75 protein-coding genes are annotated in these 81,147 nt (G+C 65.5%); 41 read left to right on the top strand and 34 right to left on the bottom strand.

Annotated features, from left to right (window positions below):
- Positions 1-61 precede the first annotated feature (61 nt).
- The 4 genes from gshB to ruvX are packed head-to-tail and all read left to right on the top strand — an operon-like array spanning position 62 to position 2,976.
- Positions 62-1,039: a glutathione synthase gene (gene gshB / locus AC2VNO_RS18085; RefSeq protein WP_486935433.1), complete on the top strand. Its 978-nt coding sequence runs from the start codon at positions 62-64 to the stop codon at positions 1,037-1,039.
- 22 nt (positions 1,040-1,061) lie between these two features.
- Complete coding sequence (locus AC2VNO_RS18080) at positions 1,062-1,928, top strand: energy transducer TonB (RefSeq protein ID WP_486935432.1); 867 nt, start codon at positions 1,062-1,064, stop codon at positions 1,926-1,928.
- Positions 1,929-1,954: 26 nt separating this feature from the next.
- A complete protein-coding gene (locus AC2VNO_RS18075; RefSeq protein WP_486935431.1) occupies positions 1,955-2,527 on the top strand; it encodes a YqgE/AlgH family protein in 573 nt (190 codons plus the stop codon).
- On the top strand, positions 2,527-2,976 hold the full coding sequence (ruvX, locus tag AC2VNO_RS18070) for a Holliday junction resolvase RuvX (RefSeq protein ID WP_486935430.1): 450 nt from the start codon (positions 2,527-2,529) through the stop codon (positions 2,974-2,976). Before AC2VNO_RS18075 ends, ruvX begins: the two co-directional genes overlap by 1 nt.
- 19 nt (positions 2,977-2,995) lie before the next feature.
- Here ruvX and AC2VNO_RS18065 read toward each other — a convergent pair whose 3' ends face one another.
- From AC2VNO_RS18065 to AC2VNO_RS18040, 6 genes are all read right to left on the bottom strand, one after another.
- Positions 2,996-4,210: a Tm-1-like ATP-binding domain-containing protein gene (locus AC2VNO_RS18065; RefSeq protein ID WP_486935429.1), complete on the bottom strand. Its 1,215-nt coding sequence runs from the start codon at positions 4,208-4,210 to the stop codon at positions 2,996-2,998.
- A 58-nt stretch (positions 4,211-4,268) separates the two neighbouring features.
- A complete protein-coding gene (locus tag AC2VNO_RS18060; protein WP_486935428.1) occupies positions 4,269-4,709 on the bottom strand; it encodes an SRPBCC family protein in 441 nt (146 codons plus the stop codon).
- Between the two features lie 24 nt (positions 4,710-4,733).
- Entirely contained in the window at positions 4,734-5,594 is an 861-nt protein-coding gene (locus AC2VNO_RS18055) for a phosphoenolpyruvate hydrolase family protein (RefSeq protein ID WP_486935427.1), read from the bottom strand.
- Positions 5,578-6,558 carry a branched-chain amino acid ABC transporter permease gene (locus AC2VNO_RS18050; protein WP_486935426.1) on the bottom strand — a complete coding sequence of 327 codons (981 nt, stop codon included), beginning with the start codon at positions 6,556-6,558 and terminating at the stop codon, positions 5,578-5,580. The genes AC2VNO_RS18055 and AC2VNO_RS18050 overlap by 17 nt, the downstream gene beginning before the upstream one ends.
- A gap of 2 nt (positions 6,559-6,560) precedes the next feature.
- A complete protein-coding gene (locus tag AC2VNO_RS18045) occupies positions 6,561-7,448 on the bottom strand; it encodes a branched-chain amino acid ABC transporter permease (protein WP_228579947.1) in 888 nt (295 codons plus the stop codon).
- 71 nt (positions 7,449-7,519) lie between these two features.
- A complete protein-coding gene (locus AC2VNO_RS18040; protein WP_486935425.1) occupies positions 7,520-8,749 on the bottom strand; it encodes an ABC transporter substrate-binding protein in 1,230 nt (409 codons plus the stop codon).
- A 107-nt stretch (positions 8,750-8,856) separates the two neighbouring features.
- Here AC2VNO_RS18040 and AC2VNO_RS18035 point away from each other — a divergent pair, with 107 nt between their 5' ends.
- Positions 8,857-9,702 (top strand): helix-turn-helix transcriptional regulator, encoded by an 846-nt coding sequence (locus tag AC2VNO_RS18035; RefSeq protein ID WP_486935424.1) that lies wholly within the window; start codon positions 8,857-8,859, stop codon positions 9,700-9,702.
- A 5-nt stretch (positions 9,703-9,707) separates the two neighbouring features.
- Here AC2VNO_RS18035 and AC2VNO_RS18030 read toward each other — a convergent pair whose 3' ends face one another.
- The 5 genes from AC2VNO_RS18030 to AC2VNO_RS18010 all read right to left on the bottom strand — a co-directional run bounded on the left by AC2VNO_RS18030 (position 9,708) and on the right by AC2VNO_RS18010 (position 14,030).
- Complete coding sequence (locus AC2VNO_RS18030) at positions 9,708-10,436, bottom strand: ABC transporter ATP-binding protein (protein WP_486935423.1); 729 nt, start codon at positions 10,434-10,436, stop codon at positions 9,708-9,710.
- Entirely contained in the window at positions 10,429-11,184 is a 756-nt protein-coding gene (locus tag AC2VNO_RS18025; protein ID WP_486935422.1) for an ABC transporter ATP-binding protein, read from the bottom strand. Before AC2VNO_RS18025 ends, AC2VNO_RS18030 begins: the two co-directional genes overlap by 8 nt.
- Positions 11,185-11,412: 228 nt before the next feature.
- A complete protein-coding gene (locus tag AC2VNO_RS18020; RefSeq protein ID WP_486935421.1) occupies positions 11,413-12,060 on the bottom strand; it encodes a hypothetical protein in 648 nt (215 codons plus the stop codon).
- 180 nt (positions 12,061-12,240) lie between these two features.
- Positions 12,241-13,269, bottom strand: a complete 1,029-nt coding sequence (gene pyrB, locus AC2VNO_RS18015) for an aspartate carbamoyltransferase (RefSeq protein ID WP_486935420.1) — start codon at positions 13,267-13,269, stop codon at positions 12,241-12,243.
- Between the two features lie 83 nt (positions 13,270-13,352).
- Positions 13,353-14,030 carry an IclR family transcriptional regulator gene (locus AC2VNO_RS18010; protein ID WP_486935419.1) on the bottom strand — a complete coding sequence of 226 codons (678 nt, stop codon included), beginning with the start codon at positions 14,028-14,030 and terminating at the stop codon, positions 13,353-13,355.
- A gap of 199 nt (positions 14,031-14,229) precedes the next feature.
- On the opposite strand from AC2VNO_RS18010, the gene AC2VNO_RS18005 reads away from it, so the two are divergent.
- The 3 genes from AC2VNO_RS18005 (at position 14,230) to AC2VNO_RS17995 (ending at position 18,389) form a co-directional block, all read left to right on the top strand.
- A complete protein-coding gene (locus AC2VNO_RS18005) occupies positions 14,230-16,566 on the top strand; it encodes a cytochrome P450 (RefSeq protein WP_486935418.1) in 2,337 nt (778 codons plus the stop codon).
- A 172-nt stretch (positions 16,567-16,738) separates the two neighbouring features.
- A complete protein-coding gene (locus AC2VNO_RS18000; RefSeq protein ID WP_486935417.1) occupies positions 16,739-17,800 on the top strand; it encodes a TRAP transporter substrate-binding protein in 1,062 nt (353 codons plus the stop codon).
- A 163-nt stretch (positions 17,801-17,963) separates the two neighbouring features.
- A complete protein-coding gene (locus AC2VNO_RS17995) occupies positions 17,964-18,389 on the top strand; it encodes a hypothetical protein (RefSeq protein ID WP_486935416.1) in 426 nt (141 codons plus the stop codon).
- An 11-nt stretch (positions 18,390-18,400) separates the two neighbouring features.
- On the opposite strand, the gene chrA is transcribed toward AC2VNO_RS17995, so the two are convergent.
- Together chrA and AC2VNO_RS17985 are read right to left on the bottom strand one after the other, a co-directional pair.
- Entirely contained in the window at positions 18,401-19,765 is a 1,365-nt protein-coding gene (chrA, locus tag AC2VNO_RS17990) for a chromate efflux transporter (RefSeq protein ID WP_486935415.1), read from the bottom strand.
- Positions 19,766-19,882: 117 nt separating this feature from the next.
- Positions 19,883-21,814 (bottom strand): sigma-54-dependent Fis family transcriptional regulator, encoded by a 1,932-nt coding sequence (locus AC2VNO_RS17985; protein ID WP_486935414.1) that lies wholly within the window; start codon positions 21,812-21,814, stop codon positions 19,883-19,885.
- 238 nt (positions 21,815-22,052) lie between these two features.
- Here AC2VNO_RS17985 and AC2VNO_RS17980 point away from each other — a divergent pair, with 238 nt between their 5' ends.
- The 3 genes from AC2VNO_RS17980 to qhpG all read left to right on the top strand — a co-directional run bounded on the left by AC2VNO_RS17980 (position 22,053) and on the right by qhpG (position 26,284).
- A complete protein-coding gene (locus tag AC2VNO_RS17980) occupies positions 22,053-23,537 on the top strand; it encodes an aldehyde dehydrogenase family protein (RefSeq protein WP_486935413.1) in 1,485 nt (494 codons plus the stop codon).
- Between the two features lie 93 nt (positions 23,538-23,630).
- Positions 23,631-24,944 (top strand): hypothetical protein, encoded by a 1,314-nt coding sequence (locus AC2VNO_RS17975; RefSeq protein WP_486935412.1) that lies wholly within the window; start codon positions 23,631-23,633, stop codon positions 24,942-24,944.
- Entirely contained in the window at positions 24,944-26,284 is a 1,341-nt protein-coding gene (gene qhpG, locus AC2VNO_RS17970; protein WP_486935411.1) for a flavin-dependent monooxygenase QhpG, read from the top strand. Before AC2VNO_RS17975 ends, qhpG begins: the two co-directional genes overlap by 1 nt.
- On the opposite strand, the gene AC2VNO_RS17965 is transcribed toward qhpG, so the two are convergent.
- From AC2VNO_RS17965 to peaA, 6 genes are all read right to left on the bottom strand, one after another.
- Positions 26,209-26,892 carry a S8/S53 family peptidase gene (locus tag AC2VNO_RS17965; protein WP_486935410.1) on the bottom strand — a complete coding sequence of 228 codons (684 nt, stop codon included), beginning with the start codon at positions 26,890-26,892 and terminating at the stop codon, positions 26,209-26,211. The two genes, qhpG and AC2VNO_RS17965, sit on opposite strands and share 76 nt — an antisense overlap.
- Complete coding sequence (locus tag AC2VNO_RS17960; RefSeq protein WP_486935409.1) at positions 26,883-28,577, bottom strand: ABC transporter ATP-binding protein; 1,695 nt, start codon at positions 28,575-28,577, stop codon at positions 26,883-26,885. Before AC2VNO_RS17960 ends, AC2VNO_RS17965 begins: the two co-directional genes overlap by 10 nt.
- 72 nt (positions 28,578-28,649) lie before the next feature.
- Entirely contained in the window at positions 28,650-29,750 is a 1,101-nt protein-coding gene (gene peaD, locus AC2VNO_RS17955; RefSeq protein WP_486935408.1) for a quinohemoprotein amine dehydrogenase subunit beta, read from the bottom strand.
- Between the two features lie 14 nt (positions 29,751-29,764).
- Complete coding sequence (gene qhpC / locus AC2VNO_RS17950) at positions 29,765-30,118, bottom strand: quinohemoprotein amine dehydrogenase subunit gamma (RefSeq protein ID WP_486935407.1); 354 nt, start codon at positions 30,116-30,118, stop codon at positions 29,765-29,767.
- Positions 30,115-31,542, bottom strand: a complete 1,428-nt coding sequence (peaB, locus tag AC2VNO_RS17945; RefSeq protein ID WP_486935406.1) for a quinohemoprotein amine dehydrogenase maturation protein — start codon at positions 31,540-31,542, stop codon at positions 30,115-30,117. The genes qhpC and peaB overlap by 4 nt, the downstream gene beginning before the upstream one ends.
- A 21-nt stretch (positions 31,543-31,563) precedes the next feature.
- A complete protein-coding gene (gene peaA / locus AC2VNO_RS17940; RefSeq protein ID WP_486935405.1) occupies positions 31,564-33,126 on the bottom strand; it encodes a quinohemoprotein amine dehydrogenase subunit alpha in 1,563 nt (520 codons plus the stop codon).
- A gap of 336 nt (positions 33,127-33,462) precedes the next feature.
- On the opposite strand from peaA, the gene AC2VNO_RS17935 reads away from it, so the two are divergent.
- Complete coding sequence (locus tag AC2VNO_RS17935) at positions 33,463-33,909, top strand: hypothetical protein (RefSeq protein WP_486935404.1); 447 nt, start codon at positions 33,463-33,465, stop codon at positions 33,907-33,909.
- A gap of 27 nt (positions 33,910-33,936) precedes the next feature.
- Here AC2VNO_RS17935 and AC2VNO_RS17930 read toward each other — a convergent pair whose 3' ends face one another.
- On the bottom strand, positions 33,937-34,290 hold the full coding sequence (locus tag AC2VNO_RS17930; protein ID WP_486935403.1) for a MerR family transcriptional regulator: 354 nt from the start codon (positions 34,288-34,290) through the stop codon (positions 33,937-33,939).
- A gap of 96 nt (positions 34,291-34,386) precedes the next feature.
- Between AC2VNO_RS17930 and AC2VNO_RS17925 the strand changes: the two genes are divergently transcribed.
- Positions 34,387-35,283 carry an alpha/beta hydrolase family protein gene (locus tag AC2VNO_RS17925; RefSeq protein ID WP_486935402.1) on the top strand — a complete coding sequence of 299 codons (897 nt, stop codon included), beginning with the start codon at positions 34,387-34,389 and terminating at the stop codon, positions 35,281-35,283.
- A gap of 1 nt (position 35,284) precedes the next feature.
- Here the strand turns inward: AC2VNO_RS17925 and AC2VNO_RS17920 are convergent, their stop codons facing one another.
- A complete protein-coding gene (locus tag AC2VNO_RS17920) occupies positions 35,285-36,715 on the bottom strand; it encodes an aminotransferase-like domain-containing protein (RefSeq protein WP_486935401.1) in 1,431 nt (476 codons plus the stop codon).
- Between the two features lie 167 nt (positions 36,716-36,882).
- Between AC2VNO_RS17920 and AC2VNO_RS17915 the strand changes: the two genes are divergently transcribed.
- Together AC2VNO_RS17915 and AC2VNO_RS17910 are read left to right on the top strand one after the other, a co-directional pair.
- A complete protein-coding gene (locus AC2VNO_RS17915) occupies positions 36,883-37,047 on the top strand; it encodes a DUF1127 domain-containing protein (RefSeq protein WP_486935400.1) in 165 nt (54 codons plus the stop codon).
- 80 nt (positions 37,048-37,127) lie between these two features.
- On the top strand, positions 37,128-37,508 hold the full coding sequence (locus AC2VNO_RS17910) for a SpoIIAA family protein (protein WP_486935399.1): 381 nt from the start codon (positions 37,128-37,130) through the stop codon (positions 37,506-37,508).
- Positions 37,509-37,516: 8 nt separating this feature from the next.
- Here the strand turns inward: AC2VNO_RS17910 and AC2VNO_RS17905 are convergent, their stop codons facing one another.
- The 8 genes from AC2VNO_RS17905 to AC2VNO_RS17870 all read right to left on the bottom strand — a co-directional run bounded on the left by AC2VNO_RS17905 (position 37,517) and on the right by AC2VNO_RS17870 (position 46,215).
- A complete protein-coding gene (locus AC2VNO_RS17905; RefSeq protein ID WP_486935398.1) occupies positions 37,517-38,728 on the bottom strand; it encodes an MFS transporter in 1,212 nt (403 codons plus the stop codon).
- Positions 38,725-39,948, bottom strand: coding sequence for a multidrug effflux MFS transporter (locus AC2VNO_RS17900; RefSeq protein ID WP_486935397.1), 1,224 nt, complete (start codon positions 39,946-39,948; stop codon positions 38,725-38,727). The genes AC2VNO_RS17905 and AC2VNO_RS17900 overlap by 4 nt, the downstream gene beginning before the upstream one ends.
- 129 nt (positions 39,949-40,077) lie before the next feature.
- Positions 40,078-40,722 (bottom strand): maleylacetoacetate isomerase, encoded by a 645-nt coding sequence (gene maiA, locus AC2VNO_RS17895; protein WP_486935396.1) that lies wholly within the window; start codon positions 40,720-40,722, stop codon positions 40,078-40,080.
- 19 nt (positions 40,723-40,741) lie between these two features.
- The gene (locus AC2VNO_RS17890; protein ID WP_486935395.1) at positions 40,742-41,761 is read right to left on the bottom strand and encodes a fumarylacetoacetate hydrolase family protein; all 1,020 of its coding nucleotides are present in this window, start codon (positions 41,759-41,761) and stop codon (positions 40,742-40,744) included.
- 93 nt (positions 41,762-41,854) lie between these two features.
- Entirely contained in the window at positions 41,855-43,165 is a 1,311-nt protein-coding gene (hmgA, locus tag AC2VNO_RS17885; protein ID WP_486935394.1) for a homogentisate 1,2-dioxygenase, read from the bottom strand.
- Between the two features lie 70 nt (positions 43,166-43,235).
- Positions 43,236-43,460, bottom strand: coding sequence for a DUF2783 domain-containing protein (locus tag AC2VNO_RS17880; protein WP_486935393.1), 225 nt, complete (start codon positions 43,458-43,460; stop codon positions 43,236-43,238).
- Positions 43,447-45,168 carry an FAD-dependent oxidoreductase gene (locus tag AC2VNO_RS17875; RefSeq protein WP_486935392.1) on the bottom strand — a complete coding sequence of 574 codons (1,722 nt, stop codon included), beginning with the start codon at positions 45,166-45,168 and terminating at the stop codon, positions 43,447-43,449. The genes AC2VNO_RS17880 and AC2VNO_RS17875 overlap by 14 nt, the downstream gene beginning before the upstream one ends.
- Positions 45,169-45,246: 78 nt before the next feature.
- Positions 45,247-46,215, bottom strand: coding sequence for an MBL fold metallo-hydrolase (locus AC2VNO_RS17870; protein ID WP_486935391.1), 969 nt, complete (start codon positions 46,213-46,215; stop codon positions 45,247-45,249).
- Positions 46,216-46,587: 372 nt separating this feature from the next.
- Here AC2VNO_RS17870 and AC2VNO_RS17865 point away from each other — a divergent pair, with 372 nt between their 5' ends.
- From AC2VNO_RS17865 to AC2VNO_RS17850, 4 genes are read left to right on the top strand one after another with little or no spacing between them, the layout of a single operon-like run.
- Complete coding sequence (locus AC2VNO_RS17865) at positions 46,588-47,643, top strand: TRAP transporter substrate-binding protein (RefSeq protein ID WP_486935390.1); 1,056 nt, start codon at positions 46,588-46,590, stop codon at positions 47,641-47,643.
- Positions 47,644-47,668: 25 nt separating this feature from the next.
- Positions 47,669-48,223, top strand: coding sequence for a TRAP transporter small permease (locus AC2VNO_RS17860; RefSeq protein WP_486935389.1), 555 nt, complete (start codon positions 47,669-47,671; stop codon positions 48,221-48,223).
- Entirely contained in the window at positions 48,216-49,511 is a 1,296-nt protein-coding gene (locus AC2VNO_RS17855; RefSeq protein WP_486935388.1) for a TRAP transporter large permease, read from the top strand. The genes AC2VNO_RS17860 and AC2VNO_RS17855 overlap by 8 nt, the downstream gene beginning before the upstream one ends.
- Before the next feature lie 30 nt (positions 49,512-49,541).
- Entirely contained in the window at positions 49,542-50,030 is a 489-nt protein-coding gene (locus tag AC2VNO_RS17850) for a MarR family winged helix-turn-helix transcriptional regulator (protein WP_486935387.1), read from the top strand.
- A gap of 9 nt (positions 50,031-50,039) precedes the next feature.
- On the opposite strand, the gene AC2VNO_RS17845 is transcribed toward AC2VNO_RS17850, so the two are convergent.
- The 3 genes from AC2VNO_RS17845 to AC2VNO_RS17835 all read right to left on the bottom strand — a co-directional run bounded on the left by AC2VNO_RS17845 (position 50,040) and on the right by AC2VNO_RS17835 (position 52,323).
- Positions 50,040-50,564, bottom strand: a complete 525-nt coding sequence (locus AC2VNO_RS17845; protein WP_486935386.1) for an Lcl C-terminal domain-containing protein — start codon at positions 50,562-50,564, stop codon at positions 50,040-50,042.
- Positions 50,561-51,406 carry an IclR family transcriptional regulator gene (locus AC2VNO_RS17840; protein ID WP_486935385.1) on the bottom strand — a complete coding sequence of 282 codons (846 nt, stop codon included), beginning with the start codon at positions 51,404-51,406 and terminating at the stop codon, positions 50,561-50,563. Before AC2VNO_RS17840 ends, AC2VNO_RS17845 begins: the two co-directional genes overlap by 4 nt.
- Before the next feature lie 125 nt (positions 51,407-51,531).
- On the bottom strand, positions 51,532-52,323 hold the full coding sequence (locus tag AC2VNO_RS17835) for an enoyl-CoA hydratase (protein ID WP_486935384.1): 792 nt from the start codon (positions 52,321-52,323) through the stop codon (positions 51,532-51,534).
- A 118-nt stretch (positions 52,324-52,441) separates the two neighbouring features.
- Between AC2VNO_RS17835 and AC2VNO_RS17830 the strand changes: the two genes are divergently transcribed.
- Positions 52,442-53,680 carry an amino acid deaminase gene (locus AC2VNO_RS17830; RefSeq protein ID WP_486935383.1) on the top strand — a complete coding sequence of 413 codons (1,239 nt, stop codon included), beginning with the start codon at positions 52,442-52,444 and terminating at the stop codon, positions 53,678-53,680.
- Between the two features lie 84 nt (positions 53,681-53,764).
- Here the strand turns inward: AC2VNO_RS17830 and AC2VNO_RS17825 are convergent, their stop codons facing one another.
- Entirely contained in the window at positions 53,765-54,658 is an 894-nt protein-coding gene (locus tag AC2VNO_RS17825; RefSeq protein ID WP_486935382.1) for a DMT family transporter, read from the bottom strand.
- Between the two features lie 167 nt (positions 54,659-54,825).
- On the opposite strand from AC2VNO_RS17825, the gene AC2VNO_RS17820 reads away from it, so the two are divergent.
- Positions 54,826-55,167 (top strand): hypothetical protein, encoded by a 342-nt coding sequence (locus tag AC2VNO_RS17820; RefSeq protein ID WP_486935381.1) that lies wholly within the window; start codon positions 54,826-54,828, stop codon positions 55,165-55,167.
- 50 nt (positions 55,168-55,217) lie between these two features.
- Here AC2VNO_RS17820 and serA read toward each other — a convergent pair whose 3' ends face one another.
- The gene (serA, locus tag AC2VNO_RS17815; RefSeq protein ID WP_486935380.1) at positions 55,218-56,468 is read right to left on the bottom strand and encodes a phosphoglycerate dehydrogenase; all 1,251 of its coding nucleotides are present in this window, start codon (positions 56,466-56,468) and stop codon (positions 55,218-55,220) included.
- 256 nt (positions 56,469-56,724) lie between these two features.
- Here serA and AC2VNO_RS17810 point away from each other — a divergent pair, with 256 nt between their 5' ends.
- From AC2VNO_RS17810 to AC2VNO_RS17715, 20 genes are all read left to right on the top strand, one after another.
- Positions 56,725-57,018, top strand: coding sequence for an exodeoxyribonuclease VII small subunit (locus AC2VNO_RS17810; RefSeq protein ID WP_486935379.1), 294 nt, complete (start codon positions 56,725-56,727; stop codon positions 57,016-57,018).
- On the top strand, positions 57,002-57,892 hold the full coding sequence (gene ispA / locus AC2VNO_RS17805; protein ID WP_486935378.1) for a (2E,6E)-farnesyl diphosphate synthase: 891 nt from the start codon (positions 57,002-57,004) through the stop codon (positions 57,890-57,892). Before AC2VNO_RS17810 ends, ispA begins: the two co-directional genes overlap by 17 nt.
- A 38-nt stretch (positions 57,893-57,930) precedes the next feature.
- The gene (gene dxs, locus AC2VNO_RS17800) at positions 57,931-59,829 is read left to right on the top strand and encodes a 1-deoxy-D-xylulose-5-phosphate synthase (RefSeq protein WP_486935377.1); all 1,899 of its coding nucleotides are present in this window, start codon (positions 57,931-57,933) and stop codon (positions 59,827-59,829) included.
- A gap of 494 nt (positions 59,830-60,323) precedes the next feature.
- Positions 60,324-60,833: a type VI secretion system contractile sheath small subunit gene (tssB, locus tag AC2VNO_RS17795; protein WP_486935376.1), complete on the top strand. Its 510-nt coding sequence runs from the start codon at positions 60,324-60,326 to the stop codon at positions 60,831-60,833.
- A gap of 81 nt (positions 60,834-60,914) precedes the next feature.
- Positions 60,915-62,396 carry a type VI secretion system contractile sheath large subunit gene (tssC, locus tag AC2VNO_RS17790; RefSeq protein ID WP_486935375.1) on the top strand — a complete coding sequence of 494 codons (1,482 nt, stop codon included), beginning with the start codon at positions 60,915-60,917 and terminating at the stop codon, positions 62,394-62,396.
- 15 nt (positions 62,397-62,411) lie between these two features.
- The gene (gene tssE, locus AC2VNO_RS17785) at positions 62,412-62,843 is read left to right on the top strand and encodes a type VI secretion system baseplate subunit TssE (protein ID WP_486935374.1); all 432 of its coding nucleotides are present in this window, start codon (positions 62,412-62,414) and stop codon (positions 62,841-62,843) included.
- Between the two features lie 38 nt (positions 62,844-62,881).
- Positions 62,882-64,645 carry a type VI secretion system baseplate subunit TssF gene (gene tssF / locus AC2VNO_RS17780; RefSeq protein ID WP_486935373.1) on the top strand — a complete coding sequence of 588 codons (1,764 nt, stop codon included), beginning with the start codon at positions 62,882-62,884 and terminating at the stop codon, positions 64,643-64,645.
- Positions 64,609-65,628 carry a type VI secretion system baseplate subunit TssG gene (tssG, locus tag AC2VNO_RS17775; RefSeq protein ID WP_486935372.1) on the top strand — a complete coding sequence of 340 codons (1,020 nt, stop codon included), beginning with the start codon at positions 64,609-64,611 and terminating at the stop codon, positions 65,626-65,628. The genes tssF and tssG overlap by 37 nt, the downstream gene beginning before the upstream one ends.
- A gap of 4 nt (positions 65,629-65,632) precedes the next feature.
- On the top strand, positions 65,633-67,018 hold the full coding sequence (gene tagH / locus AC2VNO_RS17770) for a type VI secretion system-associated FHA domain protein TagH (RefSeq protein WP_486935371.1): 1,386 nt from the start codon (positions 65,633-65,635) through the stop codon (positions 67,016-67,018).
- A 26-nt stretch (positions 67,019-67,044) separates the two neighbouring features.
- Entirely contained in the window at positions 67,045-67,599 is a 555-nt protein-coding gene (tssJ, locus tag AC2VNO_RS17765; RefSeq protein ID WP_486935370.1) for a type VI secretion system lipoprotein TssJ, read from the top strand.
- Positions 67,599-68,933: a type VI secretion system baseplate subunit TssK gene (gene tssK, locus AC2VNO_RS17760; protein WP_486935369.1), complete on the top strand. Its 1,335-nt coding sequence runs from the start codon at positions 67,599-67,601 to the stop codon at positions 68,931-68,933. Before tssJ ends, tssK begins: the two co-directional genes overlap by 1 nt.
- A 3-nt stretch (positions 68,934-68,936) precedes the next feature.
- The gene (icmH, locus tag AC2VNO_RS17755; protein WP_486935368.1) at positions 68,937-69,779 is read left to right on the top strand and encodes a type IVB secretion system protein IcmH/DotU; all 843 of its coding nucleotides are present in this window, start codon (positions 68,937-68,939) and stop codon (positions 69,777-69,779) included.
- 8 nt (positions 69,780-69,787) lie between these two features.
- Positions 69,788-72,511 carry a type VI secretion system ATPase TssH gene (gene tssH / locus AC2VNO_RS17750; RefSeq protein ID WP_486935367.1) on the top strand — a complete coding sequence of 908 codons (2,724 nt, stop codon included), beginning with the start codon at positions 69,788-69,790 and terminating at the stop codon, positions 72,509-72,511.
- 3 nt (positions 72,512-72,514) lie between these two features.
- Positions 72,515-74,116: a sigma-54 interaction domain-containing protein gene (locus tag AC2VNO_RS17745; protein WP_486935366.1), complete on the top strand. Its 1,602-nt coding sequence runs from the start codon at positions 72,515-72,517 to the stop codon at positions 74,114-74,116.
- On the top strand, positions 74,113-74,766 hold the full coding sequence (gene vasI / locus AC2VNO_RS17740; protein ID WP_486935365.1) for a type VI secretion system-associated protein VasI: 654 nt from the start codon (positions 74,113-74,115) through the stop codon (positions 74,764-74,766). The genes AC2VNO_RS17745 and vasI overlap by 4 nt, the downstream gene beginning before the upstream one ends.
- 7 nt (positions 74,767-74,773) lie before the next feature.
- Positions 74,774-76,204 (top strand): type VI secretion system protein TssA, encoded by a 1,431-nt coding sequence (gene tssA, locus AC2VNO_RS17735; protein ID WP_486935364.1) that lies wholly within the window; start codon positions 74,774-74,776, stop codon positions 76,202-76,204.
- A 97-nt stretch (positions 76,205-76,301) separates the two neighbouring features.
- A complete protein-coding gene (gene tssM, locus AC2VNO_RS17730; RefSeq protein WP_486935363.1) occupies positions 76,302-79,967 on the top strand; it encodes a type VI secretion system membrane subunit TssM in 3,666 nt (1,221 codons plus the stop codon).
- The gene (locus AC2VNO_RS17725; protein WP_486935362.1) at positions 79,951-80,529 is read left to right on the top strand and encodes a GNAT family N-acetyltransferase; all 579 of its coding nucleotides are present in this window, start codon (positions 79,951-79,953) and stop codon (positions 80,527-80,529) included. The genes tssM and AC2VNO_RS17725 overlap by 17 nt, the downstream gene beginning before the upstream one ends.
- A 27-nt stretch (positions 80,530-80,556) precedes the next feature.
- A complete protein-coding gene (locus AC2VNO_RS17720; RefSeq protein WP_486935361.1) occupies positions 80,557-80,844 on the top strand; it encodes a type VI secretion system PAAR protein in 288 nt (95 codons plus the stop codon).
- 1 nt (position 80,845) lies between these two features.
- Positions 80,846-81,147, top strand: a 302-nt coding sequence (locus AC2VNO_RS17715; protein ID WP_486935360.1) for a contractile injection system protein, VgrG/Pvc8 family, incomplete at its 3' end; no start/stop codon positions are given.

The raw sequence follows: 81,147 nt of genomic DNA, 5'->3' as shown, positions 1-81,147 counted from the left end.
TTGCTTAGCGCCCTGCGTCATACTGCGTTCATTTCCCGTGCCACTCTGGAAACGGTGCCGAATGAGCCAACAGACGAGCGAACGACCCCTACGGGTGGGCGTGGTGATGGATTCCATCGCCCATCTCACCTACAAGAAGGACACCACCCTGGCCATGCTGTGGGCTGCCCAGCATCGCGGCTGGTCGCTTCACTACATGGAGCAGGCGGATCTCTACCTGCGCGATGGTCGCTCCCACGCCCGCATGCGCGATCTCACCGCCTTTCGCAACCCCGATGACTGGTACGCACTTGGCGCGCCGGAAGCGCGCCCGCTGGCCGAGCTCGACGTGATCCTGATGCGCAAGGACCCCCCGGTCGATGCGCATTTCCTCAATGCCGTGCACTTGCTGGGGTTTGCCGAACGCGAGGGCGTACTGGTGGTCAATCCCACCCGGGCGCTGCTGGAGTGCAACGAAAAGCTGTTCGCCCAGCAGTTTCCTCAGTGCTGCACGCCCACCGTGGTGTCGTGCAGCGAGGCGGTGCTGCGCGATTTCCATGCCGAGCACCGCGATGTGATCTTCAAGCCGCTGGACGGCATGGGCGGCACGGGTATCTTTCACGTGCAGCCCGAGGGCCGCAACCTGGGCGCCATCATCGAGATGCTCACCGAGCGCGGCCAGCGTCAGATCATGGCCCAGCGCTACATTCCCGAGATCAAGGACGGCGACACGCGCATCCTGCTGGTGGACGGGGAGCCGGTGCCCTTCGGCCTGGCCCGGGTGCCCATGGCCGGTGAAACCCGCGGCAACCTGGCTGCCGGCGGCACCGGTATCAGCCGTGAGCTGACGGCTCGCGACTATTGGCTGATCGAGCAGGTACAGCCGATGATCCGCGAAAAGGGGCTGATGTTCGTCGGACTCGACGTGATCGGCGACTACATCACCGAGATCAACGTGACGAGCCCCACCTGCGTGCGTGAGATCGACGACCAGCGCGGTACCGACATCGCCGGTCTGCTGATGGATGCCATCGAACGGCGCTTGGCCCAGCGCGTCTAGGCCACGTGCGCCGCGAGGAGGGATGAGCCTAGCCATGGTGGCCGCGATCAGCGATCCGATCCACTACGCTCCGGTCACGCGGCCCTACCGCCGCTGGTTGGCGCTATCGGCCGCGCTGTTATTGCATCTGGTGCTGCTCGGCCTGGTGGCGGGCTGGCAGCTCGCTCCGGCACCGGTGGAGCGTTCGAGCCTGGATGTGGTGCTTGTCACTCGCGCGGCCGAGGGGCCCGTCGAGGCGCAGGCCATTGCCGAAGCGGATCAGCTGGCCGCTGGCGATCAGGCCGCCGAGTCGCCCGCCGAGCAGCGAGCGGCTGATCTCGATGACGTGCCGCTGCCGGCGCAGGAGAGTGGCGTGGAACCAGCCGCCCCGACCGATCTGCCCGCTTCTGAGCTTGAGCCCCATGAGCTCGCGCTCCCGCCCGCGGCGTCACCTCCAGTCCCGCCTACGGCGGTACCTACACCCACGGCGTCGGGTCGCGACCTGCTGGCTGAAAGCGCCACCAGCGTTCGCCAGCAGGGAATCGACCAGAGCTTCACGGGCCAGGCCGATGAGCCGCCACGCGCGGCGGCCCAGCGTTCCGCCGAGGCTCGATATGTCGACGACTGGACCCGTCGCGTCGAGGATTACGGCAACCGGGTTCACCCCGCAGCGGGCCATCTCGACGGCCAATTGCGTATTCGCGTCGTGATTGGACGCGATGGTCAGCTTCGCCAGGCGGAGGTGGTACAATCTTCAGGACATACCGAACTCGATCAGGCGGCGCTGGATACCGTATACGGTGCCGGGCCCTATCGGCCTTTCGACAGCGCCATGGCGGATCTGGATAGCCTCTCCATCACTCGGGTCTGGCGGTTCGGGCAAGGCAATCATTACGGCGGCGCGCGTTAGCTCATTGCCCGCCGCCCAGGAGTCTCATGCAATCCGTGCAAAACCTAGGCTTGAGAGATCATTTTCTGCTGGCGATGCCGCACCTGGAAGATCCCAATTTCGCTGGCAGTCTCAGCTATCTCTGTGATCACGATGAGAACGGCACCATGGGTGTGATCGTCAACCGCCCGCTGGAGATCACGTTGGACGCGCTGTTCGAGCAGCTCGAGCTGGACGGCGAGGAGAGCCCGCACCGGAGTGCGCCGGTCTATTACGGCGGCCCGACCCACAAGGATCGCGGCTTCATCCTGCACCGCGGCTCCAGCGCGGCCTGGGATTCCAGCATTCAGGTGAACGACGATCTGGCCCTGACCACCTCCATGGACATCTTGCTGGCGCTGGCCGCCGGCCGTGGTCCCGAGGAGTTCCTGGTGTGCCTGGGCTGTGCCGGCTGGGAGGCAGGTCAGCTCGAGCAGGAGCTGAAGGACAACGCCTGGCTCACCGTTGAGGCGCAAGCCGACATTCTGTTCAAGGTGCCGCCGGAACAGCGCCTGAGTGCTGCCGCGGGTATCCTGGGAGTCGACCTCAACCTGATGACGCGGGAAGCGGGCCACTCCTGATGTCCGGCCAGCGCCTGATTCTGGCCTTCGATTTCGGCACTCGCCGTATCGGCGTGGCGGTGGGCAACGAGATGCTTGCCAGCGCCCGTCAGCTCGAGCCGCTGCCGGCCCGCGACGGCATTCCCGACTGGAACGTCGTCACGCGGCTGGTCGAGGAGTGGCAGCCGGACCTGTTCGTGGTGGGACTGCCGCTCAACATGGACGGCAGTGAATCGCCGATGAGCCTGCGGGCGCGCAAGTTCGGCAAGCGCCTCTATGGGCGCTACGGCAAGCCCTGCGAGATGGTCGACGAACGTGGCTCTACCCGCGAGGCCAAGGCCATCGCCCGTGATTCGGGAGCGCTGCGTAACCCCCACAAAAGCTATCGCGACGATGGCGTCGACGGCATCGCGGCGGTGCTGATCCTCGAGAGCTGGTTCGCCTGCGAGGAAGGCCTGCCACCGCGTTGACTGCAGTTCGTCCGCAGACTTACTTCAGCGGGCGCTTGCCCATGAGATCTTGAAATTCTGCGACGGCCGCCGCGGCGAACTCAGGGTCGTTGATATGCCAGGGGCAGCGGATCAGCCGACGCTCGTGAGTCTGGCGTACCGTGGCCTCCAGGGCCGCGAACAGCGCAGCGTTTGCCTCGGGATCGTGGAAGGGCTGTTCAGGGGCATCGAGCGCCGAGACACCCCCTTCAGGCAACAGGAAGCGCAACGGTCCGCGGCAGCGGTTCAGCTTCTCCCCGATCCAGCGACCCATTCTCGCGTTCTCCTCGGCAGTGGTGCGCATCAGGGTGATCTGAGGATTGTGTTCATAGACAAGCCTCTGTCTGTAACGCTCGGGAAGCGTTGCCGGCCCGGCAAAATTGACCATGTCGAGAGCGCCGCAGGAGCCGACGTACGGCAGGTCGGTCTGCTCCAGTACGTCCAGGCGTGTTTCCCCGGCGCTGAAGATGCCGCCCATCAGCAGGTCGCAGATTTCTGTGGTGGTGATGTCCAGCAGCCCCTTCAGCTTGCCACCGGCTGCCAGCTTTTCCATCGAACGCCCACCCGTGCCGGTGGCATGGAAGACCAGGCAGTCGTACTCCGGCGATAGTGCCTCGGTGATCCTGTTCACGCACGGTGTGGTTACGCCGAACATGCTCAAGCCGATGGCCGGTTTGTCTTCGGCGGCCTCGGGAATCCGCCCCTTCAACATGCCGGAGAGGGCATGGGCCGCATTGCCCAGTACCTGGCGCGAGATTCGATTGAGCCCCGCCACATCGGTCACCGAATAGATCATGGCGATATCGCTGGGGCCGACATAAGGCGCCACGTTGCCTGAGGCTATCGTCGAAACCATGACCTTGGGCACGCCGATGTCCAGGTCGCGCATGGCCGGGGTGATCAGTGCCGTGCCGCCGGAGCCACCGATACCGATGATGCCGCCCACATCGTCGCGTTGCGCCAGCAGCCGGCGCAACGCTTCGGCCATTTGCGCCACGGCACGGCCCCGGTCGACGACGAATACCCCCTGCGGGCCCTTGGGGTGGCAGGCGGCCACCTGGCTGGCGGGAATGTCTGCGTCGGGTGCAGGGTCGCCGCTGGTTCCGACATCGACGATCAGCGCTTCGACCCCTGCGGCCTGCAACAGCTCACGAAGGTAGCGCAACTCCTCGGCCTTGGTATCACAGGTGCCGATGACGAAGGCTTTCTGTCCCATGGTGCCTCCCGGCCAGCGTCCGTTGCGCCGGCCTCGTTGTTGTTGGATCGGTGCGGTTTCAGCTGCCGGCAAAACGCTCGGTGGCGCCTTCGAAGGCGAGCCGGAAGGTGTCCGAGACCCGCTGCACGACATCGTCGCGATCGGCCTCGGCGACCTCGAACTGTGCCCACCATTCGCCGAAACACTGCCCGCTGGTAGTGATCGGCTTCAGGCACATTTCCGCCACGTAGCCCTGCACGGGCAGAGCGGGAGCCTCGAGAATGCGGTAGCAGCAACGGTGCTCACGGTCCGAAAGCGTGAGCAGCTCCTCGCGGATGTGGTTGCCATCGTGATCGTGGAAATGGCGTACGCAGCCGAGCTGGTCGGCGGGCTTGCCGTCCTCGATATAGCTCTTGGCGAAGAACGGGTGGTAGTCGGGCAGCCCGTTGAAGTCGCGCAGCACGCTCCAGGCCTGCTCAAGAGTGATCGGCATTACGGCACTGACGTATACCCGGGTCATAGTGGCGTCTCCTTGTAATGACGGTCAGGCAATGGCCTTGAAGCGGCGAATCTGTTCGGTAAGGGCGATTTCCGTGGGCAGGCGCTCCATGCTGCTGGCGCCATAGAAGCCATTACAGTGCTCGCTCTGTTTCATGACATAGGTGGCATCCTCGGGCGTGGCGATGGGGCCGCCGTGACAGAGGATGATCACGTCCCGACGCACGCGACGGGCCGCCTCGGCCCATTCGTCGATCAAACGTACCGACTCGTCGAGGCTCTTGGCCGATTCGGCGCCGATGGTGCCGCCCACGGTGACGCCCATGTGTGCCACGATGATATCGGCACCCGCCTCTGCCATGGCAACGGCCTCGTCTGCGGAAAACACGTAGGGCGTGGTCAGCATGTCCATCTCATGGGCCAGGCGAATCATGTCCACTTCGCTACCGTAGGTGATGCCGGTCTCCTCCAGGCTGATGCGGAAGGTGCCGTCGATCAGTCCCACGGTGGGAAAGTTCTGCACCCCCGAGAAGCCCAGCTCTTTCAGCTCGCGCAGCAGCTTGGGCATGATCACGAAGGGGTCCGTGCCGTTGACGCCGGCCAGCACGGGAGTGCGCTTGACCACCGGCAGCACTTCAAGAGCCATCTCCTGCACGATCTGATTGGCGTTGCCGTAGGCCAATAGCCCGGCGGACGAAGCTCGCCCCGCCATGCGGTAGCGCCCCGAGTTGTAGATCACGATCAGGTCGATGCCGCCGGCTTCCTCGCACTTGGCCGAAATGCCGGTACCGGCGCCGCCGCCGATGATCGGCTGGCCGCGAGCGACCATGTCTTGAAAGCGGGCCACGAGTGTCTTGCGGTCGAAGGGGGGCATGGCATATTTCTCCTTGTCATTGCTGATGAGCATGCGAGCGCTGGCTCTTGGCTGAGGGCATCGTGGTGCGGCGTGAGCGGAACCATTGGCCGAGCTGGCCGACTACGCCTTGGCGGAAGGTCAGTACGCAGGTCATGAAGACCAGCCCGGTGATCACCGTCACCCAGGCGCCAAAGGGGTCCATGTAGTGGTTGAGTGCAGAAACGAGGGCGGCGCCTACCGCGGGGCCGAAAACCGTATTCATGCCGCCCAGCAGAGTCATCAGAATCACGTCGCCCGAGGTGTGCCAGTGCACGTCGTAGAGTGCCGCCAGTTGGAAGACGATCGCCTTGAGCGAGCCGGCGATACCGGCGAGACCGGCCGAGATGGTAAAGACCAGCACCTTGTAGCGCGCCACGGGGTAGCCCAGCGAGATGGCTCTTGGTTCGTGCTCGCGAATGGCGCGCAGTACATTGCCGAACGGTGAATTGACGGTACGCCATACCAGCCATAGGCCGGCACAGACGATACCCAGCACCACGTAGTAGAGCGCCGTGTCGCTGCGTAGATCGATCACCCCCAGGAAAGTGCCGCGGGGAATCCGCTGCAGGCCGTCTTCGGCACCGGTGAAAGGGGCTTGCAGAAAGAAGAAATAAACCAGCTGCGATAGGGCCAGAGTGATCATGGCCAGATAAATCCCGCTGCGACGAATGGCCAGGGCACCGATGATCGTGCCCAGCGCTGCCGCCACCAGGCCACCGGCCAGAATCCCCAGATCGGTGGGAACGCCGTACTCCTTGACCAGCAATCCGGTGACATAGGCGCCGGTGCCGAAGAAGGCGGCGTGGCCGAAGGAGAGTATCCCGGTGTGCCCCAGCAACAAATTGAAGGCGCAGGCAAAGAGCACGAAGCATAGCGTCTTCATGATGAAGATGGAGTAAATGAGCTGCGGCACGAAGGGAACGACCAGCAATGCCAAAAGGATCAAGGCGGTCGCAGCAAAGGTAAGAGTGCGCATGTTCAGCCCTCCTCTCTGCCAAAGAGGCCCGCCGGGCGCAGCAGCAATACCAGCACCATGACCAGGAAGACGATGGTCGATGAGAACTCCGAATAGAAGACTCGGGTGAAGCCCTCCACCACACCTAGCCCCAGACCGGTGACGATGGCGCCCATGATGGATCCCAACCCACCGATCACCACGACGGCGAAGATGATGATGACCAGGCTGGAGCCCATGGAGGGATTGACGTGAAATATGGGGGCGGCCAGCACGCCGGCGAAGGCTGCAAGCCCAACGCCTACGCCATAGGTCAGCGTGATCAGACGTGGCACATTGATGCCGAAGGCCTGGGTCAGTTCCGAGCGCTCGGTGGCAGCACGCAGGCTGGCGCCTAGCGAGGTACGCTCGATGATGAACCAGGTGATCAGGCACAGGGTCAACGCCGCGGCGATCACGAAACCGCGATAGATGGGCAGGATCATGAAGCCGAGGTTGATGGTGCCCCGAAGCTGCTCGGGAGTGGCGAAGGGCTGGCCGGATGAGCCGAAAGCGACTCGAAAGCCCCCCTCCAGCACCAACACCAGGCTGAAAGTCAGCAGCAGCCCGTAGATCGGGTCGAGCCCATAAAGTCGGCGCAGGAAGAGGAACTCGAACAGCATGCCGAACAGCGCGACTGCCAGGGGAGCGATGAACAGCGTCACCCAGTAACTGGCGCCCATGTACTGAGCCAGAAGAAAGGCGGTGAAGGCACCCAGCATGAAAAAGGCGCCATGGGCGAAATTGACGATCTTGAGGACGCCGAAGATGATCGCCAGGCCGAGGCTGAGTACCGCATAGAAGGAGCCATTGACGATGCCCAGCATGAGTTGTCCCAGCAGGGCCTGAATGGGAATGCCAAAAATATCCATGATCAAGTGCTCGCTAGACTAACGGTGAGGAGTAGAAGTGCCCGGCATCTCACCGGGCACACCAATGCACTTCAATCGTTATCGAGCAGGTGACAGGTGCTGGCTTCCAGGGGTTGGAAGGCCTCTTCGCCAGGAATGGTATGTACCGGACGCAGGAAGTCGTAGTCGTACTCCGACTCGTCGGGGGATTTCACCTCCCACAGGTACTGGTCATGCACCATGCGGCCATTGGGGCGGATATAGCCGCCGGTAGCGAAGAAGTCGTTGATCTCCAGCTCACGCATCTTTTCGGAGACTGCGGTGGGATCGTCGGTGCCGGCGGCCTCTACGGCATTCAGATAGTGCATGGTGGAGGAGTAGTTGCCGGCGTGCGCCATGTTGGGCATGCGTCCGGTACGCTCGTAGAAGCGCTGGGAAAACTCGCGCGTTTCCTCATTGGCGTCCCAGTAGAAGGCATTGGTCAGCAGCAGGCCCTGGGCGGTCTCGAGACCCAGGCTGACGATGTCGTCGTACCACAGCAGCAGGGCGGCCGGCCGCTGCTCCGGGATGACACCGAACTCCGCCAGCGCGTTGATGGCGTTGATGGCATCGGCACCGGTTGAGGCAATACCGATGATGTCGGCACCGGAGGCTTGAGCCTGCAGCGCATAGGAGGAGAAGTCGGTGGTATCGAGCGGGTGCCGGGCTGCGCCGACGACCTGGCCGCCGGCTTCGCGCACCACGTCGGAGACCTGCTCCTCAAGCCCTATCCCGAAGGCGAAGTCCACGGTGAGGAAGAACCAGGTGTTGCCACCGTCTTCGACGATCGACTTGCCGGTGCCTTGAGCCAGTGAATAGGCGTCGTAGGTGTAGTGGGTGACGAAGGGCGAGCAATAGTCGTTGGTAAGGCCGATATTGGATGCCGAATTGACGATGGCATGACGTTGTTGTTCATCGGCGACTGCCGCCACGGCGAGTGCGACCCCGGAGTTGGACAGATCGTTGATCATGTCCACTCCTTCATTGGCGTACCACTCCCGTGCCCGGCTGGCACCGGTATCGGCGCGGTTGCGGTGATCGCCGTGGATGACTTCGATGGGGGTGCCGTTCACTTCTCCGCCGAAGTCCTCGACGGCCATCTGCACGGCGGTCACGGCAGCTTCTCCGGACAGGTCGGTGTAGATCCCCGACATATCGGTGAGCACACCGATTCGCACTACCTCGTCGGAATAATCGGCACTCGCCACGCCACTGGCGAGGCCACTCAGGCCGAGTAACACGGAAGTAGCTGTCAGCGTTTTCAAGGAGTTTATAGCTGGCATAGTTTTCTCCTGTTCTTCTGTGAAGTTATTGTTGTACTTTGCCCTGACTCATACGTTCTTGTTTTTTGCTGTCACTATCAGTTAGGGCCAATCAGGGCAATTACGCCATGGCTACAGAACACGAACAGCTATCCGAAACACACATCGTGGGTGACGAGACCCGACAATGGATCGTGCGCGCCGAAGACAGCCCGGTGCTGGCGCAGAGACATATTTCGCACGTCGGGGTAGGCGATGCCGCGGTGCCGTACCGTATCGTTCGCACCCGCCTGAGCGGAGCGTACATCCATGGTTCTCTGGGCGGTGAAGGGCGCATGTTGCTCGATGGGCGATGGTGCACCATGCGGCGCAACATGATGTCCTTCGCCCCGGCCCATGCGCTTCACGCCTTCCATGCCGTGCCGGAAAGCCGCTGGCAATACTGTTGGCTGCGCTATCTGCCGAGCGCGCCGCGTTCATTGGTGGGCACCATCGCGCCGATCATGCAGCACTTCGACCCCGAGCCCATGAAGTACGCCATTCTGGGCCTTTACAGCGAGGTGTTTCATGGCAAGGGCGATGCAGCCAGCTGTGTCATGTGGGTCGATACCATCGAACGCTACATTGCCCGCTTTGCCGACCCGTGGCGTCGTGATGCGCGTATCGTGGCCGTCTTCGAGGCGGTCATGCCGACACTGGAACGCCAGTGGACCATCGAAGAGATGGCGGAGATCGCCCATGTCAGCACGGAGCATTTACGGCGCATCAGCCGCAAGGTCTTTGGCCGCAGCCCGATGCAGCAGCTCACGCAGTTGCGCATGCAGCACGCCACTCATCTGCTGGCGACCAGCAATCTCCCGGTCGAGGAGATAGCGGAAAGGGTGGGATACCGAAGCCCCTTTGCCTTCTCCAAGACCTTCAAGCGCATGAACGGTGTCTCTCCATCGCATTTTCGTATGCGTAACCGGGAGTAGCGCAGCTAGACGCCAAGCTGAGCCCGTAGCGCGTCCGCCTCCCTGACGATGCCAACCCGATCATAGTGAGCGGCCACTTGGCCGTGATCGATCAGATAGAATTGATCGGCAACGTCCATGGCGAAGCGCAGGTTCTGTTCCACCAGCAAAATGGTGTAACCCTTCAACTTCAGCTGCTTGATGATTCCACCAATCTGCTCGACGATGCTGGGCGCCAGCCCTTCGGTGGGCTCGTCGAGCAGAAGCAGCGGGGCGCCGGTGCGCAGGATACGGGCGATGGCAAGCATCTGCTGCTCGCCGCCGGAAAGCTTGGTGCCGGGGCTGTGCAGTCTTTCGCGCAGGTTGGGAAACAGGTCAAGCGCCTGGGCCGTGCTCAACCCCCTGTCATCGACTCGCGTCGGCAGCTCGAGGTGTTCCTTGACGTCCAGGGTGGCGTAGATGCCGCGGTCCTCGGGGCAGAAGGCCACACCGTGGCGAGCGATATGGTAAGGGCGCAGGCCAATGGTCTCGGTGCCTTGGAGACGAATGCTGCCGCGTCGCCGCGGTACGATGCCCATGATCGATTTCAATGTCGTGGATTTACCGGCGCCGTTGCGGCCCAGTAGGGTAACGACCTGCCCTGGCGGCACCTCGAGGTCGATGCCATGCAGCACATGGCTCTCGCCATACCAGGCGTGCAAATCGCGAATGGTGAGCATGGGCACGGGTGTGAGTTCAGCCGCGGCATCAGTCATGGCGGGCGCCTCCGATATAGGATTCTATGACGCGCTCATCCTGGGAAACCGTGGCGTAATCACCTTCCACCAGCACTTCGCCGCGGGCCAGCACGGTGATGCGATCGCAAAGTTCGGCTACCACACCGAGGTTATGCTCCACCATCAGTACGGTTCTGCCTCTGGCAACGCTTCGTATGAGCTCGGCGGTCCGGCCTACGTCTTCGGTGCCCATGCCGGCAAGTGGCTCGTCGAGCAGCATGACCTGCGGATCGAGAGCCAAGGTGGTGGCCAGCTCCAGCGCACGCTTGCGGCCATAGGGCAACTCAGCCGCAGGCGTATCTGCCCATGCCTCGAGACCGACATCTTCGAGCAGAGCCATGGCCTGCTCGCGCTGATAGTCCAGGCGACGCTGGGAGCGCCAAAAATCAAAGGATTCGCCGCGCTGCCGCTGAAGCGCCAGTTTGACGTTCTCCAACGTGCTCAGCTTTCCGAAGACGGCCGAGATCTGAAACGAGCGAACCATGCCACGGCGCGCGATCTGATCCGGCTTGAGCTGGGTGATGTCCTGGCCCTGATAGTGAATCTTTCCCGACGTAGGTGCCAGAAACTTGGTGAGCAGATTGAAACAGGTGGTTTTGCCTGCTCCGTTGGCTCCGATCATGGCATGGATGGTGCCGGCCTCGATGCGCATGGATATATCATGTACCGCCTTGAACCCCTTGAAGCTCTTGGTCAGGTTGGCGGTCTCGATGATTGCTTCTGCCATGGAGTGCTCCGCGTCATGTTGTTATTGGAGTCGGATCTCTCGGGGCGGAGTTGTGCTGCCCACCACTAGTCTTGGCCTTTATGCAGCTTAGGGCCATGGCCGCTGTGCACGTGGGCCTGTCCAAAAAACACATGCCAGCACTTACTTTGTTCACGCAGGAATCCCACCGACGCGCGCCGCGCATCGGTGGGAAAATCTGAGCAGTTGAGCGTTAGGGCGAGATATTGCTCAGGTGGTCAGTACCCGCTCTTCGGCATATTGAGCAGCTATGTCGTTCACGGAGATGCAGGTGTACTTGATCACGAAGAAAGCCAGCGTGGCCGGGCAGTGGAAGCTCTCCTCGAAGCGCTCCACATGGGCACCGCGGCCGCGGGTGACGCTGGCGCGGTAGGTGTCGCCCGCCTTGGTCAGCCTGACCGTGGCCTGGCTGTCGGCTTCCTGCTTCTGAAGCACCAGCTCACGCTGGCGGGTCAACAGTTCACCGAGCATCTTACCGCCCTCGCGTTCCTCGGGTGTGGCCCACACTTCCTGATCCCGTTCGCCATACTGGTACAGCATGATGGCGGGCAAGATGGAAAAGATGGCGCCGGTCAACAGCCAGGTGAGCTCGGCTCCCGTGGGGGAAAGCGAGAACACGGCGAACAGCTGCAGCACGAAGCCGGCCAGTAGAATAGCGGCCAGCGGGCGCCACATGCGCGGGTTCATGACCGGCTTGCCCAGGGTATGGCCCCACAGGCCGGCTGCCACCAGCGCACCGAGCAGAAGCGTTACGACTCCCCAGAGCGGGCCGCCGCCCAGCAGCAGGGCAATGGCGCCAATCGCCACCAGGGCACTGTAGAAGACCGCCAACAGTATGTAAGCGCGTTCCAGAGTCATGCGTCACATCTCCTTTCTACCGGTTGCCGTGGGCGGCAACGCCGTTGTTATTCGAGCATGTCGTTCGCGTGGTCGGCTCGAAGAAGCCTTTCGTCAGGGTGGCAGCCAGCGGCCACCGTCACAGCTTCGCACATTACGCGTTGCTGAACAGCATAGCGAGGCCCAGCGTTGGCTGCATTGTCAGAGTGTGCCGTCGTCCACACCGACCCGCTCGGGCACGAACCAGCGTACCGGACGCAGGTCCTTCTCGATCAGATCGTCCACCTGGAGCAGGGTGGCGAAAATCGCCATGCGCACCGGAATGCCGTTGTCGGTCTGGCGGAAGATCGCCAGGCGTGGGTCGCCGTTGAGATCCACGTCGAGGTCGTTGGCATCCGGGCGGCTGTCACGGGGCAGCGGGTGCATGACGATGGTGTCGCGGCCGCAGCGCTTGTCCATGAAGGCGCGGTCGACGGTGAAATCCCGCGACAGGCTGAACCCTTCGCTCATCTCGGCGGTGAAACGCTCCTTCTGGATACGGGTGGTGTAGACCACGTCGACGTCGCTGTAATCGTCAGCCAGGCTGGGGCGCTCTTCGACGCGGTGGCCTCGGGAGGTGACCAGATCGATCAGGTAGCTCGGCATCTCCAGCCCGGGCGGGGCCACCAGGGTGATGCGCATGGGATCGTAGAGCGACAGCAGCTTGATCAGCGAATGCACGGTGCGGCCGTACTTGAGGTCGCCGGTCAGCAGCACGTGAGCGTCGGCCAGCCGCTTGCCCAGACGGGCGAACTCCTTGTCGATGGTATAGAAGTCGAGCAGTGCCTGGCTGGGGTGTTCGCCGGGGCCGTCGCCGCCGTTGATCACCGGCACGTGGGTGGCGGCGGCGAACTCCGCCACCGAACCCTGATCGGGGTGGCGCATGACGATGGCGTCGCAATAGCCGCTCATCACCCGGCTGGTGTCGTAGAGCGACTCACCCTTCGCCATCGACGAGAAGGTGAAGCCGGTGGTATCGCACACGCTGCCGCCCAGGCGGCAGAATGCGGTGTGGAAACTCACCCGGGTACGGGTGCTGGCCTCGAAGAACAGATTGCCGAGCACGGCCCCTTCCAGCACCCGCGTTACCTGACGGCGCTGTGCGATGGGCTCCATGCGGGCGGCGACGCGCATCAGGTGATCGACGCGGTCGCGGGACAGGGAATCGACGGAGAGCAGGTGGGGACTCATCGAAGGCCTCGAAGGTGGCAGCGAAGGGTGGCCCGTAGTGTAACGCTACCGGCGCCTGGCTTCACTGGCGTGATGTCGCGCATTCAGCGGCCTACCAACTCCGCCAGCTGTAGTGCGTGTGCCTTCACCTCGCGTATTGCCCGTTCAGTGTCGAGGTCGTCCATTGCCACTACGCCAACGCAGGCCTCGATGCCGGTCCGGAAATGCGAGGTGGCAACGGGGCTGGCCACCCCCACGGCACCGCGCTGAAGCTGTCCGCGGGTCAGGCTGTAGCCATCGCGGCGTGCCTGGCGAACCGCTTCGTTGTCGGCTTCGCTTGGTGCACGTCCGGCAAGGATGGCGATACCCGCCGCACCCTGCGTCAGCGGATGGCGGCTGCCGACCCTGTAGCCGACCCGCAGCAATCCTTCATCCGGTTCCGCCACCCGGATCACCACGCACTCTTCGCCTTGGGCCACCGAGATAAAGGCGGTGGCCCGAGTGGCCTTGGCCAGCGCTTGCAGTAGCGGCTGGGCTACCGCACTCAGCTGTGGTTCGAAGTGTGAGGCCAGCAGCGAAATGCCCGCGCCCAGGCGCAGCGGGCCCTCGGCGGAGCGAACCACCAGCCCGTGCTGCTCCAGGGTGGTGACGATGCGGTAGGCGATTGCGCGATGCACGTCCAGCTGCTCGGCTAGCTCGGCAACGCTAACTCCCTTGGTGTGCTCGGCGATGATCTCGAGCGCGCGCAGGCCGCGATCCAGTGTTTGCAGGGTGGTGGCCATCGAACGGAATTCCTCGAGTCGATTATGGCTGGGCATGGTAGCGCAGCCGACGGGGATTGACGTCACCGTCGAAACTGCCTATGTTCAGGTCTGTGTCGTTAAACGACATTATATGTGCGATAAAAGTAACAATCAAAATGCAGCCAACAAAAGCACAGCCCATGAAAGCCACGAATCACGACAGCTCTGCGGGGGCATCATGACTTCAACGACTCGACGCACCGCAAGCGGCTGCCCTTTCCATGACGCCGAAGAGCGGCCCCTGGCACCCAACGGGTGTCCCGTGTCGCCCCAGGCGGCAACCTTCGACCCCTTTGACCGCCCTTACCAGATCGACCCCGCCGAGGCGCTGCGCTGGTCTCGCGATCAGGAGCCGGTGTTCTACAGCCCCAAGCTCGGCTATTGGGTCGTGAGCCGCTATGCCGATATCAAGGCGATCTTCCGCGATAACCTCACCTTTTCGCCCTCGATCGCCCTGGAGAAGATCACTCCGGCAAGCCGAGAGGCCCAGGCGGTGCTCGAGCGCTATGACTACGGCATGAACCGCACGCTGGTGAACGAGGACGAGCCGGCCCATATGGCTCGTCGACGCGAGCTGCTCGAGGCCTTCTCTCCCGAGGCGCTGGAAGCCCACGCACCAATGGTGCGACGCCTGGTACGTGAGAAGCTCGACGCCATCATCGACCATGGCCGCGCCGACCTGGTTGGCGAGATGTTCTGGGAGGTCCCGCTCACGGTCGCGCTGCACTTCCTCGGCGTACCCGAGGAGGACATGGAGCAGCTGCGCCGCTTCTCGGTGGCCCATACCCTCAATACCTGGGGGCGACCCTCGCCCGAGCAGCAGGTCGAGGTGGCCGAGGGTGTCGGCAAGTTCTGGCAGTATTCGGGACAGGTGCTCAAGAAGATGCAGGATCATTCCAGCGGCCACGGCTGGATGTACGACATGATCGAGAAGAATCGGCAGAAGCCGGACGTGGTGACCGACAACTACCTGCATTCGATGATGATGGCAATTATCGTCGCTGCCCACGAGACCACCGCCCTGGCCACCGCCAACGCTTTCCGCCAGCTGCTTTCAAGGCCTTCCGTATGGGCCGAGCTGTGCGATAACCCAGAGCTGATCCCCGCTGCGGCGGAGGAGTGTCTGCGTCATTCCGGCTCGGTAGTGGCCTGGCGGCGCATCGCCACCCGTGATGTCGAGGTGGGTGGCGTTGCCATCCCCGAGGGCGGCAAGATCCTGATGGTGACGGCCTCGGCCAATCACGATCCGGCCCATTTCGAGAATCCCGACGAACTCGACATCTATCGCGATAACGCCGTCGACCACCTGACCTTCGGTTACGGCAGCCACCAGTGCATGGGCAAGAACCTGGGGCGCATGGAGATGCGCATCTTCCTTGAGGAGTTCACGCGGCGCCTGCCGCACCTGGAACTCGAGGATCAGGCGTTCACCTTTCTGCCCAACACCTCCTTCCGCGGCCCTGAAGCCCTGTGGGTGCGCTGGGACCCGGCGCAGAACCCGGAACGCCGCGACCCAAGGGTGCGCTCTGCCCAGCGCGACTTCCCGGTAGGAGCACCGGTGGCCCACAGTATCGTGCGGCGAGTTCGCGTGACTCGTGCCGAGCCAGAGGCGGAGGGCATACTCGGTGTGACCTTGGCCGACCCCGCCGGACGGAAACTACCGGCGTGGACGCCAGGCTCGCATCTCGACGTGGTGCTGCCCATCGGCGAGGCGCGCAAGTATTCGCTATGCGGCCCGGCGGAGTCCGGCGACTGGCGCATTGCTGTGCTGAACGAGGAGGCCGGTCGCGGCGGCTCACGCTGGATGCATGAAGCGGTGCGCGAAGGAGTCGAGCTGCGCGTGCGCGGGCCCAAGAACCACTTCCGCCTCGATGAAACGGCGCAGCACTACCTGTTGATCGCAGGGGGCATCGGCATCACCCCGATCGTGGCCATGGCCGACCGGCTCAAGCGCCTGGGCAAGTCCTATGAGCTGCATTACGCCGGTCGTTCCCGCGCCAGTATGGCTTTCATCGAGCGGATCGAGCATGACCACGGCGAGGCGCTACGGCGCTATGCCAAAGACGAAAACCAGCGGCTCGACCTCGCATGCCTGCTTGCCGAGCCGGACGCGGGCACGCTGCTCTACGCCTGTGGTCCGGAGCGGCTGCTCACGGCGCTGGAGGCCGGCACCACTCGCTGGCCGGCAGGCAGCCTGCACGTGGAGCATTTCACTGCCGAGGGTGCGCTGCTCGATCCTGATAAGGAGCACGCTTTCCAGGTCGAACTCGCCGACTCCGAATTCGTCGTCGAGGTGGCGCCGGATCGTACCTTGCTGCAGGCGCTGCGCACCGCCGGCGTCGATGTGCCCAGCGACTGTGAGGAAGGGCTGTGCGGCTCCTGCCAAGTCGAGGTGATAGAGGGTGAGATCGACCACCGGGACAAGGTGCTCACCGCCGCGGAACGCGCCGGCCAGGACCGCTTGATGAGCTGTTGCTCACGCGCCAAGGGCAAGAAGCTGGTGCTGGCCCTCTAAAAGTGGCTGCGCTCGGCCATACGGCGTTAAAAATCAGCTCAAAGTACTCATTTACAGCTCGTAAACGCCGTCTTTTCGCTGATTTTTGCCTTGTCTAGCCATCGCTCGCTCACTTTTTACTATTAACAAGACCTACGCCAACCCTGACAACCGGGACTCACGAGGAACGACAATGAAAATACACAAGCTCGCGACACTGACGACACTCACTGCGCTCTCTTTCGGTGCCTTCCAGGGCGCTGCTGCTACCGAACTGCAGGTCAGCACCTGGGCGGGTCCCAACCATGGCGTCAACACCATTGTCTGGCCGACCTGGGCGAGCTGGGTGGAAGAAGCCACCCAGGGCCGCGTTACCGTCAACGTGGTCCACGACATGGGGCCGCCCAACGCCCAGATGGAGTTGATAGCCGACGGCGTGGCCGATGTCACTTGGCTGTTCCATGGCCTGATGCCGGGTCGCTTCGAGCTGACCAAGCTGCCCGAGCTACCCACCTTCGAGGACTTCTCTTCCGAAGCTGCCTCGGTGGCCTATTGGCGCACGCATAATGAGTACTTCGCCGATGCCGGTGAGCATCGCGGCGTCGAAGTAATCGGTGTGGGCGTGCATGGGCCGGGTTCGATGTTCCTCAACCAATCCATCGACAGCCTCGACGACCTTCGCAGCAAGCGCGTGCGCATCGGCGGCGGCGTGATGGGTGATATCTCCAACGCCCTGGCGCTGACCGGCGTGGCGCTACCGCCAGCCAGCACCTACGAGGCGGCGACCCAGGGTGTCATCGATGGTGCCATGCTGACGCTGGAGGGCCTCAAGAGCTTCCGTCTGGCCGAGGTGCTGCCCTACACGGTGCAGATGCCGGGTGGCTTCTATCGTGGCAGCTTCTCGCTGGTGATGAACCCCGATACCTGGGCCTCGCTTTCCGCGGAAGACCGCGAGGCGATCGAAAGCGTCTCAGGCGAGAAGCTCTCGCGCCTGTTCGGCTACATGATGGATGTGGTCGACGTGCGCGGCATTGAATTCGCCGAGCAACAGGGCAACACCTTCATCGAGCTACCGGCCGAGGAGATCGAACGCTTCCAGCAGCTGGCCGCCGCTCTGCCGGGGGAGTGGAAGGAAGCGGCCGGTGCCAAGGGTGTCGATGGTGAAGCCGCCCACGCTTACTTCTTCGAGCAGCTCGACGCCGCCGAGGGCGATGAGGGGCTGTCGCAGGACGAGGTAATCGACCCCGAAGCCTGATCTTCATCTTTCGTTACCTCTGCGAGCGCGGCCCTGGCCGCGCTCGTTGGCATTTACGACAGAGCCGATATTTGTTTCAAATGCAACTATTTTGACCTCAGTCAATGCTGCCCAAGGGGAGAGAGTCGATACTGCTGAAAACGCACCGGAAGGGAGAGACGTCATGAATCAGGCACCCAGGACGACATGGTGGGAGCGTCTTTGCGAAGGCAGCTACCGCGCCACCACGCGACGGCTGGTCCGCGAGATCGAGGCGGAATCGCCCAAGGTTTACAGCGAGATGCTTCAGGATCTGAAAACGCCTTTGGAGCCTGCCTTCGAGCGTGAGGTCGCCAGACATCTCGACCGCGGTGGTTATCGCGCCTTCGTACCTGCCGATACCCTAATGCCGGCCATGCTTCAGCGCTTCGGTATCGAGCAGGCCTGCGTCACCGACCACGTCAGCTATCCCAGCCTGCGCGGCAACTGCAATGCCTGCCCGGTGGCCGGCTACTGCTGGGGCGCCATGCGTCGCGAGGCGGGGGTCGACGAGTGTCGCGCCTTCTGCCCCAACGCGGCGGCCTTCGAGCGGCTGGCCGAGACCGCCTGACGCTACGTGCGCTATAGCAGGGCCAACAGTACGCCGGCCAGGGCGCAGGCGCCCAGCACCTTGAGCATGCCGACGCCGAAGCGGAATATCGCCAGCAGGGCCGCCACAGAGAGGGCCAGGGCTGCCAAGTCCAGGCTGGCGACATCGGGTACCAGCAGGCGCAGTCCCGCGCCTCGCCACTCGCCGACCTCGGCGAATACCACGTGCAGGCCGAACCACACCGCCAGGTTCAGCACCACGCCCACCACCGCCGCGGTGATCGCTGTCATGGCGCCGCTCAGCGCGGCGTTGTCGCGCAGGCGTTCGACATAGGGTGCGCCGAGAAAAATCCACAGGAAGCAGGGCACGAAGGTGACCCAGGTGACGAGCACCGCAGCCAGGGTGGCAGCCAGCCAGGGGTCGAGAGGCGCGGCGTCGCGGAAGGCGCCCATGAAGCCGACGAACTGAACCACCTGGATCAGCGGGCCGGGTGTGGTCTCGGCCATGCCCAGGCCGTCGAGCATCTCGCCCGGTGCCAGCCAGCCGTAGCTCTGCACCGCCGCCTGGGCCACGTAGCTGAGCACCGCGTAGGCGCCGCCGAAGGTCACCACCGCCATCTGGCTGAAGAAGGTGGCGATCTGGCTGAACACGTTGGCCGGGCCCAGTGTGAGCAGCAGCAGAGCCACCGGGGTCAGCCACAGCGTCAGGAAGATACCCGACACTTTCAGCGACCAGGCGCGGTTGGGCCGCGCGTGGTCGGGCAGCTCGGCGCCCAGCAGTGAATCGCTATCGGCCAGGCCGCCGGACTCACTTCCACCATGCCCGCCGCCGACGCGGAACAGCGGCGAGCCGGCCTTGCCGCCGAGAAAGCCGATCAGCGCCGCGCCCAGGATGATCAAGGGAAAGGCGATATCGAAGAAGAAGATAGCGACGAAGGCGGCTGCGGCGATGCCCAGCATGACATTGTTGCGCAGGGCGCGTTTGCCGATGCGTACCACCGCGTTGATCACGATGGCCAGCACCGCCGCCTTGAGGCCGAAGAACAGTCCTTCCACCACCCCGACGTTACCCAACGCGGCGTAGAGATAGCTGAGCGCCAGAATGCTGATGAAGCCGGGCAGCACGAACAGCGTGCCGGCCAGCAGGCCGCCCTTGGTGCGATGCATCAGCCAGCCGATGTAGATCGCCAGCTGCTGCGCCTCCGGCCCGGGCAGCAGCATGCAGTAGTTGAGCGCATGCAAAAAACGGTTCTCGCCGATCCAGCGCTTCTCTTCCACCAGAATTCGATGCATCACGGCGATCTGCCCGGCCGGGCCGCCGAAGCTGAGCAGGGCGATGCGCAGCCAGACGGCAACGGCATCTCGAAAAGGAATGTTGTGCGGCAGGGGCGGCTGCATGTTGTCTCCAGTCAGGGCAGGGCTCGAGTCGAAGGCAAGCCTATCCTAACTGCTCGAGATGACGGCGTCGTGTGGTATGCCCGTCCATACCGACAGTAGCGCTAACACCAAAGATGCCTATCCCAGCCGTCGGTAGAGCGTCGAGCGGCTGATGCCGAGAGCGCGAGCGGCTGCAGTCATGTTGCCGCCGTGGGCCTCGAGGGTGCGTACCATATGGTTATGCTCCAACTCACGCAGCACTTGTGGGCTTCCGATGAGCTCCTCTGTCGCTTTCGGCGCAGCGGTGGGGTTGTCAGTGACGCCTGCCTGCAGTTTGCGTTGCCAGCGCAGCGAAAGCCCTTCCAGGGTCAGGCGTTGGCACTCAGGTTCGGTACCCACCAGGGCAGCCTCCAAGCAGTGCTCCAGCTCCCGCCAGTTGCCGGGCCATGGGTAAGCGGCCAAACGTTCCCCCAGGCTCTCATCCAGGATCACGTTGCGGCCATGGCGCTGACACAGCGAATTCCAACGTTCACGAATCCGGCCTGCGAGATCGGCTTGCTCGTCAAGGGTGGGAAGCTCCACGACCACCCCGGCCAGACGGTAGAAGAGATCTTCGCGGAAGTCGCCGGCCGCCACCAGAGCCTCCAGGTCGCGATGGCTGGCGGCGATCACGCGGCAGTCGATGGGCACCTCGCGGTGATCGCCCAACGGCGTCACTACCCGCTCCTGCAGTACCCGCAGCAGCCGGGCCTGGAGCGCCAACGGCATGTCGCCGATCTCGTCGAGCAGCAGAGTGCCGCCGTTGGCCTGTATCAGGCGACCGCCATACCCCCCCTTGCGTGCTCCGGTGAAGGCACCGTCGCCGTAGCCGAAGAGCTCCGCTTCGATCAGGCTCTCCGGCAGCGCTGCGCAGTTGAGCGCTACGAAAGGTCGTTGTCCTCCCAGGCTGGCGTGCAGCGCCTGGGCCAGTTGCTCTTTTCCGGTCCCGGTTTCACCCTGTAGCAGTACCGGCAAGCCCGCGGACAGGGCTCGTGCGGCGCGGTGTGCCTCCCGAGCCAAGGCCGTGGGCCAGCTCGCTATGAGATCGTCCAATTGTCGGCCAACAGGTGGCGTGGCGGGTTGCGGCGACGGTACGCGAATGACCTCGGCCGGCTGCCACTTCTCGGGAGGATTGAGACGGCCAAATAGCCGGCCGCCGGTCAGTTCCAGGCCCAATAGCTCGGATTGCCCTTCACACTGCTGCTGAAGTGTCGGCCAGAGACTGCCCAGTAGCTCCTCGATTGAGCGTCCGACCAACGAGGCGGTGGTATGCCCCAGCCACTGGGTGGCCTGAGTATCCACCGCCAGGATCAGGCCCGCATCGTTGATTGCCACCAGGCCGCAGCTCACGCTGTCCAGCTCGGCCAGTGAGGCGTGCACCTGAAGCACCCAGCGCTGCTGGTAATGATGAAGGAAGAGTCGCTGCTCCAGTGCCCCGGTGAGCTGCTGCACCCGGCGCAAGAAAATCTCGGGGCGCGGATGGTTGGCCTCGAAGGTGAGGTCGATCAGACCCAGACAGTCGCCGTTGAGGTCGAACAGCGGGGCGGCCACGCAGGAGACCGGGTTGTCGGGGAACAGCAGATGCTCGCAGGACTTGACCAACACCGGAGCCCGTTCGATGAGCGCCAGGGCCGGCGCATTGGTGCCGAACCAGCGCTCGTCCAGGTTGATGCCTGCCCCGATGCGTAGACGCTCGTCCAGTACGAAATTCCGCCCGTAGCTTTTTAGTATGGTGGCATCAGGGGTGGCGAGCAGCAGCTGGCAGCCGCGCAGATCCTCGGTCATCTGGCTGACCAGAGGGTCGGCGAGTGCGATCAGGCGGCGATGTTGCTCGCATTGGAGGCGCAATTCGCGACTGTCGAGTCGCGGCAGGTCGAGCCGAATGCCTGGGCTAAGGCCATGTTCCAGACAGCGCTGCCAGGAACGGCCGATGCTGGCATCGAGCAGATCCATTGGCAGCTGGCCACGGCTCAGGTGCTCACGGGCTTGGCGAATCACGTCGGGGGTTCTCAGGGCGGCTCGGGTGTTCATGGGCCTCTCCCAGCGAGTCGGCGAAGTGTCCCAGGATGCGACAGCCGTCGTGTCCGGCGACACGACAGCGCTGCTGCGTTTACCAAGGTGTTCCACAACCCGCTGATAATATTATGTTTGTTCTGTTCGATTTCAGCTGGCACGGGGCTTGCTAACACTTTGCTGAAGACGTCACAAGGCCCTGCGGTGCCAGCATGGTCTTCCGACAATCATAATTCAGCCCCATAGGAGCACAACCATGACGCAGCTCTCCAGCACTATCCAATCCTGGCTGGACAAAAGCCACGCCCATTTCATCGGTGGAGAGTGGCTTCCCGCCGCCAGCGGACGAACCCTGGACGTCTACAACCCCGCTACCGCCGAGGTGATCAGCCGGGTTCCCGCAGGCGATGCTGCGGATATCGACGCCGCGGTTGGTGCGGCCCGGGAGGCCTTTCGCGACTGGCGCAAGTCGCGACCGGCGAGGCGCGAGAAGTTGCTGCTTGATCTTGCCGATGCCCTGGAGGCGCGCGCCGACGACTTCGCCCTGCTCGAGACGCTGGACAACGGCAAGCCGGTAACCTTCTCGCGGCACATGGATGTGAATCTGGCCATCGATTTCATTCGCTACACTGCCGGCTGGTCCACCAAGATCGAAGGGCGCAGCATGACGCCTTCGATGCCCTTCGTGCCCGACGACAAGCAGATCGTTGCCTATACCCGCCGCGAGCCCGTCGGTGTGGTGGGGGCGATCATTCCTTGGAACTTCCCGCTGCTGATGGCGGCCTGGAAGGTGGCGCCAGCGCTGGCCGCCGGTTGCAGCATCGTGCTCAAGCCCGCCGAGGACACTCCGCTCACGGCCCTGCTGTTGGCCGAGCTGGTCGAGCAGGTGGGTTTTCCTGCCGGCACGTTCAATGTCGTCACCGGGCTAGGCCATGAGGCGGGTGCGGCCCTGGCCGGTCACCCAGGCATCAACAAGGTGGCCTTCACCGGCTCCACACCGGTAGGTAAGCAGATCGGCCATGCCGCGATGGAGAACCTGACCCGCACCACTCTGGAACTGGGCGGCAAGTCACCGGTGATGGTGCTGGCCGATGCGGATGTCGAGGGCGCTGCCGCCGGCGCCGCCCAGGCGATTTTCTTCAATCAGGGCCAGGTGTGCACCGCCGGCTCGCGGATCTATGTTCACGAGTCGATCCACGACGCTTTCGTCGCCAAGCTCGCCGAGCAGGCCCAAGGCTTGACCCTGGCACCGGGCTGGGAACCGGCCTCTACCCTTGGCCCGCTGGTCTCCGCCAAGCAGCAGAAGCGCGTGCTCGATTATATCGATCAGGCACGCGGCGATGGCGGTATTATCGTGACTGGCGGCGGCACGGGGCGCGACACCGGCTACTTCGTCGAGCCCACGGTGATCACCGGCCTGGCGCAGGACAGCCGCTGCGTACAGGAGGAGATCTTCGGTCCGGTAGTAGTGGTGCAGACCTTCCGTGAGCTGGACGAGCTGGTGACCCTGGCCAACGACTCGCCCTACGGATTGGCCGCCAGTATCTGGTCCAACGACCTCTCGGCAGTCAATCGCCTGGTGCCGGAGATCGAGGCCGGTAGCGTCTGGGTCAATGGCCATAACCTGCTGGATGCCTGCATGCCCTTCGGTGGCTTCAAGCAGTCGGGTATCGGTCGCGAGCTCAGCGACTCCTTGATCGAGCATTACACCGAGCAGAAGTCCGTCGTCATGATCGTTTGAGATAGGTCGTTTGAGATAGGTCGTTTGAGATAGGTCGTTTGAGGCAACCGGGCCCTGACACCGGCCGGGGCCCTTCCATGCAAGGGGAAGAGAATGAACAAGAACAACACCTCGGCACCTCTGTGCGGGACGCTGGGCGGTCTGCTGCTGGCCGTCACCCTGCCCGCCAATGGCTACGAGATGGCCGATCTCGGCCACTCCACGGTGGACATCGACATCCAGGCGCTGCTGGGCGCTTTCCATAGCGATCGGGGCTATGCCAACGGGGCGGCCGAGGCGCGCCGCTACCGCTGGCAGGAGGGCGTGCTGACCCTTGGGGCCGAACTCAACCCCAAGGAGAGTGGCCTCTATGGCCGGGTCAGCACCGTGGGCACCGCCACCTGGGGGGATGGCGACGCTGCCGGCTTCACTTCCGGCAACGAGCGCGAGCTGGAGCTGGAGGACGCCTTCCTCGGCTACCGCAGCGAGTCGCTGGGCGACCCGGGCTCGCCCTGGCGTCTGGACGTCTCCGCCGGGCGCCAACCGATCATCCTGGGCGACGGCTTCCTGGTGGCCGGCGATGCCACCAGCCTGGGGGACGCCCTGGGCGACGAGCTGGACCGCGGCGGTGCCTATTATCTGGCCGGGCGCCAGGCCTTCGACCGCACCGCCATGGTGACGTTGGGCCGCGAGGGCTGGCAGGGCCAACTGGCCTGGTTCGAATCGGACAATCCGGCCCAGGCCAGTACCGAGATGGCTGCTCTGACCCTGGCTCACGATCTCGGCAGCGGCCTGGTGGAGGCCACCTACCTGCGTGGCCTGGGCGTCGAAGAGGCCGAGGCCGATGAGTTCCTGGCCCAGCGCGATGGCATGGACGTCTATGGATTGCGCTTCGAGCAGCGCCTGCTGGACGAGGCCTTGAGCCTGCGCGGCGAGCTCGCCCATCAGCGCAAGGATACCCGTGAGAATGCCTGGGCCGTTGAGCCGGCATGGACCTTCAGCGAACTGCCCGGCCAGCCTACCCTGTCGCTGCGCTACAGCCGCTTCTCCGAGGGCTGGGATCCTCTCTTCTTCGGCGCCACACGTGGCTATGGCACCTGGTTCCAGGGCGAGGTGGCGGCCAACTACGCCGGCCCCTTCAACAGCAACGCCGAGGTGTGGCGGCTGGGTCTGGAGGGCTCGATCAATGAGGCCCTGAACCTGGGGCTGCTGGCCTACGACTTCTCCAGCCGCGATACCGTCGACCAGCCCGACATGGGCGGCCGGGAGTACAACCTCTATCTCGAGTGGCTGCCCACCGAGTGGCTCTATGTCTCGCCGCTGCTTGGCTGGTACGCCCCCGACAGGAGTGCGGAACAGGGCGGCACCCAGCTTGGCGATGACGATACGTCCTTCTATGCCCAACTGCTGGTGGGCGTGTTCTTCTGATGAGCGATGAGGCGGTGCTGATCGCCGGTGGCGGCCCTGCCGGGGCTGCCCTGGCGATGTTGCTGCATCGCGCCGGCCGGCGGGTCACCGTGGTGAGCCGCTGTCGCGATTATCGTGCCATCGAAGGTATCTCACGCCGAAGCCTTCAGGCCCTGCAGGGCCTTGGGTTGGCTCGGGCCGCTGCCTGCGCGGTTGGGCCCTTGCCACGCCGGGTTACCTGGGCGGGCGAAGCGCGGGCGCCCAATGCCGAGTGGCTGCTGCCCCGGCCCGATTTCGATGCGGCCCTGATGGAGGACCTGGGCGCAGCCGGCATCACCGTGATCGAGGCGCGGATAAGCAGGTTCGTCAGTGGTGGCGAGGAAGTGCGGCTCACCCTGGCGGACGGTCGGGTGCTGAGGGCCGGCTGGGGCGTGGAGGCCCGGGGCCGGGCGGTGGCGAGGCGCCAATTCCACGACACTGCCCCCTGGTCGGTTCCTGCCTGGATCCTGCGCGGCGAGGCCGCGGACATCGCGCCGGCCAGCGCCGCCTTGTCGCTGCCCGCCGGCGGTTGGGCCTGGTGGTCGCGCCTTCTCGGCCAGCAGTACCTGCAGCTGGCGTTACCGGAACCGACCCTGGCACAGGCTCGCCGTGATCCGGCCCTCTGGCTGGCAGCCCAGCCGGCCTTGGCTGAGCTCTGGGGCGAGAGCTCCATCCAGCATCACTATCAGCGCCCCAGCATGCTGGGGCGCACCCGCGTGCGGGAAGGGCGAGTGTGGCGGCTAGGGGACGCTGCCATGGCCATCGATCCCCTCTCCGGCCAGGGCATCTTCAATGCGCTCTCCTCTGCCCATGGCCTGGCGCCGGTTCTCAATAGCCTGATCGAAGGAGCCAGCCTCGCCCCTCTGGAGCGTTTCCACCAGCGGCGTCAGGACGCCCAGTACTGGCGCTTCGCGCGGGCCGGGCGGGACTTCTATCGCCAGGCCATGGCTGCCGACCCCGCCCCTTACTGGGCTGCGCGCTGCCACTGGCCCGATCTCCGGCCGCTGCACGTGCCGGAGACTTGGGCACACGTTCGGGTCGGCCGCGGGCTGGCTGTCGTCGGCACCCGCCTGGTCGAGCGGGACCTCGTCTTCACCTCGGATCAGCCCTTGGGGATCCAGGCGGTGGCAGGAGTGGCCCTGGCGCCGCTGGTCGGGGCCATGCAGGCCGAGGATAGCGCCCGGGTGGCTGCGCTACTGGCCGAGGCGGGTTCTGCGGTCCCTGCGGTGAGCCGTTGGTGGTCGGATCACCTTGATTGGCCGGCGTTGCCGGCGGTAACCCCTGCCACCGCCGTTTCTCCATCCGCTACTGCCAACCAGTAGCCCAGCGCATGGGCTGCGGCGAAGCTGGCGCCGCCGAGGGGCCCTGGCATTCCGAGCGGTGGCGGCCCCTCTTGCCAAGGCTGCCAGGCGTCCTGACCTTGCTGGGCCGCCCAGACGCAGGCGTACCAGCGTCCGTCATGGCCCTGGCGCGGTGGGCCGGGTGGCAGGCCCGCGGCACCGCTGACTGCCACCACCCCAGGCCAGGCCGCCGGATAGACCGGCGCCCCGAAACGTGGGCTCGCGGCAACGATCCGTGTACCCGCGGCCTGTAGACGTTCCACCGCCGCCTGCAGCCTTGCATCGGTGCGGGGCAAGCCCAGGCTGCACAGCAGCCAGGCCGGGGGTGCCTCGGCCTGCCACTCGAAGGCCGCTGCCAGGGAGGCAGCATTGGCAGTCAGACGCTCCTCGAAGAGTTTGTAGAGGGCAACTTCCAGCCGTGGGAGCGGCAGGTAATGGCCCAAGGTGGCGAGGATGGCACGGCCATGGCCCAGGCGATCCTCGGGACCGCTGGGGGCATGGCAGCGCACCAGCCTGGGGCTGGAATCGGTGTCAGAGCCGATACCGCTATCGATAATTCCAATGCACGGTGAGCGCCTCGTCATGGACATGGCGTTGCCGCCTCCATGACGATCAGCCGTCCTCCTCGGAGATGATAACGGGCATCCAGGTTACTGAAGTGCCCCCCTTGGTGGCTGATGATCAGCCGGGTGGTATCGCCCAGCACTTCGTCGAGCAGGACATCGAAGGCCCGCGCGGCCTCGGGATCCAGGGCTGCGGTGGGCTCGTCCAGCAGCACCAGGCGAGGCTTCTTGAGCAGCGCCCGGGCCAGGGCCAGGCGCGCGCGTTGGCCGCCGGAAACCTTGCCGCCCAGGTCGCCGAGTTCGGTCGCGAGGCCTTGCGGCAGGCCGGACAGCCAGCCGCCGAGGCCCACCCGCGACAGCGCCTCGATCAGCTCGGCATCGCTGGCCTCGGGGGCCAGGGCGCGCAAGGCCTCGGCCAGGCTGCCGCGCAGCAGGCTGGGGTGCTGCTCCACCCAGGCCACTTGCTTCAGCCAGTGGCGGCGGGCGAGTTCGGCGAGCGGTACGCCATCCACGCGAATCTTGCCCGCCTCGGGGGTTTCCAGGCCCAACAGCAGACGGATAAGACTGCTCTTGCCGGCTCCCGAGGGGCCGTCGATGAGCACCTTGCTGCCCGGCGCAAGCGTGAGATCGACACCGTCCAGCAGCCAGTCCGCCAGTCCCGAGTGGCGGAAACGTACCCCTTCGAGGCGAAGCGCCCCGGGCCCCGACGGACATGCGCCTTGGTAGGGATCGCTCATGGTGGGCTCGGCGAAGAGCTCGGCGAGACGAGTCGCGCTGACCCGGGCTCGCTGCCAGCCACCGTAGAGGCCCAGCAGGCCGCCGATGGGCGCCATTACCATGCCCAGGTAGGCCAGCAAGGCCACCAGCTCGCCCAGCTGCAGGCGCTCCTGGATTACCAGATAGCCACCGCCCAGCAGCACCCCGGCCCGGGCCAGAGCGAGGATCAGCTGAGGGCCCATGTCGCTGAGAAAGCCCACCCAGCGGACTGCCAGCAGGCGCCTCAGTTGATCGTGGCCGAGTCCCTGGAGGCGATTGAGCCGCGCCGCCTCCAGGGCCTGGCCCTGGAACCAGGGGCCATGCGCGAGGGTGTCCTGCCAGAAGCCGGAGATATCGCCGCTCTGTTCCCGCAGCGCCTGTTGGCGCTGGGTCAACGTCGGGCGCCAGGCGCGCAGCCAGAGCCACTGGATGGGCACCAATACCGCTACCAGGAGCATCAAGGTGGGGCTGAACAGTCCGATCATGGCGAGTGCCCCGACCAGCCCCAGCAGATTGCTGAACCCGCTGAGCAACCCGTCCAGGGCGAAGCCCTGAAGGATCGACAGGTCGCCATCGAGCCGGCTCATCAGGTCGCCCCGGCCTCGGGCCTGCCAGCGGGCCGGGGCCAGGCGCAGCAGATGGCGCAGCAGGGAGCGGCGCAGCGACAGCAGGAGCCGGGCGGAGAGCGCCACATGCTGAAGGCGCGTCAGCCCCTGCAAGCCCAGGGCGGAGAGCCCCACCGCTACCAGGGCGCCGACATAGGCAGCCACCGTGGTGAAGTCGCCCTGCATCAGGCCGTGATCGATCAGTCGCTGGGTGAGCAGCGGGGGCAACAGCGCGAGCAGGGTCGCCACCAGGCTCAGCGCCAACAGCCGCACGAGTGCCGGACGCCGCGCCCTTAGCGGGCGATAGAGCCAGCTCCAGGGCAGCGACCGGAACGTCTCAGGCTCGCTCATCGGCATCTCCTCAGCAGAAGTGGCCGGCGACTCTCAGGGAGCCCCGGCCAAAGAGCACTACGCAGCGGCAATCTAGAAGCGCGCCACCTTCAACGTGGCCGTGCTCATGTCACCGGGCAGGCGGATGCGTCCCAGGTCGTTGAAGTCGTCATCGTAGATGGCGATATCGCTGGAGGCACCGCCCACATAGATGCGCGAGCCGTCGTAAGAGGTATTGATGACATAGTAGGTGTGGTCGAGGTCGATCACCCGGACGATCTCCCGCGTTCTGGCGTCCAGCTTGCTGAGTTGGGTGTAGACGCCGTAGAAGACGTCGCGCTCCCGGGGATCCGAGACCATGGAGAAGATGATGAACTCGAAGGGAGCGATCTCCTTGTTCTCGGTCTCGCCGGTGGTCAGGTCGATCCGGCTGATGCCCCAGTGCCAGGCCTCGTTCTCCTCGCCGGGGTGTTCCGCCACCGTGTAGGGACGCACGAACTCGTCCGTGACCTCGCCGATGGTCCACATCGCCAGGGAGTCGGGTGGGCTGAAGTCGGGTCGATCCCAGTTGCGGTTGGCGATGGCGATCTCGGTCTCGCCGCTCTGCGGATCGACCCGGTAGATGTCGGCTCCAGCAAGGTAGAGGTAGCCATCTGCGGCGGCGCCCATGGTGGTGACCTGGCGTGGAGCGGGGAAGGTGGCCAGGGGCTTGGCGTCGAGGCCCGCCGAGGTGTCATAGACCGCCAGCAGCGGTTCGAGTACCTCGTAGCGATCGCGGTGGAGACGTACCCGATCCTGCACCGTGTAGAGGCGGCTACCGTCTGGGCTCACTGCCAGTGAGGCGAGCACCTTGGCGCGCACGTCGCCCTCGGACTGCTGGGCGCGGAACACCTCCTCGCAGCTGGTGAGATCGATGCCCACCACGTCCTCCCAGCGGTTGTGCAGCACATAGGCGATGCGCTCGTCCGGAGAGAGCTGCAGGGTGCCGGAGCCGAAGGCGCCCACCACGTCACAGGTACGCACCACCTCCCGGGCCTCGGGATCGATCACATAGAGCTGGTTGGGACGGGCCATGGTCACCAGGTACTCGCGGACTTCGTCGGCGCCGGTCTCACCGGCGCCGGCGGTATCAGCCACCAGGGGCTGGGCGGCGAGGGCTAGCAGGCCCGTCAGGATCAGGTTGAGTCGTTTCATCGTAAGGCTCTTCATCACTGATCCCCTCCCGGGTAGACGCTGTCGAGCTTGCGCCAGTCATCCTCGGCGCGATCGGCCCCATCCCCCCAGTGGGGGTAGGTGTTCATGGTGTCCGGCACCTGAGCGGGCCACCAGCAGGGGTCGGCGCAGCCGTAGAGATCCGCCTCCATGGGCTGGCACAGCGAAGCCACGCCGCCGAAGGGGTCCACCTCCCAGCCCGGGTCGAAGCTGGAGGTACAGCCGGCAATGGTCTGCATGGCCTGGACCTCTTCCAGGGCCTCCGGGGTCGCGGCTCGCTCCATCTCGCGGGCCTTGCGGTTGAGGGGCGCCAGCCCCAGCTCGGTAAAACTCTTCTTGTTGTGAGTCATGCGCTTTGCCTCCCGGCCAGGGGGCCGTCGAGAAAATCGGGGTTGTGACGCAGGATGCGGGCATAGGCCTGAATGCCGAAGTCGACCCAGTCGCGCATCAGATCGCAGTAGTGGTAGGTGGGGGTCATGACGTCGCCGTAGCGGGCGTAGCTCTCGTGGTAGCAGCCGCCGGAGCAGAGGTTGCGGATGCGACAGTTGCTGCAGCCGCGCTCGGAGCGGTCGCTCCTGGCCTCGATGAACTGCTTGAGGCCGGCGTGGTCGAGTCCCTCGCTAACGCTGCCGAAGGTGGGCATCTCTGAGCCGGTAAAGCGATGACAGAGATGCACGTCGCCGGCATGGTCGACCGACACCAGCCCCAGCCCGGCGCCGCAGGGCACCGCCTTGCTGCGCCCCTCCCAAAGATCGGTGAGCAGCTGGTTGAAGTTGCCGAAGCCGATGTCGCGGTCCTGGATGGCAGCCTCGACTGCACGCTCGCCGAGCTCGACCATGCCATCGAAGACCTGCTTGAGCTCCTCACTGGTCAGGTTGTAGGCGGCCATGTCCCCGGAGGTGACCGGGGCGAAGCCCGCCTCGGCGAAGCCCAGCTCGTTGACCAGGTGGTCGTGGATACCGACCACGTCGGTGATGCCACGGGTCAGAGTGACCCGGGCGCCCACCGGCCGTGAGCGGTAGCTGGCCAGCAGCGGCGCGATACGCTTGGCCACCAGGTCGTAGGTGCCCTGGCCGTTGACGGCGATGCGATTCTTGTCGTGGATCGCCTTGGGGCCGTCCATGCTCACCGTCAGGCCGAAGCGGTGGGCGTCGAAGAAGGCGATCTTTTCCTCGCTCAGCAGGGTGGCGTTGGTAGTCAGGGTGAAGTCCACCGCCTTGCCGAGCCCGTGAATGCGCGCCTCGGCCCAGTCGACCACCTGACGGATCAGCGGCATATTGCTGAGCGGCTCGCCACCGAAGAAGACGATGTTGTAGCGGTCCCGCTGCGGGGCTTCGCGCAGCATCATCTCGACGGAGGCCTGGGCGGTGGCCAAGGCCATCTTCTTGCCGTCTCGAGGATTGTCCAGGTCTTCCTTGTAGCAGTAGCTGCAGCTCAGATTGCAGCCGGTGTTGACGTTGAGCACCACGGTGGAGAGCGGGAACTGCTCCACCTTGACGCTGGAGTTGTAGGCCTGGACGGCACCGTCGGTGATCAGCTTCAGCGCCTTGAGCTGCTCCAGACGCGCCTGGATATCGTCGCCGCTGGCGCGGCGGGTCAGGTTTTCCGGCAGCGCCCGGCTGTCGAGCCCCTCGCCGCGCCCGGCCAGGGCCAGCAGCTCCTCGCTCAGGGCATCCGGGGCGAACAGGCTGGTGGTGGGAATATGAAACCACAGCGGCCGGCCTTCCACTTCCACCCGATGCAGGTTCTGGGGGATCGCTTGCAAGATTCCCATGATGATCTCCTGGTTCTGGTGTCAGCGAAGCGGTGGGTTGTTCCAGCGCTGCACGGTAACGATCAGTTGGGCCTCGTCCTGTAAGGCTTCCTGACCCACGACGCTGGCAGTGACGCGAAGGTTGCCCACACTGTTGGCGTTGTACTGGCGCAGCGGATTGGGCCCGGCCCCGGCCGGCGAGAAGATACCGGTGGCGGCGTCCATCACGCCGGCGAACTTGGCGTCTTCGTCGCGCTCGGCGATCTCGTCCCAGGGGGTGACGCTCCAGCGTACCGGCACCTGGCCCAGGGGGATGCTCTCCTCGCCTTCACCCAGATAACCCATGGCGCTGAAGACACCGCTGACCGGCGGGGTCTTGTCATTGCCGATACGTGCCACGCCGAGAGGAGGGGTTACCTCGAGGCGATCCACCTGGCGGTAGCCAGCGAGCAGCTGCTCGTGTGTCTGTGCGCCGACACGCAGTGGCAGCCAACCGGGGGTCAGGTCGGTGCTTGCCTCGACGTTCAGCACCAGGCGGTGGTCGCTGCGTTCCACTTCCTCGCGCACGGTCACGTCCGCGCCGAGATTGATCTCACCTTCGTCAAGGCCCTGGCCCAGCAGTACCAGGCGGCTGCGTTCGCCTGCCTTCAGCGAGGCGGGAAGGCTGGCCACCAGGCCGGGTTCGTCCCCGTCACGGGGTACCATTTCCACCATCATGCCGACGGCCTCGTCGCGGTCGTCGAAGATGCGTCCGCTGGGCCGCTCGCCGGAGAGGTCCAGCACCTGCTTGAAGTCGTGGCCGTTGAGGCTCAGGCTGGCGCGCCACTCGTAGCCGGTATAGACGATGGCCTGGCCCTCGCCGGTCAGCGGGCGGCCGTTGGTAAAGGCGCCGTCGAGGCGCATGGCGTAGGCATCCTCGCCCGCGGTGGCGGTGATGGTCACATCGGCGTAGAAGTCGCCCTCGCCAGGCCAGTGGCCCCAGAGCTGCCAGTCGCCTTCGGGGGAAACCGCCTCGGCCGCCTGCCAGGTGTCCCAGGCCTCGCTTTCAAGACCCTGGGTTTCGGCCAGCCAGGGGGCGATCTCGTGCAGGGCAATGTCCAACCAGTCCCGGTCCCGGGCCATGGCCTGGTATTCGATGGTCTGGAACTGGCCTACGTGGAAGTGCACCAGATGCTCCCACTCCTCCAGCGGGCGCTGCTGCAGCTGGGCGCGACCGCCGGTGTGGCAGCGAGCACACATCTCCTGGTAGCTGGGGTGATCGAAGGACTCGATGCGGTTGAGCCGACGCTCGATCAGCTCGCGCTGGGAGGCGCTCTCTTCAGGGGCGAGCCCTTGGGTGTCTGCCAGGTACTTGACGATGTCGCGGCGCGCCTCGGCGGGTAGCTCCAGACCATGCATGATCTGCATGCGCGCCAGCGTCATGTCCCAGCCCTCCGGGGTCTTGCGCTGCTGGCTGATGCGGCTCCAGTTCTGGGAGCCATCCTGGGACTGGTGGCAGGCGGTGCAGTAACGTTCGATGGCCTCGCCACCGGGGGAGGCCTGGGAGAGGGCCGGTAACAGCAGGGACAGGCCGCACAGCCCAGCGGGAAGTGCAAATTTGATCACGGGGGCTTCTCCTGGATTATTCTTGTGGTGTTGCTTAACCCTATATAGCAAGTACCGAACCTTTCCTGTTTTTGTTATTTAAAATCAGTGTCATGAGCGTTTTGCTCTGGTTCCTGAATTGAGGTGGGAACGGTGAAGCGCGAGCCGGCTGTCCCAAGATGAAACGCTGGTGTTGCGCTCTGCAGCAGGCACGGCTGGGTACCGCCGGCGTTCCGTTGGTGATCCGTCAAGCCGCGAGTAAGTGAGGACTTACTTGATTGGTCATCTATTGAGCGGGGTCAAGGCGAGGCGTGATAGAGGCGCTACGGTAAGAACTGGCTGTAGAGGAACGCCTTGATGAATGAATCTCGACCACCCCAAGAGTCCCGCCCGCCGCCACATGACGAGAAGCAGTTGCACGATTTTCTCGAAGGCGAGCGGGCCCTGCTCGAGCTCAGGTGCTGTGAGCCAAAAGCACTGAGTGTGCTGATACATGATTTGGCTCACCCCATGAGTCCTTCGCTGGAGCAGGCCATTGCACGCAGCCTGGCCAGTCGGGAACTGGCGGATTTTTCTCCCGCCAGTTCCCTGCTACCCGTGATGATGCGACGCTTCGGCCTCGATCCGGCCGCCTGCAGCCGCGACCCGGCCATCCATTCCCTGCGTACCGTTTGCAGTGCCTGCCCCAAGGTCGCGACCTGCTGGCTGGCGCTGCGCCACGATGCCCCGCGGGAGGAGTGTCGGGAATTCTGTCCCAACGCCGAGCTCTTTGAGCAGTCGATACTTCCACCGCATAACGATTGAGCGGATCGTGCAACACATCGCAATGGCTCAGGCGGTGGCCGCACGCAGCCGCGCGAGCAGGTCATCGATCATGGCGATCTTGGCTTCGGCCTCGCGGATCTGGGTGCAGAACGCCTCGCGCTTGTGCAACAGCCGGGCTTCCAGCTCGTCGCAGAAGGGGGGCTCGGGGTGAAAGCGCGGCATCGCTTCGCGAATCTCGTCCAGGCTGAATTCCAGTTCGCGGGCTCGCCTCACGAAGCGCAGCTCGGCCAGGGTCAGCTCGGTGTATTCGCGATAGCCGTTGTCGCGTCGCGATGGGGGCGTGATCAGGCCACGTCTTTCGTAGAAGCGGATGGTGTCGCGGCCAAGCCCGCAGGCCCTTTCCAGCTCGCCGATCAGCATGAGGAAAACTCCTTGACTGTGGAGTTGGCTCCACACCTTACCATGGTTCGAGAGGCCCGCACGGCGGCAGTCCCGATATGGTGAGGAGGCAACGAGATGGCATCCCAGCTCGAGGAACGACAGCTACAAGCCAGCGACGGCGTGACCATCGCTGCCCGCTTCGTCACCCCGGAAAATCCCACGGCGGCGGTACTGATCGCCCCCGCCATGGGCGTGTCCCAGCGCTTCTATGCCCCGCTGGCACAGTGGCTGGCAGGGCAAGGGATGGCCGTGGCCACCTTCGATTATCGCGGCATGGGAGCGTCGCGGCCGGCGCGGTTGAGCGGCTTTCCGGCCACCATCATGGACTGGGCCCGGCTCGATGCGTCGGCAGTGCTCGGGGCGCTGGAGCATCAGGCGCCGGGGCTGCCGCGCTACTGGATCGGCCACAGCCTGGGCGGGCAGATACTGCCGCTGGTGGCGGGGCACGAGCGGCTCGAACGCATCGTCACCGTGGCCTGCGGCAGCGGCTACTGGCGTGAGAACGCGCCGGCGCTGAAGCGGCGTGTGTGGCTGTTCTGGTTCGGCGCCGTGCCGCTGCTCACGCCGCTGCTGGGCTATTTTCCCGGCAAGCGGCTCAATATGGTGGGCGACCTGCCGCGCGGCGTGGTCGAGCAGTGGCGGCGCTGGTGCCTGCATCCGGAGTATGTCGTAGGAGCGGAATCCGGCATGCGTGAGCGCTTCGCCGCCGTGCGTACGCCGGTGGTGTCGCTTTCCTTCAGCGATGACGACTTCATGTCGGCGCGTAACACCGAGTCGCTGCATGGCTTCTACACCAACGCCCCGCGCACCCTGCAGCGTATCCGACCCCAGGAGGCGGGCCTGGCCCGCATCGGTCACTTCGGCTTCTTCCGTGCCGAACACGAACAGGCGCTGTGGCAACGCTACCTGCTTCCGGCGCTGCAGGGCGATATGGACCAAACCGCCGAGGCGAGCGCGATCACGGGGGCTTGAATCAGGCCGGCTCTGCCTGCCCCAGCAGTGATGTTACCGCCTCGCCGACACGTCGGACGCCGGCTTCGACGGTGGGTGTCAGGGCCATGGCGTAGTTCAGGCGCAGGCAGTGGCGATATTTACCCGAGGCCGAGAACAGCGAACCTGGTGTGATGTGCAGGCCCTCGTGTGCCAGGAATTCCTTGAGGCGCACGCAGTCGATGGCGCCCGGCAGCTCCAGCCACAGCAGAAAACCACCTTGCGGATAGCTGACCCCGGTGCCCGCCGGGAAGTAGCGCGTGACCCAGTCGATCATGACGTCGCGATGTCGGCGGTACTGGCGCACCATCTCGCGCAGGTGACGCTCGTAGTGGCCGTGCTGGACGAACTCCGCCACGGCGAGCTGCGGCAGCGTGGCCGAGGCGCCGGTCGAGACGTACTTCATGTGCAGGGCCTGGTCGCGGTATCGCCCCGGCGCCATCCAGCCGACTCGCAGCCCCGGCACCAGGGTCTTGGAGAAGGCGCTGCACAGCAGCACCCGGCCATCGTCGTCGAAGCTCTTGAGGGTGCGCGGTCTGGGTGTCTCGAAGGAGAGATCGCCGTAGATGTCATCCTCGACGATGGCCACGTCGAAGCGCTGGGCCAGGGCGACCAGCGCTCGCTTGCGCGCCTCGGGCATGGTGTAACCGAGCGGGTTGTTGCAGGTGGGTGTGATCTGGATGGCCTTGATCGGCCATTGTTCCAACGCCATCTCCAGCGCTTCCAGGCTGATGCCGGTGCGCGGGTCGGTGGGAATCTCCAGCGCCTTGAGCTTCTGGGCCTTGAGAATCTGCATGGTGCCGTAGAAGCTCGGCGAGTCCACCGCCACCACGTCGCCCGGTTCGGTCAGGATGCGCAGGGCGAGAGAAAGCGCCTCCTGGCAGCCGGTGGTGATCAGCACGTCATCCGGGTGCAGCAGGCAGCCCGACTTGGTGGCCAGCCGCACGACCTGGCGGCGCAGTGCAAGGCTGCCCTGCAGGCTGTCATAGTTGAGACCGTGGGCCGCCACGTGGCGGTGCAGGGTAGCCAGCTGGCGCTGCAGGGGGCGCAGGCTGGCGGCGGCAAGATCGGGGATTCCGCGCCCCAGCATAAGCAGGCGATCCTCCTCGGGGGAGCGCGCCACCAGCTCAAGCACTTGGTCCCATTGGGAAACGTCGAGCGGGCGCTGGGCGGGGCGGGATACCTTCGGCAGCAGGCTTGGGGTCGGACGGGGCAATACGTAGTAGCCCGACCGAGGGCGCGCCTGCGCCAGGCCGGCTTCCTCGAGGCGACGATAGGCCTCCTGCGCCGTCGAGATGCTCATACCCAGCTCGCTGCAGAGCGCACGCACTGAGGGTAGTCGATCGCCGACACGGTACTGGCCCTGCTCGATACGCTGAGTCAGGGTCTGCGCTACTTGTTCGTAACGTTTCATGACAGATTCGCTCAGCTGCTCCCGCTTTGCGGTACAGGTGGTGAGGGAAGGGGCGATACAGCGTTAGAATAGTGCCATCTGTATTGAAAAACTATTTATCCTCTGAATCTGTAATGATTTTGTGTGCGGCCATAGCCTGTCAGAACCCACCGACAGGAGATGCCAGCATGATTCTCGCTTATCTTTCCCGCCTTGGCCTGCGGCTCAGAAGCCAGCATCAACGCTACCGTTCGCGGCGTCAGTTGGGCCAACTCGACGACCACCTGCTGCAAGACATCGGCCTCGACCGGGGTGCCGCCGAGCGGGAGGTGCGTAAGCCGTTCTGGAGGTAGTGCCGACAGGAGGGAACCGCAGCCGGTGGGGGCTATCCTAGAGTCAAGACCTGAGTCCGGCAGCCAAGGAGGAGCCAGCCATGATCGAGACACTGCCTGCCCCGGAGTATGTCGCGGCGTTTCGCATATCGGGCACGCTGCGCCGCGAGGACTACGATGTGCTGATCCCGGCGATCGAGGAGAAGCTCGCGTACAGTGAACGCATCGGCGTGCTGGCCGATATGACCGAGTTCGATCATATGACCCCCGGCGCCCTGCTGCGTGATCTCTCCTATGCCATGAGCAAGCTTGGCGAGTACCACCGCTTCAAGCGCGCCGCGGTAATCGCCGACAAGCGCTGGATCGAAACGACCACCAAGCTGGCCGACAAGCTGTTGCCCCAGGTCGAGATGCGTGTGTTCCATCGCGGTGAGCTGGAAGAGGCCATGCGCTGGGTCGCCGGCTTTCGCAGCAACCTATGAAAGACGGGCTATGACGCCGTGGCCGTGGCGGCCCGCTCGCCGTGCCACTGGCGCAGCAGCCAGCCAAACACCAGCCCCAGTGCCAGCAGCCACACTCCGGCGGCGGTCAGCAGCCATAGGCTGTCGGCCATTCGCAGCACCAGCCCGCCAAGGCTTACCCCTACCGACTGGCCGAGGAACAGGCAGCCGGCGAACACCGCCATGGCGGTTCCGCGCATGGCGGGGGCCATCTGGGTGGCGTTGATCTGCAGCGTGCTGTGCATCATGTAGAAGCCGAGCCCGGCGGCGAAGGCGCTGGCGGTAGCAAGGGCCGGCAGCGGGGCCAGCGCCAGCCCGATGAAGCCGAGCCCCATCAGCACGCCGCCCCCCGCAGCGAGGCCCGGCTCGCCCAGGCGTGCCACCAGCGGTCGTGCCAGGGCGGCGAAGATCAGCCCGCCCACGCCGAACAGTGCCACCATCAGCCCGGCTTGGGTCAGGGAGACATCCAGGCGGGTATAGAGATGGCTGGCAACGAATGCCAAAGCGCCGAAGGCGGCGATACCCTCGAGAAATACCAGCACCAGGATGCGGCGGGCACGGGAAATGTTCAGCACCTCACGTATGCGTGAGAAGTAGTTGGTTCGGCCCTTATCGGCCCTGGGCGGCGACAGCGCCGGCTGGCGCCGCAGCGCTACCAACAGCAGACCGCCGGCGGCAAGAAACAGCAGGGTGAGCAGCGCGAAGGCCACCTGCCAGCCCAGCGTATCGGCCAGGAAACCGCCCGCCACCTGCCCTGAGATGAGTCCCAGTACCGCGCCTGAAAGCATGTGGGCGAGGGTGACCTGGCGCCGTTCGTAGGGCACGTTGTCGCCAACCCAGGCCATGGAGAGTGGAATGATGGCAGCGGCGGTGGCGCCGTTCAGCGTGCGGAACACCAGCAGCATCGGCAGCGACTCGGCCAGGGCCGAGCCCAGCGCACCCACGGCACAGGCCAGGGTGGCCAGACCGATCACTCGCAGGGTGCCGTGACGGTCGCCCAGCGGGCCGTAGGCGAGCTGCATCACGCCATAGGCGATGGCGAACAGGGTGATGTTCTGCGCCACGTCGGCCACCGGGCGGGCAAAGGCCTCGGACAGCGCCGGCAGCATGGCGTCGGTGACCCGCATCGAGGCCATGCTGGCAAAACCCGCCAAGGCCAGCAGCAGGATCACCAGCCGAGAGGGGAGAGAAGGCTCGCTCAATGTTCCACCCCCTGTGCTTGCTGGGCCGCCATGGCTCGCTCGGCAGGCCGTACCAGTCCCACATAGCTCGCCACGGCCATCAGCCCGCCCAGCGCCACGACGATGGCCATGGTGCGCGATGTTCCGTCGTGCAACTGGGCCACGGCGCCGCCGACCAGGGCTGCTATGGTCATCTGCAGAAAGCCGAACAGCGACGATGCCGCACCGGCACACTGCGGGTTCGGAGCCAGTGCCCCCGTCATCGACTGCGGCATCAATATACCCATGCCGACCATGAACACGACATGCGGGCCGACCACGGCCCAGGCGGCAAATACTCCGGAGAGAGCCAGTGCCGCCATCAAGCAGCCTCCCGCTGCGCATATAAGGGTGGCCAGGGCCACCAGCCGTTCGCGTCCCAGGCGATGGCTGAAACGACCGCTGAGCAGGGTACCGACGAAGAAACCGGCCACGATCAGGGAGAAGAACAGCCCGTACTGGAAGGGTGAAACGCCAAGGAACTCGATCAGCACGAACGATGACCCCGAGAGATAGGCGAACAGTCCCGAGAAAGCCGCCGCGTTGGTCAGGGTATAGCCCATGAAGGTGCGCTGACCGAGCAGCATGCGGAAGTTGGCCATGATGGCCTTCGGGTGGATCGACTGCCGCCGCTCCGGTGGTAACGGCTCAGGCAACGCCAGGATCAGCAGCGGCAGCATCGCCGCGGCGTAGAGCGCCAATAGCACGAAGACCGACTGCCAGCCCCAGATCAGCAGCAGTCCGGCGCCGACGATGGGTGCCACCGCCGGGGCCAGCGACATGGTACTTGCCATGTAGGAGAGGATGCGTCCGGCCTCGATGGGGCCGTAGATGTCACGCACCGCGGCGCGGCCCAGCACCGGCCCGGTGGCGCCGCCAAGGGCCTGCAGAAAGCGTCCTGCCAGCAGCCATTCGATGCTGGGGGCGAAGGCGCACAGCAGGCTCGCCACCAGGAACAGGCTGAAGCCGAAGATCATTACCGGCTTGCGCCCGAAGCGGTCGGAGAAGGGGCCGCAGAACAGCTGGGCGGCGGCGAAGCCGGCCATGTACAGGCTCAGGGTCAGCTGCACCTGGTCGGGGCCGGTGTCGAGCGCAGCGGCCATGGCCGGCATGGCCGGCAGGTACATGTCGGTGGCCAGCGGGCCCAGTGCGGTCAGGGCCGCCAGGGTAACGACCGTGGCAGGGGACTTCAGCCTCAGCACATCGAACTCTCCTTGGGAGGGCGAACAACGACCAGCGGGCGCCGCACTCCCCGCTCCGAATCGGAACGGCAGGCGCGGCGCCCGCTAGTCGTTAGTCTGCTTAATATAGCCTAAATGCCGTGGTCCTGCTCAACCGGCGTCGGGCTGTTGGCCCGGTGCGGCCTTGGTGAAGGCTTCGAGCTCGCGACAACGCTCGGCGATGCGTCGAATCGTCGGATACGCCGCAAGGTCGCACTCGAAGCGTTCGGCATTGAACACCTGGGGCACCAGGCAGATATCCGCCAGGGTTGGGCTGTTATCGTGACAGAACTCGCCGGTGGCTGCCTCGCTGGCCAGCCTGGCTTCCAGGGCGGTGAAGCCCTCGGCGATCCAGTGGCGGTACCAGCCGAGTTTGGCCTCCTCGTCCAGCTTGAGCTCTCCCACCAGATACTTTAGTACCTTGAGGTTGTTGAGCGGGTGGATCTCACACGCGACGAGCTGAGCCAGCGAGCGCACTCGGGCGCGCCCGGCGGCATCCGCCGGTAGTAGCGCCGGTTCGGGATAACACTCGTCGAGGTATTCGCAGATCGCCAGCGACTGGGTCAACTGGGTACCGTCGTCGGTTTCCAGCACCGGCACCAGCCCCTGGGGGTTGCGAGCGAGGTTATCCTCGCCCCGCTGCTCTCCCTTGACCAGATTGACCGCGGCTTGGGCGTAGTCGAGCCCCTTCAGGTTGAGCGCGATGCGCACTCGATACGCCGCCGAGGAGCGGAAATAGCCGTACAGCGTGGTCATGCTTGCTTCCTCCTGGCGCTTATTTGGGCTGGTACTTCACCACCTGCTGGTCGATGGCGCCGAAGATGCTGTTGCCGTCACGGTCGAACATCTCGATGCGCACCCGGTCGCCGAAGCGCATGAAAGAGGTTTTCGCCGCGCCGTGCAGGATCTGCTCCACCATGCGCACCTCGGCCAGGCAGCTGTAGCCCACGCCGCCGTCGGCAATCGGCTTTCCGGGGCCGCCGTCGGGGTCGGGGTTGGAGACGGTGCCCGAGCCGATCACGGCGCCTGCGCCCAGATAGCGGGTCTTGGCGGCGTGGGCGACCAGCTGCGGGAAGCTGAAGATCATGTCGGGGCCGGCGTCCGGCTCGCCGAACTTCTCGCCGTTCAGGTGTACGGTCAACGGCAGGTGCACCTTGCCGTCCTGCCAGGCATCGCCCAGCTCGTCCGGGGTGACGCAGACCGGTGAGAAGCTCGAGGCCGGCTTGGCCTGGAAGAAGCCGAAGCCCTTGGCCAGCTCGCCGGGGATCAAGCCGCGCAGGCTGACGTCGTTGACCAGCATGACCAGCTTGATGTGGCCGGCGGCCTGCTCCGGGGTCACCGCCATGGGCACGTCGTCGGTGATCACCGCGATCTCGCCTTCGAAGTCGATGCCGTGCTCCTCGCTCACCGCCTCGATGTCCTCGGTGGGGGCAAGGAAACGGTCGCCGCCGCCCTGGTACATCAGCGGGTCGGTCCAGAAGGTCTCGGGCATCTCGGCGTTACGCGCCTGGCGCACCAGCTTGACGTGATTGAGGTAGGCGGAGCCGTCGGCCCAGTGGTAGCTGCGCGGCAGCGGCGAGTGCAGCTTGCTCTGGTCCAGTGCGAAGGCAGCGTTGGCGCTGCCTGCGTTGAGCTCGGCGTAGCGCGCTTCCAGTTTGGGGCTCACCTCAGCCCAGTTCTCGATCGCCTGCTGAAGCGTGGCGGCGATGTCGGCGGCGGAGACGGCGCGGGCGAGGTCGCGGGAGACCACCAGCAGCTCGCCGTCGCGGCCGTTTTTCAGAGTAGCGAGTTTCATCTTGGCTCAATCCTTTCATCAGGGGCGGGGCTCGGCGGCCCCGTCCGGTTCAGCGTTTCGTCGCTCAGGGCTATTCTGGATCGCTCAAGGCTGTCAGGGCTGCTTGGGATCGAAGTGCGAGCGCAGGGTCGACCATACGTCGACGTAATCGCGCTGGCGAATGTCCGCGTCCAGAGCCGCCTCGGTCGGATGGAAGACATAGCGGCTCTCGAACATGAAGGCCAGGGTCGCATCCAGGCGCTGCGGTGTCAGCTCGGCATTGGAGGCCTTCTCGAAGGTCTCGGCGTCGGGGCCGTGGGGCGACATGCAGTTGTGCAGGCTGGCCCCGCCGGGAAGGAAGCCCTCGGCCTTGGCGTCGTACTCGCCGTGGATCAGCCCCATGAACTCGCTCATCAGGTTGCGATGGAAGTAGGGCGGGCGGAAGGTGTTCTCGGCCACCATCCAGCGTGGCGGGAAGATCACGAAATCGATGTTGGCCATGCCCGGGGTGTCGGAAGCCGAGGTCAGCACGGTGAAGATCGAGGGGTCGGGGTGATCGAAGCTCACCGTGTTGATGGTGTTGAAGTTGGCCAGGTCGTACTTGTAGGGCGCGTAGTTGCCGTGCCAGGCCACCACGTCGAGCGGCGAATGGCCGAGCCTGGTGGTCCAGAAACGTCCGGAGAACTTGGCCACCAGCTCGAAGTCGCCCTGCACATCCTCGTAGGCCGCCACGGGGGAGAGGAAATCGCGCGGGTTGGCCAGGCCGTTGGCGCCGATGGGCCCCAGGCCGGGCAGCTCCAGAGGGCTGCCGTAGTTCTCGCAGATATAGCCACGGGCGGCATCGGAACCTTCCGCCAGGCGCACCTGGAACTTGATGCCGCGGGGGATCACCGCGATCTCGCCGCCCCTGACCAGCAGCTCGCCCATTTCGGTGCGCAGGCGCAGGGTGCCATGCTGCGGCACGATCAGCAGTTCGCCGTCGGCGTCGTAGAAGAAGCGCTCGGTCATGTCGCGGTTGAAGGCGTAAACGTGCACGCCGCAGCCGGCCTGGGTGCCGGCGTCACCGTTGACGGCGATGGTCAGCAACCCATCGATGAAGTCGGTGGGCTCGGCGGGAATCGGCAGCGGGTCCCAGCGCATCTGGTTGGGGTCGGCGGCGGGCTTGGCCAGCGGCGAAGTCGCCACCCGGCGGTTCTCCAGCGGCGTATAGGCGCTCTGCACTACCGAGGGGCGAACGCGGTAGAGCCAGCTGCGCAGGTTGGCGTGACGCGGTGCGGTAAAGGCCGAGCCGGTGAGCTGCTCGGCGTACAGGCCGTAGGCGCAGCGCTGCGGGGAGTTCTGACCCTCGGGCAGGGCGCCGGGCAGCGCCTCGGTGGCGAAGTGGTTGCGAAAACCGCTCATGGTCTCGAGCGCTTGGGTCGTCATGTCGGGGTTCCTCTTGATCAACGTCCTGTTGATGACTTGTTGTCTTTAGCGGGTCTCGATCTGCCGGCGATCATTCGCCGGCGCCCTGTGCATCCGGCGGCGAGCCCATCTGGCCGGCGATGGCCAATGCCTCCTCGAGCACCTGCTGGTCGCCGATGTGGTTGGCCAGCAGCAGGATCAGCCGGGTATTGATGCGCTCGCTCTCGGCCTCGCTGCGCTCGCGATGCAGCTCCGTCAGCGCGGCATAGAAGGCGTCCGGGGCGGTGAAATTGGGGTTCAGCTCAAGCCGTAGCATGGGTGCCTCCCTGAACGGTGGAAGGAGCGAGATAGGCGCCCAGGGCGCGGTCCATCGCCTCGCCTACCTCTGCCGCCGTGACGGCGTTCCAGCGGGCGCTGACGTGCTGGTCGGGGCGAATCAGGTAGCCGGCGCCGGCGGTCAGGCCGTAGCGCTCAGCGATCAGGTTCTCCACGTCCTCGATCTGGCGGCTGCGCGGTAGTTCGGTCAGGGGGCGGGGTGCTGGGCCGACCAGCAGCAGGTCGAGATCGGCTTGCTGCTCGAGCAGCGGACGCAGCTCGGCGGCGAGGGACTCTGCCCGGGCACTGTCCATGCGACCGTCCAGCAGCAGCACGAAGCGTTCGCCGAGCTGGTTGAGCAGCCAGGCACGCCCGCCCGTCAGATCGATCGGCGCGTCCTTGGCCGGGCTGCCGGGGCGCAGCTCCAGCGGCAGGCCTTCGGCCTCGTGGCCGTTGAGCGGCGAGCCGTCGTAGCGGCACGGCATGGAGAGGCGGCCGCTGTTGACCAGACTGCGAGCGAAGGGGTAATGCTCGGCCAGCTCCAGCACGCTGTCGCGAAAGAGTCGACTGATGCGGCTCTTGGGCGTGATGAAATCGGTGGCACGGGTCGAGTTGAGGATGTTCTCGGCAGCACCGTGCTGGCGCTCGTCGTTATAGGTGGCAAGTAGCGCCTCGGGGGCCTGACCCTTGAGTACCCGCGCCAGCTTCCACGCCAGATTCTCGGTGCTCTGCAGCGCGCCGTTGGCGCCGCGGGCGCCGAAGGGCGAGACCTGATGGGCGGCGTCGCCCATGAAGAACACCCGGTGGTGGGTGTAGTCGTCCATCTTGCGGCAGCGGAAGGTGTAGACGCTGGCCCACTCCAGCTCGAACTCCACGTCCTCGCCGAGCATTGCCTGCACCCGGGGGCGGATGTTCTCTTCCTTCTTCTCCTCCTCCGGGTCGGCGTCCCAGCCCAGCTGGAAGTCGATGCGCCAGACGTTGTCCGGCTGGCGATGCAGCAGTACCGACTGGTTGCGATGGAAGGGTGGGTCGAACCAGAACCAGCGTTCGGTGGGGAAGTCCGCCTTCATGATCACGTCGGCGATCAGGAAGCGGTCCTGGAAGATCTGGCCGCGGCTCTCAAGGCCCAGCATGTCGCGGATCTTGCTGTTGGCACCGTCGGCCACCAGCAGGTAGTCGCAGGCGAGGCGGTAGTCGCCGTCCTCGGTGCTGACCAGCACTTCGCTGCGTTCGGGGCGGCTGTCGACCTCGGTCACCTTGTGCTTCCAGCGCAGGTCGATGCGATCGGCAAGTTCGTCTGCGCGATCGACCAGATACTCCTCGAAGTAGTACTGCTGCAGGTTGATGAAGGCCGGCATGCGATGGCCCGCTTCCGGCAGCAGGTTGAAGTCGTAGACTTCGCGCTCCTGGAAGAACACCCGGCCGTGCTGCCAGGTCACGCCCTTTTCCACCATCGGCTGAGCACAGCCCAGGCGGTCGAGAATCTCCAGCGTGCGCTTGGCGAAGCAGATCGCCCGCGAACCGACGCTGACCGTATTGTTGTCATCGAGCACGATACTCTCGATGCCCTGCTGAGCCAGGTCGATGGCCATGGCCAGGCCGGTGGGGCCGGCGCCGACGATCACCACCGGGCAGTGGCGCACGTCGTCACGGTCGAGCTCCGGCGCGCGCCGATACGGATAGACGGGATTGTTGTAGGTAGTTGGCATGCTTCCTCCGACCGCGGCTGCCGGGCAGACTCGTACCCTGTCCGGCGCCGCCCGCCAGGCATTATGTAAAACGGCTCGTTACTGGCTCTCGACGACTTCCTGCAGCGAATGCCACATCTGGGTATCGCGCTCGGCGGTCCAGATGCGCGGGTCGGGGTATTCGCCGCCGGCCTCGTCATAGCAGCGGGTGATGTCGAACGGTACGCAGTGATCGAAGATCACCCAGTGGCCGTACTTCGGCTTGAGCAGGGCGTACGTCTCGGCATAACACTCGGAGAGCGACTTGCCTGCTGCCTTGCCTGCCTTGACGCTCTCATACATGTCGTTGAGAAAGTCGCGGGTGCCCTGAATCGCTTCCTGGCACTGCTCGGGTGACTGCAGCGCCTCACCGCGGCCCGGCACCAGCTTCTGCGGGGCCATGGCCTGCAGGCGGTCGAGGGTGGCGGGCCAGTCCTCGTGATAGGCATCGCCGGTGTAGGGGGTGGCGCCGTATTCGACCAAATCGCCGGAGAACATCACCTTCTCCTCGGGCAGCCAGACGATGGTGTCGCCCTTGGTATGGCCGCGGCCGAGATGGATGATGCGGACTTCGCGCTTGCCCATGAACACCGTCAGCTCCTTCTGGAACACGATGTTGGGCCAGGTCAGGCCGGGCACCGAGTCCACACCCTTGAACAGGCGCGGGAAGCGGCCGACTTCGGATTCATAATCCTGCTGACCGCGTTCGACGATCAGGTCGTAGGTATTCTGACTGGCGTAGATGTTCTCGGCGTCGTAGGCGGAAGCGCCGAGCACGCGCACGGCGTGGTAGTGAGTCATCACCACGTGCTTGATCGGCAGGTCGGTGACCTCGCGGATACGGCGAATCACGTCCTGGGCCATGATCGGCGTGGCCTGGGTGTCGATCACCATCACGCTGTCGTCGCCGATCACCACGCCGGTGTTGGGGTCGCCTTCGGCGGTATAGGCGTAAAGGCCTTCGGCCAGTTTGGTGAAGCTGATCTGCTTCTCTTCGGTATCGGCGTGGGAAGCGAACTTCTTGCTCATGGTTCCTCCAGAGTCGTCAGGGGCGTCACGCTGGACGTAGTCGGTCACGGTGGTCGTTCGGAATGGTTGCAGCTTAGTTGCTATTGAAACTATATGTCCAGCAAACCGTCCTTTCGCGGCTATGGAAATAGCTCGGCGATCGCCTAAAAATTGCTTGAGATCATGGGTTTTCGGCGTTTTTACTACCTAAGTCTAATGCCATAAATTGTCAAATTAGTTGCAGGGGAGAGTAACTGGCGGCAAGGTGACAGCGTGATACAACAGGCTGTTGCGCTCCTGCTTCCACCTGCCCAAGAGCGTGCAGCCGCATACAACAACGTAGGTACACAAGGTGGCGCAAGCACGCCCCCCGTGACGACCTAGGAGCACGCAATGAAAATCACAAATCGCCTCATGATCGGCGCCGTGGCGGCGTTCGGTCTCAGCCTCGGCACGCCTGCGCTGGCCCAGACCGCCATTACCGTCAGCACCTGGGGCGGCCCCAACCATGGCGTCAACACCATCGTATGGCCCACCTGGAAGGCGTGGATCGAAGAGGCCACCGAAGGCCGTGTGACCGTCGAGGTCGTGCACGACATGGGCCCGCCGGCCGCGCAGATGGAGATCGTGGCCGACGGCATCGCCGACGCCAGCTGGATCTTCCACGCCCATATGGCCGGGCGCTTCCTGGCCACTCAGCTGCCCGAGTTTCCCACCTTCGAAGACTTCTCTTCCGAAGATGCCGCCGCGGCCTACTGGCATACGCACCAGGAGTTCCTGGCTCAAGCCAACGAACATCGCGGTGTCGACGTGCTGGCCATGGGGGTGCACGGTCCGGGCCAGATCTTCACCCGCACCCAGGTCGACTCGATCGACGAGCTCGCCGGCAAGCGCCTGCGGGTCGGTGGAGGCGTGATGAGCGGCCTGGCCGATGCCATGGGCGTGACCGGCGTGGCGCTGCCGCCTACCGGTGTCTATGAAGCCGCGTCTCAGGGCGTGGTCGACGGCGCCATGCTGACCCTGGAGAGCCTGCGCAGCTTCCGCGTGGCGGAAGTCGCGCCGCACACCCTGACCGTCGATGGCGGCTTCTACCGCGGCAGCTTCGCCATCGTCATGAACCCGATGTTCTGGGACCAAGTCTCGGCCGAGGACCGCGAGGCCATCGAGCGCGTGTCCGGTGAACACCTGTCGCGCCTGTTCGGCTACATGATGGACGTTTCCGACGAGAGCGGTGTCGAGTTCGGCCAGGAGCGCGGCGCCACCTTCACCCAGGCTCCCGAGGCGGATATCGAGCGGCTGCGCGGTGTCACCGACGAGCTGATTGCCGAGTGGACCGCCGCCGTGGCGGATCGCGGCGTCGACGCCGAGGCAGCCTTGGCGCACTTCCGCGAACAACTGGCCATGGCCGCCGAGAGCGAAGGCATCGCCGACCGCGTGGTTCGCCAGTAACCCTGCACTATCTGGAGGCTTGACCATGCCGACCTCGTCCACGTTCTGGCTGCGGGTCGGCCGTGTCATGCAGCTGACGCTGGAGGGGGTGGCAGGTGCCACCCTCTTCGCCATGATGCTGCTGACCACGGCGGACGTGACCGGACGCTATTTCTTCAATTCGCCGATTCTCGGCACCGTCGAGCTGACCCAACTGATGCTGGCCGCGCTGGTGTTTCTGTCGCTGCCGGTGGTGTGCTGGCGCGAGGAGCACGTCAGCGTCGACCTGCTCGACAGCGTGTTTCCTGCGCCGCTGATCTGGATTCGCCAGGTGCTGGTCAACCTGATCGTCACCGGGGCGCTGTGGATCATGGCGCGGCGTGTATGGGCGCTGGGCAACCGCGCCATGGAGTGGGGCGATGTGACCGAGTTCCTGCGCATCCCCAACGGTTATCTCATCTATCTGATTTCGATCATGCTGGCCGTCTCGGCCGCACTGACGCTGCTGCGCGCCGTGGGTTATCTGCTGGAGGGCGTGGGAGTGCTTCAGCGCGGCGGCCCGCTGAGCCCTCATACAGGACGGGGAGGCGACAATGACTGAAGCGCTGTATGGGTTCGCCGCCCTGCTGCTGCTGGCATTTTTACGGGTGCCGCTGGCCTTTGCCATGGGCATCGTCGGCTTCGGCGGTTTCTATTATCTCACCGGCAACTGGAACGCCGCCGAAGCCATGGCCGCACGGCGGGTGGTGGATACTGCCATGGACTACGGCCTGTCGGTGATCCCGCTGTTCATCCTGATGGGCAACCTGGTGTCCCATGCCGGCCTGTCCGATGCGCTGTTCCGGGCTTCCAACGGCTTTCTCGGCCACCGCAAGGGCGGCCAGGCCATGGCCACCATCGTTGCCTGCGGCGGCTTCAGCGCCATCTGCGGTTCGAGCCTGGCCACGGCGGCCACCATGGGCCGGGTTGCGATGCCGCAGATGCGCAAGTACGGCTACAAGGACACCCTGGCGTCGGCATCCATCGCCGCGGGCGGTACCCTTGGCATCCTGATCCCGCCCAGCGTGATGCTGGTGATCTACGGCATCCTCACCGAGACCAGCATCCGCGAGTTGTTCGCCGCCGGCTTCATTCCCGGCATGCTCGGCATCGTCATGTATCTCGCGGCGGTCAAGTGGGTGCTGTGGCGCGACCCATCGGCAGGCCCCGCCGGCGAAAGGGTCGCGTGGCCCGAGCGCATCAAGGCGCTGAAGAGCGTGGGCAGCACCCTGGCGCTGTTCGTGCTGGTGATCGGCGGCATCTACCTGGGCGTGTTCACCCCCACCGAGGCGGCGGGCATCGGCGCCATGGGTGCCTTCATCATCGCCCTGCTGCGCCGTGCGCTGACGCCGCAGGTGCTGATGAACGTGCTGATGGACACCGTGCGCACCACCGCCATGCTGTTCGCCGTGGTGCTCACCGCGCTGATATTCGCCAACTTCATCAACCGTGCCGGGTTGCCCAACGACCTGTTGGCCTTCGTCAACGGGCTCAACATCGCCCCGTTCATGGTGATCCTGGTGATACTGGCCATCTACGTGCTGCTGGGCTGCGTGTTCGAGAGCATGTCGATGCTGCTGCTCACCGTGCCGGTGTTCTTCCCGGTGGTGGCGGGGCTCGGCTTCGACCTGGTGTGGTTCGGCATCCTGGTGGTGATCGTGATCGAGATCAGCCTGATCACCCCGCCGGTGGGGATGAACGTGTTCGTGCTGCGAGCGGTGCTGCCGGACGTCTCCACGGGCACGATCTTTCGCGGCGTGACGCCGTTCTGGGTGGCCGGCATGGCACGCGCATTGCTGGTGCTGGTATTCCCCGGTATCGTGCTGTTCCTTCCGCAACTGCTCTATTGATCACTGCAAGCGCAGGGTGAGGGTATCGAGATGAACATGGACGAGAGCCAGGCGGAACCGGCGACCAAGCCTGAGCTGGATCTGAATCAGTTTCTGCCCTACCGGCTCAACAGCCTGGCCGATCGCATCAGCCAGGCGCTGGCGGAGCTCTACGAGGCACGTTATCAGCTCAATATCGCGCAGTGGCGTGTGCTCGCCTGGCTCAGCCACTGCGATGAGCTGACGGCGAAGAAGATCTGTGCTTACACCAACATGGACAAGGCCCGCGTGTCGCGGGCAATTCAATCGCTTGAGGAGCGCGGACTGATAACCCGTACGCCCTCTCCCGACGATCAGCGTCAGCAGGATCTACACCTCACCGCTGACGGCCAGACCCTGCTGACCAAACTGATCCCCGAGGCCCAGGCCTGGGAGGCGGAGCTGGTGGCCACGCTTACCGCCGGTGAATATCGCGATCTGCTCAATGTGATGCGCAAGCTCGAGCGTCAGCTGGAGCGGATCGGTGACAGCAAGGGTTAGCCGCCCGGGCTATGGGGTCTGGCAGGAGGGTGCGGCGGCTTCCTGCGTCATCACCGGCCGCAGATAGAATTGCCCGCCCATGTTGCAGCGCGTACGCCCTTCGCCACTGAAGTCGACGAAGCAGTCCTGTTGGGAGTGACCGCCGGCGCTGGCCTGATTCCAGAACCAGCCCGCCGGGGTGTCGGGAAAGACTTCCAGATCGATGGCCATGGACGCCTCTCCTGAGGCGTCGTCGTATGGCTGCATCAATCCGCGCATTTCGTGGAAGCGTGGCAAGCGCCAGGGACAAGCCGCGCTTGCCAGCGTTTCGACGTGCGCCTGGGCCTCGCTCCAGTTGAAGCGTTCGGCTTCGCCCAGACAGCGACCGTCCTGATAGTGCTGCCCAAGGCTGCAGCGCATCCATACCAGCTGTTTGTTGCCATCCGCTACCAGGCCCGCTTGGCTCGTGTCGTAGGCAGCGGTGGCGTCTCCCAAGGCGACGCCACAGGTTGCCAGCCACAATCCCGCCGCGACCGACACCGGCTGGCGCCTCATGCTTCCACCGAGGTCTCGATGGGGCTGGGAACGTGGCCGCCCAGCCGGGCGGTGATCTCGGCGGCGGTCTTGCGGACCAGTTCGCCCAGCTCCAGCAGGCGAGACTCGGGGATGCGTGCCACCGGGCCCGAAACGGAAATGGCCGCCAGCGGAGCGCCGTGTTCGTCGTGCAGGCAGGCCGCCACGCAGTGCAGGCCGATGGCATGCTCTTCGCGGTCACAGGCAAAGCCCTGGCGGCGTGCCTCGGCAAGGTTGGTGCGCAGAGCCTGGGGAGTATGCAGCGTATTCTCGGTGACCCGCGTGAGGCCGCGCTCGGCCAGTACCCGGTCGAACTCGTCGTCGGGCAGCCAGGCCATCAGCGCCTTGCCGACCCCGGAGGCGTGCAGCGGCGCGCGCGAGCCCAGGCGGGTGATCATGCGCATCATCTGAGAGGATTCGCTCTGGGCCAGAAAGACGGCCGTGGCGCCGTCGCGAATGCCCAGGTTGGCGGTCTCGCCGGTTTCGGCTGTCAGCCGACGCAGGAAAGGCCGACTCGTGGCAACGAAGTCGCGCGCTTCGAGAAAGCTGTTGCCGATGCGGAAGGTCTTGACGTCGATCTTCCACACGCCGAGGGCGGGGTCTTGAGTGATATAGCCCTGCCCTTGCAGGGCCTGCAGCAGCCGGTGGGTCGTGGAGGGCGCCAGGTCGACCATCTCGGCCAGCTCGGAGAGTGCCAGTCCGCCCGGGGTGGCGGCCAGGCGCTCGAGCAGATTGAGCCCGCGCACCAGCGATTGACTGTGGCCGCTGGCGCTCTTGCCGGGACCGGGCGGGCGCCCCGCCGTTCTGCGTTTGACTTCACTCACCTGCGTTTTTCCTCTGCGTTGTCCTGAGCCCTTCTTGGAAGGCCTGCAACAGGATACCCGCTCGATGCCAGCTTGTCTCGATTGCGGAAATGGCTTCCACGCTTACGGAGCGGCGCTTGCGCTGCTCAGCGATGCCGCCATTGAGGAGGGCGTTTGGCAATGAAGGCATCGATGCCCTCGGCGACGTCCTCGCTCATCATGTCACAGGCCATGGTCTCGCCGGCCAGGGCATAAGCTTCGCGAAGCGGCATCTGCAGCTGGCGCTGAAACAGGGCCTTGCCGGTGCGCAAGGCCACCGCACTCTTGGCGCAAAGGCTCGCGGTGAGCGCATCGAGCGCTTCGTCCAGCGCCTCGTCGTCGGCGACACGATTGACCAGCCCCCACGCCAAGGCCTGGTCGGCATCGATGAATTCACCGGTGAACAGCATTTCGAGGGCACGCTTGCGACCGATGTTCCGTGACAGTGCCACCGCGGGGGTCGAACAGAACAGCCCGACGTTGATACCCGACACGGCAAAGCGGGCCGACTTGGCCGCTACCGCCAGGTCGCAGCTGGCCACCAGCTGACAGCCGGCAGCCGTGGCCAGGCCCTGAACCCTGGCAATGACCGGCACCGGCAGGTTGACGATGCGCTGCATCACTTCACCGCAGCGGTCGAACAGCGCCTGGTAGTAGGCCTTGTCGGGGGTGGCGCGCATCTCCTTGAGATCGTGCCCGGCGCAGAAGGCACGCCCTTCGGCGGCGATGACCACGCAGCGCACCGAGTCGTCGTTGGCCAGGCGAGAAAGCTCGCCGTTCAGTGCCTTGAGCACCTCTTCCGACAGCGCATTGAACTGCTTTGGACGGTTCAGCGTCAGGCTGGCGACACCGCGCCGATCGCGACGAATCACCGGACGCTCATCGAGGGTCGTCATCATTGTCGTATCCTGTGGCAACGTGCTCGGCACCAGACTAGCCTGTCGCGTGCGCATTTCGATATCTCTGCGACCAAAGACGGTGTCGCGCCGTCCTGCGTCCACTCTGTGAGAGCGAAGCATGAACCACTCATTGTCCGACCTCGAGACCCGGCACAAGGGGGTGCCCCAGACCGGCAAGCGACTGCTGGCCGATGTCAGTCTACCTGCCGCGGTGATCCACGAAGCGGCGCTGGCACACAATCTGGCCTGGATGCAGCGCTTCTGTGACGATCACGGTGCGCGCCTCGCGCCTCACGGCAAGACCACCATGAGCCCCGAACTGTTCCAGCGCCAGCTGGCTGTAGGGGCATGGGGCATTACCCTGGCTACCGCGCCCCAGTGTCGCGCCGCCTTTCATCACGGCATCACTCGCCTGCTGATGGCCAATCAGCTCGTCGGCGAAGCCAACATGGCGATCGTCGCCGAATTGATCGAGGCGGGGGCGGACTTCTACTGTGTGGTCGACGGTGCCGACAACGTCGATCAGCTGGCGCGCTATTTCGCTGCTCGCGGCCTGCGCCTCAAGGTGCTGATCGAGCTGGGCATGCCCGGTGGGCGCTGCGGCTGCCGTGATACCGACGAAGTCATGGCTCTTGCCGAACGCATCGACAGCGAACAGGCCCTGGTACTGGCGGGGCTCGAAGGTTATGAGGGCGTGGTGCATGGCGACGACCCCGCCCCCAGCGTCCGCGCCTATGCCTGGCAGCTGGTCGAAGCGGCCCAGGCGCTGGAACGCGACGCTCTCATCGAGAGCCCGCAGCCACTGATCACGGCCTCCGGCTCGGCCTGGTACGACCTGATCGCCAAGGTGTTCCGTGAGGCGCGCCTGGCGCAGCGGTTCGTACCGGTACTGCGCCCCGGCTGCTATGTCGTGCACGACCACGGCATCTACCGTCAGGCACAGCGCGAGCTCCAGGGGCGTCACCCCGAGATAGAAGGCGGGCTCAAGCCGGCACTGGAAGTCTTCGCTCAAGTCGTCTCGCTGCCCGAGCCGGGGCTGGCCATCATCGGCATGGGCAAGCGCGACATCGGTTACGATCAGCTGCCCGAGCCGTTGCGCCGCTATCGTGAAGGCGATGAGTTCGGGCGCCCGCTATCGGTAGCAGGCTGGCGCGTGACCAAGCTGATGGACCAGCACGCCTTTGTCAGGTTTACCCAGGATGAGGAGGAGCTCGGTATTGGCAATGATCGCGTAAAGGTGGGTGATATCGTCGCCTTCGGCGCTTCCCACCCTTGCCTGACCTTCGACAAGTGGCGGCGTATCTGCCGTGTCGACGACAGGCTCGAGGTAGTCGAGGTGATGCAGACCTGTTTCTAGGCTGCCTGAAACTGTCTGCGCTTGGCCATGCGGCGTTAAAAAACCAGCTCCTGCGCGAGTCTGCCTAAACCGGTTGGCTCAGTATCACTTCAGCTCGCGCGCCGCCTTGAGCCGGGCCAGTCTGTCGCCGAACAGGTAGGCGCCGAGCGCTACCAGGATCAGCACGGCGCCCGCCAGCATCGACGACGAGGGTTGTTCCTGATTGAGGGTCATGCCCAGACCCAGTGCCAGCACCGGTGTTATCAGCGTGACTAGCGCCACGCTGGCGGCGGTAAGACGAGAGAGGATGAGGAAGTAGCACAGAAAGCCCAGCAGCGAACCGAACAGGGCCAGGTAGGCTACCGACCAGAGTCCGCGAGAGCTCAGCGGCACCGCCATGGGCTCGCCACTGATCAGCCACAGGACGAAGAAACAAGGCAGGCTCAAACCCAGTGCGCCCAGGGTCTGTTCCAGGGGCCCGAGGCCCGCCGCCATGCGCTGAACGGCGATACCGCTGGCACAGAACAGCGTCACGGCGACTAACATCATCAGTAGGGCAGGCAGCTGGTCGCTGCCCAGGATAAGGCTATCGGCAAACACCACGGCCAGGCCCACCACGCCCAGTGAACAGCCGAACCAATGCCAGCGGCGCAGCTTCACGGCGCCAGGTAGAAACTGGAGAATCAGCCCGGAGATCAAGGGTGCCATGCCAAAAATCACCGACATCATGCCGGAAGGCAAAGTCATTGAGGCATGATAGCTGAGGGCCATCGCACCAAATACCCCTGGAACCGCAGCAGCATAGCTTTTGATGGCACGCCAGTCGTATCGCATGCCGCGGCGCAGCAACAACATGAACGCGAGCCCAGCCAGGAACGCAATCAGCATGCGTAGCATGACGCTGCCCACCGGCGCGCCTGCCTCGGCGCTCCACTTGATGGCAAGCGGGGTGGTAGCCCAAACCAGCACGACGATCAGGTAGGCGAGGGAGGTCGGCATGCACTCTTCCTTGATGGGCGACGAAACGTTTCAGCAGCAATAATTAGCACAGCAAAGACCATCGCGTCGAACCAGACGGAGCCAAGGCCATAACTTGGGTTAGTAACTTCTTGAGGGAGTTTTGTTATGTTCCGAACGGGGCGCGAATATCTGTCACTGGAGGACGAATGAGCGACGAACTGAGCGAGTTCGAACAGAGCGTCAAGCGAGAGATAGACGCCTTCATGAAGCCTGGCCATGCGCCGTCAGCGCCGGTCGAGCTGCCGGGCAGCACGAGCCCCAGGAAAAAGCCTGCCAAGCCAGGGGACGGTGAACCGTTCGCCGAGGCCTACAAGACCGGGCACCTGGTTCGGCTCGCGGTGCGCACCCGCAAACTGGAAGTCGATACCGTCTTCGAGCACCGCTCCAGCAGTATTTCCAAACTGGAAGCGCAGCTCGAGGCCGAGAAGGCCGCCAAGCAGGCCGGTTATCCGATCATTGGCTATGTGATCGATATTCAGGCGCTGTAGCGAAAGCCGCCGCGCCAGGTGGCGCGGCGGCTCGAGGTGCAGCGTTGCGCTTACCCCTCGTAGTTGGTCTCGGAGTAGAGCACCCGCACGCGCAGGGTGTGCTCGACCTTGCGCAGCGCCTCCAGCGCTTGGGGGCCGTAGGCCTTGTCCACGTCGATGACCACGTAGCCGACTTTCTCGTTGGTCTGCAGGTACTGACCGGAGATGTTGATACCGCTCTCGGATAGCACGCGGTTGATCTCCGAGAGCACGCCCGGCACGTTGTCGTGGATGTGCAGCACGCGATGCTTGTCCGGATGGGCCGGCAGCGCGACTTCGGGGAAATTGACCGCGGTGACGGTGGTGCCGTTGTCGGAGTAGGTGATCAGTTTCTCCGACACCTCGATGCCGATGTTCTCCTGGGCTTCGAGGGTCGAGCCGCCGACGTGGGGCGTGAGGATGACATTGGGAATCCCGCGCAGCGGGCTGACGAACTCCTCGTCGTTGCCCTTGGGCTCCACCGGGAAGACGTCGATGGCGGCACCGTAGAGCCGGCCGGCCTGAAGTGCTTCGGCCAGCTCCTCGATCACCACCACGCTGCCGCGGGAGGCGTTGATCAGAATGCCGCTGGGCTTCATCAGCGCCAGCTGATCCTTGCCGATCATCCACTTGGTAGAGGGCAGTTCGGGAACGTGCAGACTGACCACGTCGGCCCGGGCCAGCAGCTCCTCGAGGCTGGCTACTTGGCTGGCGTTGCCCATGCCGAGCTTGGTCACCACGTCGTAGAAAATGACGTTGAAGCCGAGCGACTCGGCCAGTACCGAAAGCTGGGCGCCGATGTTGCCGTAGCCGACGATCCCCAGCGTCTTGCCGCGGGCCTCGTGGGAATTCTTGGCGCTCTTCATCCAGCCGCCCTGGTGGGCGCGGGCGTTCTTCTCGGGAATGCCGCGCAGCAGCATGATGGCTTCGGCCAGCACGAGTTCCGCCACCGAGCGGGTGTTGGAGTAGGGCGCATTGAAGACCGGGATACCACGCGACAGCGCTGCCCGCAGATCGACCTGATTGGTGCCGATGCAGAAGCAGCCCACGGAGTTGAGTTTCTCGGCGGCGGCGAACACGCGCTCATTGAGCTGAGTGCGAGAACGAATGCCGAGGAAGTGCACGTCGCGGACCTTCTCGATCAGCGCGGCCTCGTCGAGCGAGGTGGGCAGGTGCTCGATGTTGGTATAACCGGCATTCAGGAAATTGTCCACCGCGCTCTGGTGGACGCCCTCGAGCAGCAGGATCTTGATCTTGCTCTTGTCCAGGGACGTTTTGGCCATGGTCGAATCAACCCCTTCTTGGTGCGCCGCGTGCTGGCTGTACTGGGAGACCGGAGGGTGCCGAAACGGCTCGGTAGCATCCGGTATCAGGCTGGAAACAGGGCGCTCATCTTAACACAGCAGATACGCGTCAAGATGAAAATGCTGCGTCGCGAAGATGAGTATGGTGCACGTGGCGCGGCGCGGGCAGACGCCCAGCGGGGCAGTGCGTGTATACTGTGCCTCCAGAAAACTGCGGCAACGATTCAGAGGTGTCATGGCCGAGCGTGACAAGCAAGAGGCGAGCGAAGCGCCGAGCGGCGAGGCTGAAGTCGACTTCGCGGCGACCGTCGAGCGGCTGGAGCAACTGGTGGAGCAGCTGGAGTCCGGCGAGCTCTCGCTGGAGGGTTCGCTCGCGGCTTTTGAGCAGGGCGTGAACCTGACCCGCAATGCCCAGCGTCGCCTCGACGAAGCCGAGCTGAGGGTGCGTACCCTGATCGAGCGACCCGACGGCGGCATCGACTTCGTGCCTTTCGACGCCCCGACGCCGGAGGATGACAGTGAACGCTGATCGTTTCACTCAACGCCTGGCGGCTGACAGAGCTCGGGTCGACGCTTTCCTCGAGCACGTCCTGGAACAGCACGAGCCCACGGCGCCGAGGCTGGAAGATGCCATGCGCCACGCTCTGCTGGTGGGGGGCAAGCGCCTGCGGCCGCTGCTGGTCTACTTGGCCGGGCGGGCACTCGGCGCCAGCGACGATCGGCTCGATGCACCGGCCGCGGCCATCGAGCTTATCCACGCCTACTCGCTGGTGCACGACGATTTGCCGGCCATGGATGACGACGACCTGCGCCGCGGCCAGCCCACGGTGCATCGCGCCTTCGATGAAGCCACGGCGATACTGGCCGGCGATGCCCTGCAGACCCTGGCCTTCGAAGTGCTGGCGCGTGCTTCTCATCCGCGCCTCCCGGCCATGATCGTTACCTTGGCGACTGCTGCTGGGCGTAATGGCATGGTCGGCGGACAAGCATTGGACTTGGCGGCCGTGGGCGGCCACCCTGACGTTGAAGCCCTGGCCACCATGCATGCGCACAAGACCGGTGCGCTGATTCGTGCTGCGGTGCGTCTAGGGGGGCTTTCCGCCGTGGATGAAGAGGATTCCCGCGTGGCTGCCCTGGATCGCTATGCCGAGGCGCTCGGCCTCGCCTTCCAGATCCATGACGACGTCCTCGACGTCACCGGTGACACCAGTACCCTGGGCAAGGCCTCGGGCGCCGATGCCGCCCGCGACAAGCCGACCTACCCGGCACTGCTGGGTCTCGAGGGGGCTCGCCGCCGAGCTCTCGAGCTGACCGACGAGGCGCTGGCGGCGCTGCAACCGCTGGGAGAAGCGGGCAGCCCGCTGGCCCAACTGGCCCGATACATGATCGAGCGCGACCACTAGCCGCCATTTGGCCTCATAGCCAGGACGACCGAATCGCAATGAAGCTCTACGACGTAATTCCTGTCGAGCGCCCGCCGACCCCGCTGCTCGATTCGCTGAACACACCGGCGGCACTGCGGGCCATGAGCAGTGCCCAACTGCTGCAGATCGCCGACGAACTGCGTGCCTATCTGCTGTATAGCGTAGGCCGCAGCGGCGGACACTTCGGTGCCGGTCTCGGCGTGGTGGAGCTCACCGTCGCCCTGCACCATGCGCTGGAAACGCCCCACGACCGGCTGGTGTGGGATGTCGGCCACCAGGCCTACCCGCACAAGATTCTGACCGGCCGGCGTGAGGCAATGCCAAGCATTCGCCAGTACGGCGGCCTGGCGGCGTTTCCACGGCGCGCCGAGTCGTCCTACGACACCTTCGGTGTCGGTCACTCCAGCACCTCGATCTCGGCTGCGCTGGGCATGGCACTGGCCAGTGCCTCTCGCGGCGACAAACGCCGCGTGTGTGCGGTAATCGGTGACGGCGCCTTGACGGCGGGCATGGCCTTCGAGGCGCTGGCTCACGCCGGCCATGTCGACGCCAACATGTTGGTGGTGCTCAACGACAACGAGATGTCGATCTCGGAAAACGTCGGCGGCATTGCCAGTTACCTGGCCAGCATTCTTTCCAGCAAGCCCTACCTCGCCATCCGCGAAGAGGGCAAGCGGGTGCTTTCTCACCTGCCGGGAGCGCTGGAGCTGGCGCGTCGCACCGAGGAGCACATGAAAGGCATGGTCAGCCCGGCCACGCTGTTCGAGGAGATGGGCTTCAACTACATCGGCCCCATCGACGGCCACGACCTCCCGACTCTGATCCAGACCCTGCGCAACATTCGCGACCTCGATGGCCCTCAGTTCCTGCATGTGAGAACGCGCAAGGGACGTGGTTTCCTACCCGCCGAGGCCGATCCCATCGGCTACCACGCCATCACCAAGCTGGAGAAGAGCAGCGATGCCCCTGCTGCCGCGCCGGCAAAGAAGAAGCCGAAGTATTGCAACGTCTTCGGCGAGTGGCTGTGCGACATGGCAGCGGTGGACGAGCGCCTGATCGGCATTACCCCGGCAATGCGCGAGGGATCCGATCTGATCCGCTTCTCCCGTGAGTACCCCGAGCGCTATTACGACGTGGCCATTGCCGAGCAGCACGCGGTGACGCTGGCCGCCGGCATGGCTTGCGAAGCGATGAAGCCGGTGGTGGCGATCTACTCGACGTTTCTGCAGCGAGGCTACGACCAGCTGATACACGATGTCGCGGTGCAGGACCTGGATGTCACCTTTGCCATCGACCGCGCCGGCCTGGTAGGTGAAGACGGCCCCACCCATCACGGCAGCATGGACCTCTCCTTTCTGCGCTGCGTTCCCGGCATGGTGATTCTGGCTCCGGCCGACGAGGCCGAGTGCCGTGCCATGCTGAGTGCCGCCTATCACTACCCTGGCCCGGCTGCCGTGCGCTACCCGCGAGGCAACGGCCCGGGAGTGGCGATACCCCGACATCTGGAGCCGCTGGAGATCGGCAAGGCGGAGCTTCGCCGCGAGAACGGCGCCGAGCCGGGCAAGCGAGTGGCCCTGCTCGCCTTTGGTAGCCTGAACGGCCCGGCCGTCGAGGTGGCCGCAAGCCTCGATGCCACCCACCTCAACATGCGCTCGGTCAAACCGCTCGACCGCGAGGCGATTCTGGCTGCCGCTGCCGAGCACGACCTGCTGGTGACCTTGGAGGAGAACGTGATTGCCGGTGGTGCCGGTAGCGGTGTGGTCGAGCTGCTCGCCGCCGAGGGTGTGCAGGTCGCTGTTCTCAATCTGGGGCTGCCCGACGCCTTCGTCGAACATGGCAAGCCGGGTGAGCTGCTGGCCGAATGCGGTCTGGATGCCGCCGGTATCGAAGCGGCAATACGGGCTCGTCTCGGTTGAACGGTAAGGCGAGAAAACGAACAAGCCGGGCAGATGCCCGGCTTGTTCGTATGGGCCTCTACGACGGAGTTTCCTCATACCCACCATGCGACTAAGGGCGACGTCACGGTGAGGCGAATGGCGTATGTGTTTGCCTTATATTTCTTATATTGGTGTAGCTTATTTCCTACATGAGCTGTAAGCGATCTGCCTGCCATCCTGTCGGTGTCGGACTGCGCGCCGGGATGAACCGCGCCGCTGCGGGAGCGACGGCAAATAAGTGTAAGCTAAAACGACGTTACGTATCCGTACAGTAACCCACCCGTGGCAGATCGTGCCGTTTGGCACATTCCAAAAGCCTGATTACTCTCTCGCCTCACGAGCAAGCGATAACCTTTCTCACCTCAATGTCGGACGCATCAGCCTTCACCTCATGGGCCGGTGCGGACAGGGCGTGGTGAGTTGTCTACGCAGATTGCGATTTCCAACAAGGCGGTCCATCAGGGAGCTTATTCATGGCGAAGGAAGGAACCGTTGCGCCGAAAGAGCGCATCAACATCAAGTACGTGCCGGCTACCGGCGATCAGCAGGCCGAAACCGAGCTGCCGCTCAAGCTGCTGGTGGTAGGCGACTTCAAGGGCGGTGCCGAGGCCACGCCGATCGAGGCGCGTGAAAAGCTGTCGCTGGACAAGAACAACTTCCACTCGGTGATGCGCGAAGCCGGTCTGAGCCTGACGGCCAGCGTGCCCAACCGCCTCGAAGAGGGTGAGGAAGCCGGCGATCTGGCGGTGAATCTCCAGTTCAAGTCGCTCGAAGACTTTACCCCCGACAGCGTGGCACGCCAGGTGCCCGAGCTGTGCAAGTTGGTGGAGCTGCGTGAGGCGCTGGTTGCCCTGAAGGGGCCGCTGGGCAACGTGCCGGCATTCCGCGATCGGCTGCAGAAGCTGATGGAAAGCGACGAGGCGCGAGCTCAGCTGCTCGCCGAGCTTGAGCTGCTGGAGCCGCGGGACGACTCCCGCGACTGAGCCCTAGCGACACAGCAGCGACGGCGCGCCGAGCTATAGCAAGGCGAATGCCAGGCAGGTAACGAATTCGAGGCATCGACAATGAGCGAAATGGCACAGACGCAGGGGCAGGCCGCCGAGGCCCAAGCCGAGGGTTCCCTTCTCGATCAGGTGATGGCGCAGACCCGCCTGGCACCGACCGAGGACGGCTACGATATCGCCAAGCAAGGCGTGGCGGCCTTCATCGCCGAACTGCTGCGGAGCAATGACGGCACTCCGCAGGTCAACAAGGCGGTAGTGGACCGCATGATCGTCGAGCTCGATCGCAAGATCGGCAGCCAGGTCGACGAAATCCTGCACGACCGCGGTTTCCAGCAGATCGAATCGGCCTGGCGCGGCCTCAAGCTGCTGGTCGATCGCACCGACTTCCGCCAGAACATCAAACTCGACCTGCTCCACGCCACCAAGGAAGAGCTGCTGGAGGATTTCGAGTTCGCTCCCGAGCTGAGCCAGAGCGGGCTCTACCAGCATGTCTACGCGGCCGAGTACGGCCAGTTCGGCGGCGAGCCGGTGGGTGCCATCATCGGCAACTACGACTTCTCGCCTTCGACCCCCGACATCAAGCTGCTGCAATTCACCGCCGCGGTGGGCGCCATGGCGCACGCGCCGTTCCTTTCCTCGGTGGCGCCGAGCTTTTTCGGCATCGACAGCTTCCAGGAGCTGCCCAACATCAAGGACTTCAAGGCGATCTTCGAAGGGCCCAAGTACGCCCGCTGGCGCAGCCTGCGTGAGTCCGAGGATGCCCGCTACCTGGGTCTGACGGCACCGCGCTTCCTGCTGCGCATGCCCTACGACCCGGTCGAGAATCCGGTCAAGACCTTCCATTACCGCGAAACGGTCACGGAAAGCCACGAAGACTATCTGTGGGGCAACACCGCCTACCTGCTGGCCGAGCGACTCACCGACAGCTTCGCCAAGTACCGCTGGTGCCCCAACATCATCGGGCCGCAGAGCGGCGGCGCGGTGGAGAACTTGCCGGTACACACCTACGAGGCGCTGGGCCAGCTGCAGGCCAAGATTCCTACCGAGGTGCTGGTCACCGACCGCCGCGAGTTCGAAATGGCCGAAGAGGGTTTCATCTCGCTGACCATGCGCAAGGGCAGCGACAACGCCGCCTTCTTCTCCGCCAATTCGGTGCAGAAACCCAAGGTCTTCCCCAACACGCCCGAGGGCAAGGCCGCCGAGACCAACTACAAGCTCGGTACCCAGCTGCCCTACATGTTCATCGTCAACCGCCTTGCCCACTACATCAAGGTGCTGCAGCGCGAGCAGATCGGTTCCTGGAAGGAGCGCCAGGATCTCGAGCGCGAACTCAACGTCTGGATCCGCCAGTACGTCGCCGATCAGGAGAACCCGCCGGCCGAGGTACGTAGCCGCCGTCCGCTGCGTGCCGCCTCGATCCAGGTTTCCGATGTCGAGGGCGATCCGGGCTGGTATCAGGTCTCCCTGGCCGTGCGCCCGCACTTCAAGTACATGGGCGCAAACTTCGAGCTGTCGCTGGTGGGTCGCCTGGACAAGGAGTAAAGGGAGGGCGCGGCCATGACGCTTCACCGTGGCGGCGTGCTCGGCAACCGCTTGTTCGAACGCCTGGCGGCGCCCGAGCGGCCGGAAGAGGGCGGCGAAGAGGCCGGTCTTGCCGAGATCGTCGAGTCCATCAAGCGCCATCTGGTCGACCTGCTCAACAGCCATCCGGGGCACAGCGAGTGTGCTCCGGAGCTGGGGCTTCTCGACTTCAATGACGCGACCATCGGTGTGCTCGATCTGGAGCGCAACATTCAGCGCGCCATTCGACAGTGCATCGAACGATTCGAGCCGCGTGTGCGGCAGGTGGAAGTGGAGTCGCTGCCGCGTGGCAGCGACCCGCTGCAGTTGCGTTTTCAGGTGCATGCCACGGTGGATCTCGGCCGTGACCACGGCCAGGCCACCATCGATCTGCTGCTCAATGACAAGCGCTACCAGTGCCTGAACTAAGCACCTAAGCAATACAGCCCCTACGGAGCGAGGCGCGCATGCTCAATCGTTATTACCGGGATGAGCTCGACTATCTGAAGCTGCAGGGGCGGGAGTTCGCCGAGGCCAACCCCGGCCTTAGCCGCTTCCTCTCCGAGCGCAGCACGGACCCGGACGTCGAGCGCCTGCTGGAAGGCTTTGCCTTCCTGACCGGTCGCATGCGCGAGAAGGTCGAGGACGAGTTCCCCGAGCTGACCCATTCGCTCATCGCCATGCTGTGGCCCAACTACCTGCGCCCGGTGCCGAGCATGACGATCATGCAGTTCACGCCCAAGCAGGGCGCGCTGAGCGGCCGTCAGGAGGTGGCTGTCGGCACCACGGTGGCGGCGCGCCCGATCGCCGGTACCGCCTGTCGTTTTCGCGTCTGTCACGACGTGGCGCTCTATCCGCTGATTCACGCCGGCGTCGAAGCGCAGCACTCCCGTGAGTCCTCCGTCGTCGAGTTGGCGCTGAATGTCGACAGCGATCAGCCCCTCGATGCCCTGGGGATCGATGATCTGCGTCTGCATCTGGGCGGCGGTGGCTATACCGCGCGCAGCCTCTACCTGTGGCTGGGTCATTATCTATCGCGCCTGGAGCTGGAGATCGACGGCGTCGTCACGCCGCTGCCCCGCGACATGCTCACCCCGGTGGGTTTCGACAAGGAACATGCGCTGCTGCCCTACCCACGTAACGTGCACCAGGGCTATCGCATTCTGCAGGAGTACCTCTGCTTTCCCGAGGCCTTCCACTTCGTCGATCTGGTGGGACTGGGCCGGCAGCTGCCGGCGCGCCATGCCTCACGCATCGTGCTGCGCTTCGTGTTCTCACGCACATTGCCCGCCGACGCCAAGGTGCGCGACGAACATCTGGCGCTTTACTGCGCCCCGGCGATCAACCTGTTCAGCCACGATGCCGACCCCATCGATCTCAACGGCGAGCGCAGCGAATATCGCATTCATCCCAGCAGCCGCGCGCCGGAGCACTACGAGGTGTTCAGCGTCGATGCGGTGCAGGGGTGGCTGGAGGGCGATACCGGCAAGATGCGCGGCGAACCGCGTCAGTATGTGCCGTTCGAGAGCTTCCAGCACCAGATCGAGCGTGACCGAGGGCGCGTGGCCCGCTACTTCAGGGTGCGGGTGCGCGACAGCCTTCGCGGAGACGGCTTCGACCACGATATCGCTTTCGTGCGTGGCGACGAGCAGGCCTGTCTGGGTATGCGCGAAACCATTTCGCTGCGTCTGACCTGCAGCAACCGCACCCTGCCCGAACGACTGGCAGTGGGGGACATCTGTGCTTCCACCGATACCAGCCCGGTCTTTGCCGATTACCGCAATATCACGCGTCCGACGCCGGCGCTGCGACCGACCCTGGACGGCAGCCTGCTTTGGACACTGATCTCCAACCTGTCGCTCAACTATCTGTCGCTGCTCGAGCGCGATGCGCTGTGTTCGGTGCTGCGCGCCTATGATTTCCGCGCCCTGGTCGACCGCCAGGCCGAGCGGGTGTCGCAGAAGCGTCTGGCCGGCGTGGTCGACATCGAGACCCGCTCCATCGACCGGCTCAAGCGCGGGCTGCCGGTGCGCGGTCTGCGCTCGGTCATGACGCTGGATCAGGAAGCCTTCGGTGACGAAGGCAGCCTCTATCTGTTCGGCAGCGTGCTGGCACGATTCTTCTCGCTCTATGCCAGCATCAATTCGTTCCATGAACTGCACGTCATCAATCGCCACAACCAGGAACGCTACGCATGGACCTTGCAGCCGGGCCAACAACCCCTGATCTAGCCCCGGTGGCCCTGATCGAAGGGGCCCGGCGCTACGATTTCTACCAGCTCGTCGAGCTGTTGCATCGTCATCACGACGATGACCTCGAGCGCATCGACAATGTGCGCCCGGGGCACGAGCGTGTGCGTTTCAGCGCTTCGGCGTCACTGGGCTTCCCCGGCAGCGACGTGGTGGCTCTCGAGCCCCGCCCCAGCGGCGAATACGCGCTCGAGGTCAGCTTTTTCGGCCTACAGGGTTCCCAGTCGCCGCTGCCGGGCTACTACCTGGAGTCGCTGGCCCACGAGGCGGCTCACCACGAAGGCGTCGCCCGCGATTTTCTCGACTTCTTCAATCACCGCCTGCTGACCCTGGTGCATCGCAGCTGGCGCAAATACCGCCACTACGTGCGCTACCAGGACGGTGCCGGTGACGGCTTCTCCGCCGCGGTGTTCGCACTGGTGGGGTTGGCCGACGTCGAGCTGCGCGGCGAGACGCCGATCAACTGGGGCAAGATGCTCGCCTATGCCGGGCTGCTGGCGGGGCGCTCGCGTTCACCGGAAGTGGTCTGCAGCGTGGTCGGCCACTGCTTCGATCTTGACGATGTCAGCGTCGAGCAGTGGGTACACCGCTGGGTCGAGATTCCCGAGGACCAGCGCAGCCGCAGCGGTCGCTCGGCCATGACCCTGGGGCAGGACATGGTTGCCGGGGAGCGGGTCGCCGATGTGGGCGGCAAGTTTGCGCTGTGCCTCAAGGGATTGGGCCTGGCCCGCTTTCGCGATTTTCTGCCTGACGGCTGCGAGCACGCGCCGCTCAAGACGCTGGTGAGCTTCGTGCTGCGCGAGCCCCTGGCCTACGACCTCGAGCTGGAATTGCTGGAAAGCGCGGTGCAGCCCATGCGCCTTGGCGACCACGGCAGCTGTCAGCTCGGCTGGACCACTTTCGTCAATCCCGAATCCGGGGCCGCCACCGGGCGGCGCCGGGTGCGCATTCAGATGACAGGCTAACGCGATGTCTTATCTTACCCGGCCTCAGGCGGCCGTAAGCGCCGTCACCCTGGTGGTACTCAACAGCGAGCGTCTGGAAGGGCGCTCCACCAGCAGTCATGTCTTTCCGGCTGGCGGCGGAACCCTGGGCAGCGCCGAGGGCGATGACTGGCTGCTGCAGGATCATGCCGGTCGCATCCGCCCGGGTCATGCCGAGATCCGCCTGCTCGACGGTCAGTTCTGCCTGATCGACCGCAGCGGCCACACCTTCATCAACCAGGCCACGCTGCCGTTGGGCCGCGACCGCCGGGTGGCCCTGCGTGACGGCGACGAGCTGGGCCTCGGGGAGTATCGGGTGCGTGTACACCTGGGCGACCGCCAGGCCGGGCTGCCGGGCGCTCAGCCGCTTGCCGCGCTGATCGACGAAGAGCAGGAGATGTTGGCCGGTCAGGGCGTGGTGACTTATCGCGGCGCGCCGGCAGCGGCGTTTCCGCCGCCGCGCCGCGACGACCCCCTCGAAGCATTGGGCGAGGCCACGCCCGGTGCCAGCCAGCGCGACCCCCTCACGGCGCTGGCTCACGAGGGCGAGGCGGTGCACGGCGATGACGATTCGCTGCTTGGTGCTCTGTCCGAGCAGCATCACGGGGACGCGGGCCGGCACGGCACTTTGGAGTGGCGCACAGCGGCGCCGACGAATGGACGATACGAGGACGACACCAAGATGAACCGGGAAATGGACGAAGGGCTGTTGAACGATCTGGAACGTTCGGTGGGCGAGCAGCTCGAGGAGCGTTGGCAGGATGCCGTGCCGGCCAGCGTCGGCACTGTCGGCACCGACCCGCTGCTGCGTGCCCTGGGCGCCGAGCTGCGCTTTGCCGATAGCGAGGAGCAGCTCAACTTCGTGGCCGAGGCAGGCCAGACCCTGCGTGCCGTCATCGAAGGGCTGCAGGCGCTGCACCGCGCTCAGGACGACAGCCGCTATCCGCTGCGCGACCGACGCCTGCAGCCGATCGAGGACAACCCGCTGCGTCTGGGCCAGCCCTATCGCGAAACGGTAGAGACGATGTTCTCGGCACGGCGCAGCCCGGTCCACCTCTCGGCCCCGGCGGCGGTTACCGAGTGCCTGACCCATCAGGGTCAGCATCAGGCGGCAGTGGAAGAGGCCATCGGCGAGGCGCTGCAGGCGATTCTCGACGCCTTTGCTCCCGACGCCCTGCTCAAGCGCTTCCACGCCTACCGCGGCGCTGGAAATCGCCTCGACGACGAGGGCAGCTGGGCCTGGGAGATGTATCGCCACTACTACCAGGAGCTCAACTCCGGCCGCCAGCAGGGCTTCGCCAAGCTGTTCTGGGAAGTGTTCGAGCAGGCTTACGACCAGTCGGTGCGACGCCAGCAGCGCGAAGCCAAGTGAACACAACAAGACGGGACGCAGGAAAGATGAATACAAGATTTTTGCGCGCAAGCAAGGTGTCGGGACGTTCCCTGGCGTGGGTGGCGGTGCTGCTGTTGGCACTGGTTCTTAGCGGTTGCACCACGGTGGGCAAGACCTGGCAGGTGATTCGCGACCCCTCGATCCCGGTGGGGCATCCGGAGGATCGCCCGACCCGAGTCGACCTGGCGATGCTCGCCGAGCCCGACGTCAACCCCAACTTCGAGGGCGACGGCACGCCGCTGCGCTTCCAGATCCTGCAGCTCAAGGACGACTCGATGCTGATGGCCGCCGACCACTATCAGCTGCGCAACGACCTGGAAGGGGCCCTGGGCACCAACTACCTCTCCCATGACGACTTCACCCTGCTGCCCGGGCAGTGGAAGTTCTACGAGCCGTTCGATATCGACGAAGAGACACGCTACATCGGTCTGATCGCCTTCTACAGCAACCCCGACCAGGCCGAATGGAAGAAGGTGGTCAGGGTCACCTCGCGCAGCGAGGACTATCACCTGCTGGTGCATCTGCGGGCCAACGAGGCCGAGCTGAGGAAGGAAGACTGATGGCCAGCCGTAACCGAGTGGTATGGAGCGAGGGGCTGTTCATCAAGCCGCAGCACTTCCAGCAGCAGCAACGTAGCCTGGAGGGCCTGCTCGAGGCGCGCCTGCGCGGCGTCAGCCACGCGCTTTACGGCTTTCAGACGCTGGAGCTCAACGCCGAATATCTCAGCTTCGGGCGTATTGCCATCAGCCGCGCCAGCGGCGTGATGCCCGACGGCACGGCGTTCCAGCTGCCCGACGACGATATCGAACCGCAACCGCTGGAGATCGATGACGCCGGCATCGCCAACCAGCTTGTCTACCTGTGCCTGCCGCTGGCCACCGATGCGGTGGGCGAGGTGCGCTGGCCCGACGACGATCTGCCGACCCGCTATCGGCTGGCCCAGCGCAGCGTGCGCGACCTGCACTCACGCGACGGCGATACCGCTCAGCTCGACGTGGCCCGGGTCGCCCCGCGGCTGCTGCTCGAGCGCGACGACCGCAGCGCCTATACCTGCCTGGCGGTGGCGCGCATTCACGAGCGTCGCCCCGACGGCAGCCTGGTGCTCGACGAGCAGTTCATCCCCACGCTGCTCAACGTTCAGGCGGCGCCGGTGCTGCAGCGCTTCGTCAGCGAGATGGCCGGGCTCATGCGCGAGCGCGCTCGCAACATCGCCCATCGCCTCGCCTCGCCCCACCAGGCCGGCGTGGCCGACGTCTCCGACTTCATGCTGCTGCAGCTGCTCAACCGCGCCCAGCCGCGTTTTCAGCACTTGGCGCGCCTCGGCCACCTGCATCCGGAGCGGCTGTTCTCCACCATGCTGGAAACGGCCAGCGAGCTGGTCACCTTCACCGACGAGTCGCGGCTGCCGCCGGAATACCCGGCCTACGACCACGACCATCCCGAGCGTGCCTTCCGCCAGCTCATGCAGAGCCTGCGTCAGGCACTCTCCACGGTGCTCGAGCCGCGGGCACTGGCAATTCAGCTGCAATCGCGCCGCTACGGCCTGCTGGTGGCCCCGCTGGCCGATCCGGCCCTGCTCGAAAGCGCCGACTTCATTCTGGCGGTGCGTGCCGACATGCCCCACGAGCGACTGCGCAAGCTGTTCCTGCAGCAGACCAAAGTGGCCAGCGTCGAGCGCATCCGCGATCTCATCAGCCTGCAGCTGCCCGGCGTACCGCTGGAGCCGCTGCCGGTGGCACCGCGAGAACTGCCCTACCACGCGGGTTACAGCTACTTCCGTCTCGACCGGCAGAGCCAGGCCTGGAGCATGCTCGAGGGTGCCAGCGGCTTCGCCTTCCACGTAGCGGGCGAATTCCCCGGGCTCGAAATGCAGTTCTGGGCGATCAGGAGCTAAGCCATGCAAGAACTTGCCACACAATACGAATCGAACCCCGGCACGGTGGCGCGCTTCAGCCCTAGCCGGCATGAGGACCGCATCGACGAGCGTGGGCTGGAGCGGCTCATTCACAGCCACGCGGAGCAGCTCGACGCCGACGAGGAGTACTGGTTCCGACTGCGCGGCTACAACCTGAACCCGCTGGTGGACGCCGCCAGCTCGCTGCTGGGCATGGTGGTGCGGGTGCGCCAACTCGATGGCATGAGCGATCTCGAGCGGCTCTACCGCCAGGTGGTCGACGAGATCTCGGCGATCGAAGTCGAACTCACCGAGCAGGGCTACGACCGGCCCACGCTGCTGGCCTTCCGCTACGTGCTCTGCTCGTTCATCGACGAGGCGGTGATGGGCACGCCCTGGGGTCACCAGAGCAGCTGGGCCGAGCACTCCCTGCTGACGCGCTTCCACAACGAGACCTGGGGCGGCGAGAAGGTCTTCTCGATCCTCGCCCGGCTGCAGCAGGAGCCGCAGCGCTACCGCGACATGCTGGCGTTCATCTATCTCTGCCTGTGTCTCGGCTTCGAGGGACGCTACCGGGTCATGACCCACGGTCGCGAGGAGTACGAGCACATCGTGCGCACCCTCGGCGACCAGCTGGCAGCACTCGGCGACACCCCGGAAGACAGCTTGACCCGGCCGCTCGACAACGTCATGCCGGGCCGGCGTCATCGCGGTCGCGGCTTGCCGGTATGGGCCGTATTTGCGTTTTTCGCTGTCGCCGTGGCCGGCACCTACCTGGGCTTCGCCTGGACGCTCGATCAGCAAGCGGCCCAGGTCGGCACCCTTCTCGATCAGATTTACCGTTAGGAGATCCCATGCTCAGGGTAGAGCTTCCCGCGCTCATCGGCCGCCTCAACGCCGTTTCCCGCCAAGGCCTGGAACAGGCTGCGGTGCTGTGCGCCGAGCAGCAGGCCCCCGAGGTCAGCGCCGGCCACCTGCTTCTGGCGCTGATCGACCAGCCGCTGTGCGACCTGCGCTGCCTGCTCGAAGGGCAGGGCGTCGACATCTTCGAGCTGCGTGCGCGCCTGGCCGAAGAGACCCGTCCGCCGCGCGACCTGGCCGTGACCACGCCGAGCTTCTCACCGCTGCTGGTCGAGTTGCTGCAGGACGCCTGGCTGCTGGCCACCACCGAATTCGCCTATGACAGCCTGCGCAGCGGCCTGATCTTCACCGCCCTGCTGCACAACACCGGGCGCTATCTGGGGCCGCGAAGCGCCGCCATGCTGGCCGAGATCAACCGCGAGGGGCTGCGTCGCGGCTTCGAGCGCCTGGCCGCCGACTCCGCCGAGGCGCCCCGCGCCGAGCCGAACGGCAGCGGCCAGCGCCAGGCCCAGACCACCCAGGGCGACAGCGCCCTGGCGCGCTTCGCCACCTCGCTCACCGAGCAGGCCCGACGCGGCGAGCTCGACCCGGTGCTTTGCCGCGACCCCGAGATCGATCAGATGCTCGACATCCTCGGGCGGCGGCGCAAGAACAACCCCATCGTCATCGGCGATGCCGGTGTGGGCAAGAGCGCCGTGGTGGAAGGGCTTGCGGCGCGTATCGTCGAAGGCCGCGTGCCCGCGGCGCTGGCCGATGTCGAGCTGATGAGCCTCGACCTCGGCGCGCTGCAGGCCGGTGCCGCGGTGAAGGGCGAATTCGAGAAGCGTCTCAAGGCGGTGATCGAGGAGGTCAAGGCCGCCCCCCGGCCGATCCTGCTGTTCATCGACGAGGCCCACACCCTGATCGGCGCCGGCAACCAGGAGGGCGGCGGCGATGCCGCCAACCTGCTCAAGCCGGCCCTGGCCCGCGGCGAGCTGCGCACCATCGCCGCCACCACCTGGCGCGAGTACAAGAAATACTTCGAGAAGGACCCGGCGCTGTCGCGGCGCTTTCAGCCGGTGGCCCTGGCCGAACCCAGCGTCGACCAGGCGCTGATGATCCTGCGCGGCCTGCGCGACACCTACGAGACCGCTCACGGCGTGCTGGTCGGTGACAGCGGCCTGCGCGCCGCCGCCGAGCTTTCGGCGCGCTACCTGGCCGGACGCCAGCTGCCCGACAAGGCCATCGACGTGCTCGACACCGCTTGCGCACGGCTTTCTCAGGCGCTGGACACCCCGCCACGCCGGCTCAGCCATCTCAAGAGCGAGCATATCGCCGCCCAGCGCGAGCGCGAACAGCTCGACCGCGAGCGCCTGCTGGGGCGCAGCCCCGACGCCACCCGTGAGGCCGAGCTCGACGCCCGCCTGTCGCGGCTGGAAGAAGAAGTCGAACGGCTCGAGGCGGCCTGGGCCGACCAGCGCGAGTGCGTCGATGCCATCATCGCCCTGCATCGCCAGCTGCTCGATGCGGGCGCCAATGAGGCCACCGTCGAGCAGGCCAGTGCCGAGACCGTGGCTGGAATCGACGGCGAAAACGGCGGTGAGATCGAGGCTGACAGCGAAATCGGCGCTGACGCGGCTGAATCGGATGACTCTGCCGCTGATGTCGATCTGCATGCTCAGCTGGCCGCCCACGAGGCGCGGCTGGCCGAGCTGCAGCAGGAGTTCGCGCTGGTCAACGCCAGCGTCGAGGAGGCGCAGATCGCCCAGGTCATCGGCGACTGGACCGGCGTGCCGGTGGAGCGCATGACCAGCGACGAGCTGACCCGTCTCACCGAGCTGCCCGAGCATCTCGGCCGGCTGGTGCAGGGACAGGACGTGGCCATCGAGCGCGTCCACCGCCACCTGCTCACTGCCCGCGCCGACCTGCGTCGTCCCGGTCGTCCGCTGGGCGCCTTCCTGCTGGTCGGCCCCAGCGGCGTGGGCAAGACCGAGACCGTGGTACAGATCGCCGAGCGGCTCTACGGCGGGCGCCAGTTCCTCACCACCATCAACATGTCCGAGTACCAGGAGAAGCACACCGTGTCGCGGCTGATCGGCTCGCCGCCGGGCTACGTGGGCTTCGGCGAGGGCGGTCTGCTGACCGAGGCGATTCGTCAGCGGCCCTACTCGGTGGTGCTGCTCGACGAGGTCGAGAAGGCCCATCCGGACGTGCTCAACCTGTTCTACCAGGCCTTCGACAAGGGCGAGCTGGCCGACGGTGAAGGACGGCTGATCGATTGCAAGAACGTGGTGTTCTTCCTTACTTCGAACCTGGGATACGAGGCCATCGTCGCCCACGCCGAGGAGCCCGCGGCGCTGGATGACGCGCTCTACCCGGTGCTGGCGGGTTTCTTCAAGCCGGCGCTGCTGGCGCGCATGGAAGTGGTGCCCTACTTCCCGCTGGGTGCCGATACCCTGCGCGACATCGTGGCGGCCAAGCTCGACACCCTGGCCGAACGCATCCGTGCGCGCCACCGCCAGGCCGAGGTAGTGCTCGACGAGGCCCTGCGCGACGCCATCTGTGCCCGCGCCACGCGCAGCGAGAACGGCGCACGCATGCTCGAATCGGTGATCGATGGTGAGCTGCTGCCGCCGGTGTCGCGGGCGCTGCTCGACCGCCTGGCACGGCGCGAGCCGGTGACCCGTGTGGCGTTGGGCGTCGACGCGACGGGTGCCTTCACGGCGGAGGTGGTGTAGGCGATGACGGCGAAGGCGATCGACATGCGCTGGTGCGAGGGTGATTTGCCGACGGGGCCCGGCCTCGGCGGCATGGCCCGTGCGCTGGCGCTGGTCGAGAGCGCCTCGCCCGGCGATCTGCGTGCCTGCGCCGGCGCCATTCTCAAGGCCAGCCACGGTCTGGAGTGGGTGAGCTGTCTCTACCTCGACGGCAGCGGGCGCTGGCTGGGTAGCGACGGCAATGACGTTCGTTTCGACTGCGACGACTTTCGCCACCCCTACGCCCATGCCATTCGTCAGGGCAAGCCGCTGCGCTTGGGCCTGCTGGAAGCGCGTTCGCGGCTCGACCACGCCGATTTCCAGGCCCAGGTGGCGGCGCTTCCCGCAGCGCTGCAGCTGTTGGTGCGCCCGCTGCGTGCGCTGGATGGCAAGCGCGAGTGGCTGGGCGCGCTGGTCATGGCCGGCGAGACTGAAGTCCTCTCCCGGCTCGAAGCCGACTGCGAGTTCGTCGCCTTCGAGGCGCTGCTGTGCCGGCTGTGGGCAGGGCTGGCCCGCCACCAGGGCGAACGTCAGCGCGAAGCTAGCCTGCGTCAATCGCTGGCTCAGCTCAACGACGGCGCCCGCCGTCAGGCACTGGCCGAGCGACTGGCCGGCGATCTGCTGGGGGTATCGCAAGCCATGCAGGCGCTGCGCAGCCAGGTGGTGCGGGCGGCGGAGACCAACCTGGCGGTACTGCTGCAGGGCGAAACCGGCACCGGCAAGGACCGGGTGGCTCGCGCCATCCACCAGTACTCGGGGCGCAGCCAGGGGCCCTTCATGGCCATCAACTGTGCGGCGATCCCCGAATCGCTGCTCGAGTCCGAGCTCTTCGGCCACGCCAAGGGCGCTTTCTCGGGTGCCGATCGCGCCCGCGAAGGGCTGATCAGCCAGGCCGATGGCGGCACCCTGTTCCTCGACGAGATCGGCGACATGCCGCTGCCGCTGCAGGCCAAACTGCTGCGGGTGCTGGAGAACGGCCGCTATCGGCCGCTGGGCTCCAGCGAAGAGCGGCGCGCCGACCTGCGCCTGGTGGCGGCCACGCACCAGCCGCTGCGCGAACGCATTCGCGATCAGCGCTTCCGTGCCGACCTCTACTACCGGCTGGGACAGTTCCCGCTGACCCTGCCGCCGCTGCGCGAGCGAAGCGAAGACATCGCGGAGCTGGCCGAGGCCTTCGTCGCCGATTTCTGCGCCCGCGAAGGGCGCGGCGAGATGGGTATCACCCCGGCGGCACTGCGCCAGCTGCGTGAGCGCGACTATCCCGGCAACGTTCGCGAACTCAAGAACCTGATCGACTACGCCTGCGCCATGACCCGCCCGGGGGACGACATCGCCCCTGCGGCGCTGCCCGCCCTGGCCGATTGCGAATCCGAGGCCGACGACGGCACCGCAGTGGCGGGTCAGGCCAAGGCGACCGCCGACAGCGTGCAGGACCTGCGTCGCGCCCTGCGCGACTACGAGGCGGAACTGATTCGCCAGCGGCTGCTGCTGTTCGACGGCAACCGCGCCCTGGCGGCCGAGAGTCTCGGCCTGCCCAAGCGCACCCTGGCACACAAGTGCCGACTGCTGGAACTGGATGCCAAATGAGTTCGACCTCTGTTTTTCGCCGTGCGCCGTGGCTGGCGCTGGCCGTGAGCCTGACCCTGGGTGCCGACGCCTGGGGTGACACCGCCGAGGCCCTGGTGACCGAGGCTCGCGAGTGCGCCGTCGAGCCCTCGCGCCTGGATAGGCTGGGTTGTTACGACGCGCTGTTCATGACCCGTAATGAGCCGGTGGCGAGCGAAGATCCACGCCCGGCGCTATGGCATGCGATCAACGCCCAGGAGGCCGAGCGCGACGGCGACGACATGGGACCGCTGGCACGCGAGGAGGGCGAGGATGTGCGCATCAGCGTGCCGGCGCTGGGCAGCGTGCCGCCGCGGCCGCAGCTGGTGATCGCCTGCGAAAAGACCATTACCCGCTTCCAGCTCCACCTGCCCCAGGCGCTGCATGCCCCACGGGTGCAAGTGCGCCTACGGGCCGGGGGGCGCGAACTGGAACAGGTGTGGCAGGCCCGTGACGGTGGCTACGTGGTCAGCGGTGGCAGAGGGCTGCCGGCCATCGCCACGTTGCAGCAGCTGTTGGATGCCGACGAGCTGACGCTGGGCAGCGACCAGGCCGTTCTCGACGGACTGCGCTTCGAGACCGCCGGACTGCGCCAGGTCATCCAGCCGCTGCGCGACGCCTGTCGCTGGTGAGGTAGAAATGCGAATCGTCAACGAGACACAGCTGGAAGGCCTGCTGGCCGCGCTCCCCCCGGAGGGTATCGGAAGACCCCTCGTCGACAGCGCCGACTACGGCTGGCTCGACGAGGAGATGATGAAAATCGGCTCGCTGCAGCACGGCGGGGTCGACTGGGAGGGCGCCGAGACCCGCGCCGTTCGGCTGCTGAGCACCACGGGCAAGGATCTGAAGGTACTCGGTCATCTGCTGCACTGCCTGCAGCGCGATGGTGACGGCGTGCGCTTCGCGCTCTCGCTGCGCCTGCTGGCGGGCAGCCTCGACCGCTGGTGGGACGCCGCCTATCCCTACGGCGGGCCTCAGGGCGAGCGACTGCGACCGCGGCTGTTCCTACAGTTCACCCAGCGCGCCTTGGCGCTGGCGGAGACGCTCGATTTCGACAATGCCGCCGACGAACACCAGGCCTGCGAGGCAGCGCTAGCCACTCTGCTGGAGGTGGCCAGGTCACGTCAGCTGCCGGACGAGCCGTTGGAGGATTTGAAGCGCTTGCTGCGCCAGGCCCGCCCCAGCCAGGCCGCGGCCCACGCCGCACCCGCTTCGAAGGGTGCGGCAGCGGAGGGCGCCACGCCGGCCAATTCGGCGGCGACGACGCCCAGGCTGCCCGAGATGCGTCTTGAAGCGGGCAACGAGCGCGGCAACCGTCAGAGCCTGCTGAAGATGGCCGACTTCCTCAACGAGCAGAGCCTCGGCGACCCGCTCGGCTATCGGCTTCGTCGCCACGCCATCTGGCACGCCATCCAGGCGCTGCCGGGCACCCGCGACGGAGTGCGTTCCGAGCTGGCGCCGCCCGCTGCCGACCGGGTGGCGGAGTATCGCGAGTCGCTTTCCCGTGGCGGTGACGTCGAGCTGTGGAAGCGCATCGAGAACAGCCTGGCGGTGAGCCCTTACTGGCTTGAGGGGCACCGGCTCAGCGCCAGCGTCGCCGAGCGGCTCGGGCACCCACGTTGTGCCGCGGCCATCCGCGACGAGGCGAGTCGCTTCGCCGAGCGTCTGCCGGGTATCGAGTCGCTGACCTTCAACGACGCCAGCCCCTTCGTCGATGAAGAGACCCGACAGTGGCTGCAGGCTGTGCCGGCCGGTACGGCGGCTGGCGGCCAGGAAGCCGGCGGCGACCCCTGGCAGGAGGGTCTGGCCGAGGCCCGCGAAAAACTGGCTACGGAAGGGCTGGAAGCGGCTCTGGCAGGGCTCGACCGCGGCCTGGCCGAGGCCCGATCGCCGCGTGAAGTCGCCTACTGGCGGCTGGCCAGCGCCGATCTGCTGCGCGATGCCGGGCTGGCGGCATTGGCCGGCCAGCACTATCGCGCGGTGCGGGAGTCGCTGGCGGGTGTTGGCCTCGAACAGTGGGAACCGGCGCTGCTCAAGCGGCTAGAGCGAGCGGTGGAGAAAGGGAAATGAACGCGATCCGAATACGACATGACGGGCACCGCAGAGTGGCCGACGGCATTACTACCAATAACACCATCATCATCGACAGGGACGAGGGCTAAGGCTCATGTGGAAAAGTGTGAAGTCCGGTCTGAGTCGCTGGGTACCCGGCGCCTCTCGGGCACAAAGCAACGCCAACCAGGCCAAGATGCACGGCAACAAGGCCCAGGGCATCGGCAAGAAGGCGAGTAAGCTCACCGCCGTGCTCAGGTGGCTGGTACTGGCCGCCCTGGTCGTCGCCATCTGGTGGCTGGGGCCGATGTGGCAGGTGCGCGACAGTTATCCGCTGGCGCCCTGGCTCAACAGGTTGCTGGCCACGCTGGCGCTGGCCACCCTGGCCGCCGTGGTGTGGGGCATTCGCCTGGCACGCCGACTGCGCGAAGTCGACGACGAGCGGCGCCAGAATGAGCGGCTGCAGCTCGACCCGGTGCTGGCCCAGGTGGAGCAGCAGGAGGCGACGCTCAATGCCACCCTGCACGAGCTGCTCGACAACCTCGGTGCAACCCCCGGCGCACGCTACAAGCTGCCCTGGTACCTGGTGATGGGCGTGGAGAACGCCGGCAAGACCAGCTTGATCAACCGCTCCGGGCAAAACTTCTCGCTGACCCACGTGATGAAGGCCTCGGGCCAAGGCAAGAAGGGCAATCAGTACGGCTTCGACTGGTGGATCGGCGACAAGGCGGTGCTGATCGACCCGGACGGCGAGCTGCTGACCCAGGGCGCGCTGGAAGGCGGCGAGCCCCAGGAGCAGCAGAGTCGGCTGTGGGATCACTTCGTCGGCTGGCTGGAGCGCAATCGTCCCCAGCGGCCGCTGGACGGTGTGGTACTGGTACTAGACCTGGCGCGCCTGAGCGATGCCCGAGTAGCGGTGCGCAAGGCCTACGCCTCGCTGCTGCGTGCCCGCATACGCGAGCTGATGGAGCGCCACGGGGCGCGCCTGCCGGTTTACGTCACCTTCAGCAAGATGGACCTGCTGCACGGCTTCGACGACTTCTTCCGACACTACTCCCGTGCAGCGCGCCGGGCGCCGCTGGGCTTCACCTTCAGCGCCGAGAGCGTCGAGCGCGTCGACCAGTGGGCCGATGAGTTCGCCGACTCCTACGATGCCATGCTCGAGCGACTCAATCGCAGCCTGCCGACGCTACTGGCCGAATGCCGCGACCGCGAAGAGCGTGAATCGGTATTCCGCTTCGTGCGCCAGCTCGCCGGCCTGCGCGACGTGCTGCTCGGCTTCCTGCGCGAAGCGCTCTCCAGCGACCGTTACTCCACTGCGGCCATGGTGCGCGGCACCTATTTCACCTCGGTCTATCAGCAGGGCGTGCCGGAGGACCCCTTCGTCGATGCCGCCGCCCGCCGCTACGGCATGGCCGACACCACTCAGCCGGCCCATCGCGCCGCACGCAGCGCGCTCTACTTTACCGAGGAGCTGTTCGAGAAGGTGATCTACCCCGAGGCGGGGCTGGCCGGCGACAACGCCCGTGCTGCCCGGCGTCGGCGTCGCCTGCGGCGTACCAGCGCCTTCGCCTGCCTGGTGGCCGGGCTGGCACTGGTGGGCGGATGGAGCCATTTCTACCAGAAGAACACCCAGGCCCTGGCGGCGGTGGAGGAGAAGGCCGAGGCCTTCCTCGCCGCCCAGCCCGGCGAGCTGCGCAGCGACGACCCCACCGGTTATGCGCTGCTGGAACCGCTCGACCGGCTGCGCGCCGCCACGCTCGAGTTCGGCGACTACCGCGAGCACCTGCCATGGCTGGCCGACATGGGCCTCTATCAGGGTCACGCCGTGGGCCGCCAGGTGGAGAGCGCCTATCTGGCGATGCTGAGCTACCATTTCCTGCCCTCGCTGATGGTCGGCATCATGGATGACATGAACCGCGCCGAGGCCGGCAGCAACGAGAAGCTGGCCCTGCTGCGCGTGCTGCGCATGATGTCCGACGCCAGCGGGCGCCAGCCCGAGCGCGTTCAGGCCTACATGGAGCGGCGCTGGCAGCGCGCCTTCCCCCAGCGCGGCAGCGTGCAGGAGCGCCTGCTCGATCACCTCGCCTACGCCATGGCGCACACCGACCTCGAAGGCCGGGTAGCGGATGGCGATCGCCACGCCGAACAGGCCATGGCGGCGGTGCGCGGCAGCCTGCAGGCCGCTCAGGAAGAGCTCTCGCGCCAGCCGATGGACGAGCGGGTCTACGCTACCCTCAAGGCCGAGAGTTCCACCCGCAGCGGGGCGGTGCTCGATCTCCAGCAGGGCGTTGGGCCGTCGTTCAACGCCGTGTTCATGGCCCGTGACGACGAGCTGGAGCGTCTCCAGGTACCCAGCCTGGTAACCCGCGACGGTTTCGAGGGCTACTTCCTCAAGGAGATCGAACAGGCCACCGAGCTGGCGCTGATCGACCTCTGGGTGCTGGGGCAGCGCGACGATATCGCCTTCAGTGCCGCCGACGAGCGAGAGCTGCGCGACGCCCTGCACGAGCGCTACGTCAGCGACTATCACGTGACGTGGCGTCAGGTGCTCGACGACCTCTACCTGGTGCCGCTGCCCGATATCGATCAGGCCGTGTTCGTGGCCGACACCCTGCTCGGCGCCAGCCGGCCGCTGGATCGCCTGCTCGGCGAAGTGGCGCGCCACACCCGTCTCTACCCCGAGCTGCCGGAGGACGACGAGGCTGCCCGCCAGGCGCTGGAGCGCTCGCCGCGTTATCGTCTGGCCGGCGAGATCGAGCGCAATTTCCGCGACCTCAATGGGCTGCTCGACGCCCGCGGCGACAACCCGGCCGATATCGCCGAGATCAAGGTGGCCGTCGGTGAACTGCGCGACTACCTGCGCCAGGTTCAGGGCGCCAGCGACCCGGGCCGTGCGGCGTTCGTCAGCGCCCGCGACCGCCTGGCGTTGCGTGGTGGCGACCCCATCCACAACCTCAAGCGTATCGCCGAGAACACCCCGGCCCCGGTGAACCGTATGCTCGAGAGCCTGGCCGATCAGAGCTGGCAGCTGATGATGACCAGCGCCATTCGCCACCTCGAGCACCAGTGGCTCGACGAGGTGGTGGGGCCCTATCAGGAGCGTCTGGCGGGCCGCTACCCGCTGGTGCCCAGCGCCTCGCGTGAGGTGGCGCTGAACGACTTCGAGGCTTTCTTCGCTGCCGGTGGCATCCTCGACCGCTTCTACCAGGACAACCTGCGGCCCTTCATCGAGGAAGCGCCCGAGTACCTGGTGGATGCCGAGGGCAGCCCGCTGCTGCGTGACACGGTGTTCACCGCCATCCAGCGTGCCGAGCAGATCCGTCAGGCCTACTTCGGTCGCGACGGCGTGCTCGACGTGGAGTTTGCGCTGGAACCGGTGAGCCTGAGCGCCGACAAACGCCGCAGCGTGATCAACATCGACGGCCAGATCATCGACTACGCCCACAGCGCCAGCTCGCGGGTCTCGATGATCTGGCCCAACGCCCTGCGCGGCGGCAACGAGAGTCGTATCACCCTGGTGCCGAGCCAGGTCAACCGCTCGCCGCGTAGCCTCAGTCGTGACGGTGCCTGGGCCTGGTTCCGCCTGCTCGACGAGGCGGAGATCACCAGTGCCGGCGAGCGCGACCTGGAGCTGCGCTTCCAGGTCGACGGCGGCACGGCACGTTACCGGCTGTATGCCACCGGCTCGCGCAACCCCTTCACACGCCCGCTGGTTGCCGGCTTCCAGCTGCCCACCGCGCTGTATGCCGAAGGAGGCTTCGATGTTGGCAGCCTTTAAGCGCCTGTTCGGTAGCGAACGGCAGAAGGCCGCAGCTCCTGCTGCCGCGCTGGATGAGATCAAGGGGCTGGAAGCGGCGTCGATGGAGGACATCGAAGGCTTTCTCGAAGCGGCTCGTCGCGCCGATACCAAAGGGCACTCACCCTGGGTACTGCGCGACGAGACCCGTCTGGCCACGCTGCGCCGGGCGCTGGAGTTCACCGTGCAGCACGGCCAGTGGCTGCAGCGCGACGACGGCAACATCGCCCGCTGGCAGGGCCGGCTGCTCAAGCTGCGTCATGGCGATGGGCCCACTCTGGGCATGCTGCTGGCCTGCCGACCCGACGACGAAGCGGCCTGGCAGCTGCGCTTCTTCTTCGTCGAGCCCGAATGGCAGGGCAGCGGCCACGGTTCCCGCCTGCTGCGGGCGGCTCGCCTCAGCCTGAACGGCGTGCCGCTCAATGCCCGGCTGCCGCTGGCCTGCCAGGCCGCCATACGTAGCCTGGAGCAGGCCGGCTTCGCGCGCATGCACGTCAATGCCTTCGAGGTGGCCAGCTTCGAAGCGCCCGCCGAGTGGGACTAGGCGATTAGCGAGACAGGAGAACGACAGATGGGACGCAAACTCGTACTCGTGGGTGACATCGGCACCGACCATGACGGCTTTCCGCCGACGCCGGTCATCGCCGGCAGCCCGACCGTGATCATCGACGGCAAGCCGGCGGCGCGCCTGGGCGACCCTCTGGCGCCGCACGACAAGCCCAAGCACTCCACCCACCCGCGTGCCATCGCCGAGGGCTCGGGCACCATTCTGATCGACGGCAAACCGGCGGCGCTTACCGGCCATGCCGTCGACTGCGGTGGCGTTGTGATCGGTTCCGCCAGCGGGGAGGGCAGCTGACATGGCCAATCAAACCGGACTCCAGTTCACCCTCGAGCTTGCCGGGGCCGATTCCGCCGCGCTGGCGGTGGTCGACTTCACCCTGGAGGAGGCCCTTTCCGCGCCCTTCACCCTCAAGGTGCGTTTCGCCAGCCGTGACGCCGGCCTCTCCGCCACCGAGCTGCTCGACCGCCCGGTGAGCCTGACGATCTGGCAGGACGGCGAGGCGCTGCGCCGGGTGCATGCCATCGTCAGCGAGTTCGGGCGCGGCGACCGCGGTCATCGGCGCACCCTGTACTCCCTGGTGGCCCGCCCGGCGCTGTG

The sequence above is a fragment of the Halomonas sp. TH-94 genome (genome assembly GCF_057473365.1).
Note: the sequence above shows the minus strand (reverse complement) of the source record. Positions and strands in the feature narration are given on the sequence as shown.

Coding starts and splice junctions, on each gene's coding strand:
- AC2VNO_RS17855 (WP_486935388.1), top strand. CDS start 48,216: ATGACTGAAGCGCTGTATGGGTTCGCCGCCCTGCTGCTGCTGGCATTT.
- AC2VNO_RS17910 (WP_486935399.1), top strand. CDS start 37,128: ATGATCGAGACACTGCCTGCCCCGGAGTATGTCGCGGCGTTTCGCATA.
- AC2VNO_RS18035 (WP_486935424.1), top strand. CDS start 8,857: ATGGCTACAGAACACGAACAGCTATCCGAAACACACATCGTGGGTGAC.
- AC2VNO_RS17980 (WP_486935413.1), top strand. CDS start 22,053: ATGACGCAGCTCTCCAGCACTATCCAATCCTGGCTGGACAAAAGCCAC.
- AC2VNO_RS17725 (WP_486935362.1), top strand. CDS start 79,951: ATGTTGGCAGCCTTTAAGCGCCTGTTCGGTAGCGAACGGCAGAAGGCC.
- AC2VNO_RS18080 (WP_486935432.1), top strand. CDS start 1,062: ATGAGCCTAGCCATGGTGGCCGCGATCAGCGATCCGATCCACTACGCT.
- AC2VNO_RS17890 (WP_486935395.1), bottom strand. CDS start 41,761: ATGAAACTCGCTACTCTGAAAAACGGCCGCGACGGCGAGCTGCTGGTG.
- AC2VNO_RS17995 (WP_486935416.1), top strand. CDS start 17,964: ATGAATCAGGCACCCAGGACGACATGGTGGGAGCGTCTTTGCGAAGGC.
- AC2VNO_RS17920 (WP_486935401.1), bottom strand. CDS start 36,715: ATGAAACGTTACGAACAAGTAGCGCAGACCCTGACTCAGCGTATCGAG.
- AC2VNO_RS17850 (WP_486935387.1), top strand. CDS start 49,542: ATGAACATGGACGAGAGCCAGGCGGAACCGGCGACCAAGCCTGAGCTG.
- AC2VNO_RS17835 (WP_486935384.1), bottom strand. CDS start 52,323: ATGATGACGACCCTCGATGAGCGTCCGGTGATTCGTCGCGATCGGCGC.
- peaD (WP_486935408.1), bottom strand. CDS start 29,750: ATGAAACGACTCAACCTGATCCTGACGGGCCTGCTAGCCCTCGCCGCC.
- gshB (WP_486935433.1), top strand. CDS start 62: ATGAGCCAACAGACGAGCGAACGACCCCTACGGGTGGGCGTGGTGATG.
- AC2VNO_RS18045 (WP_228579947.1), bottom strand. CDS start 7,448: ATGGATATTTTTGGCATTCCCATTCAGGCCCTGCTGGGACAACTCATG.
- ispA (WP_486935378.1), top strand. CDS start 57,002: ATGACAGTGAACGCTGATCGTTTCACTCAACGCCTGGCGGCTGACAGA.
- AC2VNO_RS17925 (WP_486935402.1), top strand. CDS start 34,387: ATGGCATCCCAGCTCGAGGAACGACAGCTACAAGCCAGCGACGGCGTG.
- AC2VNO_RS18025 (WP_486935422.1), bottom strand. CDS start 11,184: ATGGCAGAAGCAATCATCGAGACCGCCAACCTGACCAAGAGCTTCAAG.
- AC2VNO_RS17875 (WP_486935392.1), bottom strand. CDS start 45,168: ATGCCAACTACCTACAACAATCCCGTCTATCCGTATCGGCGCGCGCCG.
- tssA (WP_486935364.1), top strand. CDS start 74,774: ATGCGAATCGTCAACGAGACACAGCTGGAAGGCCTGCTGGCCGCGCTC.
- AC2VNO_RS17965 (WP_486935410.1), bottom strand. CDS start 26,892: ATGTCCATGACGAGGCGCTCACCGTGCATTGGAATTATCGATAGCGGT.
- AC2VNO_RS17935 (WP_486935404.1), top strand. CDS start 33,463: ATGAATGAATCTCGACCACCCCAAGAGTCCCGCCCGCCGCCACATGAC.
- AC2VNO_RS18060 (WP_486935428.1), bottom strand. CDS start 4,709: ATGACCCGGGTATACGTCAGTGCCGTAATGCCGATCACTCTTGAGCAG.
- AC2VNO_RS18040 (WP_486935425.1), bottom strand. CDS start 8,749: ATGCCAGCTATAAACTCCTTGAAAACGCTGACAGCTACTTCCGTGTTA.
- AC2VNO_RS17985 (WP_486935414.1), bottom strand. CDS start 21,814: ATGAACACCCGAGCCGCCCTGAGAACCCCCGACGTGATTCGCCAAGCC.
- ruvX (WP_486935430.1), top strand. CDS start 2,527: ATGTCCGGCCAGCGCCTGATTCTGGCCTTCGATTTCGGCACTCGCCGT.
- AC2VNO_RS17930 (WP_486935403.1), bottom strand. CDS start 34,290: ATGCTGATCGGCGAGCTGGAAAGGGCCTGCGGGCTTGGCCGCGACACC.
- tssH (WP_486935367.1), top strand. CDS start 69,788: ATGCTCAGGGTAGAGCTTCCCGCGCTCATCGGCCGCCTCAACGCCGTT.
- AC2VNO_RS18055 (WP_486935427.1), bottom strand. CDS start 5,594: ATGCTCATCAGCAATGACAAGGAGAAATATGCCATGCCCCCCTTCGAC.
- AC2VNO_RS18010 (WP_486935419.1), bottom strand. CDS start 14,030: ATGGCCACCACCCTGCAAACACTGGATCGCGGCCTGCGCGCGCTCGAG.
- qhpC (WP_486935407.1), bottom strand. CDS start 30,118: ATGACTCACAACAAGAAGAGTTTTACCGAGCTGGGGCTGGCGCCCCTC.
- tssM (WP_486935363.1), top strand. CDS start 76,302: ATGTGGAAAAGTGTGAAGTCCGGTCTGAGTCGCTGGGTACCCGGCGCC.
- AC2VNO_RS18050 (WP_486935426.1), bottom strand. CDS start 6,558: ATGCGCACTCTTACCTTTGCTGCGACCGCCTTGATCCTTTTGGCATTG.
- AC2VNO_RS17960 (WP_486935409.1), bottom strand. CDS start 28,577: ATGAGCGAGCCTGAGACGTTCCGGTCGCTGCCCTGGAGCTGGCTCTAT.
- hmgA (WP_486935394.1), bottom strand. CDS start 43,165: ATGACGACCCAAGCGCTCGAGACCATGAGCGGTTTTCGCAACCACTTC.
- AC2VNO_RS17745 (WP_486935366.1), top strand. CDS start 72,515: ATGACGGCGAAGGCGATCGACATGCGCTGGTGCGAGGGTGATTTGCCG.
- AC2VNO_RS18065 (WP_486935429.1), bottom strand. CDS start 4,210: ATGGGACAGAAAGCCTTCGTCATCGGCACCTGTGATACCAAGGCCGAG.
- tssC (WP_486935375.1), top strand. CDS start 60,915: ATGAGCGAAATGGCACAGACGCAGGGGCAGGCCGCCGAGGCCCAAGCC.
- peaB (WP_486935406.1), bottom strand. CDS start 31,542: ATGGGAATCTTGCAAGCGATCCCCCAGAACCTGCATCGGGTGGAAGTG.
- icmH (WP_486935368.1), top strand. CDS start 68,937: ATGCAAGAACTTGCCACACAATACGAATCGAACCCCGGCACGGTGGCG.
- AC2VNO_RS17825 (WP_486935382.1), bottom strand. CDS start 54,658: ATGCCGACCTCCCTCGCCTACCTGATCGTCGTGCTGGTTTGGGCTACC.
- AC2VNO_RS17870 (WP_486935391.1), bottom strand. CDS start 46,215: ATGAGCAAGAAGTTCGCTTCCCACGCCGATACCGAAGAGAAGCAGATC.
- qhpG (WP_486935411.1), top strand. CDS start 24,944: ATGAGCGATGAGGCGGTGCTGATCGCCGGTGGCGGCCCTGCCGGGGCT.
- tagH (WP_486935371.1), top strand. CDS start 65,633: ATGTCTTATCTTACCCGGCCTCAGGCGGCCGTAAGCGCCGTCACCCTG.
- AC2VNO_RS18075 (WP_486935431.1), top strand. CDS start 1,955: ATGCAATCCGTGCAAAACCTAGGCTTGAGAGATCATTTTCTGCTGGCG.
- maiA (WP_486935396.1), bottom strand. CDS start 40,722: ATGACCACGCTGTACGGCTATTTCCGCTCCTCGGCGGCGTATCGAGTG.
- AC2VNO_RS17845 (WP_486935386.1), bottom strand. CDS start 50,564: ATGAGGCGCCAGCCGGTGTCGGTCGCGGCGGGATTGTGGCTGGCAACC.
- AC2VNO_RS17810 (WP_486935379.1), top strand. CDS start 56,725: ATGGCCGAGCGTGACAAGCAAGAGGCGAGCGAAGCGCCGAGCGGCGAG.
- tssE (WP_486935374.1), top strand. CDS start 62,412: ATGACGCTTCACCGTGGCGGCGTGCTCGGCAACCGCTTGTTCGAACGC.
- AC2VNO_RS17915 (WP_486935400.1), top strand. CDS start 36,883: ATGATTCTCGCTTATCTTTCCCGCCTTGGCCTGCGGCTCAGAAGCCAG.
- AC2VNO_RS18020 (WP_486935421.1), bottom strand. CDS start 12,060: ATGACTCTGGAACGCGCTTACATACTGTTGGCGGTCTTCTACAGTGCC.
- tssF (WP_486935373.1), top strand. CDS start 62,882: ATGCTCAATCGTTATTACCGGGATGAGCTCGACTATCTGAAGCTGCAG.
- AC2VNO_RS17720 (WP_486935361.1), top strand. CDS start 80,557: ATGGGACGCAAACTCGTACTCGTGGGTGACATCGGCACCGACCATGAC.
- tssG (WP_486935372.1), top strand. CDS start 64,609: ATGGACCTTGCAGCCGGGCCAACAACCCCTGATCTAGCCCCGGTGGCC.
- tssB (WP_486935376.1), top strand. CDS start 60,324: ATGGCGAAGGAAGGAACCGTTGCGCCGAAAGAGCGCATCAACATCAAG.
- vasI (WP_486935365.1), top strand. CDS start 74,113: ATGAGTTCGACCTCTGTTTTTCGCCGTGCGCCGTGGCTGGCGCTGGCC.
- AC2VNO_RS17865 (WP_486935390.1), top strand. CDS start 46,588: ATGAAAATCACAAATCGCCTCATGATCGGCGCCGTGGCGGCGTTCGGT.
- AC2VNO_RS17820 (WP_486935381.1), top strand. CDS start 54,826: ATGAGCGACGAACTGAGCGAGTTCGAACAGAGCGTCAAGCGAGAGATA.
- pyrB (WP_486935420.1), bottom strand. CDS start 13,269: ATGAGTCCCCACCTGCTCTCCGTCGATTCCCTGTCCCGCGACCGCGTC.
- AC2VNO_RS18030 (WP_486935423.1), bottom strand. CDS start 10,436: ATGACTGATGCCGCGGCTGAACTCACACCCGTGCCCATGCTCACCATT.
- tssJ (WP_486935370.1), top strand. CDS start 67,045: ATGAATACAAGATTTTTGCGCGCAAGCAAGGTGTCGGGACGTTCCCTG.
- AC2VNO_RS17830 (WP_486935383.1), top strand. CDS start 52,442: ATGAACCACTCATTGTCCGACCTCGAGACCCGGCACAAGGGGGTGCCC.
- AC2VNO_RS18005 (WP_486935418.1), top strand. CDS start 14,230: ATGACTTCAACGACTCGACGCACCGCAAGCGGCTGCCCTTTCCATGAC.
- AC2VNO_RS18000 (WP_486935417.1), top strand. CDS start 16,739: ATGAAAATACACAAGCTCGCGACACTGACGACACTCACTGCGCTCTCT.
- chrA (WP_486935415.1), bottom strand. CDS start 19,765: ATGCAGCCGCCCCTGCCGCACAACATTCCTTTTCGAGATGCCGTTGCC.
- serA (WP_486935380.1), bottom strand. CDS start 56,468: ATGGCCAAAACGTCCCTGGACAAGAGCAAGATCAAGATCCTGCTGCTC.
- AC2VNO_RS17860 (WP_486935389.1), top strand. CDS start 47,669: ATGCCGACCTCGTCCACGTTCTGGCTGCGGGTCGGCCGTGTCATGCAG.
- tssK (WP_486935369.1), top strand. CDS start 67,599: ATGGCCAGCCGTAACCGAGTGGTATGGAGCGAGGGGCTGTTCATCAAG.
- AC2VNO_RS17880 (WP_486935393.1), bottom strand. CDS start 43,460: ATGCTACGGCTTGAGCTGAACCCCAATTTCACCGCCCCGGACGCCTTC.
- dxs (WP_486935377.1), top strand. CDS start 57,931: ATGAAGCTCTACGACGTAATTCCTGTCGAGCGCCCGCCGACCCCGCTG.
- AC2VNO_RS17975 (WP_486935412.1), top strand. CDS start 23,631: ATGAACAAGAACAACACCTCGGCACCTCTGTGCGGGACGCTGGGCGGT.